The 115,343-nt window shown below is 40.4% G+C and carries 98 protein-coding genes (1 of these 98 running past the window's edge); 68 read left to right on the forward strand and 30 right to left on the reverse strand.

Annotated elements, in window-relative coordinates; genetic code table 11:
* Positions 1-541 precede the first annotated feature (541 nt).
* Positions 542-925 carry an SRPBCC domain-containing protein gene (locus G7B20_RS11440; protein ID WP_164111391.1) on the reverse strand — a complete coding sequence of 128 codons (384 nt, stop codon included), beginning with the start codon at positions 923-925 and terminating at the stop codon, positions 542-544.
* A gap of 99 nt (positions 926-1,024) precedes the next feature.
* On the opposite strand from G7B20_RS11440, the gene G7B20_RS11445 reads away from it, so the two are divergent.
* A complete protein-coding gene (locus G7B20_RS11445; protein ID WP_164111393.1) occupies positions 1,025-2,392 on the forward strand; it encodes a methyltransferase RsmF C-terminal domain-like protein in 1,368 nt (455 codons plus the stop codon).
* A 17-nt stretch (positions 2,393-2,409) separates the two neighbouring features.
* On the opposite strand, the gene coaBC is transcribed toward G7B20_RS11445, so the two are convergent.
* Genes coaBC through G7B20_RS11460 form a run of 3 tightly spaced genes read right to left on the reverse strand, consistent with a single transcriptional unit; the run spans position 2,410 to position 4,918 of the window.
* The gene (coaBC, locus tag G7B20_RS11450; RefSeq protein WP_164111395.1) at positions 2,410-3,630 is read right to left on the reverse strand and encodes a bifunctional phosphopantothenoylcysteine decarboxylase/phosphopantothenate--cysteine ligase CoaBC; all 1,221 of its coding nucleotides are present in this window, start codon (positions 3,628-3,630) and stop codon (positions 2,410-2,412) included.
* 12 nt (positions 3,631-3,642) lie between these two features.
* Complete coding sequence (locus G7B20_RS11455; RefSeq protein WP_164111398.1) at positions 3,643-3,972, reverse strand: DNA-directed RNA polymerase subunit omega; 330 nt, start codon at positions 3,970-3,972, stop codon at positions 3,643-3,645.
* Positions 3,973-3,997: 25 nt separating this feature from the next.
* Positions 3,998-4,918 carry an outer membrane protein assembly factor BamD gene (locus tag G7B20_RS11460; protein WP_164111400.1) on the reverse strand — a complete coding sequence of 307 codons (921 nt, stop codon included), beginning with the start codon at positions 4,916-4,918 and terminating at the stop codon, positions 3,998-4,000.
* Positions 4,919-5,133: 215 nt separating this feature from the next.
* On the opposite strand from G7B20_RS11460, the gene G7B20_RS11465 reads away from it, so the two are divergent.
* Both G7B20_RS11465 and G7B20_RS11470 read left to right on the forward strand, forming a co-directional pair.
* On the forward strand, positions 5,134-5,409 hold the full coding sequence (locus G7B20_RS11465) for a NifU family protein (protein WP_164111402.1): 276 nt from the start codon (positions 5,134-5,136) through the stop codon (positions 5,407-5,409).
* Positions 5,410-5,478: 69 nt separating this feature from the next.
* A complete protein-coding gene (locus tag G7B20_RS11470) occupies positions 5,479-6,126 on the forward strand; it encodes a carboxypeptidase-like regulatory domain-containing protein (RefSeq protein ID WP_164111405.1) in 648 nt (215 codons plus the stop codon).
* A gap of 5 nt (positions 6,127-6,131) precedes the next feature.
* Here G7B20_RS11470 and G7B20_RS11475 read toward each other — a convergent pair whose 3' ends face one another.
* The 12 genes from G7B20_RS11475 to polA all read right to left on the reverse strand — a co-directional run bounded on the left by G7B20_RS11475 (position 6,132) and on the right by polA (position 20,206).
* Positions 6,132-7,382 (reverse strand): FtsX-like permease family protein, encoded by a 1,251-nt coding sequence (locus G7B20_RS11475; RefSeq protein WP_164111407.1) that lies wholly within the window; start codon positions 7,380-7,382, stop codon positions 6,132-6,134.
* Positions 7,379-8,020, reverse strand: a complete 642-nt coding sequence (locus tag G7B20_RS11480; RefSeq protein WP_164111408.1) for an MBL fold metallo-hydrolase — start codon at positions 8,018-8,020, stop codon at positions 7,379-7,381. Before G7B20_RS11480 ends, G7B20_RS11475 begins: the two co-directional genes overlap by 4 nt.
* A 58-nt stretch (positions 8,021-8,078) precedes the next feature.
* Positions 8,079-8,456 (reverse strand): hypothetical protein, encoded by a 378-nt coding sequence (locus G7B20_RS11485; protein WP_240458440.1) that lies wholly within the window; start codon positions 8,454-8,456, stop codon positions 8,079-8,081.
* A gap of 204 nt (positions 8,457-8,660) precedes the next feature.
* Positions 8,661-9,413, reverse strand: coding sequence for a shikimate dehydrogenase family protein (locus G7B20_RS11490; protein WP_164111412.1), 753 nt, complete (start codon positions 9,411-9,413; stop codon positions 8,661-8,663).
* Entirely contained in the window at positions 9,410-10,819 is a 1,410-nt protein-coding gene (locus tag G7B20_RS11495; protein WP_164111414.1) for a tetratricopeptide repeat protein, read from the reverse strand. The genes G7B20_RS11490 and G7B20_RS11495 overlap by 4 nt, the downstream gene beginning before the upstream one ends.
* 166 nt (positions 10,820-10,985) lie before the next feature.
* Positions 10,986-12,365 carry an OmpA family protein gene (locus tag G7B20_RS11500; protein WP_164111595.1) on the reverse strand — a complete coding sequence of 460 codons (1,380 nt, stop codon included), beginning with the start codon at positions 12,363-12,365 and terminating at the stop codon, positions 10,986-10,988.
* A gap of 268 nt (positions 12,366-12,633) precedes the next feature.
* Complete coding sequence (locus G7B20_RS11505; RefSeq protein ID WP_164111416.1) at positions 12,634-13,644, reverse strand: inorganic phosphate transporter; 1,011 nt, start codon at positions 13,642-13,644, stop codon at positions 12,634-12,636.
* A 34-nt stretch (positions 13,645-13,678) separates the two neighbouring features.
* A complete protein-coding gene (locus G7B20_RS11510) occupies positions 13,679-14,326 on the reverse strand; it encodes a DUF47 domain-containing protein (protein ID WP_079645681.1) in 648 nt (215 codons plus the stop codon).
* 71 nt (positions 14,327-14,397) lie between these two features.
* Positions 14,398-15,432 carry a sensor histidine kinase gene (locus G7B20_RS11515; protein WP_164111417.1) on the reverse strand — a complete coding sequence of 345 codons (1,035 nt, stop codon included), beginning with the start codon at positions 15,430-15,432 and terminating at the stop codon, positions 14,398-14,400.
* Positions 15,433-15,547: 115 nt separating this feature from the next.
* Complete coding sequence (locus tag G7B20_RS11520) at positions 15,548-16,201, reverse strand: phosphatidylserine decarboxylase family protein (protein WP_164111419.1); 654 nt, start codon at positions 16,199-16,201, stop codon at positions 15,548-15,550.
* A gap of 65 nt (positions 16,202-16,266) precedes the next feature.
* Entirely contained in the window at positions 16,267-17,394 is a 1,128-nt protein-coding gene (locus tag G7B20_RS11525) for a toxin-antitoxin system YwqK family antitoxin (protein ID WP_164111421.1), read from the reverse strand.
* 13 nt (positions 17,395-17,407) lie between these two features.
* Positions 17,408-20,206, reverse strand: a complete 2,799-nt coding sequence (polA, locus tag G7B20_RS11530) for a DNA polymerase I (RefSeq protein ID WP_164111423.1) — start codon at positions 20,204-20,206, stop codon at positions 17,408-17,410.
* Between the two features lie 161 nt (positions 20,207-20,367).
* Here polA and rsgA point away from each other — a divergent pair, with 161 nt between their 5' ends.
* The 5 genes from rsgA to G7B20_RS11555 all read left to right on the forward strand — a co-directional run bounded on the left by rsgA (position 20,368) and on the right by G7B20_RS11555 (position 28,420).
* Positions 20,368-21,288: a ribosome small subunit-dependent GTPase A gene (gene rsgA, locus G7B20_RS11535; RefSeq protein WP_164111425.1), complete on the forward strand. Its 921-nt coding sequence runs from the start codon at positions 20,368-20,370 to the stop codon at positions 21,286-21,288.
* Positions 21,289-21,360: 72 nt separating this feature from the next.
* Positions 21,361-23,151: a hypothetical protein gene (locus G7B20_RS11540; protein ID WP_164111427.1), complete on the forward strand. Its 1,791-nt coding sequence runs from the start codon at positions 21,361-21,363 to the stop codon at positions 23,149-23,151.
* A gap of 38 nt (positions 23,152-23,189) precedes the next feature.
* Positions 23,190-24,977 carry a TrkH family potassium uptake protein gene (locus tag G7B20_RS11545; protein ID WP_240452887.1) on the forward strand — a complete coding sequence of 596 codons (1,788 nt, stop codon included), beginning with the start codon at positions 23,190-23,192 and terminating at the stop codon, positions 24,975-24,977.
* 148 nt (positions 24,978-25,125) lie between these two features.
* A complete protein-coding gene (locus G7B20_RS11550; protein ID WP_164111428.1) occupies positions 25,126-25,812 on the forward strand; it encodes a potassium channel family protein in 687 nt (228 codons plus the stop codon).
* A gap of 151 nt (positions 25,813-25,963) precedes the next feature.
* Entirely contained in the window at positions 25,964-28,420 is a 2,457-nt protein-coding gene (locus tag G7B20_RS11555) for a YfhO family protein (RefSeq protein ID WP_164111430.1), read from the forward strand.
* Between the two features lie 80 nt (positions 28,421-28,500).
* Here the strand turns inward: G7B20_RS11555 and G7B20_RS11560 are convergent, their stop codons facing one another.
* Positions 28,501-29,100, reverse strand: a complete 600-nt coding sequence (locus tag G7B20_RS11560; protein ID WP_164111432.1) for a ribonuclease HII — start codon at positions 29,098-29,100, stop codon at positions 28,501-28,503.
* 143 nt (positions 29,101-29,243) lie between these two features.
* Here G7B20_RS11560 and G7B20_RS11565 point away from each other — a divergent pair, with 143 nt between their 5' ends.
* From G7B20_RS11565 to fabD, 4 genes are all read left to right on the forward strand, one after another.
* Positions 29,244-29,972 carry a hypothetical protein gene (locus tag G7B20_RS11565; protein WP_164111434.1) on the forward strand — a complete coding sequence of 243 codons (729 nt, stop codon included), beginning with the start codon at positions 29,244-29,246 and terminating at the stop codon, positions 29,970-29,972.
* Positions 29,973-29,985: 13 nt separating this feature from the next.
* A complete protein-coding gene (locus G7B20_RS11570; protein WP_164111436.1) occupies positions 29,986-32,793 on the forward strand; it encodes a TonB-dependent receptor in 2,808 nt (935 codons plus the stop codon).
* A 162-nt stretch (positions 32,794-32,955) separates the two neighbouring features.
* Positions 32,956-34,188 (forward strand): M16 family metallopeptidase, encoded by a 1,233-nt coding sequence (locus G7B20_RS11575; RefSeq protein ID WP_164111439.1) that lies wholly within the window; start codon positions 32,956-32,958, stop codon positions 34,186-34,188.
* Positions 34,189-34,232: 44 nt separating this feature from the next.
* On the forward strand, positions 34,233-35,120 hold the full coding sequence (fabD, locus tag G7B20_RS11580; protein WP_164111441.1) for an ACP S-malonyltransferase: 888 nt from the start codon (positions 34,233-34,235) through the stop codon (positions 35,118-35,120).
* 6 nt (positions 35,121-35,126) lie between these two features.
* Here the strand turns inward: fabD and G7B20_RS11585 are convergent, their stop codons facing one another.
* Complete coding sequence (locus tag G7B20_RS11585) at positions 35,127-35,855, reverse strand: RDD family protein (protein ID WP_164111443.1); 729 nt, start codon at positions 35,853-35,855, stop codon at positions 35,127-35,129.
* 172 nt (positions 35,856-36,027) lie between these two features.
* On the opposite strand from G7B20_RS11585, the gene G7B20_RS11590 reads away from it, so the two are divergent.
* Genes G7B20_RS11590 through G7B20_RS11615 form a run of 6 tightly spaced genes read left to right on the forward strand, consistent with a single transcriptional unit; the run spans position 36,028 to position 42,165 of the window.
* Positions 36,028-36,990, forward strand: a complete 963-nt coding sequence (locus tag G7B20_RS11590; RefSeq protein WP_164111445.1) for a stage II sporulation protein M — start codon at positions 36,028-36,030, stop codon at positions 36,988-36,990.
* Complete coding sequence (locus G7B20_RS11595; RefSeq protein WP_164111448.1) at positions 36,981-37,898, forward strand: ABC transporter permease; 918 nt, start codon at positions 36,981-36,983, stop codon at positions 37,896-37,898. The genes G7B20_RS11590 and G7B20_RS11595 overlap by 10 nt, the downstream gene beginning before the upstream one ends.
* Positions 37,891-38,634: a DUF4129 domain-containing protein gene (locus G7B20_RS11600; protein ID WP_164111450.1), complete on the forward strand. Its 744-nt coding sequence runs from the start codon at positions 37,891-37,893 to the stop codon at positions 38,632-38,634. Before G7B20_RS11595 ends, G7B20_RS11600 begins: the two co-directional genes overlap by 8 nt.
* Positions 38,631-39,836, forward strand: a complete 1,206-nt coding sequence (locus G7B20_RS11605) for a DUF4350 domain-containing protein (protein ID WP_164111452.1) — start codon at positions 38,631-38,633, stop codon at positions 39,834-39,836. The genes G7B20_RS11600 and G7B20_RS11605 overlap by 4 nt, the downstream gene beginning before the upstream one ends.
* Positions 39,833-40,837: an AAA family ATPase gene (locus tag G7B20_RS11610; RefSeq protein WP_164111454.1), complete on the forward strand. Its 1,005-nt coding sequence runs from the start codon at positions 39,833-39,835 to the stop codon at positions 40,835-40,837. Before G7B20_RS11605 ends, G7B20_RS11610 begins: the two co-directional genes overlap by 4 nt.
* Positions 40,838-40,845: 8 nt before the next feature.
* Positions 40,846-42,165 carry a DUF58 domain-containing protein gene (locus tag G7B20_RS11615; protein ID WP_240466005.1) on the forward strand — a complete coding sequence of 440 codons (1,320 nt, stop codon included), beginning with the start codon at positions 40,846-40,848 and terminating at the stop codon, positions 42,163-42,165.
* A gap of 347 nt (positions 42,166-42,512) precedes the next feature.
* Here G7B20_RS11615 and metK read toward each other — a convergent pair whose 3' ends face one another.
* A complete protein-coding gene (gene metK / locus G7B20_RS11620; protein WP_164111456.1) occupies positions 42,513-43,766 on the reverse strand; it encodes a methionine adenosyltransferase in 1,254 nt (417 codons plus the stop codon).
* A gap of 441 nt (positions 43,767-44,207) precedes the next feature.
* Between metK and G7B20_RS11625 the strand changes: the two genes are divergently transcribed.
* From G7B20_RS11625 to G7B20_RS11745, 25 genes are all read left to right on the forward strand, one after another.
* Positions 44,208-45,086: a diacylglycerol/lipid kinase family protein gene (locus tag G7B20_RS11625; protein WP_164111458.1), complete on the forward strand. Its 879-nt coding sequence runs from the start codon at positions 44,208-44,210 to the stop codon at positions 45,084-45,086.
* 111 nt (positions 45,087-45,197) lie between these two features.
* Entirely contained in the window at positions 45,198-45,545 is a 348-nt protein-coding gene (locus G7B20_RS11630; RefSeq protein ID WP_164111460.1) for a translation initiation factor, read from the forward strand.
* A gap of 400 nt (positions 45,546-45,945) precedes the next feature.
* The gene (locus G7B20_RS11635; RefSeq protein ID WP_079645440.1) at positions 45,946-46,776 is read left to right on the forward strand and encodes a MotA/TolQ/ExbB proton channel family protein; all 831 of its coding nucleotides are present in this window, start codon (positions 45,946-45,948) and stop codon (positions 46,774-46,776) included.
* A gap of 98 nt (positions 46,777-46,874) precedes the next feature.
* Positions 46,875-47,534 (forward strand): ExbD/TolR family protein, encoded by a 660-nt coding sequence (locus G7B20_RS11640; protein WP_164111462.1) that lies wholly within the window; start codon positions 46,875-46,877, stop codon positions 47,532-47,534.
* An 11-nt stretch (positions 47,535-47,545) separates the two neighbouring features.
* Positions 47,546-48,103 carry an ExbD/TolR family protein gene (locus G7B20_RS11645; protein ID WP_164111465.1) on the forward strand — a complete coding sequence of 186 codons (558 nt, stop codon included), beginning with the start codon at positions 47,546-47,548 and terminating at the stop codon, positions 48,101-48,103.
* 33 nt (positions 48,104-48,136) lie between these two features.
* Positions 48,137-49,018 (forward strand): energy transducer TonB, encoded by an 882-nt coding sequence (locus G7B20_RS11650; protein ID WP_164111467.1) that lies wholly within the window; start codon positions 48,137-48,139, stop codon positions 49,016-49,018.
* 292 nt (positions 49,019-49,310) lie between these two features.
* Positions 49,311-50,216: a substrate-binding domain-containing protein gene (locus tag G7B20_RS11655; RefSeq protein WP_164111470.1), complete on the forward strand. Its 906-nt coding sequence runs from the start codon at positions 49,311-49,313 to the stop codon at positions 50,214-50,216.
* 28 nt (positions 50,217-50,244) lie between these two features.
* Positions 50,245-51,978 (forward strand): tetratricopeptide repeat protein, encoded by a 1,734-nt coding sequence (locus G7B20_RS11660; protein ID WP_164111472.1) that lies wholly within the window; start codon positions 50,245-50,247, stop codon positions 51,976-51,978.
* 112 nt (positions 51,979-52,090) lie between these two features.
* A complete protein-coding gene (locus G7B20_RS11665) occupies positions 52,091-52,471 on the forward strand; it encodes an NADH-quinone oxidoreductase subunit A (protein WP_164111474.1) in 381 nt (126 codons plus the stop codon).
* A 92-nt stretch (positions 52,472-52,563) separates the two neighbouring features.
* Entirely contained in the window at positions 52,564-53,118 is a 555-nt protein-coding gene (locus tag G7B20_RS11670) for an NADH-quinone oxidoreductase subunit B (protein WP_164111476.1), read from the forward strand.
* A complete protein-coding gene (locus G7B20_RS11675; protein WP_164111478.1) occupies positions 53,111-53,614 on the forward strand; it encodes an NADH-quinone oxidoreductase subunit C in 504 nt (167 codons plus the stop codon). The genes G7B20_RS11670 and G7B20_RS11675 overlap by 8 nt, the downstream gene beginning before the upstream one ends.
* Before the next feature lie 18 nt (positions 53,615-53,632).
* On the forward strand, positions 53,633-54,868 hold the full coding sequence (locus G7B20_RS11680; protein ID WP_205600262.1) for an NADH-quinone oxidoreductase subunit D: 1,236 nt from the start codon (positions 53,633-53,635) through the stop codon (positions 54,866-54,868).
* Positions 54,861-55,388, forward strand: a complete 528-nt coding sequence (gene nuoE, locus G7B20_RS11685) for a complex I 24 kDa subunit family protein (RefSeq protein WP_164111480.1) — start codon at positions 54,861-54,863, stop codon at positions 55,386-55,388. The genes G7B20_RS11680 and nuoE overlap by 8 nt, the downstream gene beginning before the upstream one ends.
* Positions 55,389-55,393: 5 nt before the next feature.
* Positions 55,394-56,749, forward strand: coding sequence for an NADH-quinone oxidoreductase subunit NuoF (nuoF, locus tag G7B20_RS11690; RefSeq protein WP_164111482.1), 1,356 nt, complete (start codon positions 55,394-55,396; stop codon positions 56,747-56,749).
* A 32-nt stretch (positions 56,750-56,781) separates the two neighbouring features.
* Entirely contained in the window at positions 56,782-57,798 is a 1,017-nt protein-coding gene (locus G7B20_RS11695; RefSeq protein WP_164111484.1) for a 2Fe-2S iron-sulfur cluster-binding protein, read from the forward strand.
* Between the two features lie 8 nt (positions 57,799-57,806).
* Complete coding sequence (gene nuoH / locus G7B20_RS11700; protein WP_164111486.1) at positions 57,807-58,847, forward strand: NADH-quinone oxidoreductase subunit NuoH; 1,041 nt, start codon at positions 57,807-57,809, stop codon at positions 58,845-58,847.
* Between the two features lie 106 nt (positions 58,848-58,953).
* Positions 58,954-59,475, forward strand: coding sequence for a NuoI/complex I 23 kDa subunit family protein (locus tag G7B20_RS11705; protein ID WP_079645426.1), 522 nt, complete (start codon positions 58,954-58,956; stop codon positions 59,473-59,475).
* A gap of 4 nt (positions 59,476-59,479) precedes the next feature.
* Positions 59,480-59,977 (forward strand): NADH-quinone oxidoreductase subunit J, encoded by a 498-nt coding sequence (locus tag G7B20_RS11710; RefSeq protein WP_164111488.1) that lies wholly within the window; start codon positions 59,480-59,482, stop codon positions 59,975-59,977.
* Positions 59,977-60,306, forward strand: a complete 330-nt coding sequence (gene nuoK / locus G7B20_RS11715) for an NADH-quinone oxidoreductase subunit NuoK (protein ID WP_079645424.1) — start codon at positions 59,977-59,979, stop codon at positions 60,304-60,306. The genes G7B20_RS11710 and nuoK overlap by 1 nt, the downstream gene beginning before the upstream one ends.
* A gap of 21 nt (positions 60,307-60,327) precedes the next feature.
* Positions 60,328-62,247 carry an NADH-quinone oxidoreductase subunit L gene (gene nuoL / locus G7B20_RS11720; RefSeq protein ID WP_164111491.1) on the forward strand — a complete coding sequence of 640 codons (1,920 nt, stop codon included), beginning with the start codon at positions 60,328-60,330 and terminating at the stop codon, positions 62,245-62,247.
* A 22-nt stretch (positions 62,248-62,269) separates the two neighbouring features.
* On the forward strand, positions 62,270-63,715 hold the full coding sequence (locus tag G7B20_RS11725) for a NuoM family protein (protein ID WP_164111493.1): 1,446 nt from the start codon (positions 62,270-62,272) through the stop codon (positions 63,713-63,715).
* A 23-nt stretch (positions 63,716-63,738) separates the two neighbouring features.
* Positions 63,739-65,124, forward strand: coding sequence for an NADH-quinone oxidoreductase subunit N (locus tag G7B20_RS11730; RefSeq protein WP_164111495.1), 1,386 nt, complete (start codon positions 63,739-63,741; stop codon positions 65,122-65,124).
* A 147-nt stretch (positions 65,125-65,271) separates the two neighbouring features.
* Complete coding sequence (locus G7B20_RS11735) at positions 65,272-67,788, forward strand: DUF5686 family protein (protein ID WP_164111497.1); 2,517 nt, start codon at positions 65,272-65,274, stop codon at positions 67,786-67,788.
* Between the two features lie 4 nt (positions 67,789-67,792).
* Complete coding sequence (locus G7B20_RS11740; protein ID WP_164111499.1) at positions 67,793-68,569, forward strand: enoyl-CoA hydratase/isomerase family protein; 777 nt, start codon at positions 67,793-67,795, stop codon at positions 68,567-68,569.
* 44 nt (positions 68,570-68,613) lie between these two features.
* A complete protein-coding gene (locus G7B20_RS11745; protein WP_240452885.1) occupies positions 68,614-69,663 on the forward strand; it encodes an AI-2E family transporter in 1,050 nt (349 codons plus the stop codon).
* A 3-nt stretch (positions 69,664-69,666) separates the two neighbouring features.
* Here the strand turns inward: G7B20_RS11745 and G7B20_RS11750 are convergent, their stop codons facing one another.
* On the reverse strand, positions 69,667-70,305 hold the full coding sequence (locus G7B20_RS11750) for a 4'-phosphopantetheinyl transferase family protein (protein WP_164111501.1): 639 nt from the start codon (positions 70,303-70,305) through the stop codon (positions 69,667-69,669).
* A 152-nt stretch (positions 70,306-70,457) separates the two neighbouring features.
* On the opposite strand from G7B20_RS11750, the gene dcd reads away from it, so the two are divergent.
* Complete coding sequence (gene dcd, locus G7B20_RS11755; RefSeq protein WP_164111503.1) at positions 70,458-70,994, forward strand: dCTP deaminase; 537 nt, start codon at positions 70,458-70,460, stop codon at positions 70,992-70,994.
* A gap of 9 nt (positions 70,995-71,003) precedes the next feature.
* On the opposite strand, the gene prfB is transcribed toward dcd, so the two are convergent.
* Positions 71,004-72,087 (reverse strand): peptide chain release factor 2 gene (prfB, locus tag G7B20_RS11760; protein WP_164111505.1). Its coding sequence is split into 2 segments (ribosomal slippage): positions 71,004-72,026 and positions 72,028-72,087, totalling 1,083 coding nucleotides; the frame shifts between segments, so codons are not numbered across the junction.
* 176 nt (positions 72,088-72,263) lie between these two features.
* Here prfB and pgi point away from each other — a divergent pair.
* The 4 genes from pgi (at position 72,264) to G7B20_RS11780 (ending at position 77,584) form a co-directional block, all read left to right on the forward strand.
* Entirely contained in the window at positions 72,264-73,913 is a 1,650-nt protein-coding gene (pgi, locus tag G7B20_RS11765) for a glucose-6-phosphate isomerase (protein ID WP_164111507.1), read from the forward strand.
* 367 nt (positions 73,914-74,280) lie between these two features.
* Positions 74,281-75,690: a hypothetical protein gene (locus G7B20_RS11770; protein WP_164111510.1), complete on the forward strand. Its 1,410-nt coding sequence runs from the start codon at positions 74,281-74,283 to the stop codon at positions 75,688-75,690.
* 37 nt (positions 75,691-75,727) lie between these two features.
* Positions 75,728-76,621 carry a hypothetical protein gene (locus tag G7B20_RS11775; protein ID WP_164111512.1) on the forward strand — a complete coding sequence of 298 codons (894 nt, stop codon included), beginning with the start codon at positions 75,728-75,730 and terminating at the stop codon, positions 76,619-76,621.
* 18 nt (positions 76,622-76,639) lie between these two features.
* Positions 76,640-77,584 carry a gliding motility-associated C-terminal domain-containing protein gene (locus tag G7B20_RS11780; protein ID WP_164111515.1) on the forward strand — a complete coding sequence of 315 codons (945 nt, stop codon included), beginning with the start codon at positions 76,640-76,642 and terminating at the stop codon, positions 77,582-77,584.
* A 76-nt stretch (positions 77,585-77,660) separates the two neighbouring features.
* Here G7B20_RS11780 and G7B20_RS11785 read toward each other — a convergent pair whose 3' ends face one another.
* Both G7B20_RS11785 and G7B20_RS11790 read right to left on the reverse strand, forming a co-directional pair.
* Positions 77,661-79,781, reverse strand: coding sequence for a carboxy terminal-processing peptidase (locus tag G7B20_RS11785; RefSeq protein WP_164111517.1), 2,121 nt, complete (start codon positions 79,779-79,781; stop codon positions 77,661-77,663).
* A gap of 149 nt (positions 79,782-79,930) precedes the next feature.
* Positions 79,931-81,049: a tetratricopeptide repeat protein gene (locus G7B20_RS11790; protein WP_164111519.1), complete on the reverse strand. Its 1,119-nt coding sequence runs from the start codon at positions 81,047-81,049 to the stop codon at positions 79,931-79,933.
* A 162-nt stretch (positions 81,050-81,211) separates the two neighbouring features.
* Here G7B20_RS11790 and G7B20_RS11795 point away from each other — a divergent pair, with 162 nt between their 5' ends.
* The 15 genes from G7B20_RS11795 (at position 81,212) to G7B20_RS11865 (ending at position 97,226) form a co-directional block, all read left to right on the forward strand.
* Entirely contained in the window at positions 81,212-82,492 is a 1,281-nt protein-coding gene (locus tag G7B20_RS11795) for a replication-associated recombination protein A (protein ID WP_164111521.1), read from the forward strand.
* A gap of 137 nt (positions 82,493-82,629) precedes the next feature.
* Positions 82,630-83,148 (forward strand): 3'-5' exonuclease, encoded by a 519-nt coding sequence (locus G7B20_RS11800; RefSeq protein ID WP_164111523.1) that lies wholly within the window; start codon positions 82,630-82,632, stop codon positions 83,146-83,148.
* A 24-nt stretch (positions 83,149-83,172) separates the two neighbouring features.
* Entirely contained in the window at positions 83,173-84,162 is a 990-nt protein-coding gene (locus G7B20_RS11805; RefSeq protein ID WP_164111525.1) for a mannose-1-phosphate guanylyltransferase, read from the forward strand.
* Between the two features lie 8 nt (positions 84,163-84,170).
* Positions 84,171-85,460: a nucleotide sugar dehydrogenase gene (locus G7B20_RS11810; RefSeq protein ID WP_164111527.1), complete on the forward strand. Its 1,290-nt coding sequence runs from the start codon at positions 84,171-84,173 to the stop codon at positions 85,458-85,460.
* A 155-nt stretch (positions 85,461-85,615) separates the two neighbouring features.
* On the forward strand, positions 85,616-86,446 hold the full coding sequence (locus tag G7B20_RS11815) for a helix-turn-helix domain-containing protein (RefSeq protein WP_164111530.1): 831 nt from the start codon (positions 85,616-85,618) through the stop codon (positions 86,444-86,446).
* Between the two features lie 106 nt (positions 86,447-86,552).
* Positions 86,553-87,083 (forward strand): hypothetical protein, encoded by a 531-nt coding sequence (locus tag G7B20_RS11820; protein ID WP_164111532.1) that lies wholly within the window; start codon positions 86,553-86,555, stop codon positions 87,081-87,083.
* A 191-nt stretch (positions 87,084-87,274) separates the two neighbouring features.
* On the forward strand, positions 87,275-87,886 hold the full coding sequence (locus G7B20_RS11825) for a hypothetical protein (RefSeq protein ID WP_164111534.1): 612 nt from the start codon (positions 87,275-87,277) through the stop codon (positions 87,884-87,886).
* Positions 87,887-87,994: 108 nt separating this feature from the next.
* Positions 87,995-88,813 (forward strand): molecular chaperone, encoded by an 819-nt coding sequence (locus tag G7B20_RS11830; protein ID WP_240452884.1) that lies wholly within the window; start codon positions 87,995-87,997, stop codon positions 88,811-88,813.
* A complete protein-coding gene (locus G7B20_RS11835) occupies positions 88,797-89,882 on the forward strand; it encodes a hypothetical protein (RefSeq protein ID WP_164111536.1) in 1,086 nt (361 codons plus the stop codon). The genes G7B20_RS11830 and G7B20_RS11835 overlap by 17 nt, the downstream gene beginning before the upstream one ends.
* A gap of 5 nt (positions 89,883-89,887) precedes the next feature.
* Positions 89,888-92,731, forward strand: a complete 2,844-nt coding sequence (locus G7B20_RS11840; protein WP_164111538.1) for a carboxypeptidase-like regulatory domain-containing protein — start codon at positions 89,888-89,890, stop codon at positions 92,729-92,731.
* Between the two features lie 135 nt (positions 92,732-92,866).
* Complete coding sequence (locus tag G7B20_RS11845; RefSeq protein WP_164111540.1) at positions 92,867-93,364, forward strand: hypothetical protein; 498 nt, start codon at positions 92,867-92,869, stop codon at positions 93,362-93,364.
* A gap of 68 nt (positions 93,365-93,432) precedes the next feature.
* Positions 93,433-94,356 (forward strand): bestrophin family protein, encoded by a 924-nt coding sequence (locus G7B20_RS11850; protein WP_164111542.1) that lies wholly within the window; start codon positions 93,433-93,435, stop codon positions 94,354-94,356.
* Between the two features lie 22 nt (positions 94,357-94,378).
* The gene (locus G7B20_RS11855; protein WP_370626389.1) at positions 94,379-94,699 is read left to right on the forward strand and encodes a sulfite exporter TauE/SafE family protein; all 321 of its coding nucleotides are present in this window, start codon (positions 94,379-94,381) and stop codon (positions 94,697-94,699) included.
* 12 nt (positions 94,700-94,711) lie between these two features.
* Positions 94,712-96,088 (forward strand): MBL fold metallo-hydrolase, encoded by a 1,377-nt coding sequence (locus tag G7B20_RS11860; protein ID WP_164111547.1) that lies wholly within the window; start codon positions 94,712-94,714, stop codon positions 96,086-96,088.
* A 247-nt stretch (positions 96,089-96,335) separates the two neighbouring features.
* Entirely contained in the window at positions 96,336-97,226 is an 891-nt protein-coding gene (locus G7B20_RS11865; protein ID WP_164111549.1) for a PepSY-like domain-containing protein, read from the forward strand.
* Positions 97,227-97,289: 63 nt separating this feature from the next.
* Here the strand turns inward: G7B20_RS11865 and G7B20_RS11870 are convergent, their stop codons facing one another.
* The 7 genes from G7B20_RS11870 to G7B20_RS11900 form a co-directional block, all read right to left on the reverse strand.
* Complete coding sequence (locus G7B20_RS11870; protein ID WP_164111551.1) at positions 97,290-97,799, reverse strand: GNAT family N-acetyltransferase; 510 nt, start codon at positions 97,797-97,799, stop codon at positions 97,290-97,292.
* Positions 97,800-97,870: 71 nt separating this feature from the next.
* Positions 97,871-98,974, reverse strand: coding sequence for an SGNH/GDSL hydrolase family protein (locus G7B20_RS11875; RefSeq protein WP_164111552.1), 1,104 nt, complete (start codon positions 98,972-98,974; stop codon positions 97,871-97,873).
* A 225-nt stretch (positions 98,975-99,199) separates the two neighbouring features.
* Entirely contained in the window at positions 99,200-100,717 is a 1,518-nt protein-coding gene (locus G7B20_RS11880) for a sulfatase family protein (RefSeq protein ID WP_164111554.1), read from the reverse strand.
* Positions 100,718-100,958: 241 nt separating this feature from the next.
* The gene (locus G7B20_RS11885; RefSeq protein ID WP_164111557.1) at positions 100,959-101,468 is read right to left on the reverse strand and encodes a pyridoxamine 5'-phosphate oxidase family protein; all 510 of its coding nucleotides are present in this window, start codon (positions 101,466-101,468) and stop codon (positions 100,959-100,961) included.
* Between the two features lie 66 nt (positions 101,469-101,534).
* Positions 101,535-103,553: a BCCT family transporter gene (locus G7B20_RS11890; RefSeq protein ID WP_205600261.1), complete on the reverse strand. Its 2,019-nt coding sequence runs from the start codon at positions 103,551-103,553 to the stop codon at positions 101,535-101,537.
* A 219-nt stretch (positions 103,554-103,772) separates the two neighbouring features.
* Positions 103,773-104,432: a hypothetical protein gene (locus G7B20_RS11895; protein ID WP_164111560.1), complete on the reverse strand. Its 660-nt coding sequence runs from the start codon at positions 104,430-104,432 to the stop codon at positions 103,773-103,775.
* Between the two features lie 300 nt (positions 104,433-104,732).
* A complete protein-coding gene (locus G7B20_RS11900) occupies positions 104,733-107,936 on the reverse strand; it encodes a TonB-dependent receptor (RefSeq protein ID WP_164111562.1) in 3,204 nt (1,067 codons plus the stop codon).
* Positions 107,937-108,300: 364 nt separating this feature from the next.
* Between G7B20_RS11900 and G7B20_RS11905 the strand changes: the two genes are divergently transcribed.
* The 5 genes from G7B20_RS11905 to G7B20_RS11925 all read left to right on the forward strand — a co-directional run.
* Positions 108,301-108,858, forward strand: coding sequence for an RNA polymerase sigma factor (locus tag G7B20_RS11905; RefSeq protein ID WP_164111564.1), 558 nt, complete (start codon positions 108,301-108,303; stop codon positions 108,856-108,858).
* Between the two features lie 45 nt (positions 108,859-108,903).
* Positions 108,904-109,953, forward strand: a complete 1,050-nt coding sequence (locus tag G7B20_RS11910; RefSeq protein WP_164111568.1) for a FecR family protein — start codon at positions 108,904-108,906, stop codon at positions 109,951-109,953.
* 99 nt (positions 109,954-110,052) lie between these two features.
* Entirely contained in the window at positions 110,053-113,427 is a 3,375-nt protein-coding gene (locus G7B20_RS11915) for a TonB-dependent receptor (RefSeq protein WP_164111570.1), read from the forward strand.
* 11 nt (positions 113,428-113,438) lie between these two features.
* Positions 113,439-115,022, forward strand: coding sequence for a RagB/SusD family nutrient uptake outer membrane protein (locus tag G7B20_RS11920; RefSeq protein WP_164111572.1), 1,584 nt, complete (start codon positions 113,439-113,441; stop codon positions 115,020-115,022).
* 13 nt (positions 115,023-115,035) lie between these two features.
* A protein-coding gene (locus tag G7B20_RS11925; protein WP_164111573.1) for a DUF6528 family protein crosses the window boundary here: on the forward strand, positions 115,036-115,343 show its 5' end (the start). The gene runs 721 nt beyond the window's last position; 308 of the gene's 1,029 nt are visible here — the first part of the coding sequence; its start codon is at positions 115,036-115,038; its stop codon lies off the right edge, out of view.

Below are 115,343 nucleotides of genomic sequence, written 5' to 3' on the forward strand. Positions count from 1 at the left end.
TCTTCCCATTCCGAACAGAGAAGTCAAGCCCGCCAGAGCCGATGGTATTGCCGTAACAGGTGGGAGAGTAGGTCGGTGCCTTTTTTTACACGAAGCCCCTTCAGGAAACTGGAGGGGCTTTTCTTGTGATATACACCTCACCCCCGGGTATATTTGTTATATATTTACCCCCATAGCAACCAAATGGTTCCCCTCTGGGGATATATTGATACCCGCCCTGGACCGCTGCCCGGCAAACCCCTATAATCCCGCATTCCAGAGGCCCTGGGAGACTATACAGGCCTCAAGCTTATTTAGAGTCATAAAAAAAGTAGAATAGAGATCTGCGATAGTGAAACCAGGGCACGTTACATCTAGAAGAAGACTAATGGTATAGAAGAATAGAAGTGAGATAGGAATTCATTGCTTTTAGATATAGGATTTGTATTTAGGACAGATATGTTTTTAGTTTATAGGGATGTAACATGCTATTGTCAAGTAACTTAGTGTGAAACTGTATCTTTATTCCTTAAGGGATGGGATATCAAAGCAAGTGTTTATATTATTCCTCCGTATAAAAATCGATAAGACTACCTACATACTCTTGGTTCCAGCCCTCGATAATATCGTTGTAGGCATCGTCGGGGATATTGATATGATTGACTTCAAACGAAGTGCCTTTTTTATGTTCATGGAGCTTGATCGTGACAATTGAAGCCTCCTCTTGATCTCCAAAATACCATTCCTGAACAATCTTTTTGAAAGGATCCAACTCCAAAAACTTGCCCGTAATACCTCCGTCCCAAAGGGAGAATTCTCCGCCTTCTATAGGATCGATTTCGACGGCATCTCCAGTCCATAAACGAATAGTTATTTCTGTTGTTAATGCGAGGTAGATCTCTTCGGGAGTTGCTGGGATAATATAGTATTTTTTGAATGCTTTCATACCCAAAGATAAGGCTAATCAAGAATATTATTCCTTTCTTTCTGTTATATTATTCCGCCATAGTTTTGCATTCTTAATTCTCGCTTTTTATTTTTGTATATGAGTAATAGACTCCCCCCAGATCTGGTACGTCATCTTCAAGGAGATGCTAATTTTGATTACAAGGCCTTTGTCGCAATACACGATAGCGAACAGAAAACGTCATCCATCCGTATTAATCCCGCAAAAGCATTTGATTTGTCGTTAATAGATATAGACAAGCCAATTCCTTGGTGTGAGGGTGGATATTATCTTAAAAAAAGACCCGTGTTTACATTGGATCCTTTATTTCATGCCGGATGTTATTATTCGCAGGAGGCAAGCTCCATGTTTTTGGATTTTGTGGTTAGAAAGCTGAATTTACATCTAGAACCTATCCGAGCCTTGGATTTATGTTCCGCTCCTGGTGGTAAGGCTACGCTTCTGAATGCGAGCCTACATAGGGATGGCTTATTGGTGGCAAATGAGATTATAAAAGGGAGGGCTGCTGTACTAAGGGAGAATTTGATGAAATGGGGAAACCCAAATGTGATTGTTTCTAATAATGATCCAAGTGCGTTTGGCCGTCTGCCCGGATACTTTGATCTTATGGTCGTCGATGCACCGTGTTCAGGATCTGGAATGTTTCATAAGGACCATAACGCAATAGATGAATGGTCTATGGCAAATGTGAAGCTATGCAGCGAGAGACAGCAACGTATAATAGCGAATAGTATAACCTCTTTGAAAACGGGGGGGCACTTATTTTACTCGACGTGTTCTTATTCAAAAGAGGAAAATGAAGATATCGTCGATTGGATGATTGACACGTTCGGTTTGGAATCTGTATCTCTAGAAGTGGATGATACTTGGGGTATAGAACGTAGTCAATCAGAGACGCATAAAGCCTCTACATATCGTTTTTATCCCCATAAAGTAGCTGGGGAGGGTTTCTTTTGCGCTATACTTAAGAAACGTGAGGAGCAGGAATCGTTTTCTTTAAAGAAGATGAAGATTGAGAAAAATACAGCGCCAAAGGCGCTAGCCGAAAAATGGGCAAATATGGAAGGACTGTATGCATTTCTGCATCATGATTTACTGCATATTTTTCCGAAGATCTATGAGCAGGATCTAGCGGCTTTGCAAAAGGTACTATACTTAAAAAACGCGGGTACAGAAATAGGTAGGGTTGTTGGAAGGGATCTGATACCGAGCCATGACCTCGCTTTAAGTAATAGGATCCATAAAGATATTCCCTATTTGGATCTCTCTCTTGAAGACATGCTAACGTACCTGAGAAAGGAGAATTTGCCTTCAACGGTTAATCCTGATGGATTGAAGGGCTGGGTTATTGTGCGATATGAAGGCATGGATATAGGCTGGATTAAGGCGATGCCAAATCGTATTAATAATTACTATCCCAAAGAAGTACGTATCGCTAATCTCTAGAAACGATAGTAGGCAAATTAAGAATGCTGTTCAATCAATTGCTGATGCTGTACTATAACCTGGCATATATCATCAGCAACTTCTGCTTTAGTTTTTAGGGTAAAGTCTCTGATCTCTCCACTTTTGGAGAGGATACTGACTTTATTCGTGTCGGTACCGAAGCCGGCACCTTTGTCTTGCATGGAATTTAAGACAATGAAGTCTAGATTTTTGCGTGATAGTTTTCCTTTAGCATTCTCTAGCTCATTTTCTGTTTCTAGCGCAAAGCCAACCAAGGTTTGGTGTGTCGCTTTATTTGAACCTAAAAAGGCTAGGATATCTGTTGTTTTTTTGAGCTGAATTGAAAAATCTTCCGCTTTCTTTTTGATCTTCTGAGGCGCTACGTCTATTGGGGTATAATCAGATACAGCTGCGCTCATAACGATAATATCTGCATCGGCAAAATGTTGCTGACAGGCCTGCAACATTTGTTGAGCTGTCTGGATGTCTATTTTTAATGTGTTTTTCGGAGCTTGCAGTGCCGTAGGGCCAGATATTAGGGTAACTTCAGCTCCGAGCTCCTGTAAACGCTTTGCCAGGGCATAGCCCATTTTTCCGGAAGAATGATTTCCAATAAAGCGGACAGGATCAATAGCTTCGTAGGTAGGGCCAGCTGTAACTAACGCTTTTTTGCCTTTTAAGGGGAGTTCTGGGTTTAGGTGAGAAAGTAGGAAGTTAATAATCTCTTCCGGTTCTGCCAAACGCCCCTCTCCAACCAAGCCGCTAGCTAGTTCTCCATCTCCTGGGGGGATAACCGTATTTCCGTAGGAAAGAAGCTTCTGTATGTTGTGTTGTGTCGCAGGGTGTTTCCACATATCTAGATCCATTGCCGGAGCAAGGTATACTGGACACTTGGCAGATAGGTAAGTCGCTGTTAGCAAGTTATCACAAAGGCCATTCGCTAGTTTGGATATCGTATTGGCCGATGCCGGTGCGATGATCATTAGATCTGCTTGGAGTCCTAGCTCTACATGATTGTTCCATACACCAGTTTTTTTATCGTAATATTCAATTAATACTGGATTTTTTGAAAGCGTGGAAAGTGTCAGGGGAGTAATGAACTCGGCTGCATCTTTGGTCATTATGACCTGAACATTAGCTCCTTGTTTGATTAACAAACGTACCAAAGAAGCTATTTTGTATGCGGCTATACTGCCGCATACGCCAAGTGCAATATTTTTGTCTTTTAGAGAAGACATGATGTTTCAGTCTTAATCTTGTTCTTTGGATGGATTTCTGAAGTAGACTTTATCATTCAAAAACTCATCGATAGCAATAAGAGTTGCTTTTGGTAGACGCTCGTAGTGTTTTGAAATTTCGATTTGTTCGCGGTTCTCAAAAACTTCTTCTAAATTGTCATTGTTGCTAGCAAATTCTGCCAATTTGGAATTCAACTCCTCCTTTATCTCCACACCAATTTGGTTCGCTCTTTTGCTAATTACAACTATAGATTCGTACAGATTGTCCGTAGCTTGATCCAACTCTCTTAAATCTCTAGTTACGGTAGAGTTTGGAACGGCGGTGTTTTTTGCTTGACTCATATTTATTTATATATATGTAAATATTCTATTTTTTTCCTTCTGCTGCTGTAGCTTCTTTGGACACTTCGGTGATGCCTAGTTCTTTGTTCTGTTCTTCGATCTGCTTGTTGATCTCATTCATCCTTCGAATGGCGAACACAATTTTCTTATCTGCACTAGATTTCAAACCATCTAACTCAGCACGGTACTTACTACTTGGATAATGATCAACAAACGTCTCATAATAATCTATGGCATCATTGAAACGCTGCTCTTGTCTATTCGGGTAACTGTTGTCTGCAAACAAGTATTGTGACTTTACAATTAAGTATTCAATCTCTTCTGCAAATCTTGTGTCAGGGAAGTCTTTTAGTACGTTTTCAAGCGCTATTACAGCAGCACGGTAATCGTCTGATAGCCCCATATTATAATAGAGTTTGGCATTATCGAAGGCCTTTTTCTCTAATTTTTCACGTAGATCTTGTATGAGTTCACCTGCTTTTTTTGCCCTTTCTGATTCCGGATAATAGTTTACAAAAAGTTGTAATTCATCGATGGCCTTGCGTGTGTTTTCCTGATCTAGATTGGAACGTGGAGATTCAATATAATAACAATAAGCAGCCATATATCTACACTCTTCAGCGCGAGGACTGCTTGGGTAGATGCTGGCGAAAGTTTTAAAATGGTGCCGAGCAGAAGTGTAATCTTTGATACGGTAGTTGGCATTTGCGCGGAGATAATATAAATCTTCCGCTTCCGCACGACCACGGTACTTTTCTGCTAAATCGTCAAATAGGATTAAAGCCTTCGAATACTTGCCTTTTTCATAAAATTTTACAGCCTCTTGATACTTCATGGCTATATTATTGCTGTTTTTAAGTTTTTCAAACTTACTTTTACAGCCAGTGAAAAAAAATGCAGCCAGTAAAAAGGCTATTATAACTCCTGTGCGTCTATTTAAAAACATTTTACAAAGATACGTCAATTAAAGATAATATTCAATTAAATTTCAGTCTGCAATTTACTTGATTTTAATCCACTTAGTGTGGCCGTATCAAGCGTTTAACATACTTTAACCCTTATGTTAACATCTGTCATCACATTGCTAGAAATGAGGGACTGATTTCAAAATGAGTAAATATTTATTTATCTTTACGGAAACAGAACGAAAGTATTTATAAAATGACCTTACGCGAAAGAGTCGAACAAGCATTAGATACATTAAGGCCTTATTTAGAGACTGATGGTGGGAATGTAAGAATCGAAGAGATTACTGATGATAATATCGTTAGATTGAGATTGTTGGGAGCTTGTGCAAGTTGTTCAATGAGTATCATGACCTTCAAAGCAGGGTTAGAACAGGCTATCATGAAAGCAGTCCCTGAGATTGTATCGGTAGAAGCCATAAACATAACAGATATGGATGATCCTAATGCGACATCCCCCAATCAATTGTAACGAAATTGTTGTTTCTCGGTTAACACATTTTAACAGCAAGGTATTACGTGTTTAACTATTTTTGTTAGAATGCTACAATATCTAAAATATTTGTTTGTTTTATTTTTTGCTTTGAATGGCCTGTTTGTTCATGCGCAAAGCAAAAATCTGGTTCAGTTTAGTGGATTGATTTCTTCTATTGGATCTGATCTACCTGTAGCCTATGTAACCATTAAAAACACCTCTTTTAATAATCAGACATTTATTTCTAATAATGACGGCTACTTTTCATTTGTAGCTCATAGTGGAGATACCATACGGTTTTCAAGCGTAGGATATGATCCACTTACGTTTGTGGTTCCACATGTCGCCAGCGATAAATTCACGGCACATATTCAAATGCGGAGTTTGGTTATCGAGCTACCTGCCGTTACTCCCTTTCCTTGGGCTAGCTATGAAGACTACCTGGCAGATTTTATGGGTATGAAAGAAGGGTATGATCCCGTGGCATCAGCACGAAATAATATTAGTCCAGAGGCGATGGCAGCACTAGCTCGGATAGTGCCAAGAAACGCAGACGAGATACAGAACTTTAATTCTACACAGCGTCATATTAATATGACGAATAAGAATATCAATCAAAGATATGCTAATCCTCTTTTAAACCCGTTTGCATGGGCACAGTTGATTAATCAGATACAGCGTGGAGATTATAGTAGGCAAAAGTTAAAGTATTAATATTTTCAATCCGCGTTTTTGATGTCGGTGATGCGACCTATCTCGCGAACACTGAGCTTCGAGGAAAAGTATGACACACATACGGATAATACGAAGACTGTTGCAAAGACAATAACAAAATCTTGTAAACGTATGTCAATGGGGTAGACATCGATCAAAGACCCTTCCATTTCTCCTGTGCGTATGAAGCCATAACTCTCTTGTAGTTTACAGAATAGAAAACCAATTACGATACCGAAGGCACTTCCGATAAGAGCAATGAGCATACCCTCTATGAAGAAAATTCGCTCTACGATGGACTTTTCAGCTCCGAGGTGTTGTAGGATTTTCATGTCTTCTTTTTTGTCGATGACTAGCATCGTTAGAGACCCTATAATGTTGAAAATAGCAATGATACCGATGAATGTAAGTATGAAGAAAACAATCCATTTTTCGGACTTGACCGTTTTGTAAAGCGTGGGATTTTGCTGTTCTCTATTTTTAATGTAGAAATCTTGGTCCAGTTCCTTCTTAAGCTCTTTTTGAACTTTAGACGTTTTACTAGAGTCTTTTAGGTATACTTCGATGGCAGAGATCTTATCGGGTTCGTCTAATATTTCTCTTGCAAAATCCATCGGTACTATGATAATGTTGTCAAACTCCGGCTGATAAGCCAGGACACCATTCACCGCTATATTTCTTATATTGAAATCTTCTAAAGGATTGAGGTTATTGATAGAAGCTGAACGTCTCGGGAAATATAGATCAACATGGTTATAAAAACCGCTGAGCGGTATTTGTAAGTTAGATTGTATCTGTGCTCCGATCAAAGCGTAATTCGTCGTATCATCGCGTATGGAGAATTTTCCAGCGTGCAGAATATCTTTTTCACTTTGAGCCGTTAGCGCCGAAGGAGCCATGCCTTTCAGCTTGCCCACAAACTGTTGCTGATCGTATTGAACCAGGATTTTATCTTCCAGTAGTTCAACATAATTTTTTACTTCGGCAGAAGTTGCCAGGGTTTTAAAGGAAGGGAGTTCTTTTGAAAATGTTTTTCCCTCCTTCGGTTCAATTCGCAGGTGGGGAGTAAAGCTGCTGTACATGGATAGAATAAACTTCTCCATACCGTTGTAGAAGGATAAAACAATAACTAGTGCAGCCGTACTAACAAATACCCCTACAATGCTTATAATTGAAATTATATTTATTGCGTTTACTGATTTCTTAGAGAAGAGATACCGAGTGGCAAAAAGTAAGGGGATTTTTAATGATTTCATCCGCGCACAAATGGATTTGTTCGTTTTTCGAAGTCTATACTGGTACTCGGCCCATGGCCTGGATATACAACAGTTTCAGCTGGAAGAGTATATATCCGTTGCGTGATGGATCGTAACAGCGTCTCATGATCACCTCCAGGTAGGTCTGTGCGACCTATGCTGTTCCGGAATAGGACATCTCCCCCAATAAGAAAGTTATCCTCAGCAGAATAAAAACAAAGGTGAGCAGGTGAATGACCGGGAGCGAGTATCGCTTTTAGCTTATGATCTCCGATAGCGATCTCCTGATTGTCGCTTAAGAAGGCATCCGGTATTGGGGATGTCTCGTATCTGATACCCATCTGGGGCGCATAGTTTTGAACAGCGACTAAAACAGGTACTTCTCCCTCGTGGAACTGCGGTTTAAGCCCCCATTCTTCATAAACAAAGCGGTTCCCAAGAACGTGATCTATGTGGCAATGTGTATTGAGTAATATTTGCGGTTTTAGTTGATTTTGTGCAATAAAATCCTTTAATTGTTTTTCTTCCAGGTGATTATGCATCCCTGGGTCAACAATTATACAGTTTTTGTTTTCGTCATAGAGGACGTAGGTGTTTTCCTGATATGGATTGAAAGTTATTGTTTCTATGCTAATCATAATTCAAACTTAACCAAAAAGCTTTGTATTCACGAATCCCTGTTTTAAAAACAAAATGTTATTGCCACTTCGTTGAGTTAATTAAATGCCTTATGTCTTTTTTTACGAAATCTAAGACCGGTTGTATTGAATCCAAATGTGGCTTTTCATTAAAATACAATGCTCCACGTAGGTAGTGTTTTGATTTATCAGAGATAAAAAACTGGTAGTTAGAGGCCGTATTGCCTTGAATTTCATATTCGAGACCATAGATATTCTGCTCTTTTATAAATATATCTTTTTGTTCGATAGCACTAGCCATGGTGGTGTGTTTGAAGACAAACGTTCGTGCATCTTCTGTAAGCTGTTCAAGTGTAGAATGTGGCCCTATATTAAAATAACTAAGGTGGAGTCTGGCGTTGAACTGTGGAAAATCTAGATTTTTCCAACACGGCATAGCGTTCCTGTTTTCGTCTGTAGTGAGGATACTGTAAATTGGTATTTCAAAGGAAAAGGGGCAGCCTGTTTTGGGCGTATGGTAGCTGTGCTCAGGAAAGACTACCCGGTGAAAGCCACGAGGCTTTGGGCTGTAATCATGGCTGTTACATGCAAAAAAAAGAAAAAATATCGCCCCCAAAAAGTGTATCTTAAACATGGCCGCTTAAAAAGTGTTCTTCCATATTTCCCAGTTTTTTTCCGCTTGTAGTACCAACATTTCGTAACCATTTTTGATGACAGCATGTCGCTCTTTCCCTTTCTGTAGAAAAAGGGTTTCTTCTGGGTTGTATATTAAATCGTAGAGCAGGTGATCGGCGGTAATAAATTCATAGGGAATGTTAGGACACTCATCTGCATTTGGAAATGTACCTACAGGAGAGCAATTTATGATAATTTGGTGAGCTTCAATGATTTTTTGATCCAAGTCACTATATGTAATGTCGCCATTTTCGCGATTTCTGCTAACTAGTAAATAAGGAATGTCCAATTTATTGAGGACATAGCAAATAGCCTTGGCTGCTCCGCCATTGCCCAATACAAGTGCACGATGGTGTTTGTGGGTTAGCAAAGGTTCTAATGACTTTTGAAAACCGAACGCATCCGTATTGTATCCTTTGATCGCGATTGTAGTGTCGTCTCGGCGATGTATGGTGAGGCAGTTTACGGCTCCTATTTCTTCAGCTTCGGGAGAAAGATTGTCAACGAATTTAAGAATAGACTGTTTGTATGGTATCGTGACATTAAATCCATGAAAACGGGTATCCTTACGGACTAGATCTGCAAACTCGTCAATATTTGGAAGGGAGTAGAGGTCATAGTCTATTCCTGTAATGTGTTCTTGTTCAAATTTTGCTAAGTAATAGTTTTTTGAGAACGAGTGCCCTAATGGGAATCCTACTAAACCTAGTTTTATCATGAATTGGACGTGTATTTTTTTATAATTTCTGAAACAATCGGGTTTCCTTGCAGCTGAGGCAAATAATCAAAAAGAATATGGTGCTTCTCTGGTCCGAATGAAAGGGCCAATTCTAGAAAATTAAGTGCTTCGTTGTACTGACCATTGGCAAATAGATAGGCAACGAGTCTATAATATAATTCGGCGCTGTCTGGATTGCACTTTATAGCCTCAGACATGGTTTCGATAGCTTCTATAAGTTTTTTTTGCTCAAAGTATATCGACGAAAAATCCAACCAGGCATCAATATCTGTAGGATTAAGCTCAACGACCTTAGAATAGGCCGCTTCAGATTCTTCCACCTGTCCCAGCTTATATCTAGCATCAGCTATTGCAAACCAATAGTCTGGGTTATCGTCTTCGAGCTCCAATGCCTTTTTATAAAAATGTAGCGACTCAAAGTAACGCTCCTCAAAGTCCAGTGTGACACCAATACCAAACCAGGCGTCTGATAGGGCACTGTCTAGTTTAACCGCCTTTTTATAATAATCTCTTGCGGTATCCATCTGCTCGAGTTTCTCGTAGCATTCTCCAATAGCACAATAGGTGTCTGCATTTGGCGGTTCATACTCAAATGTTTGTTTATAGACGAGGATTGCTTCGGAGTATTTGTCTAGATTGACTAAGGCATTACCTTTATTGAAGTACGCTGAGGCGAAGTTTTCTTGTATTAAAATGGAGTAATCATAGGCATCGATTGCCTCTTCAAAGCGTGACATTTTATGATACGCGTTGCCAAGATTATACCAAGCGATGAAGGAGTAGGGGTCCCGATCAATAAATTCATTGTAAAATGTGATACTCTCTTCTTGCCTATCTAGGATATCATAACAAAAAGCCAGTTCATAGAGTGCATCTTGATTTTCTAAGTTGATCTCTAGTGTTTTTCGTAAGAAGGTGACCGCTTTCTCATAATTACCCTGTAGCTGATAGAGACCGGCTAGTTGATAATAGACATCTTCCTTATTTTCTGCATTGGAAAGCGCTGCCAAGAGCGCTTCTTCGGCCTCCTGATAGCGACCGGTAGATGCGAAGATAGATCCTCTGATAAGCTGTATATCGCCATCTGAGGGCTCGAGCAATTCGGCCTTGAGTAGGGCTTCTAGCGCCTTTTCGTACTGTTGAATAGAAGCAAGAAGTTGTGCCTTCTTTAGAAGGAAAGATGTCTCAAAAGGATGTTGATTGCTGGCGAAATCAATCACTTGCAGTGCTTTTGACGGATCATTTTTTTCCGTATAGTAGTCTATAATACTATCAAAAGCCGCCGAGTCAAAGAAGTATTGATCGTCATTCCGAATCATTTCTTCGTAACGATTTACAGATTCCTTTTGCTCCTCCGGCGATCCAAACTCAAATTCCTCTTCCATATCGTATCTATTTAGTGAAAAATACACTTTTTAAATTAAACCTATTCAAATTTCTTTTCCACATATTAACATACAGAGTGTAAAAAGAGGAAAAGGTTTAAAATAAATAAAGCCGTCCCGAATTTCGGGACGGCTTATTATTTGTAATAATTATACGAGTGTATGATTATTTTTTGATCTCAACACGACGGTTTTGAACACGACCTTCTTCAGTTGCATTTGATGCAATTGGGTTAGCCTCTCCGTAACCGTTAGCGTTAATGCTAGATGCAGATACACCAGCATTTACTAAGTATTGTTTTACTGCATTAGCGCGGTCTTTTGATAAGTTCACGTTGTATGACTCAGAACCTTCTGCAGAAGCGTATCCGTCTAAAGTAACAGAAGATTTGTTATCGCGGATTTCTTTAGCTAATTTATCTAAAGTAGCGTAAGAAGAAGTTTTCAATACAGAGCTATCGAATTCAAATTGAATTGGAGCGTAGTATGCACCTGTAGTAGCGTTGTTTTGAACAACTGGCTCAGGGAATTTGATTGGACATCCAGAACCATCAACTACTGTACCAGCAGGAGTGTTAGGACATTTGTCAAATTTATCAGATACACCGTCTCCATCTGAATCTTTACCTAAAGCATCAACAGTACCCTCTAATGAAGAAACGCGTTGTTTTAATGCTTCAACTTCGTTACGCAATGAAGGATCTTTCAACTCATCGTACATTGTAGCAACTGGGTTAGCAAAAGTCAAGTTTTGTTTGTCTCTTGAACCTAAAGTGAATTCTAAACCACCGTAAACGTTAGAGAATTTACCTTTGTAGTCAGTTCTAGCTGGTCCGTAAAGTCGATTATCATCAGTGAAGTTCATGGTGTAACCTAAGTTCAATGCTACAACTTCAGATAATTTGAATTTAACACCAACACCTACTGGCACATAAGCTGCTAACCTGTTATCTCTGTCACCAACTGGCTCGCGGTCACCGAAAATTTCTTCACCCCATTTACCTTTGTTGTTGTAAACTTCAGTACCTGTGAAATCGTTGTTTGAGAATTGAACTGGGTTGTGTGCCATTACTCCTAAACCTACTTTAGCGTAGAAGTTAACTGCATTTTCTCTTCTTAAGAAGTCGATAGTACCCAATTGGAATACACCGTTCATACTAGCAGCCCAGTTTACTGAAGTTTCAGCAGATTTTGCTCCGTTAGCTGTTTCTGGTGCAGTAACCATATCGTGGTTGAAAGTTTTGATTTTACCACGGTTACCTTCTAATTCTAAACCGAATAGGTGAGAGAATTGTTTACGGATAGTCAAACCATAGTACTCACCAACTTTGTTTTGGAAGTAACCAACTTTTTGACCGAATGCATTTGATCCACCAACTAGTGCGTTAGGTGTAGTGATACCACCTTGTAAGCCGATAGACCAAGTTCTGTATTGTGATCTACCACCAAATACAGTTGGAGTTTGAGCTTGAGCAGTTTCAGCAAAACCTAAAGCGGCTACTAAAGAAGCTGCAACAGCTGTTTTTTTAATTGTAGAATAGTTCATACTCTTTTGTTTAAGGTTATTAAAATTTTTAATTGTTCTCATTTTTAACATAACTTAACAATAACGGTGCCAAAAATTTAAATCGCATTGAAAAAATAATGTAGCACGCATTTGTTGTTAAATAATAGGTAAAATTACTTATTTGTCTGTTATATAACAAATATTTCGCTCAAATTTGTTTGTCTTTCGATAAAAAAGAAAGACAATGTAGCTTTTACACTACATTGTCTAACGTATTATGTTCAAAATAGTTGAAGTTATAACTTCATTAGAGGATGTAATGTAGAACTGCTAAAGTCAATCCTCCCAGTATTGCGCTCACAGGTATGGTAAGTATCCATGCCCATAACAAACTGATCGTTACTCCCCATCGTACAGCTGATACGCGTTTTACAACACCTACACCAATGATCGATCCTGTAATTGTGTGTGTGGTGGACGCCGGAATTCCAAAATGCTCGGTGATGCCGAGTGTGATTGCTCCCGCTGTCTCGGCACTGACACCTTCCAAAGGAGTAACCTTAGTAATTTTGGTACCCATTGTTTTTACAATTTTCCATCCACCACTCATCGTTCCTGCAGCGATCGCTACATAACAAGATAAAGGTACCCATTCTGGCATTTCTTCAAAACTTCCGATCACCCCTTGGGCTATTAACGCAGTCGCAATAATACCCATTACCTTTTGGGCATCATTACCACCGTGGGCAAAACTTAAACCGGCAGAGGAAATTAGCTGTAAGATTTTGAACCATCTTTCAGCGACACTAGGTCTGGTTTTTTTGCAGATATTGATAATGATTAGGGTAATGATAATCGCAATGGTCATCCCTATGACTGGTGCCAGAACAATGAAAGAAAGAATCTTTAATGTAGCACTCAAATTGATCGCGTCCAAAGGGTTGGCACCTAGAAAAAGAGCATATGCCATTCCTGAACCAGCAAAGCCGCCGATTAAAGTGTGTGACGAGGAAGATGGTATTCCATAATACCAGGTAAACAGATTCCAGGATATAGCCGCTACTAACCCGGCAAATATTACTTCGAGTGTAATATATTGCTCGATTACTGTTTTTGCGATAGTATTGGCGACTTTGTGGTCTGTAAAGACAAAATAAGCGACAAAATTGAATAGAGCGGCCCAAAGTACAGCCATAAATGGTGTCAATACTTTGGTTGATACGATAGTTGCAATTGAATTGGCTGCGTCATGAAAACCGTTGATATAATCAAAGGCTATCGCTAATACAATAACAACAACTAATAAAGTCGTGATCATGATAAATTAATTATGTATAGTTAACCTGCCCTAGTTAGGCATTTTTAACAAGGATACTTTCCAACACATTTGCTACATCTTCACATTTGTCTGTAGCGTCTTCCATTGCGGATAGAACTTCTTTTTGTTTGATAAGTGAAATAGCATCTGTTTCGTACTCAAATAGATCTGCAACAGCTTTGTCGAAAATATAATCCGCCTTATTCTCTACACTGTTAATACGTACACAAGAATCTGTGATGTTTCTGATGTTTTTCAGATCTTTCAGCTCAAATAAGGCTTTTGCTACATGTTCCGTCGCCTCCAAAATCAATGCTGTAATTTCAATCATCGGTTCTGTAGGCTTCTCTACTTTGTAGAGCTGCATTCTGTTTGAAGCTCCGTGTATGAAGTCTGCAACATCATCCAGTGAACTCGCTAAAGCGTGGATATCTTCACGGTCAAATGGCGTGATGAAGTTTCTTCCTAATTCGAGGTGGATTTGGTGCGTGATATTGTCACCGACATGTTCAAGGTCTTCTAATTTTTTAGAAAGCTCTTTTCTTTCTTCTAGATTAGTGCTATTTACCGAAATGTTGAGGAGTCTAGCCATCTCTATAAGATTGGCGCCAGCTTGTTCAAACAGAGGGAAGAACTTTTTGTCCTTAGGGACAAAGTACTGAAAGATGCTATTTAAAGACATAATACTTTTATTTTGATGCAAAAGTATAATGTTAATGTTAAGTTAATGTTAAGTTTTTAAACATTGACTTGTTAAGTGCTTTTGGATTTGGACAGGGTAAAGCCAAAAGTTGTACCTATTCCTTCGGTGCTGCGTACGTTGACGGTTTGTTGATGCGCTTCCAAAATATGTTTAACGATAGATAGTCCCAAGCCTGAGCCTCCAATATCCCGGGATCGACTTTTGTCTGTCCTGAAGAAACGCTCAAATACTCTTGGTAGGTTTTTCTCTTCAATTCCATAACCATTATCGGTAACCTCGATTAATACTTGATCTAACAAATGGAATATGCTGATTGTTGTTTTTCCTCCATTTTTGCCATATTTTAACGAGTTGTCTATAAGGTTGACAAGAACCTGTTGGATTTTTAAACGATCACCTTTTACTTGTATCGTTTGGTTCGGCTTTGTATTGAAAATAATCTTGATATTATTTTTGTTTGCTTTATCAATAAGGTGGTCAATCGTTTCATTGATTAATTCGATAATATCGAACTTTTGAATGTTTAGCGATATTTTTCCCGATTCAAGCTTCGAGATCTCATCAAGGTCATTAATAAGATACGTCAACCGATCGATATTTTTGGACGCTTTATCAAGAAATACCAATGCCATATCAGGATCGTCAGCCATCATCCCGTCCTGCAGCGTCTCAATATACCCCTGTATCGCAAAAAGAGGTGTTTTAAATTCGTGCGAGATATTTGATAAAAACTCTCTTCTGAACTTTTCCTGCGCTTTCAACTGATCTATTTCTGTCGACTTTTGTTTTGCCCAGTCTCTTACCTCTTGTTCGGCTCCTTTTATTGGATCATCACTGGCATGTTCTGCAAGCACTTCTTTCATGTCCTTTCCAAGTTTTAGGCTGCGGATTAATTTGTAAATATTGCTGATTCTATTGTTTATATATTGATTTAAGACATTGCTGAGGATGATAAAGGAAATAACAAAAGATACAGGTAGTATCACAAAGAAGTGATTCCAATCGCTTTCATAGTACAAGCTCACGAGGGCTAGTGCCGTGGAGATAATTAAAGCAATATAGAAAACAAGGAGCCTAAAGTTCATAAAAGACTTTTGTAGTTAAATTCGAGAATACAAAAAAGTGTAATAATCAAGAGCAGTTCTGCTGGCGCTCGATTATTACACTGCTAAAAATAGGAATATTAATGTTAAGCTTATATTAAAATCTTGCGATCACAGTTTTGCCACCAACTGTTTTGTCTCCGATAGCAACATTTATTTTTGTGCCTAGAGGTAAAAAAACATCCACTCGTGAACCGAATTTGATAAATCCAAATTCCTCTCCTTGTGTTACAGGTTGTTCTTCTTTGACATACCATACAATTCTACGCGCTAAAGCCCCAGCGATTTGTCGGAATAGGACTTCAACTCCGTTATCCTTTTTTACCACTATAGTGGTGCGTTCGTTGTCCGTAGAAGATTTTGGATGCCATGCTACCAAGAATTTACCGGGATGGTATTTAAAAAAAGTAACGATACCAGATATAGGATTTCTAGTTACATGAACATTGATTGGTGACATAAAAATCGAAACCTGAATCCTTTTGTCTTTAAAATATTCAGTTTCTTCCGTCTCTTCAATAACAACGACTTTGCCATCGACCGGACACAAGACAGCATTCTCATCGATTTGTATTTTCTTTATAGGGCTTCTAAAAAACTGTACAATAACGATAAACAAAAATGCAGATACTCCGTACAGAAACCATTTGATGATTTGGTTGGCATCGTAATAATCAGCGACGGCATTAATGATGAATATAAATAGAACAACTAATGCTAAACTTGTATATCCTTCTTTGTGAAACTTCATATGTCAATCGTTATATTTTATATGCCTTTTAATTTTGCAAACATAGATAAATTCAGGTAAATATCCTAGATACCCTTTTCGCGTTGTATCTGCACAGGGGGAATGTGTGTCTTTTCTCCTGTTGCCTGAAGTGTAAATGTGATAATTAACAAGTCGTTAATAGGTTCGCCTCCTGAGTAAGAAGGGAGGTAATATCCTATTTGATTAATCATGCGTTCTAAGATGTTTTTTTCCTCCTTCGAAAGTACGTTTCCCATATCTAAGAATGTCGCCGAAGAGGGGATACCTTTTTTTGATACTTTTACCTCATAACTCAGTAACCTCTCCATGTCTTGGCTACTTTGAAACGACGATTGCTCCAGGTAATCAACAAACTTATTGGCAATGAATATGTTAAAGCCTGTGAATTCGTCAAAAGAACATTTTTTGCTTAACAGATGCTCCGCGCGTGGGAAGTAATCATTTGGGGCGAATATAAAATCTTCTTTAGGAATCAATAAATGATCAAAGCCTTCTTCAAAACGCGTGCCGCTTAATTGGCCGTTTTCGAATTGCTCTGTTAATAGGTGGGTTTGAATTCTCTTTTTTCCTTCTTCAACAAAAGAAATATACCATAAGCCTTCTGGAAGCCCGTTTTTGACCTTGCCACGTCTATTAAACCGGGTGTAGCCGTGTTCGGTAAAACCAACTATGGGAAGATCCATATCGTATGTTCCTTCGCCATCTTTGACTAGTTGCTGTCCTCTACGATCCCAATAGTGATTGATCTGAAAGGTAGACGGTCCTAACGTGATGAATAACATTGGCTTGCCGTCTGGATAATAATATTTCCATGGACCGGTGGCGATATCATCCATAAAGGTGGATTCCCATTTTAGGACACCATTTGGATGATATGCTTTGAACTCACCCTGTTTTTTGCCGTTTTGGTAGTGCCCTGAAAGTATAACCCGACCGTTTGGGTCGAAGTCCCTGAAGAGGCCTTCAAACTTATTTGTTTTTATGTCGAAAGAGGAAACACGTTCTATATACTTGAATTCACAGTTTTTGTCCACCAGGTAATAATTTTGGTCAAAATAAAAACGCATCATATCGTTAGGAGCCTTTTCAAAGTACAAGGGTTTATTTTCTTGAGCTTTAAGGCAGTAAGATAAGGTCAATAATACGGTAATCAAATAAATAGCTTTTTTCATCTCTCTTTTTCAATTAGTGCGCTTCTAGCCAGTTTGACCCTTCGCCTGTTTCTACTTCAATAGGCACCCGCAGCGTGATGGCTTTAGTCATTCGTTCCGAAATTATGCGTTTGAAGATTTCCACTTCACTTTTGGGTACATCAAACACAAGTTCATCATGAACCTGCATGATCATTTTGCCTGATAATTTTTTATCTTCGATATCCTTTTGGATTTGAATCATCGCGATTTTTATCATATCTGCGGCAGATCCTTGGATCGGAGCATTGATCGCGTTACGTTCGGCAAAGCCTCTTACTGTCATGTTTGCTGAGTTGATGTCTCTCAGATAGCGTCTCCGTTTCAGGATAGTTTCTGCATACCCCTTTTCTTTGGCCGATTCTACCGCTTTGGACATGTATTCTCTAACACCTCGGTATTGGGCAAAGTACTGATCGATGATATCTGCTGCTTCGCGACGCGATATGCCTAGATTCTGGGACAGACCGAATGCAGATTGTCCGTAAATGATGCCAAAGTTGACCGCTTTTGCATTACGACGTTGATCCGAAGTGACCTCGTCTAGCGATACATTGTATACCTTGGCCGCAGTAGCACGATGGATGTCATAGCCTTTAGTAAATGCTTCTAGCATATTCTCGTCTTGACTAAGCTCGGCCATAATGCGGAGCTCGATCTGTGAATAATCAGCCGAAAGTATAATATGATTTTCCGAGCGCGGAACAAAAGCTTTACGTACTTCACGACCTTTTTCTGTGCGTATTGGGATGTTTTGAAGGTTGGGGTTCGTCGAGCTCAGACGGCCTGTTGCAGCTACGGCTTGATTGTACGACGTGTGAATCAACCCTGTTTCGCGGTTGATAAGGGTAGGAAGTGCATCAACATACGTTGATTTCAGTTTTTGATATTGTCTAAAGTCTAATATATCCTGTACAATATCTGATTTATGTGCAAGAGCAACGAGTACTTCTTCGCCTGTTTTGTATTGTCCTGTTTTTGTCTTTTTCGCCTTAGGATCCAATTGTAACTTGTCAAATAAGACTTCGCCCAATTGTTTCGGTGAGGCTATGTTGAACTTCGTTCCCGCTTTATCGTAGATCCTTTGCTCGATGGAAGCTATATCTTTTTCCAAAGACAGGGAAAAAGCCTTTAACGTGTCTGTATCAATTTTTACCCCATTTTTTTCCATTTCGGAAAGCACGTATACTAAGGGGAATTCTACTTGTTCAGCTAGGTTTTTAGTTTCTGTTTCCGATAAAAGAGGAGCGAACTTTTCGTACAGTTGCCAAGTGATATCTGCATCTTCAGCGGCATAGTCTTTTGCTACTTCGACAGCGACATCGCGCATATTACCTTGGTTCTTGCCCTTGTTGCCTATTAGCTCTGTTATGGATATAGGCGTATAGCCGAGGTAGGTTTCGGATAGAATATCCATGCCGTGACGCGTGTCAGGGTCAATCAGATAATGAGCTAGCATGGTGTCAAATAATTGTCCTTGTATGCGTACGCCGTATCTGGAAAGTAGCAGGATGTCGTATTTCAGATTTTGTCCGATCTTCTTTATCGAAGCATTTTCAAAAATTGATTTGAAGCGATCAACAATGAGCTGAGCTTGTTTTGCGTCAGCTGGTGTTGGAACATAGTAGGCTTTGCCTTTTTCAAATGAAAAAGAAAGTCCAACAATATCTGCAACAAGCGGGTCAATTCCTGTTGACTCTGTATCAAAACAAATTGCTGTCTGTTGGGATAATTTATTTGCTAGGTCTTTTATTTTTTCTGGATCATCGATAAGAATATAATCGTGTTCTGTATCTTTAATAGTTAAGTTTGGGGTAAGTGAAGCTATGGGTTGCTCGGGTGTATTTGAGCTGGCTGGTTGTTCCTGCGCAAAGAGATCCATTTGGGCTGAATTTGCTTTTGCCGAATTATCAAGAGTGGAGAAATCATCGCCGAATACCCGCTTGCCCAAAGTGCGAAATTCGAGCTCCGCAAATAGGGGCTCTAAAAGCTCTTTATTGGGAGCTGTCACTTGAAGCTGTTCCTCATCTAGCGTTACAGGAACGTCCAGAAGTATGGTCGCCAATTTTTTCGAAATAAGTCCTTGCTCTGCAAAGTTGATTACATTCTCCTGCTGTTTACCTTTAAGCTTATCCGTATTGGCAATCAAACCTTCGACACTACCGAATTCTTTCACCAATTTTTTTGCGGTTTTTTCACCGATTCCTGGAATGCCAGGTATGTTATCAACAGCATCTCCCCAAAGGCCCAAAATATCGATCACCTGCGATACATCATCTATCTCCCATTTTTCTAATATTTCAGGTACTCCCTGTATTTCTGCCCCGTTACCCATTCGGGCTGGTTTATAAATAAAGATATTGTCAGATACTAACTGTCCGAAATCTTTGTCTGGTGTCATACAGAACACGGTAAAGCCTTCTTTTTCGGCTTGTTTGGCCAAGGTGCCAATGATATCATCCGCTTCGTAGCCATCCATTGTAATCAAGGGGATATTAAACCCTTCGACCAGTTTAAATATGTAAGGGATAGATTTGGAGAGATCTTCCGGCATCTCTTGGCGGTGTGCTTTGTAAGCTTCAAACTCAATGTGACGATTGGTTGGGGCCGCAGTATCAAAGACTACAGCGATATGGGTGGGGTTTTGATTCTTCAAAACCTCCAGTAATGTGTTTGTAAAGCCCATAATAGCGCCTGTATTGAGCCCGTATGACGTCAATCTAGGCACCTTGTTGAGTGCAAAATATGCTCTATAAATAAGAGCCATCCCGTCCAAAAGAAAAAGTTTTTTCACAAGGAGTAAATTTATGTGTACCTCACAAAGGTAATAAAACCTTCATCAACTACATATAATGAAGAACAATGAAACAGCATGGACAATAAGTAATAATATTGATATTTTTTTGCGACTTTTGTGAGAATTGGGGTTATTACTTAAATAAGCATAAATAGGGAATGAGAGGTTTGGTCACAAAATCAACGGGTAGTTGGTATCAAGTGTTAGGAGACGATGGTGTTTCTTATGATTGTCGAATCAAAGGAAAATTCAGAACAAAGGGTATTAAGACGACAAACCCTATTGCTGTTGGTGATTGGGTTGACTTTGATCTTGAAGATTCAGCGCAAACAGGAATCATTACAAACCTAGAGCCTCGAAAAAACTATATTATCCGAAGGTCCGTCAATTTATCTAAACAAACTCAGATTTTAGGCGCTAATCTAGATCAGGCTGTTTTGCTTGTTACCTTGGCTTCTCCTCCAACTTCCTTAGGATTTATAGATAGGTTTTTGGTGACTGCTGAAGCCTACGGTATCCCTGCGGTATTGGTATTTAACAAATTAGATCTTTTCAGTGATGAAGGGAAAGAAATACTAAAAGAATACAAAGCTATCTACGAGCATATAGGTTATGCCTGTTATGAGGTTTCGGCATTAGAAGGGACGCATGTGGATACATTGGAGCATATTTTAAAGGATAAAGTGACGCTCTTGTCAGGTCATTCTGGAGCGGGCAAATCGACACTTATTAATCGAATTGTGCCAGGATCACACCTACGTACCGGACAGATTTCAGACTGGTCCGATAAAGGGAAGCATACCACCACCTTTGCCGAAATGATTGAACTGCCTTTCGGAGGGAAGCTTATTGATACTCCAGGTATTCGAGAGTTGGGGATTGTGGACATTGAAAAAGGAGAACTGTCGCATTTCTTTCCCGAGATGCGGCTTTATCTCAATAAATGTAAGTTTAATAACTGTCGTCATATTAATGAACCTGGTTGTGTCGTGTTGGAAGCGGTAGACCAAGGAAAAATTGAAGAATCACGTTATGACAGCTACCTTAGCATGTATAGCAATGAGGATAATCGTCATTGATTCCGATCGATCGGCTGAAAACAAAAGCTATTTTGACTTGTTTTAATCCAAATTAATAAAATTGGAATATTTATGAAGTCTGTTTGGAAGTGGGTACTCATCGTTTTTTTGGTTCTTGTAATAGGTATATTGATGTTAATATGGTATTATGGAAGAAACTGGAAACCTATAGTTGAGACAAAACTTAAGGAAGTCGTACACAAATCTACAGGCGGGTTGTATATCTTGAAGTATGAGGATTTAGACTTAAATATAGCATTAGGTAACGCTACTTTTTGGAATGCTGAATTGATTCCAGACTCTGTTGTATATCAGCAGCAGGTGCTAGCAAAAGAAGCTCCGAATAACCGTTACCACATAAAGTTGAAGATGCTGAAAATAAGACAGTTTAGTCTTATGGATATTCTTTTGGATAAACGCTTAAATATTAAGACTATAGTTTTTGAAGAGCCAAATATACATCTCGTCAGCGAATATCATGCTTACAACGATACGATTTCTGACCATACCCAAAAGACCTTATACGAAAATGTAAAGGATATCTTTAAATCTATTAATGTAAAGCACATCAAAATTGACAACGTAAAGTTCAAGTATTCGAAGATTGAAGAAGGGCACACAAGCACTATTAGCCTCAATCAGGTAAATATTAATGTACATGACGTATTGGTGGACGAAACTTCACTAACCGATACCTCCAGACTTTACTATACGAAAATGGTCGATGTTCAGATTCCAAAATTTGAATATGACTTGCCAGATGGATACTATCGCGCGCGATTCGAGAGTCTAAGAATAAATACAAGAGAGCAAAACGTACTATTCACGAAAGTCTTTTATGGCCCAAAGATGGGCAAGAATGCTTTTTTTAAGCAAAAAAGGCAAAATGTAACAATGGCTGTTTTAGCCTTTGATACGCTGCGCATAGAGCACTTGGATTTTCGGAGATTGATTGACAACCAGCAGACCGTCGCCTCTAAAGTTCAGATAAAAAATGGTTCGGTCGATTTATCTGCTGATAAGAGATATCCAAAGTATCCTGTTGTCAAGGTGGGACATTCCCCACATCAACAATTAATGCATGCCAAAAAGTTACTTCGTTTGGATACTTTTTTAGTGGACAATATTAGTATCACTTATCACGAATTCAGTGCCAAGTTTGGTCGAGAGGGGGCCATCAGTTTTGATGGGGCTAGAGGTACTCTTACGAACGTGACTAACGATACGATCGCATTAAAGAAGGATCAGTTTATGCGAGCAGATCTTGTTGCCAAGGTGATGGGGAGCGGCCGGCTTCACGCGAAATTTGGTTTCGACATGCTTAGTAAAACCGGGTACCATACCTATAGTGGCACTTTAGGTGCGATGAATGCCACAGCGTTCAACCGCATTCTACAGCCTCTACTCAATGTAGGCATTGCTTCTGGGAATATCAAAAAAATAGCCTACAATATGGAGGGAACAGATCGAAAAAATTGGGGAAGTTTTAAGTTTGATTATAATGACCTGAAAATTGATCTGCCGAAAAAGGAGAATGGAAAGAAGTCAAAAATAGTTTCCTTTTTGGTTAATCAGATTTTGATAAATGACAGTAATCCGGATGCCAATGAGATCTATCATGTCGGAAAGATAAATTACAGGAGGGTGCCTGAGCACACCTTCTTTAAAACCGTATGGCAGAGTCTTCTCGATGGCATAAAGCAGTGTGCCGGTATCAGTCCAGAACGAGAAGCCAAGTTAATAGGCACAGCCGAAACTGTTAAAGAAGTCAGTTCTGAAGCTAAAGGTGTTGTTCAAAAGACCGGTAAATTTTTCAAAGGAATATTTAAAAAGAAAGAGAAAGCAGAAGAAGGCAAACCTTAATCGTTCTCCGCAAAAATATATATTACTATGTTTGTAGGATGAAGTCTATAGCAGATTTTTTGAAATTCGTGATTCTGTATCGTTACAAAGTTGTAGACCTTATCATGTTTTATGTTAGCATGGTCTGCGCCCTGACTGTACTGGTACATATAGGCTATATCACCAATCCGGATGTTGCAGAGTATACTAAACAGGCTATAGTCGCTATGTTTTATGGCCTTTTCGGGCTAGAAATTCTTCGTACATTTTCATCTGTTTTTGCCATAAAGGGAGTCGTTGTATCCCATTATTCCGGTATTGTTGTCATTCTATATTTTTTGCTTATCCTGTTTGCTCGTCTTACAGGTAGTCCTTGGTTAGCATATTTTGCCAAAGAAGAATGGCTGTATTTAGGAATAGGTATAGTCTTCTTGTCAGAACTGTCCAAGAGCAGTTTATTTTTTGATAACTTCTATTTCAATCCGACTATATTATTTGTGATTAGCTTTATAGGTTTGATTCTGATCGGAACGGTATTGTTGATGTTGCCCCGGACGACGTTGGAGGCGCCGCTTAGTTTTGTCGATGCTTTTTTCATGGCGACAAGTGCCGTATGCATTACAGGGCTTTCTGTAACGGATATATCGACCAACTTTTCATTGTTCGGACAGACAGTCATTATGTTGTTGATTCAGGTTGGCGGATTGGGAATTATGACCTTTACGGGATTCTTTGGATACTTTTTCTCTGGAGGATTCTCGTTCAAAAACCAGTTGATGTTTGGAGAGATTTTGGGCGAAAATAAGCTTAACGACGTTGTCTCTACACTGTTGACTATCATATTCATTACCCTGCTGTTCGAACTTATCGGTGGTGCTTTTATTTATTTTACATTAGACCCCCTGTTATTTGAGGGAACAGGCGAACGTATTTTTTTTGCTGCCTTCCATGCTATTTCTTCCTTCTGTAATGCCGGTTTCTCTATTCTTTCCGATGGCATTACCAATCCTGAATATCGCTACAATTATAGTTTTCAAATTGTCTTGACACTGATTTTTGTATTGGGAGGCTTAGGCTTTGGCACAGTTTACAATTTTTATACTTATCTCAAAGGAAAGGCGAATGCTGTTATCTGTTTATTATTTCTCAAAAAAAGATATAAGCATAAGGCGCAGCCCTTTAGTTTTAATACCAAGTTTATACTCTTATGTAATGCAATTGTGGTCATTTTGGCTACAGGGTCTTACTTTTTAATGGAACAAAATAACACTTTGGTTTCAGATAAAAATATTTTTGGGGAGTGGGTAACTTCCCTTTTCATGGCAAATGCTTCTCGATCTGCGGGATTTAACAGTGTGGATGTTAATTTTGTAAGCACTCCGACGTTAATTATGCTGACCACATTGATGTGGATCGGGGCATCACCTGGGTCCACTGGTGGTGGTGTCAAAGTAACTACAATAGCGATAGCGTTTATGAACATTTTGTCCTTGGCACGAGGTAAGGATTCGATTGAGCTTTTTAAGCGCAAAATTGCTTCTGAGTCTGTCAATAAGGCTTTTGCCATCATTATTCTATCGGTATTGACGATTACATGTTCGTTTGTTCTCCTTAATTTTTCAGATCCTGGTAAGCCCATGAAAGCGTTACTGTTTGAGTCGGTTTCGGCATACACGACCTGTGGTCTTAGTTTAGGAGTGACGCCTTCTCTAAGTGCAACCGGAAAGATGATTATTATTTTTACCATGTTTGTGGGACGTGTAGGTATGTTGACTTTATTGGTAGCCTTCATCAAAAACATGAAGAACAAAAGTTATATTTATCCAACCGAAAAGCTCTTGTTTTAAACAATTAAATGTATTGTAAGATGGGGTATGCAGACATAGGGGTAATTCCATAACCATAAATAAAAGACAAACTGATCCGCAAGCTGGCGGATGACCATTGAAAGTAAAATTAAACACATATGACAGATAAAAAGAAGACTATACATATATGAAATATATTGTTTTGGGATTAGGACATTTTGGGCGTTCATTGGGCATACATCTTACCGAACTAGGCCATGAAGTCATTGGAGCCGACCTGAATATACAGATTGTCGAGCAGTTGAAGGATAAGATCACACATACAGTTTGTCTAGACACGACAGATCGTGAGGCCGTTTCCTCTTTACCTTTAAAAGATAGTGATGCTGTGATTATAGCTATTGGCGAAGACGAGGGAGCTTCCTTATTAACCACGGCCTTGGTCAAACAGCTCGGTGTAAAACGCATCATTGGACGCGTTGTGTCGGATCTTCAAAAAACGGTTATGGAGGCCATGCAGATCGATGAATATATCATGCCTGAAGAAGAAGCTGCAGAGCGTCTGGCCATGCGGTTAGATAATATCGATATTGTTGATTCGTTCAAGGTTTCTGATCGGTATAGCATCATAGAGACGAAAGTTCCGTCCAAATATGTTGGGATGACGTTGAAAGATGCTGACCTTACAAATAGATATAAGGTTATCGTATTGACGACAGTTACCCTAACTGGTGCCGTTTCCAAGGGAAAAACCGTGCAAAGCAAAGAGGCGTCTGGTATAGCCAAGTCCGATACTGTACTCCGGGAGAATGATCTCCTTGTTTTATTTGGAGAACTTTCTGATATTAAAAAATTGATCGAAAAAGGAAACTAATCCAAAAGTCCATAGGATATTACTAAAATCAATTTTATATTTGGGCTTTAATAAAAGGCATTAACCGCTAACTTATCCGTGAAGATACGGTGAGCTTGATGATAAAAATGCTCGTTATACCTTCGTTACCTTAAAAAGAAAAAATTGTTTGATGAAAAATTGGTTTAAAGAGAATTCTTCGCATCTAATTGTTATTGCGATCTTCTTTGTATTAGTGTTTTTTTACTTTTCGCCGGTTTGGCAAGGAAAGGCATTGTCTCAACACGATGTGATGCAGGCGATGGGCAGCCAGAAGGAGCTTTTCGACTATAGAGCTAAGGACGGTCATGCGCCTCAATGGACCAATTCGATGTTTGGCGGGATGCCTACTTACCAGATTTGGTATGAGCACACCACGAATATAACAAGTTATGTTAATCGAATCTTGACAATATTTTTCCCTTTGCCGGCAGATGTTATTTTGATTTATCTTTTGGGAAGTTATTTCTTGCTTTCTGTTCTCCGCATTAAGCCCTGGCTGGCTGCGGTAGGAGCTATTGCTATTACTTTTTCATCCTACAACTTTATTTACATTGAGGCAGGGCACGTTAATAAAGCTTATGCTATAGCCTATTTGGCTCCCATAATCGGAGCCGTTATACTCTGTTATCGGGGTAATAAGCTTTGGGGGCCGATCTTGTTAGCGGTCTTCCTTGCATTGGAGATTCGAACCAACCACGTGCAGATGACCTATTATCTTTTCATTGCTTTATTGGTTTACGTAGGATTTGAACTATACTATGCGATTCGAGAAAAACGCGTTCCTGCATTTGCGAAAGCTACAGCATTGCAGATAGGAGCGGTCGTGGTTGCAGTAGCGGTCAACGCTTCCGTTTTGTTTCCGACCTATGAGTATAGCAAGTTGACTACACGAGGCAAGGCCAATATCGTGAAGGTAGATGAAGGTAATAAAAGTGGAGGATTGGATAAAGATTACGCTTATGCTTGGAGTCAGGGTGTGGGCGAAAATTTAACATTTTTGATTCCAAATGCTTACGGAGGAAAAACCCAAGGTGTTTTAGGTGAAGATTCGCATGTGGTTAAATTTTTTACCGGCTTAGGAGCTCCTCAGAATCAAGCATTACAGATGGCCAAAAGCCTTCCTACTTATTGGGGTGAGAAGTCATTTACTTCGGGCCCTTGGTATTTTGGGGCGGGGATTATCTTTCTATTTGTTTTAGGAATTTTTATTGTTAGAGATCGATTAAAATGGTGGATTCTTGCAGCTATTGGATTGACGGTGTTGTTGGCGTTAGGAAGTAATTTCTCTATCGTATCAGATATTTTCTTTGATTATGCTCCATTGTATAATAAATTTAGAGCTCCTGAATCTATTCTGATTATTCCATCTATACTGATACCTGTGCTAGCAGTTATGGCTGTTCATGAACTGATAAATAAAGGTAGTGATATTGTTCAATTGGACAAGAAAGTGCTTTATAGCTTCGGAATCATTGCAGGTATCTGCGTTGTGGTTGCTTTAATGCCTAATATTCTAGCCTTTAAGCCATCAACGAACCAGGATTTTATCAGTATGTTGACCAAAGAGTTTGGTGATGCAAATCTTGCGAATCAACTATCAACAGAGCTTATAAAGGATAGGGCAGATTTAGCTTCAGCAGATGCATGGCGTTCATTGGGTATTGTACTGGTTGTATTTGCCTTGGTTTGGTTCTTTGTTAAGAAGAAAGTCTCTGCAAATGTTCTAGTGCTTGGGATAGGTTTGATCACATTATTGGATCTTTGGTCCGTGGACAAGCGTTACTTGAACAACGAAACTTTTGTAGATAAAAGTTTGACGAAAAATCCAATCCAAGAGCGAGAAGTCGATCAGTTGATCCGGATGGATAAAGACCCTCATTACCGTGTTCTTGATTTGACGACAAATCCGTTTTCCGATGCTAAGGCTTCTTATTTTCACAAAAATTTAGGTGGTTATCATGCTGCTAAGCTGATGCGTTTTCAAGAATTATTAGAGCACCAATTCAATGGAGCTATCAATGAAGATGTCTTAGATATGTTCAATGTCCGTTATGTCATCACTCGTGATCCTAATAACGGAGCGGAGCGTATCCAACGCAGGTCTACAGCAGCTGGAAATGCTTGGTTTGTAGATAAGGTCACTTTCGTCAAAGACAATGCGCAGGAGATGCAGGCGATCAGTAGTTTTGATCCAGCAAAAGAAGCATTTGTTCATGACGAGTATAAAGGAAAAGTAAATGCGGCTCGCTTAGGACGTCCAAATAATGCAGATATTAAGTTGGTCTCTTATCACCCAGACAAGTTACAATATGAGTATACGGCTCCAAATGATGTTTTTGCTGTTTTCTCAGAAGTATATTATGACAAGGGTTGGAAAGCTTATGTTGATGGAGAAGAGGTGCCTATTATACGGACTGACTACCTTTTAAGAGGTTTACAACTGCCGGGTGGTAATCATAAGGTAGAGTTTGTTTTCGACCCGCAGACGATGAAAATATCAAGTATCGTTTCTTTAATCGGATCCATCGTTTTGGTCCTAGGTTTGGGCGGAGCGATTTTTATCTCATACAGAAGGAAAAAGGCCTAACAGCAATGAACCAGTATAAAACGGGCTACTTAATCTTTTAAGTAGCCCGTTTTATATATACCTCGCCTGGCCCTTGTTCTTTAAAGCTCAAGTTTTAATTGAGGGTCGGTGACGCGGAAGGTTTTTCTGTGGTGAATTGTATGGCCATGTGCTAATACCGCTTTACGGTGTACAATAGTAGGGTAGCCTTTATTAGACTTCCATTCATACAGCGGAAATTCGCCCGCTATACTATCCATGTATTCATCCCTATATGTCTTAGCTAATATCGATGCAGCTGCTATGGCGAGGTATTTACCATCCCCCTTTACAATGCAGGCGTGTGGTAGCGTTTGGTAAGGGATAAATTTATTCCCATCTATAATCAGAAATTCAGGCGCAATCTGCAGTGCATCAATAGCGAGATGCATCGCTTTGTAAGATGCATTGTGTATGTTTATTTTATCAATTTCCTGCGGAGTTATGATTCCGACAGCGAAAGCTAAGGCTTCCTTTTCTATTATTGGACGCAATTCATTCCTTTTCTTCTCTGAAAGCTTTTTGGAGTCGTTGAGGACAGGGTTATAATAATCTTTGGGAAATATAACTGCCGCGGCAAAAACGGGTCCCGCCAAGCAGCCTCTACCAGCTTCATCGCAGCCAGCTTCTATGAATTCATTTTGATATTGGGATAAAAGCATAAGTTGATTGTCTGTGTAACTTATCTGTGATATCGTCAAGTTAACACTTATTTACACTACTTATTCATTTTTTTGTAGTGATATTGACGATTTTAAAAAACTTTTACGGCTCTTTGTTGTGTAAAAGTAAACAATAATTGCTGATGAATAAACTTTATATCCTTTTTCTATTTTGTTGTCCTGCTTTTCTTTTTGCACAAAAGAAAAAGAAGGAGGAGTATGTGTTTCAGCAATTAGAAAATATCGTTCTTGATGGTCAATTGGAAGAGTGGGGGGGTAAGTTGTATAATGCTGACAGTGATTTGTGGTCTTTTGGTGTCGCTGTTCAAGGAGGAAAAGTTTATGTCGCTGTAAAGGTTAAAGACGAAATGTTGCAACGGGAAGCGCTACGACATGGTATTTTTGTAAACCTAAGCTACAATGAAAAGAAGAAAGAAGGGGCAAAGTTATTATACCCATATGTAGATCGTGAGCGACTTAGAGCCTTAAGTCAGGATGAAGATCTGGACGTCAACAACATAAAAGCGGAGCTGCTGAAAAGTGTACGAGGCTATCAGATTTCTGGATTTAGTAAAGTAGTTGATGGACTTCTGTCGTTTGATAATTCTTATGGAATACGTGCAAAGGCACGCTTTGAAGATGATGTTTTAATGTATGAATCTGAGGTGCCATTAGACTTAGTGAAATTTAAGAGTGATCGAATTGCCGTTCAAATAGGCGTTAATACCCAGTTTTTTCAAACGAAGAAGGTGGTCGATGCAAGTCCAAGGCCTAATAATGTAAGGGTCTATGGAGCTAGTCCTTATAAGCCGACCGTCAAGAACCCCTATAAAGAAGATACGGCGGTTTGGTTCTTTGGAAATATAAAATAGAGAGATAATATATATGGATTTTTTTAAGAGATGGATAGCGGTTGCCGCCCTATTTATTTGTTTTTCAGCACAGGCTCAGTCCAATAAAGTGGTTCAAGGTTTCTTGCGGGACTCCTTGTCTAGACCTGTTGCAGGAGCATCGGTACAATACATCGTCGGTGCTGATACTTTGAAAACGAGCTCCTCTGTAGGAGGTATTTATACGTTTAGTAACGTAAGCGATAAACCTTTTAAAATTAGAGTCTCAAGTCTCGGGTTTGAGCCCTTTGAGAAAGGATATACTTTTGCTGCTGTGCAGGATAATAGAATGTTGGTCTCCAATATCATTTTACAAGGGATTCCCAATATGTTGGAAGAGGTTGTTGTCAATGGCGTGGTAACTGTCCAAGTGAAAGGTGACACCGTTGAATATTCCACAAGAGATTTAAAGCTACGTGAAGGATCTGTAGCCGAAGATGCCCTTAAGAAATTGCAGGGGGTAGAAGTCGATAAAGATGGTACCGTGACGGCGCAGGGCGAACAGGTAACCCGGGTTCGTATTAATGGCAAGGACTTTTTTGGAGGAGATGTAAAGACAGCAACGCAAAACTTGCCGGCCAATATTATTGCTAAAATGCAGATCGTGGATGATTATGGTGATATGGCTAATATTACAGGAAATAAATCGGGCGAGTCGACTAAAGTTTTGAACATACAGATAGATCCTGAATATAATAAAGGTTACGCGACGACGCTTCGTGTTGGTGGTGGTACTGAAGAGCGTTATCAGACCACAGGAATGTTTATGGGTTTTCGGGATAAGTCGCAGGTATCTGTGTTGGGCAATATGAATAATATGAATGCGCCATTGTTTGACTTTAATTCGATGGGTGGTGGTGCTAGAGGAAGACAAGGTGGCGGCGGTGGACGTGGTCCAGGTGGAATGTTTGGAGGGTCTGAAGGTATTACAAATGTTGGCTCTATTGGCGTTAATATCCGGCATGATTTTTCGGATAAGCTAAAAGTATATGGATCATATTCGTATGGTAGAGATGATAACAACACCATTGGTAGTTCGTATACCAATCGCTTGGCGGAAGGGATCGAGGAAGAGTCCAATGATGACAACACCAGTATCCGGGCCAATCATCGTTTTGAAGGAAATTTAGAATGGAATATTTCGGATAAAGACTATATAAAAATTACACCACAATTGGGTTTTGGTGATAATACAGCTGATAATTTAAAAAATGTAAGGCAACTAATCGGCGGAGATTTCAGTAATTATCAAATAACAAATGAAAGTAATAAGTCTACAGCCCCTCGATATAATTTTTCTGGACTTTACAATCGCAAGCTCAATGATAAAGGAAGAAACCTCTTCTTTAATTTTAACTACGATAATGCGGTAACAGAAACCGAGTATAATAGGGTCTTAGATCGTTGGCTAACCGATCCGGGCAATGGAGACTTGCCTGCATCCGATGTGTTTGAAAAAACATATCGCGAAGTCCAAAACAAAAGCTGGAACGCAGGAGCCTCTGTTTCTTATATCGAACCGCTTACGGAGAAGAGCAAGATTGAAGTAACGTATGATTATAACAACAACGATTACGATAATCTGAAGGCCCAACAATTGTTAGAATCCCGAGGCAGCTCCGCTTCTGGTATATTAGATTACAACTACAACTACGATTATGCTTTTGCAACACATCGTGTAGGCGCTAGTTACATGTACGATAGCGAGAAGTTGAAGTATTCTTTCGGAGCAGCTTTACAACCATCGACGTTGCGTGGAAATGCATATAATGGGGCGATAACAGAAGTAATTGATCGGAAGAACTTGAACTTTATTCCGATAGCACGGTTTGAGTATAAATTTTCAAGACAGTCTAATTTGACTATGCAATACTCGGGAAAGTCGAACGAGCCTTCCGTTTCTCAGACACTTCCTTTTGCAGAGACAACGAGCGAAACTTTTACTAATATCGGAAATCCCGATTTGGATCCTGAGTTCGGGCACAAGATGAACTTTAGATTTCGTTCAGGAGATTTTCAAAAGGGTAAAACATTTTTTGCGATGTTGAGGACGGAACTGACTACTGATAAAATTGTTTCGTACAACAAAACAACCCGCGTTAATGGGTTAGGTGCGGTACAAGAGGTTGGTTACGCAAATGAGTCAGAACCCGTTTATTCAATAAATTCATTCTATCATTTGGGCCGATCGTTTAAGGAAAAAACATACAACATCATGTATGGCGGGGGCGTGTCATTTAATAAAGGTATTTCCTATCAAAATTCTGAAATAACGAATTTCGAATTTCAGAAAAATGTAAATCTGAATACCGGCTTTCATCAAATGTTGTTCTTTCGATACAATCCTTCCGAAAATTTAGAGATCAATCCGGGAGTACGTTACAATTATACCATAACTACTTCTTCGTTGATTGATTTATCCAACCGGAACACACAAAAGATAACGCCAAATTTGATTGGGTCGATAAACATTACGCCTACTACTATCTTTGGAGTAGACATTTCGAAAGAATTTAATAAAGGATATACTTCAAATGTTAATCCATTTATTATAAATAGCTACATTGAACAACGTCTCTTGAAGGGACAGCGTGGTACCATACGTTTCCAGGGATTTGATTTGTTGGATCAGCAGACTAATATTAATAGAACGGTGTCCGAAATATTAACGGATAGTCGTACCAATAGATTAGCGCGTTACTTTATGTTGACCTTTACTTTCAAGTTGCAGAAGTTTTCCGGGGTAAATCCCATGGAAGACAATAGCGGAGGGCATGGTGGTATGCGTAGGCCAAGAATGTAACTTCCTGTTTTTAGTAAAATGGCATCCAATTTTTTTAATTGGATGCCATTTTTTTTTAACACCTTTTTAAGGTCTGTTTCTAATGGAAAGCTCTAGGGATTGAGGGTATCAGTTTCTGTATTTTATTGTGTAGCTTTGCATTCATTATTAAAATCCATCTGAATGAAGGAGTACAATCTTATCCAACTGGATAATGGTATACGCGTCTTGTTGCATTTTCAAAAGTCAGTTATAACGCATAGCTGTATTGTGGTAAATACAGGCTCAAGGCACGAGAAAGAGGGTAAGTTTGGAATGGCTCATTTTATTGAACATCTAGTTTTTAAAAGAACGGAAAAGCGGTCAACAAATCAGATTCTCAATCGTTTGGAGCAAGTGGGGGGCGATTTGAATGCTTATACCACCAAGGAGTATACGTGCTTGCACGCCTCTTTTTTAAATCCTTACTTGGAGCGCGCTTTGGACTTATTTGAAGATGTGTTATTTCATTCTACGTTTCCAGAAACAGAAATAGAGAAAGAAAGAGGTGTGATTTTAGACGAGATAGCTTCTTATTTGGATAGCCCCGAAGAGTCTATTATGGACGATTTTGAAGATCTCCTATTTCAAGGATCAGGGCTTGGACACAATATCTTAGGGGTAGAAGATGATCTGAAGTCTATAACCAAATCAGACATCATCCAATTTATGGAGGAAAGCTACAATACTTCGGAGATTGTTATCGCTATTTCTGGAGATTATACCTTGGCACAGGTAAAGCGACAGGCAGAACGTATCTTTGGGAAGATTAAAGCCAATATTTTGCCAACGCCAGTACAGGTGGTTCCTGCTGTAGCCAATATTAATGAAGTGATCGAGAAACCTATTAATCAAGCTCATTATATGTTGGGCGGGCAGGCATTCGGTGTATATGATGAACGAAAAACGGCTCTCTTATTACTGAATAATATGTTGGGAGGTTACGGAATGAGTTCTATACTCAATCTTGGGATACGAGAGAAGTATGGAATCGCTTATACGATAGAGTCTAATTTTACGATGTACAAGGATACAGGAAGTGTTAGTATCTACCTAGGGACAGATGAAGAAAAGCTAGATCGAGCAGTCTCACTTGTGTTTAAAGAATTGAATAAGTTAAAGAGCGCTCCTATTTCAGCGTATCAATTGACAAGGGCAAAGCAGAAGTTTAAGGGACAGATAGCATTGGCCGAGGAAAATCGAATGAGTATGATTATTGCAGAGGCAAAGAATATCATCGATTATGGCCGTGTCATCTCTTTGAAGGATGTCGTGGATAGTATTGACAAAGTACGATCAGAAGATTTATTCGAACTTTCAAGTATTTTCTTTGCAGAAGATCGACTCGTATCGCTTAAATTCGTTCCCGAGAAATAGAGTTTTAAATGAGTTAATGACAATTGAAAATCAAATAAATACATATGAACACAGCTTATATTTTTCCAGGACAGGGCGCTCAATTCGTAGGAATGGGACAAGATCTGTACAACCTGAATGCAGAAACAAAGGCGCTCTTTGAAAAAGCAAATGATATTCTAGGCTTTCGTATTACCGATATCATGTTTCAAGGAACTGACGAAGACCTTAAACAGACCAACGTCACACAGCCAGCTATATTTTTACATTCCGTAATTCTTGCCAAAGCTTTGGGAGCTTCCTTTAACCCGTCTATGGTTGCAGGGCACTCGTTAGGCGAGTTTTCCGCTTTGGTTGCAGCAAATGCGTTATCGTTTGAAGACGGTTTAAAGTTGGTGTCGCAACGTGCTAATGCTATGCAGAAGGCATGTGAGATTGAGCCATCCACAATGGCAGCCATATTAGGACTAGAAGATGAGGTTGTGGAGCGGATCTGTGCACAGATTGAAGACATCGTAGTACCCGCAAACTATAACTGTCCGGGACAGTTGGTGATTTCAGGATCGATTGTAGGGGTAGATAAAGCCTGTGTGTTGTTGACAGAAGCAGGAGCAAAAAGAGCCCTTAAGCTAAATGTAGGAGGAGCATTTCATTCGCCATTAATGGAGCCTGCGAAGGTGGAATTACAGGCAGCAATCGAAGCAACAACGATTAATGTTCCTGTATGTCCTATATATCAAAATGTGGATGCAAAAGCGTATACAAATCCTGCTCAGATTAAAGAAAATCTTATCGCGCAGTTGACTGGAGCAGTAAGATGGACACAGACCGTTCAGCATATGTTAGCGGATGGTGCAGAAGCATTTGTTGAAGTTGGTCCAGGTAATGTATTGCAAGGTTTGGTTAAAAAAGTGGATAGACAAGCGCAAACTTCATCCGCGACTATCGGGTAATAGTTACTACTGTTCTTTGAACATGTAGTAATGATCTTGGATTACCTGAGTTATAAAGTCCTCTGGGTGTACTTGAGCTTTTACACCCAGTAGGATTTCCAGTTTAGCGGCCAGTACCTGGATAATTCTATAATTCTTCCTGCGAAACCCCATTTGATAGAGTTCTTTTATATCGTTAAGGTCTACATCTGTTAGCTTGATTACTTCAGGGTAGACGATTTGGTGAGTAGTTGTAATTTCTTCAAATAGAGTTTCTTTCAGATTTATGTCTTCTTTGATACTGATTACAGTGGTATCTGCTGCCATATCCCCAATACGTTGGCTTTTTGAGGAAAGTATAATACTTGTAAGACCTAGTCCTCCCATACTGATAAATATGTCGATTGCATTGCAAACCCAACGTATGAAATACTGATAAAACGTGGCGCGTGTACCGTCTATTTTGACTACTTTGATTTTCATGATTCGTTTTCCTATTGTTTGCCCCTCCATCAAGGTTTCTAAAACAAGCGGATATAGGAATATTGGCAACGTTGCTAATGAGGCGACACCCCAACTTAACCAAGCATCCCCGGAATTAAATACGTCCGACTTGGCTAACAATGTAAATGCTAAAATGGCATATAGTATCATAACGCCATAATCTAGGCCAAATGCGATACAACGGGACCCGACAGAAGCGAGTCTGTATTCAAAATTTACATTCTGTGGCGTATTAATTAATAGCTTATTCATTGTTCTATTACAGATCGTTTCCTATTAATCAAACCTACATAAAATGGATAACATTCACGAATGACCAGTAGAAAAACTTGGGTTGACGCATCTTGGTTAATGAAAATTTCCAATAAGTATTCGAAATACCAAGCATTTTATCTAAGTTTATAGCAAGCTGTAAACTTCATTTATGCGAGAAGCCTCCTTTATAGATCGGAATAAAGAGAAATGGGTGTCAATAGAGAATAATTTGACCAATAAAGAAGATGTCAACCCTGATACGTTGGCCTCAAACTATATTGAGTTGACTAACGATTTAGCTTATGCCCAGACTTTTTATCCTAAAAGTAAGACCAAGGAATACCTTAATGAACTCTCGATTCGTGCACATCAATTGATTTACAGGGATCAAAAATCATCAAATCATCAAATAGCTCATTTTTTCCAGGTCGAAGTATTTGAGGCGATATGGGCTATTCGTCGCCCCTTGCTGTATTCCTTTTTGATTTTTGTTTTCGCAGGCCTTATCGGCTTCGTATCTGCTCGGTATGATGAGGGGTTTGTCCGTCTTATTCTCGGAGATAGCTATGTCAACATGACCATCGAGAACATAAAAGCGGGAAATCCAGCAGCGGTTTATCAAGATGGGAGTAATTGGGGCGGGGCACTTGCTATCACTATAAATAATGTAAAAGTGGCTTTTTACGCTTTTATTTTTGGTGCTTTTTTCAGTTTAGGCACCGGTTATATACTCTTTAGCAATGGTATTATGGTCGGCGCATTTCATTATATGTTTTATAAATACGACGTTTTGCAAGAAGCAATGTCTGCCATATGGATACACGGTACAATCGAGCTTTCAGTCATTGTAATTGCTGGAGGTTGCGGTTTAGCGATGGGAAATAGTATTCTGTTTCCGAAGTCTTACACCCGTATGGCCTCTTTTAAAACAGCGACAAAAGATGCAGCCAAAGTTTTAATTAGCACCGTTCCTTTTTTTATTGTGGCAGGTACCCTAGAAGGTTTCGTGACACGGTATTATCAGCTTTCCATTTGGCTTTGCGTTGGTGTTATCCTGTTATCTGCAGCCGCAATTGTCTTTTATTATATCATTAGGCCTAAACAGCTAGCAATTAAGTATAAATGGAGTTAGCTCAGTTCGAATTTAAGCGAGAACGCAAGTTGGGGGAGTTTGTACAGGACTTTATCAATTTGTTGAAAATTATAATTGGGCACCTTTCCAAGGAACTGCTTAAGTTGTTAATCGCCCCCTTATGTGCTATGCTGCTCATCGGTTACTATATTTCGACACAACTCAATCTAAATGCTGATTACAGTTCTGGAGAGATTGTCGATATGGTCCTTACGTTTGGGTTAGCTTTATTTTGTATGTTGATCATTGGTGGTTTAGCGTTTGGTTTTACTATTGAGTATTTTATTCTTTTGCGAAATCGACGAGATCTTTCCTTTGGGGCCAAAGATATTTGGAATGCTTTTAAGGCCAATATCAGTAAATACGTCCGATTTTTGCTGGGGTCTATTGTCGTGGGGATGATCATATTTATTCCTTTAGCATTTGTATTGTTTTTGTCCGCACTGATTCCCTTGATAGGCTCTCTTGCCATCGGAGTTGTTTTTGCAGTCTTAGGATTATGGTTTTTCACCGCTTTTATGTTGTACCGTGAAGATTATTACGATTTGTTTGATACCTATACCTCTGCATTTTCTATGCTCAAGAATAAGATTGGCGAATACGGACTCGCTTCTTACATTGTTACCTTTTTATTTAGGTCGCTCATGACATTAATGAGTATCATTCCTTTTATTATTATAGGTTTTATCGCATACAATTATGTAGGTTTTAATGATAGTTTTTTCGATACCTATATCGGTAAGATTTTGGTCACATTAGGGAGTACATTTATGTCTTTGTTTTTCATTATCTACTATATGCTATCGGTGATCAGTTATGGAATTATTTACGAGACAGCCAAAGAACTACGGTTTGGAGAGGATGTCTTTGACAAGATTGACAAGATAGGAAGGAGGCTCGATGTCTAGCGTTATCTTTCAGGAAAATCTAGTAGACACCGTACAATCATTGCAGGACGAGCCAATATATCAATATTGGAAAGCAGGTTATTATGATTCCATCCCTCGGGCTAAAATTGTCACATCGGATAGCATAGAGGCTTTTGATGTAGTAGTCGGACGATATCAAGCGAAAGAGTTTGAATATATAGAAAGTATTTCTGATAAGCTAAGTTTTTTTGATAAGTTACTAGACCGTATAAGCAAAATTTTATCGGATCTTTTTCCGCAGCCCAAAGGTGATTTTAATGAAGGAGTCTTCAATTTGCTAGCGGTAATAGGGGCGGTAGTATTGATTTTTTTGATCTATAAGTTTTTTGTGTCCCGGAAAAAACTTTACGTGCACCATGATACAGACGTTGAAAATGAAGAAGAACAGATCGCTTTTGTGGAGAGGAATCTATTACAGGTCGATGTTCAGGCCTATTTGTCCGATGCGTTACAACAAAAGAATTATACATTAGCTATACGCTATCTGCAGTTGCTAAACATACAGTTGTTAGGACGTAAGGGAATTGTACAATGGAATCAATCCAAAACCAATACAGAGTTAATGGAAGAGGTAAATAATGAAGAGTTGAGGCAAGACTTCCTAGCCTGTGCTGTAGTGTTTGATTATGCTTGGTTCGGTCATTTCGAGATTACAGAAGATGCATACCAGAAGTATGCCCCGAGATTTATTCAATTTCAAAGGAGGTGGTCTTGAAAAAAAGCATTTTAATTGGATTGTCATTACTATTCGTCGTGGCGCTAGGAATAGCCGTTATTGACGCAGGAGCTAAGAGACCAATCGATTGGTCAAAGTCATACAATTTTAGAGATAAAATACCTTATGGTCTCTATGTTTTTAGACAGGAGGTTTCCCATATGTTGGGCGAGGACCGAACGTATATGGATTTTGGGGGATCCGCTTATTCGCTGATAAGTGATCTAGATAGTGCTGAGGACTATAATGCCGCTATTGTCAATGTGTATGAAAATATTGGATATGATAAGCTAGATGCCAAGAAGATTTTGGATTACGTCAAGAGGGGAGGAGAACTATTTTTGTCCTCTGAATATTTTGGTGAGGAACTATTGGATACATTGGGTTTACAAGCAGAAACCCTGGATCATTCAATTTTTCTTCCAACGGATAGAAATATTTGGTATTCCTTAGGGCTGGATACTGCCAAAATTCGCTTTGATAAGGTTACGGGTTTTAGAGTGTTTTCTAAGCTTAATGCTAAGACGTGTTCTATTATGGGACAGTTACATTCCAGAGGACGGGCCATTCCAAACTTTGTTAGCGTTTCGTATGGTGAGGGTAGACTCTATCTGCATACCTTACCTGAGGTATTTACGAACTACCACCTACTGCAAAAAAACGGATATGATTATGCGTCTCGATGCCTTCGGGTAATCCAAAGTAAAAAAATTATGTTGTCGGACTATTATTTCGAATCTGATCAGTCAACTACACCCTTGCGGGTTATTTTGACCAACCCAGGTTTTTATCAGGCTTGGTATCTACTGCTATTTGGACTTTTAGTCTTGTTTGTCTTTAAGAGTAAACGAGAGCAGCGGGCCTTGAAAATCATTAAACCGGAGCAGAATCTCTCTAAAGAATTTGCAAAGACAATAGGTACATTGTATTATGAAAATGGACATCCCGGTAATATCATTCACAAAAAAATAGATTATTTCCTTTATGCAATCCGTTCCAACTATCAGATAGAGACTATGAATCTTTTGGATGAAAGGTTTCTTCGCATATTGTCGCTCAAGACGACAGTAAGTGTTGAAGATACGACGGCCCTGTTTTCATTTCTCCACGAATGCAAAAGTAAAATCGATTTTACGATTGAAGAAGTTAAGACGGTTAATAAAAGAATAGAAGAGTTTAAAAGTAAAGCTAGTATTATATGAGCGAACAAGATAATTTAATGCGCAAATATTTGCCTGATTTTGAAAACAGAATCGACCTTACCGGGCTGCAAGATAGACTAGGTGCAGTGCGATCAGAGGTAAAGAAGGTAATTATAGGTCAGGACCGTGTCATCAATATGTTATTGATCTCGATACTTGCAGGGGGACATTCCTTGATAGAGGGGCTACCTGGAGTAGGCAAGACACTCACTGCCAAATTGATTGCAAAAACAATAAATAGTGATTTCAAACGGATACAATTTACTCCTGATCTAATGCCCTCAGACGTGACGGGTTCATCTATTCTTGATTTGAAGACCAACGAGTTTGAATTTAGAAAAGGACCTATTTTCGGCAGTATCATTCTTATTGATGAAATTAACAGAGCACCGGCAAAAACCCAAGCTTCGTTATTTGAATGTATGAGCGAAAGACAGGTTACAGTAGATGGGCATACCTACAAGATGGCAAGTCCTTTTGTAGTTTTCGCGACGCAGAATCCGATCGAACATGAAGGTACTTATCGATTGCCGGAAGCCCAATTAGATCGCTTTTTATTCAAGATAGATGTTGATTATCCCGAACTTGACCAAGAGTTAATGATTTTAAAGGAGCATCACCTTCAGCGTGCGGGCGATAAAGAGGATCTGGTACAGGCTGTTGTATCTACGGATGAACTTATTCATTTTCAACGTTTGTCTAAGCTGGTATATGTGCATGAAGATGTGCTGCAGTATATTTCTGAAATTGTGGTACAGACCCGCAGTAATCCCAACTTAAGCCTAGGAGCCTCTCCGCGAGCTTCAATAGCGCTCTTGGAGGCATCTAAAGCATTTGCCGCGCTGCAAGGTAGGGATTTTGTGACGCCAGAAGATGTGAAATATGTGGCATCCCCCATTTTAGGTCATCGGGTGCAGTTGACACCGGAAAAAGAAATGGAAGGCTTTTCACCGGGCTATATTATCCGTCAACTTGTAGAGAGTGTAGAGATTCCAAGATAATGAATTTGATGAGACGGCTGTATGTTCGGAATTTGTTTTTCTATCTCCTGCTAACACTGGCAGGGCTGTTTGCGCTATCGTTTTACGTGGAACCTTTACGCATGGTTTGTACGGTGCTACTTTGGGGAGCGATCGCACTCTGTGCATGGGATTTGATTTTTCTCTTTTTTCCTCGTAAAGCCGTAGATATAAAACGGCAATATCCCGAGAAGTTGTCAAATGGTGATGCTAATCCTTTTTCTATTGTGTTGTTGAGCCAATATGTTATTCCAGTGCGGGTACGGGTGCTGGAGGAGATGCCATTGCAATTGCAGATGAGACACAATGAATTTGGACTGACACTAATCCCGAATCAAGTCAGTCAAATTGATTTTGAGCTGCAGCCCAAAAGTAGGGGGATATATTCTTTTGGAAAATGTAACTTGTTGGTGCGTCATTTGGGACTGTTTGAGCGAAAGTTTGTTCTGGACGAACAGCTAGACATCCCTTGTTACCCCTCCTTTATGCAGATGCGTAAATATCAGTTGCTAGCCACGACAGATCGATTGGTCGAGTTGGGTATAAAGCGGATACGTCGCATTGGTAGCACGATGGAGTTTGATCATATACGCGAATATGTGAAAGGGGATGAATATAGACATATGAACTGGAAGGCGTCCGCCAAGCAAAATAAGCTGATGGTGAATCAATATCAGGAGGAAAAGTCGCAACCAATTTATTCGTTCATAGATTTAGGTCGAGTCATGCGTATGCCTTTTCAGGAGATGACGCTACTGGATTATGCTATTAATGCCACATTGGTTTTGTCCAATGCTGCTATTCTGAAACAAGATCGAGCGGGCATGCTGACGTTTTCAAAAGAAGTCTCCAACCACGTTTCTGCCGAGAAGAATAACAAGCAGATGAAGCTTATTTCCGATAAATTGTATAGTATTTCTACCCGTTTTGAAGAGTCTGAGTTTGGCGGGTTATATGCTTTTGCCCGAAAGCATATAAACAAGCGCTCGCTAATCTTTGTTTATACGAACTTTGAGACAATGGATGCTATGAATAGGCAGTTGCCCTATTTGCGGATGCTCAATAAGAGTCATATCGTCGTCGTGGTTGTATTTAAGAATACCGAGTTAATAGCGATGTCAAAAGAACATGCCCAAAAGACAATCGACGTCTATAATAAAATCATAGCAGAGAAATTTGTGTATGAAAAGAGCTTAATTATACAGGAGCTCACACGCAATGGACTACAGACGATCTATACGGCCCCGGAAGATCTAAGTATAAATGCCATAAATAAATATTTAGAGATCAAGGCGCGGGGGTTGATATAGTTCTTCTTTCTGTCATAGATTGTTATTTTCTTTATTAGGGGGATTATCCCCAGTTTTTTATCAATCTACTGGATAAGTCTTTGATACTGTGGAGTACAAAGACGGTATTTGCTTGTATTTTAAAGCAAATTTGGTGGGAATATAATTGGTAGATAACTCGAACTTTATTCGTTTATATCCGAATGAAGTCCCTATGAAGTCCGTATAAAGTACGGTTAATCTACCTGTTAAAACCAAAACTATACGAAACCTAGTCCCTATCAGCTTCCGTACAGACTGGTTGTAAAAAAGCTCAAAGAATAGTTTTTCTTTGAGCTTTTTAGAAAGAATAATCTCTTTTTTTAGAACTAAATCCCAAAAGCCGTTTTGACTTTATCGACATAGTCTAGCTTCTCCCAAGTGAACAATTCAACTTCTACTGTTTTCGTTTCACCGTTTGAATTTTCGAAAGTTTTAGTGACGGTTTTCGGTGTCCTTCCCATGTGTCCATATGCAGCAGTTTCTGCATACATAGGATTACGTAAGCCTAGTCTTGTTTCGATACCGTAAGGAGTCATGTCAAATAGCTCCGTTATTTTGGTGGCGATTTCAGAGTCCGACAAGTTTACTTTGCTGGTTCCGTAGGTGTTTACGTAGATCCCCATAGGGTCTTTAACACCTATGGCATACGATATTTGTACCAATATCTCATCGGCAACGCCTGCTGCAACAAGGTTTTTAGCAATGTGGCGCGTGGCGTAAGCTGCTGAACGATCTACTTTTGAGGGATCTTTACCCGAGAAAGCTCCACCACCGTGGGCTCCCTTGCCGCCGTAGGTATCCACAATAATTTTACGGCCAGTAAGACCTGTATCGCCATGTGGGCCACCGATCACAAATTTACCTGTAGGATTGATGTGATATTTAATCTTGTCATTAAACAAAGCTTGGAGCTCCGGTTTAAGTTGCGCTTTGACGCGCGGGATTAGGATGTTTTTGATATCATCCGTAATCTTGGCCAGCATCAATCCTTCTTCGTCGAAATCATCATGCTGCGTAGAGATTACAATCGTATCAATGCGCAAGGCTTTGTGATCGTCGCTGTATTCTAATGTTACCTGTGATTTTGCATCTGGACGTAAGTAGTCGATCGCTTTGTTTTCACGACGTAGTTCAGCAAGTTCATATAATAGGCGATGAGATAAGTCAAGCGCCAACGGCATATAGTTGTCCGTCTCGTTGTTTGCATATCCAAACATGATACCTTGGTCGCCGGCACCTTGATCTTGCCTGGTTTTACGATCTACCCCTTGGTTGATATCAGCAGACTGTTCGTGTATCGCTGATAGTACCCCGCAGGAGTTCGCTTCAAACATGTATGCCGACTTGGTGTAACCTATCTTTTCAATGACTGAACGGGTTATTTTTTGAACATCCAAGTATATTTTAGATTTCACTTCCCCAGCTAGAACCACTTGTCCCGTAGTTACCAAGGTTTCGATCGCGACACGCGAATCTTCATCCCAAGCTAGGAAATTATCAATTAATGCATCTGATATTTGGTCGGCAATTTTGTCGGGATGGCCTTCCGATACCGATTCGGATGTGAATAAATACGCCATATTACAATATTTATGTTTTGTATAATTATATATCGGTGCACTCCATTGTGTGAAAAAACTTTCATGATTCCATTGAATCACCAACAGAGATGAAAGTTCTTGATGTCCATTGAATACAAACTCTTTCAGAAAAAAGAGAGGGAAATCTTTGAGATTTGAAGCAGCCTACTCTGCATAGAGCGAAGTGAAAAAACGAATAAAAGAATGGTTTTAGCACTTTTTTTCTGTGGTTGCAATCTCCTTCTTTACCTCTTTTTGTGTAAAATGCAAATCAGTCCACCTTTTTAACGGCACAAAGCTACAACTCTTTTGTAACTATTAAAAGCTAATTTTGGTTATTGCAAAATTTGATCGATTATTCAAGCCGATTATATTTCATTCGTATTTGTGTTTTGCAATCATGGACATTTGTTATCTTTACAAGCCTGACTATATGCATTTATGGAAGATCAAAAGAAGATACTTTTTGTAGTAAACCCGATTTCTGGGGGTAAAAAGAAAACGGCTTTTAACAAAAGTGTGCTGGAAGTTCTTGATTTAAAGAGGTTTAATCCCACTTTTCAGCAGACGACAAAGCCTAATCACGCCTATGAGTTGGGAAAGAAAGCTATCGAAGAAAAGTATGATGCAGTTGTTGCGGTGGGGGGGGACGGTACAATCAATGAGCTGGGGGCTTCGTTGATCGGGTCTGGTATTCCTTTAGGTATTATTCCTGAAGGTTCTGGCAATGGATTGGCGCTGTATTTGGGGATACCAATGAATGAAACGGCGGCTATACGTCGATTAAATAGGTTCGAGACTGTTGATGTGGATTGTGGTACCGTAAATGGAAAACCTTTTTTTAATATTGCGGGGCTCGGTTTTGATGCCTCAGTGAGTGACCGCTTTGCTAATGATTCTATTCGCGGCCCCATCGGTTATCTACGATCAGTTGTTAATTTGTTGGGGAGGTATAAACCCTTTCATTATAAGTTGACTATAGACGGTAAGTTCTATGAAAGAGAAGCTTTTATGATTTCAGTAGCAAATTCGCCGCAATATGGTAATAACGCATACATTGCGCCAAATGCTTCCGTCAGTGATGGTGTGCTTGATGTTTGTATTGTACATAAATTTCCATTATATATCTTACCTATGATGGTTTACCATCTATTTAATCGTTCTGCTGATCAATCGGATTATGTAGAGATTATTCCGGGCAAGGATATTCTAATAGAGCGAGACGATGACGGTCCAGTACATGTCGATGGAGAGCCCTTAACTCTTCCTGGAAATTTAAAAATAGAAGTAAAACCGAGTTCGTTGAAGATTATATGTTAACTCACAGTGATAAAGGTTAAGGAAGTTAAGAAGGTTAATAAGGTTATAAGGTTAAGAAGGTTAATAAGGTTATAAGTTAAGCACTAGTCTCTAGTCACTAATTACTAAAAAATGGCAAAGCAAAAAAAGCAACAGTACGAAGGTATTGTATACTCGACAGATAGTTCTTTTTCATACGAGGAGAATTTGGAATCAGAGCAGGAGACATTACCTAATAAACAGCAAAAGTTAAAGGTTCTTTTGGACCGTAAGTCGAGGAAGGGAAAAGTTGTTACAATCGTTGACGGTTTCATAGGAAAAGACAGCGATTTCCAAAACTTGGCTAAATTGTTAAAGCAGAAATGTGGGGTAGGCGGATCCGTAAAAGACGGCGAGATTTTGATACAAGGGGATTTTAAGCAAAAAGTTTTTGATATCCTTAGTGCCGAAGGATATGGCGCAAAACAAGTAGGAGGTTAGCGCAATTTTTGTTTTATAAATACGTTAGTACAAGGAGATTAGCTGATTAAAAGGCCTCTAAGAACAAATGTGTTGTAACAATCAAAGTGAGTGGTGGCTTACTTATTTTGTTGAGTTAACTATTTATTAATTTGCATATCAAAAAAAAAATAGTTTTTATTGCATAATATTCACAAGATGGAAACATTTAATTTAGGGATGTATTGAGGATATGATTGCCGCTGATGCTCATCCGTCAACACATTTTGAAAGAATATAAAATTAGATGCGAAAAAATTTGACTTTTGTAACAAAATAGTATATTTGTTTTGACAGACTTCAAAATGATGTAGCAAATATTGCATAAAATTGAATTAAACAATAATAATTAAACAACAGTAAAATCTAAAATTTAGTAAAAATGGCAAACGCACCAAAAACTACTAGTCCAGCAAAACAAGAAAGTGGCAATTCAGGTAACCTATTCGCAAGCTTATCTATCGTAATTTGTTTCATTATCGGTTATTTGATCTGGAAATTTGTGATGGGTAATCCAGCAAACTTTATCGATAATAATCCAGAAAACCAACCTCTTCCAGGTAACTATGGTGGTATGGTTTATCACGCAGGGGTAGTTGTACCTATCTTATTAGGTTTATTTTTGATGGTATGGGTATTCGCTATCGAGCGTTTCATCGTAATCGGAAAAGCATCAGGAACAGGTAATGTAGGTAACTTTGTTCGTAAAGTACAATCGTTATTAAAAACCGGAAGTATCGATACTGCTATTGCAGAGTGTGACAAACAAAAAGGTTCTGTCGCTAATGTAATCAAAGCAGGGTTGTTGAAATACAAAGATGTTGAAGCTAATCCAGGCTTAGACGCTGAAAAATCAGCGTTAGCGATCCAAAAAGAAATTGAAGAGACGACAGCATTAGAAATGCCGATGTTAGAGAAAAACTTGAACGTATTGGCTACATTGGTTTCTATCGGTACATTAACAGGTCTATTAGGTACAGTAACAGGTATGATCAAGGCCTTCTCGGCGTTGGCAACAGGTGGTGCTCCGGATTCAGCTAAATTAGCGAATGGTATCTCTGAGGCCCTTATCAATACAGCTACAGGTATCGCGACTTCTACATTTGCAATCGTAATGTACAACATCTTAACAGCAAAAATCGACAAATTAACTTACTCTATCGACGAGGCTGGTTTTTCAATCGTACAAACGTACGCTGCAAACCACAAATAAGATGTTGAAGAAAACTTTTATTTTTTTTATGGAAAGTGAAAGTTAAAAGCATCATTAAGAAAAAGAAGAAGAGTTGTTAATTTAAAAAGATTAAAGAAATGGGTAAAGCAAAAGTAAAAAGAGCCAGTACATCGATCGACATGACGGCGATGTGTGACGTATCTTTCTTGCTTCTTACGTTCTTCGTTCTTACAGCAACTGCAAGACAACAAGAGTCATTGATCGTGGATGCGCCACATTCCTTTTCGGAGTCTAAATTGCCGGATGGAAACGTTGCGATGATCACTGTTGGCGATGAAGGAAAAGTATTCTTTCATATGTCAGACCAAAATGTACGCGTACAGACCTTACAACAAATGGGCGCTTTGTACGGTATTGAATTTACGCCAGAAGAGTATGGCAAATTCAAATCGATGGAAGATTTTGGAGTGTCAATGAAAACAATGAAAACATTGTTGGCGGCAGAATCAGGAGATAGAACGGCTGATAAGCAAAAAGGTATTCCGGTAGATTCGACAACGAATGCCTCAAATGAGTTGTCTGCTTGGGTAAAGCAAGCTCGATTGGCGTCAGCAAAGATATTGAAGGATAAAGCTATCGAAAGTGGTGGCGATCCAGATGATATCGAGCTGATGACAGTAGCGATCAAAGCAGATGCTGATGAGAAGTTTCCTAGTTTGAATTTAATAATTGAAACATTACGTAATCAGAAGCAAAACAAGTTCAGTTTCGTGACTGGTCTTAAGGCTGATAAATAAGATAGAAGCAAATGGCAGAATTAAATCAAGACTCTGGTAAGGGCGGCAAAGGCGGAAAAGTTAGATCCAAGAAAAATGGGGGTAAAGTAGATCTTACAGCCATGGTTGACTTGGCATTCTTACTGATCACGTTCTTCATGTTGACCACTTCCTTGAACAAGCCTCAAGCGATGGATGTTGCCATGCCTGATAAAAACGTCGAAACGGATAAAAAAGATAACATAGATGTAGATGAGCATCGTAGTGTTACATTGGTTTTAGGTTCAAACGACAAAGTTGTATGGTATCAAGGCGATGTTAAAAATCCTCTTCAGGGACCAACTGTTGTAGATTACAGTAAAGAAGGCGTTCGCGCTGTACTTATGAAGATGAAACAACTTGTTCCAAAACAAGCAGGAGGTAAAGACATGATCGTTGTGATACGCCCTAGTGAAAAATCAGTAACTAGAAATATCGTTGATGCTTTGGACGAAATGAAGATCGTCGATGTGAAGCGTTATATGATATCTAACCGTATCATGACGGAAGAAATTGAGCTATTGAAAAAAGATAATCTATATAACGACTAGTCGGGTATATAGCTATCATAAAACAGAATTAATATGTTTGAAAAATTAAATATATTTAGAAAAGAGTGGCTTGATGTTGTCTTCGAAAACAGGAATAAAGCTTACGGAGCATATGAACTACGTAAATTAGGACCTAAAGCGACGAATACGGCATTGCTTATTGTAATGAGTATAGTTGCTGTTTTTAGTATTCCCTCTGCAATGAATCTAAAGCTTTTTTCTGGAAATGATGCTCCTAAAGAAGAGGTGGCATTTACCGAAGAGGTTACTTTAGAAGATTTGGCGGAGAAACTTCCTGAAGAAGAAGAGAAACCACCAGTGCAAGAAGAAGCGCCTAAAATCGCTGAGTCAAAACCAGCGTTGGATGTTGTTGCATTGCCAGAAATCAAGCCAGTGCCTAAGGAAAAGGCCGTGGAGCAAGAAATAGCAACTGTGGAAGAAGCTACAGATAAGAAAAAGCTTATCGGTCCTGTTGCCATGAAAGGTATGAAAGGTGGTAGCATCACTACCGAAGGTAAGTGGGGTACAAAAGATGTTGCGGGATCTGCTACTGGTAGTACCAAAGGTGTTGAAGGTGGTACTGGTACGGGAGACGAAATTTTCGAATCGGTGGAAATCCAACCGGAGCCGCCAGGTGGTATGTCAGCTTTCCGTAAATGGATTGCAGATAATTACCAATATCCCTCAGGGGCGATGGATGCTGGGGTAAAAGGATCCGTTAACGTATCTTTTGTGGTTGAAAAAGACGGTTCTTTGACAGATATAAAGGTAATCCGCGATTTATCCTACGGTACGGGACAAGCTGCTATAAACTTGTTGAAGAAAGCAAAGAAATGGAGCCCGGGTATCCAGAACGGACGACCTGTTCGTGTGGCTTACACGTTGCCTATTCGTTTGGACTTAACAAATATGTAATGAGTGTGAATAACAACTCAAGAACAAATAAATTTAGACAGAAATCGCCGACACAGCGATTTCTGTCCATTTTAGGCCTATGCATGTTTCTCTTTTATTTTGCTTTGGGCCTCGCGATTATCTTCTGGAAACAGTTTCCTTTAGAGATCGACAAGGCGTATAAAAATATGTTCGGAGGATTGTTGATCGTATATTCATTTATGCGTTTTGCGAGACTTTGGCAAAATAATTTTTTACGTTAAATAATCGTTGGTGATTAAACTTTTTACATCATCCTTAAATCTTAATGACAATGAGAGGTTATTTCTATATAATTTTTGCAACGCTGTTGACCGCTTTTTTTGCTGGATGTTCTAACAACAAAAAGGAAAAGAAAGACGATATTCTTGCGGGAGAATTGCCGGTTGTGGTGGATGAAACGTTACTGCCGTTGTTCTTGGAGCAAAAGGAAGTTTTTGAAAGCTCATACTATAATGCTAAAATTAAAGAAGATGCACAGCCAGAGGTTCAAGCGGTTAATAGTCTTTTAAAAGGAGACGTTGCATTCGCTGTTTTAGCCAGGACGTTAACGGAGGAAGAGCAGAAGGGATTTGAAGTACGTTCACTTAAGCCTCGGGTCTATAGCTTGGCTTATGATGGGATTATTTTAGTTGGTAATGTGGCTGATGCCGATTCCAGTATCCGTGTAAATGATGTTGTTGAGCTTTTAAAAGGCAATAAAGTCCGGAATTTTTCGTTAGTCTTTGACAATCTGAACTCCAGCGTTTTTCGTTATTTTATAGAATTAGGGAATATAGAGAAAGCGGCAAATACTTTTGTGGCTGCAAAATCTAGTGCAAACGAAGTTATGCAGGAAATTGCAAGTAATAGAGGGAAGGTAGGGCTGATGAGCTACAATCAGTTTTTATCTTTAGAAAGTTCTTTTAGAGAAAAAGATAAAATTCGTATCTTGAGCGTGCTTAACGAAAAATCAAAGGTTGCACAATATGTAAAACCGTCGCAAACGACACTTGCCACGGGAGAATACCCTTTAAAGCGAGAAATTTTTGTGTTGAATTATCAACCAAATCTCGGACTTGGGATTGGTTTTTCAGCATTTATGACAGGAGATCGAGGACAACGTATTGTCTTGAAATCAGGATTGTTACCGTTTACAATGCCTGGTCGGGAGATAATAATTAGAGATAATATAAATTAGTAAACAACTAAGAACACAAAATAAAATTATGACAAAAAGCAAATTATTTTTGAGTTTATTAATGGCTGGGGCTGTAGTTGGTACAGCAAGTGCTCAAAGTTTGAAAGATGCTCAGGCAGCTATGGATGCGGAGCAGTATGATAAGGCTAAAGGTATTTTGCAAAATTTGGTCGAAAAAAAGGCTAAAGATGGCGAGAACTACTTTTATCTAGGACGTATCTATTTGATTAATGAGAAGGCTGATTCTGCTGCAATCATTTTCAACAATGGATTGACAAATGCTCCTAAAGAACAATTGAACAATGTTGGATTAGGGATTGTGGACTTGATGAAGAATAACGTTTCAGCGGCAGAATCCAAGTTTGCTACAGCGACGGCTTCTTTAGGAAAGAAGGATTATTTACCATTATACTATATAGGGCGTGCTTATATCGATGCGCCGAAGCCTGATTATGCAAAGGCTGTTGATTATTTAACACAGGCAAAGGCGAAAAACTCCAAAGATGCATTAATTCCTGTTGCTTTGGGAGATGCTTATATCGGTATGGGGCAGAAATCAAGTGAAGCTTATGTTAGTTACCGCGATGCGCTCAACATAGATCCTAACTTGGTAAAAGCAAAAGTACAACAGGCATTGATTACACGACGCGCGTTCGCTTTTGATGAAGCTTTAGGGCAATATAATTCCATTGCTGCTGAATACCCGAATTATGGGCCAGTATACCGTGAAATCGCTGAAACTGAATTGCAGATTGCGAAACGTATGCCGGATAATACAGACGAAGAAAAAGCTGCTTACGAGATACAAGTTGCCAAAGCAGTAGATAGCTACAAGAAATATCTGCAAGTAACAGGAGATATGTCTCCAGAGGCAAATGTGCGCTATGCTGACTTCTTGGTATACGGACAGAAATACGATGAATTAAAAACGGTTGCTGAGAAATTGGCGAATGTACCGGGGGTAGATGCGAAAGTATTCCGTTATTTAGGATTGATCGCTGTAAACCAAGATAAGGATTATGCCAAAGGAGTTGAGTATTTTGGTAAGTTATTCGCCGATGCAGAGGCAAACCGATTGATCGATATCGATTATCTTTTCTCTGGGCTAGCATACATCGAAACAGGTGATGTAGCAAAAGGGTTGCCTAATTTGCAGAAAGCATTGGAAATGAATCCGGAAATGATGGCCGAGATCGGTTCTGCGGGTATGGTTGCCTTCAACCAAGGTAAGTATGATGTGGCTGCAGGTATTTTCAATATTCCGGCGCAAAAAGTAGGAACTGATTTCTACTATGAAGCAAATCAATTCTTAGGTATGGCAAATTTCCGCGCAGGTGCGGCTAAGAAAGAAAAAGAGGAGGATGCTACGAAGGAGTTAAACGATGCGATAAAAGCATTTGATGTAATCATCAAATCCAATGATCAAAAAGTTTACGATGAGTATTTGGTACAAGCGTTGTATATGACAGGCTATGCAAATATGCAGTTGGATGTTATTAATCCAGAGACTCCTGAATTGACGAAAGGTCTTTTTGTTCCTGCTTTTGATCAATTGATTAAAGTATTGAAAGATAAGCAGGCTGCAGGTGCAACATTAGATGAAGATCAAACATCTAAATTAGTAGATTCTTACAATAACGTGGGGTACTTCCATCTGCTAAAAGGCGATAATGCAAAAGCACTTCAGTATTTTGAGAATACGATCAAAATTAGCCCTGAAGACGAAACGGCTAAAGCTTACATAGAGTATTTGAAAAGCTAAGCTAGATCGGCTATAAATAAGATAAAAAGGGGGAACTGACTGTCATTTCCCCCTTTTTATTTGGGATAAATTTCCTATTTTTGTTTATGTAGCTGAGACTTAAACTTATAACATGGAAAATGTACAAATAGAGAATATGCCGGTTGATTATTTGCCTATTCTGATTCAATTAGCTGTAGCCACGGGGTTTGGCGTTCTTACCATAGTTGGTACACATCTTTTGGGGCCTAAAGTGCGGTCAGAAAAAAAACTTTCCTCTTTTGAATCGGGAGTAGAAGTTATAGGCAATGCTCGTCAACCTTTTTCGATCAAATACTTCCTTGTAGCCATCCTTTTTGTGATTTTTGATATCGAGGTGATTTTTATGTACCCTTGGGCGGTCAATTTCCGGGAGTTTGGTTTAGATGGGCTCATAGAGATGTTTGTCTTTATGGGGATGTTGCTTTTAGGCTTTATCTATGTCATCAAAAAGAAGGCACTAAACTGGGATTAGAATAGTTCTAAATAGTAATCCTGCGCTTCAATACAGGATTTAAAATATTATATTGAGCCGAGATATAAACTACGGAAAGAAAACAACTAATTATGGGCAAAGTTACTTTAGCTGAGGCGCCTCCGGGCGTAGAGGGTGCTGGATTTTTTGCTACTTCATTGGATAAAGCCATCGGTCTAGCGCGTGCTAATTCGTTGTGGCCACTGCCTTTTGCTACTTCGTGTTGCGGAATAGAATTTATGGCTACAATGGGCTCTACTTACGATTTGGCGCGTTTCGGTGCAGAGCGACCTAGCTTTTCTCCTCGTCAGGCAGATATGCTTTTGGTGATGGGGACTATTGCCAAGAAAATGGCTCCGGTATTGCGACAGGTATATATTCAAATGGCTGAACCTCGTTGGGTGATTGCTGTCGGTGCATGTGCATCCAGCGGAGGTATTTTTGATACTTACTCGGTTTTACAGGGAATAGATGAGATCATACCCGTAGACGTATACGTCCCTGGTTGTCCTCCTCGTCCAGAAGCAATTTTAGATGGTGTACTTAAGTTGCAGGAGATTGTCAAAAATGAGTCGCTGAATAGAAGAAATACCCCCGAATATAAAGCATTATTAGAAAAGTACGGAATAGAAGCATATAATGGATAAGTTGGATAATCAGGTCATAATAGATCGGCTTCAGGCTGTTTTTAACGATAGTATTCGTGTGTTGGGAGAGCCTCATGGTTTATTGACTATAGAGACAGGTGTAACGCGTGTTTTAGAACTGTTGGCATTTGCTAAGAATGATGAAATACTTCGACTGAATTATTTGACAGACATTACTGCTGTTCATTATCCAGATCAAGAAAAGCAGTATGCTGTCGTATATCATCTTCATAACCTTTTCCAAAATGTACGCATCCGTATCAAAGTTTTTGTAGGTGGCGAACAACCGACAGTACCTTCTGCTACTCCTGTATGGAAAGGTGCAAACTGGATGGAGAGGGAGACTTATGATTTTTTTGGAATCCACTTTGAGGGACACCCGGATTTGAGAAGGATTTTAAATATGGATGATCTCGGAGTCTTTCCGATGCGGAAAGAGTATCCATTGGAGGATCCCAACCGAATAGATAAGAAAGATTTTTATTTTGGCCGTTAACTTCAAGTGTAGATTAAGATGAGTAACCGAATAACCAAGATAACCCCAAATAACCCTGTTTTTTTTGATAACGATCCACAGGATGAGTTGATAACGCTCAATCTTGGGCCGACACATCCTGCGACGCATGGTGTATTTCAGAACGTATTGCAGATTGATGGCGAGCGGATTGTAAGCGGAGTCTCTACGATCGGCTATATACATCGTGCTTTTGAGAAAATAGCCGAACATAGACCCTTTTATCAAATTACTCCATTGACGGACCGTTTGAATTATTGTTCTTCCCCGATCAATAATATGGGCTGGCACATGACGGTAGAGAAGCTTCTAAATATTGAAATCCCTAAGCGTGTACAGTATATGCGTGTTATCGTGATGGAACTTGCTCGTATCGCCGATCACATTATCTGTAATGGAATTTTGGGTGTGGATACAGGTGCATTCTCCGGATTTCTATATGTTATGCAGGAGCGGGAGTTTATCTACGAAATATTTGAAGAAATCTGTGGTGCGCGGTTGACAACAAATATTGGACGTATAGGTGGATTCGAGAGGGATTTTAATGAAATCGCTTTCGAAAAGATAAGAACGTTTCTAAAACGATATCCACCTGTGTTAAGTGAGTTCGAAGAGCTTTTTGTTCGTAACCGAATTTTTATAGAACGTACTTCAGGTGTGGCAGCAGTTACACCGGAGCAAGCCCTTGATTACAGTTGGTCTGGGCCCATTTTACGGGCTACAGGTGTAGACTACGATGTGCGGGTTACGGCTCCTTACTGTTCTTACGAGGAGTTTGATTTCGACGTTCCTGTCGGCACAACTGGGGATGTGTATGACCGATTCATGGTGCGGAATGCGGAGATGTGGCAGTCTATGCGTATCATCGAGCAAGCTTTGGAAAAAATTGAAAGGGAACCTAAAGGTGTATTTCATGCGGATGTTCCGGAGTTTTATCTGCCACCGAAAGAGCAGGTCTATAATAATATGGAGGCGCTCATTTACCACTTCAAAATAGTCATGGGTGAATGGGACACACCAAAATCTGAGGTATACCATGCTGTTGAAGGTGCAAATGGTGAGTTAGGCTTTTATTTGATACATGATGGAGGACGTACCCCCTATCGACTACACTTCAGAAGACCTTCTTTTATCAATTATCAGATGTTTGCGCCCATGAGTAGTGGAATGCTTATATCGGATGCGATTATCAATATGAGTAGTTTAAATGTAATAGCAGGAGAATTAGATGCTTAGTGTACAAGAGAACCAACCGATAGAATTTTCAGCTGCCCTTCTGGCACAATTTGGAGAGATTGTATCTCGATATCCGAAGGGACAGCAAAAGTCAGCCTTGCTGCCTATATTACACCTCGTACAAGCAGAATATGGCTGGTTAAGTACGGAAAGCATGGATAAAGTGGCTGGTTATCTTCATATAAAGCCAATTGAAGTGTATGAAGTAGCTACTTTTTATACCATGTTTTTTTTAAAACCTCCCGGGAAGTATATGTTGGAGGTATGTCGTACTGGACCATGCTGCTTGGTTGGCGCAGAAAAAATCATGAAGCACATAGAAAATCGCTTAGGCGTAGAAGAAGGGGAGGTTACTGCAGATGGATTGTTCTCCTGGCGCGGAGTAGAATGTATGGCTGCTTGCGGTTACGGGCCGGTATTGCAGATTGGACCGGAATATACTTTTTATGAGAATCTGACCGAAGAAAGTGTGGATCAACTGATTGACACTTTGCTGGATAAAGCAAAACAGCAAGCTTAATACCTATGGGACGTAAATTATTATTAGAGCATATTAATGAGCCAGGTATTCAGACCTTTGATGTATATCGTCAAAAGGGAGGTTACCGAGCGGTAGAAAAGGCATTGAAGAGCATGTCTTCCGATGATGTCGTTGAGGAGGTGAAGAAATCTGGACTGCGTGGTCGGGGTGGAGCTGGATTTCCCACAGGGATGAAATGGAGCTTCTTGGCTAAACCGGAGGGAGTACCCCGTTATTTGGTCTGTAATGGTGACGAATCGGAACCGGGAACTTTTAAGGACCGTTACCTGATGACGCATATCCCGCACGCATTGATCGAAGGTATGATTGTGTCCAGTTATGCTTTGGGCGCGAATACTTCGTATATCTATGTACGTGGTGAGATGATGCCGCAAATAAGGATTCTGGAGCGAGCTATTGCAGAAGCAAAAGCGGCTGGTTTTTTAGGGAAGAACATTTTAGACTCAGGCTTTGATTTAGAAATTTATGTACAGCCTGGAGGCGGAGCATATATCTGCGGAGAAGAGACCGCTTTGTTGGAATCACTGGAAGGTAAGCGTGGTAATCCACGTATTAAACCTCCTTTCCCAGCTGTTGCGGGTTTGTATGGATGTCCAACAGTTGTTAACAATGTCGAATCTATTGCCTCTGTAGTGCCTATCATCAATGATGGAGGTGAAGCGTATGCAAAGATTGGAATCGAGCGCAGTACCGGTACGAAGCTTATCTCCGCGGGAGGAAATGTAAATAACCCTGGCGTGTACGAGATTGAATTAGGAGTACCTGTCGAAGAGTTTATCTATTCGGATGAATATTGCGGAGGCATAGCCAATGGCAAGCGGTTAAAGGCTTTGGTTGCAGGAGGTTCTTCTGTTCCGATCCTGCCCGCCAATCTGGTCTGTAAGACTATCAATGGTGATGCACGCTTGATGACCTATGAATCGCTTGCTGATGGCGGGTTTCAAACAGGAACTATGATGGGCTCAGGTGGGTTTATTGTATTTGATGAAGATCAATGTATTGTTCGTAATACATGGAATTTTACCCGTTTTTACCATCACGAGAGTTGCGGACAGTGTTCGCCTTGTCGTGAGGGGACAGGATGGATGGAGAAAGTGTTGCACAAAATAGAGCATGGACGTGGTACGATAGATGATATTGATCTATTATGGGATATTCAGCGTAAGATAGAAGGGAATACAATTTGTCCTTTGGGCGATGCTGCGGCTTGGCCCGTTGCTGCGGCAATTAGACATTTTAGGGATGAATTTGAATGGCATGTCCTGCATCCGGAGGAATCACAATCTAGGAATTATGGACTAGCACATTATGCTGATCCTGTAAAACCCGTAGCACAGTAAAAGCCGTAAATATATAGTAGAAAGCAGAAACGATGGCTGAAGAAGTTGTAAAATTTAAAGTAACGATCGATGGTATACCGGTAGAGGTAACACCGGGTACTACTATTCTCCATGCAGCACGTCAGATCGGAGGGGATATTGTCCCGCCCGCGATGTGCTATTATTCCAAGTTGGAGGGTACGGGAGGTAAATGCCGCACCTGTCTGGTTAAAGTTTCGAAGGGATCGGAGAAAGACCCTCGCCCTATGCCTAAGTTGGTTGCGTCTTGTCGTACGACAGTTATGGATGGTATGGAGGTTCAAAATATTACATCACCGGATGTGGTTGAAGCCCGAAAAGGAGTCGTGGAGATGCTGTTGATCAATCATCCCTTAGACTGCCCTGTATGTGATCAAGCTGGGGAGTGTAAGTTACAGGATTTAGGTTACGAGCATGGCGATGAAGGAACGCGTTACGAATTTGAGCGCCGTACATTTGAACGTATTGATATTGGAGATAAAATCCAATTGCATATGAATCGTTGTATCCTTTGTTATCGTTGTGTATATGTCGCGAATCAACTTACCGAAGAACGGGAACATGGTGTGTTGAATCGAGGAGATCATTCGGAGATTTCTACCTTTATACATAAGGCGCTCGATCACGACTTTGTGGGCAATGTTATTGATGTGTGCCCTGTGGGGGCTTTGACTGATAAAACGTTCCGATTTAAAAACAGGGTATGGTTTACGAAACCTGTTGATGCACATCGGGACTGTCCGAACTGTGCCGGGCATGTGACTCTTTGGTATAAAGGGGATGAGGTATTACGGGTTACCGGTAGAAAGGACGAGTATGGTGAAGTAACGGATTTTATCTGTAACACTTGCCGTTTTGACACAAAACGTACAGCAGATTGGATATTGGAAGAACCTACTCCTGTGGATCATGAATCGGTTATCGGTGCTAATCATTACCCGGAGTTTAATCCTCCAGTTGTGATCCCGGAGGATAAAAAATTACAACTGGCAAATGAAGAGCAGTTGGCTAGAACAGAACGTTTAAAGTAGATTGAGCGATGGAAGCAGGTTTTATTTTAGAAAAATTGATTTTAGTAGTCATTGTGTTTACTGTCACTTTAGTAATAGCGATGTATTCTACGCTTGCAGAGCGCAAAATCGCCGGTTTCATGCAGGATCGCCACGGTCCGAATAGAGCAGGGATCTTTGGTCTTTTGCAGCCCCTTTGTGACGGAGGTAAGTTCTTTTTTAAAGAAGAAATTATTCCTTCAGGAGCGCATAAGCCACTCTTTATTCTTGGGCCTGTGATCGCTATTATTACGGCATGTATTAGTTCAGCAGTAATTCCTTGGGGGCAGGAATTAACGATTAATGAAAAAGTGATCTCTTTGCAGGTCGCTTCGGGAATAAATATTGGTGTGCTTTATATGTTTGGTGTTATCGCATTGGGCGTGTATGGTATTATGCTCGGAGGATGGGCGTCTAACAATAAGTTCTCTTTAATGGGGGCTATTCGTGCGGCTTCCCAAAGTATCAGTTATGAGATCGGTATGGGGTTGTCCTTGATTGCTTTATTGATGGTGACCGGGACATTGCAATTGGAGGATATCGTAGCACAGCAGTCCGGGTTTGTCAATTGGAATATCTGGGTGCAGCCGTTAGGTTTTTTGATTTTCATCACTTGTGCTTTCGCGGAATGTAACCGTGTTCCTTTTGATTTGCCAGAATGTGAGACCGAACTTGTCGGTGGGTATCATACTGAGTATTCTTCGATGAAGCTAGGGCTTTATATGTTCTCGGAGTACATTAATATGTTTGTATCATCAGCACTGATGGCGGCGTTGTACTTCGGTGGTTATAATTTTCCATTCATGTACGAGCTTGGTTTATCACAGAATTGGATAACAATTATAGGTGTACTGGTTTTCTTTTTAAAGATATTTGGTTTCATCTTTTTCTTTATGTGGATACGTTGGACATTGCCGCGTTTCCGCTACGACCAATTGATGAATTTGGGATGGAAGATATTGATTCCATTAGCCATTGCGAATATCGTATTGACAGGTATAATCACAGTAATAAAGGATACTTATTTTTAATACAAGTTATGAGGTTATGGAGTTAAGAGGTTATGACGCTCACCGAAAAGAGGTTTTTAATCCTTATAACTTTTGTCACTTCGTCACTTTTGTAACTTTAAAAACTATGCAATCATTAAGCAATAGAAAGAAAGTAATTGAGCAGAAGCCAATGAATATATGGGAACGGATGTACCTGCCGGCTATTGCCAAAGGACTGTCTATTACCATAAAACATTTTTTCAGGAAGATCCCAACAATTAAGTATCCTGAGGAGATACGCCCTTATTCAAAGAATTTTAGGGGGCAACACTCTCTGAAGCGGGATGAGCAGGGGCGTGAGCGCTGTACTGCTTGTGGGCTATGTGCCTTGTCGTGTCCTGCTGAAGCGATCACGATGATCGCGGCAGAGCGCCAAAAGGGGGAAGAACACCTTTATCGAGAAGAGAAGTATGCCGCGGTTTATGAAATAAATATGTTGCGTTGTATTTTTTGTGGACTTTGCGAAGAGGCTTGCCCTAAGGAAGCAATATACCTCGATGGACCGCATGTTACTGCGGATTATTTACGTGGAGATTTTATATATGGCAAAGATAAATTGGTGGAGCCAAAATTTGATATTACGAAACTAAACAGAGAAAACGCCTAAGCAGATGACTATATTCTATTTTGTTGCCTTTTTGTCTATTTTCTTTGCGCTGATGACCATCTTCACAAAGAACCCTGTGCATAGTGTACTTTACTTGGTTATTACCTTTTTCACCTTTACGGTGCACTACATTTTACTGAACGCACAATTTCTGGCCGTTGTCAATTTCATCGTTTATATGGGAGCGATTATGGTCTTGTTTTTATTTGTCTTGATGCTGCTCAACCTTAATAAAGATACCGAACCAATAAAATCCAACTTGGTCAAAATTATGGGAGCGGTAGCTGGGATGTGCATGCTGGCTACGTTCTTGGGCGCTTTTAAGGTGATCGAGAGCAACAATGAGTTTGTGACAGGCAATACCGATGTAGGACTTGTGAAAAACTTGGGTAAGGTTTTGTTTGACGAATTCTTGTTACCGTTTGAGTTATCTTCTATATTGTTGTTGACAGCGATGGTTGGAGCGATATTATTGGCTAAAAAAGAAACGAAAGAAGCATAATGGATAATCTTATTCAAAATATACAAGGGATACCATTGAATCATTATTTGATTTTTTGCAGTATCATTTTTGCAATCGGCGTCATTGGTGTATTGATCCGTCGTAATGTGATTATCATTATGATGTCGATAGAGCTTATGCTCAACTCGGTCAACTTGCTGTTGGCGGCCTTCTCTGCCTATCGTGGAGATGCCAGTGGGCAGGTGTTTGTGTTCTTTATCATGGCATTAGCAGCGGCTGAGGTTGCAGTCGGTTTAGCTATTGTAATCATGGTTTATAGAAATACAAAGTCGGTAGACATTGAATCGTTAAGTAAATTACGTTGGTAAAAATTAAGTAGAACTAGCTATATGATCGAACTAATTTGGTTGATACCTTTACTACCCCTGATTGGATTTGTAGTCAATGGAATAGGACGAAATATTCTTCCTAAAAGCGTCATCGGTACTCTCGGTAGTGCTGTGGTACTGGTATCTTTTGTGTTGAGCTGTCTTGTATTTGGCGAGGTGTTAGCTGCTCGGAATGCCGGGCAAGAATCTGCGTTTGCATACCATTTATTCGACTGGATTCGGGTAGGTAATTTGGATATCAGTTTCTCTTTCTTGGTAGATCCTTTGAGCGCGTTGATGTTGCTTATTATTACGGGAATAGGATTTTTAATTCATTTGTACTCGATCGGATATATGAATCACGATGCAGGTTATGGTAAATTTTTTGCTTACCTGAATCTGTTTATCTTTTTTATGCTGTTGTTAGTGTTAGGATCTAACTACTTGATTATGTTTATCGGATGGGAGGGGGTAGGCCTCTGCTCGTATTTATTAATCGGGTTCTGGTACAAAAACTCCTCTTATGCTTCTGCAGCAAAAAAAGCCTTTGTGATGAACAGAATAGGAGATCTTGGTTTTCTAATCGCTGTTTTTGCTATTATTGCGACATTTGGATCATTGGAATTTGATGTTGTATTTCAACAAGCGTCTAGTTTTCCTATAGGTGACGCCACTCTTCTGTTGATTACGTTATTGTTATTTATAGCAGCTACAGGCAAGTCCGCGCAGATTCCCCTATTTACCTGGTTGCCCGATGCGATGGCAGGACCGACTCCGGTTTCGGCATTGATACATGCGGCCACAATGGTTACAGCGGGGATTTATATGATCGTTCGCTCGAATATCTTGTTTACCTTGTCGCCGGTCACGATGCAGATTATCGCAGCCATAGGTGTATGTACGGCATTGGTAGCTGCTTTTATAGCCATCACGCAGAATGATATTAAGAAGGTCTTGGCTTATTCCACGGTTTCACAATTGGGGTATATGTTTTTGGGACTTGGGGTTGGCGCTTTTACGGGAGCTTTTTTCCACGTCCTCACACATGCTTTTTTTAAGGCGCTACTTTTTTTGGGAGCAGGATCGGTCATTCATGCGATGAGTGATGAACAGGATATGCGCCGTATGGGGGGACTCAAGAAGAGTCTACCTGTTACTTATTTGACGATGTTGATAGGAACGATTGCTATTTCTGGAATACCTCCTTTTTCGGGATTTTTCTCTAAAGATGAGATTTTGACGCATGCTTTTCTTTCTAGTCCGCTGCTGTGGGGATTTGGTTTTTTAGGCGCCTTGTTTACTGCTTTTTACATGTTCAGGTTGCTGTATTTAACGTTTTTCGGCGAATTTAGAGGAACTGAAAATCAAAAAAGTCATTTGCATGAATCTCCTGTTACGATGTTGTTTCCTTTAGTGATACTTGCCCTATTGGCTGCGGTGGGAGGGCTATTAAATGTCCCCGGAGCATTGGGGGGGAGTAATTGGTTGGCAAATTTCCTAGATCCGATATTTGCTTATAGCAATAGCCGGGTAGAGCCAGTTCATATCGATCATAATACAGAATATATTTTGATGGGAGCATCCGCTGTGGCGTCGTTGATCATGGCTGTTATCGCGTACTCAACTTATGTGAAGAAGCGGAATATTCCTGGTGCTGATGGTCAAGAACAGGGATTGTTGTATAAGCTTTCCTATAATAAACTTTATGTGGACGAGCTGTACGATCTTATAGTCGTCCGTCCATTAAACGCGCTCTCTAAATTTTTGTACAACGTGATCGACAGAGCGGGAATAGATGGTTTTGTGAATGGCGTAGGTTCCTTTTTTATGTCTTCGGGACGCGGAATCCGCCAGCTGCAGACCGGACATGTTGGTTTTTATATCTTTATGATGGTCATTGGGGTTATTGCTATCCTTTTGTACGGTTTTTTGAATGTATAGCTATTTGTAATCGAAGTAATCCATGAATAACCTATTTATACTGCTGTTACTCCCTCTTGTAAGTGCTATAGTTTTAGCATTTGTGAAGTCTTCTTCTTCCGCCAAGGGGCTTGCTTTTGGTTTGTCTGTGCTGCAATTGGCACTTACTGTTCCTTTTTTATGTCATTTCGTCCCTGATGCGAGCATTCAGTTTGAACAATCCTTTGATTGGATCAAGAGTCTAGGGGTAAGATTTCATATAGGATTAGATGGTATCAGTCTACCTTTGGTCGTTTTGACCAATGGGTTGATTCCGCTGATTGTCCTTTCTACTTTTAGTAAAAACCTCAAAGGTAATTTTTACGCATTGGTATCCTTTATGCAGACGGGCCTTCTCTTAGTTTTCGTTGCTTTAGATGCTTTCTCTTTCTATGTAGGATGGGAGGTAGCTTTGATCCCTATTTATTTTATCTGTGCGCTTTGGGGGGAAGGCGACCGTATCCGTGTAAATTTAAAATTCTTTATTTATACATTTTTTGGGTCGTTACTGATGTTGATTGCGATTATTTATCTTTATCAGCAGACTCCTACGAAAGATTTTGAATGGACATCATTTACTGCCTTGGCGCTGCAGGATGGTACGCAAAGGTGGATTTTCTGGGCTTTCTTTATTGCGTTTGCTGTTAAGATTCCTATATTTCCTTTTCATACTTGGCAGCCAGATACGTATACTAACGCTCCGACAGCAGGAACGATGCTCCTAGCGGGTATCATGCTGAAGATGGGGACTTTTGGTCTGATTCGTTGGTTAATCCCACTCGCGCCACTGGGCGTAGCTGCTTATGGTCAGATGGCTTTAATTCTCTGTATTGTCGGTGTTGTTTACGCTTCTATTATTGCGTTCAAACAGCAGGACACAAAGCGACTTATTGCTTACTCTTCGATCGCACACGTAGGATTGATCGGAGCAGGTATTTTCGCTTGGAATCAGGAAGGACTTCAAGGAGCTCTAATGCAAATGGTTAATCACGGTATCAGCGTTATCGGTTTGTTTTTTGTTTTGGATATTATTGCAGAACGGACCGGTACGCGGAGTTTGAAAGAACTCGGTGGCCTAGCTGAAAGCATGCCAAAGTTGGCCATATTCTTTTTGATCATCCTTATGGGGGCCGTTGGATTGCCACTGACGAATGGTTTTATTGGAGAGTTTTTACTGCTTAAAGGCATTTATGGAGTAGGGTTACTCTATGCTGTCTTTGGTGGAATGACATTGATCTTGGGTGCCGTATATATGTTGCGTTTATTTCAACGTACTATGTTGGGGACACGTTCGGAAGGAAATGCTACCATTGTGGACTTAAAAGGGCACGAGTTGGTTGTATTGTTTATTGTTGCATTAGTTGTCTTGTATTTAGGTATATTTCCAAATGGTTTTCTGCATCTTTCAGAAGCATCGGTGACCCAACTCTTACAACAAGTTAAATTTTAAAGCAAGATATAAGTTAATAGATTATGGCCGCGATTATTACGCTTTCGTTATTAGGAATTTTAGTATTGTATTTAGGGCTATTCAAGGCAAAGTCTGCTTTGTTACCTGTATCAGTTATAGGCTTGCTGATAGCATTGGTGTTTGAGGTAGCTTTATGGGGGGGAGATGCTCAACCAATATATAATGGAATGGTGGTTTTTGATAACTTTGCACTTGCTTTTTCCATATTATGTATCGTCATTACAGGATTAGTAATCCTGTTATCCAAGGCTTATTTCAGTGCTATTAGTAATAATGTCGCTGAATATTATTGTTTGATTCTGTTCTCCCTGACAGGGGCGCTGATGGTTTGTGCTTATCACAATTTTGCCATGCTATTTATCGGAATCGAAGTGATGTCAGTGGCTTTGTATATTTTGGTAGGAATACGGAGAACCGACTTTGGTTCGAACGAGGCCTCTTTGAAGTATTTTCTCATGGGGGCTTTTTCCACAGGATTTCTTTTGTTTGGAATAACACTATTGTACGGAGCGACAGGTACATTTGACATTACGGGGGTGAGGCAGTATCTTATCGATAACCCACAGCAAATTTCTCCTTATTTTTATGGTGGGGTTTTACTGCTCTTGATCGGACTTTGTTTTAAAGTTGGAGCTGCTCCATTTCATTTTTGGACACCTGACGTTTATGACGGTGCACCGATATTGATTACAAGTTATATGAGTACGGTAGTCAAGGTAGCTTCGTTCGCAGGCTTCTTGCGTTTGTTTAGTTATGTGTTTGTACCATTGCATGATTTTTGGACGCCGGTGCTTCTGGTTGTTATTATCATCACGTTGTTTATAGGGAATATCACCGCGATGATGCAAACTAGTTTTAAACGGATGTTGGCTTATTCCAGTATTTCACATGCCGGGTATATGTTGTTTGCTATTGTGGCTTTAGGTGCGAGCTCTACGTCTAGTATTTTTACGTATGCGATTGCATATTCATTATCTTCCGTAGCTGCATTTGCGGGACTTATTTTGGTGAAGCGTGCCAAAGGGACGGACCAGTTTATGGCTTTTAACGGTCTTGGAAAAACCAACCCCTTTCTCTCTTTTGTAATAACAATAGCGATGTTGTCTTTAGCAGGAATTCCATTGACTGCAGGTTTTATTGGTAAGTTTATGATGTTCAGTACAGTGATGCAGGATTATCACATCGTCTTATTGCTTTTGGCAGTGGTCAATGCAGCAATGGGTGTTTACTATTATCTACGTGTGGTCGTGCATATGTATTTTAAAACAGCCGAACATGAGGAGGAAGCCATCGCACTTCCGTGGAGTTTTAAAATAGTATTAGCTACCACAGTGGTATTTACGCTAGTGATCGGTCTTTATCCCGATTGTATTATTAGACTGTTATAATTGTTTTATAAATTCATGATGAAGGCCCTTTTATAAGGGCTTTTTGATTTTATAAGAACATAGCGCTGTAGCGTTGTTTATTTTTTATGCCTATGTGTTTTGAACTTTGGTCACAAGTTGTATCTTTATGAAGGACCATAGTTGATTATGAGAAGATTGATAACGCTATTGAGTAGGTATGTTGCAATTTTTATTGTTGTGGCATTGTCGATTGTTCCGACTGTGGCCCAAACCTCTTTAAGAGGTGAAGTCCGGGATGCAGTGAGTAAGCGTCCAATTGTGGGAGCTACTATACAGTGTTTAGAACATCCTGAGGGGAGTTCTACGAATAGCAGTGGAAGTTTTTACATCAAGCTGGACTCGACAATCCTAGAAATTGTTGTGTCTGCTATAGGCTACAAGAAGAAAAATATTCTTGTATCTGGAAGAGATAGTACACTAGTGGTATACCTTAACAAGGAGGACCAAGTTATAGAGACTGTTGAGATTGTTAAAAGAGGCAAGTACAAAAATACTAACCCAGCAACAGAACTCATTGACTTAGTGATTCGTAATAAGCGTAAGAATCAGCTTACACATAAAGATAGCCTGTATTTTCAACAGTATGATAAAATAAAATTTGGTATGGTGGATCCACAAAATGGCTTCAAGACCAAGATGGGCGACATGAGTTTCTTCTTCAAAGATGTGGATACCAATTCCCTTCCTGGACATGAATTGCTGACCTTGTATTTGCAAGAAGATCTCTCTGATAATTATATCCAACAGCGACCTACGCGCACTAAGAAAGTTATCCGCGCGCAATACAAAACAGAATTTGATCCACGTTATGTCAACAATCCAAATGTAAGCTCTTATCTTAACTACTTGTTCCAGCCGGTGGATATTTATGAGGAAAGTATCTTTTTTATCAATAAGCTTTTCCTTAGTCCTATTGCAGACAATGCGAAGCTGTATTATAAATATTATATTACAGATACGCTCCGTACCGAAAAAGAGATTTTTGCTGTACTCCGATTTGAGCCTCGAAATAAAAATGACCTGCTTTTTAAAGGGGAGCTTGTTGTTGCTTTGGATGAGCGTTACGCCGTAAAACGTGCATCCTTGAAAATCGACGAGAAGACCAATATCAGTTGGGTTAATTCATTTAAGGTTGACCTTTCGTATTTCAAAAATTCAGAAGGAGTAATGCTGCAAGATAGTTCGAACGTATTTGTTGTGTTTGGCCGAGGCAAGGTTGATGCAGTCTTTGGAGAGCGATCTAGTGTTCATTATCGTTATGATACGCACCACGCAGCAACGGAGAATACATTTTCGGGGGCTCCGGTTGAATTACGGTTGGACTCAGGGTTGGATGGGCAGAGACCTGTGCCGTTGAGTTCGTATGAAGCACGCACCTATGCCAACATAGATAGCTTAAATGATCTTAAATCTTTTAAAACATTATTGGCGGCGGGGTATTTATTGGCGCAAGGGTATTATCCGGTGGGAAAATTTGAGCTTGGCCCGTTGGAATATTTGTATCATCGCAATGAGATGGAAGGTAATCGGGTGCGATTTGGTGGAAGGACTACAGCGGAATTTTCCGAGAAGGTTTATTTAGAAGGTTACATGGCTTATGGGTTCCAGGATGAACAGTTTAAATATTATTTGCGTACGGCTGTCGCGTTAAATGGTAAATCTGTTGCTACCTTTCCTGCGCACTATTTAGAGGGATCAGTACAGCATGATGTATTTGAACCAGGAAAAGCTATTGGTTATTTAAAAGGGGACAGTTTTTTTAGAAGTTTTAGGTCGAATAAGCCAACAAAATGGCTGGACACTGAAGCTTATAGATTTGGACATGTTGTTGAGTTTGGTAATCATTTTAGCCTATCAAGTACCTTTACGCATCAACGCCGAACAGCTATTGGTGATTTACGGTTTGCATTAACAGCGGATAGTACGAAATCACTGGCAAATATTAACACGAACGATGTACAGTTTACCTTGCGATGGGCTCCTTTCGAAAAATTTTACTATCGAAATTTGCAACGCCGGACAATTGTGGAAAGCTACCCAGTATTTAGTTTGCAGTATAACAAAGGTATTAATGGCTTTTTTGATGCTGCTTATAATTATGATGCGTTACGTTTCTCCGCTTCCAGACGCTTCTTCATGAACCAGCTTGGATTTGCTGATATTACGCTTACTGCGGGCAAGATTTGGGGTACTTTGCCCTATCCACTATTAGAGATGCCGAATATACAGGAGATGAAGGATCGACATACGATATCGTACGAAATGACGAACTCCATGGAATTTGTGGCAGATCAGTTTTTGAAATTTTCCTATGATCACGAATTGAATGGCTTTATTTTAAACAAATTACCTTTGATCAAAAAACTGAGATTCAGAGAGATTTTTGGTGGACGTATGTTTTACGGACGACTATCAGCAGATAATAATCCGAGTATTAGTGACAAGGTGGTGTATTTTGATACGCATAAGGAGGGATATACTGTAACTCATGCACTTCAGAAAAGCCCGTATTGGGAGGGATATGTGGGGCTCGATAATATTTTAAGCATATTCCGGGTACAGTATTTCTATCGTTTTAATTATCGATATCATCCGAATGTAACCAACGAACGATTTAAACTATCATTAAACTTTAATTTTTAGAGCTATGACAGCATACCATACAATTTTAGTGCAAAGAGAGGGAAAGACTGCAGTTGTTAAGATAAACAGAGAGACAAAGTTGAACGCGCTTAATAAAGAGACATTGTCTGAGTTAAGTACTGTTTTAGATACGTTGGCCGAAGATGAGACCATACGGGGAATCGTTTTGACCGGAGCGGGAAATAAATCGTTTATTGCAGGGGCTGATATTGGAGAGTTTGAGGGTATGGATGGAGCCTCGGCCGAACTTCTTGCTGCAGAGGGACAACATCATGTAATGGATAAAATTGAAGCCTACCCAAAACCGGTTATAGCCGCGATCAATGGGTTCGCGTTGGGGGGTGGGCTTGAGTTGGCACTTGCCGCTCACATACGTATTGCTAGTTCGACTGCTAGGCTTGGCTTGCCGGAAACGTCTTTGGGATTAATTCCTGGATATGGGGGGACGCAACGACTGCCTCAATTGGTAGGAAAGGGAAGGGCTTTTGAAATGATTATGACAGGTGATATGGTGAACGCCGAGGAAGCTTTGGCCTTTGGCTTAGTAAATTATGTTGTGGAGGGGGATGAGCTATTAGCGAAGTGTTATACATTGCTAGAACGGATTTATTTACGATCGCCCAAAGCAATTGCCGCAACTATAAAGGCTGTCAATACGGGGATTTTAGATCCGAAGGAAGGTTTTCAGAAAGAGATGGCTCTTTTTGGTGCTTGTTTTGATACAGATGAGGCGAAGGAAGGGATTCGAGCTTTTTTGGAGAAAAGAAAGCCAAATTTCTAAGTAAACGGAGTCCTTTTTATAATAATTGTATTAATGGTTGATTTATGATTGGTAAAGACGTTTTTTCGCAGAAGGAAAGGAATATTATCATTTTAATAATTGTCCTTGTCTTAGGGGCAGTTATTCTTTATGCCATGAAGGGTATTTTTGGAGCTATTCTAGGGGCGATGGTGATGTATACCTTGTTTCGTAATCTGAATATCTTTTTGATAGAGCGATTGAAGTGGCCAAAGTCTCTATCTTCTGTAGTGGTTATTATTCTTTCCATTTTTATTATAGTTTTACCGTTTGTTGGGATTGGGACGATGTTGGTAAATAAGGCAATTGAGCTACAGAAAAATCCAGCTTGGATCAGTGATATTATCAATGCGATAAATACCTTTGCTGGAGATAAGCTAGGAAAGCCTGACTTTTTAAAAGAGCAGATTGAAGCTAGCGCAGCCTATTTCGGAGGACTGCTAACTACAGTTTTGGGTGGAGCCGCAAATGCCTTCCTGGAAATTTCGGTTATGTACTTCTTGCTTTATTTTCTGTTCGTGAATTATAAAGGCTTCGAAAGTAGCATCATACATTACTTGCCTTTTGATGATGCCAATGCAACAGTTTTTGGTGAAGAGCTGAAAAATATTACTTATTCTAATATTATCGGACAGACTTTTATTGCAATCGTTCAAGGGGTTTGTCTAGCCATAGGTTTTTATATTTTTGGTGTTAAGGATGGAGTATTTTGGGGCGTTATCTGTGCTATTCTTTCCTTTATTCCCTTACTGGGGCCTCCATTGATTTTTGTTCCGGCGGCAGTTATTCTGTTATCTCAAGGTGCTACATGGCAAGGAGTAGGGCTTTTGGTATGGGGCTTTGGACTTGTCATTAATATTGACAACGTGTTACGTTTGATTATAGCCAAAAAGGTTGGTGATATACATCCGATTATTACCATTGTCGGCGTTATTATAGGTATTCCTCTTTTCGGTATTATGGGACTAGTATATGGGCCGTTGTTGCTTGCCTATTTCTTAATTGCCGTGAAGATTTACAAGGCGAACAAGCGACTGTCTCTTCAAAAGCAGATATTGGAGGAAAAGCTGGAATAATTGTTATCCAACCGCGTACCCTAGCATATATTCTTGAAACTGCTCGTAGTAAACTTGAAAAGAAGTTTCCTTTCCGTCTTTGGTTAGATCGAGCGTCATAACACCTTGAGCTTCGTAGTTAAAAGGACGTATAGTCATATCTTGCAAAAAAGATACACCTTTATTACCTTGCAGTTTATACACCGCTTCTTTGGCGCACCAACAGGCGTATAACTGTAGAATATCGTTGTCGGATTGGATAAAAGACATCTCCTGAGGCTTTAGAAATTTATCTTTGATACGTAATACTTTATCTTTCACAATTTCGAGGTCCATACCGCATTCGCCCTTTGTGCTTAACATTACTCCAGCGTAATCAAAGGAGTGGGTGAGTGATATCTTATAGGGATAGTGTGGAAGGTAAGGTTTGCCGTTTTTGTCGGAAGGGCAATATATGAATTCATCGGTCTGCAGGAGGTAACGTAGTAGCACACGGGTGGCCAACCAATGTAGGGTTCTTTTTCCTTTGCTGAGGTTTTGCAGGCGGTTTTGCTCCTCCTCATCCAGTTGCAATTTGCTCAATAGCTCATCAGCAGATTCTTCAATCTTCCATATTGCAAATTTAGTACTGCTATCCAGCTCTCTGAGGTATACTAACGCCATACGTCAAATGTAAAAAGTAAAAGGTAGAAAGTCAAAGGAAAAACGCCGAACATTCGGAATTCGGAGTAACTTCTTAAAAAACTTGCTAGATGTCAGGCAATACCGTATTTTTGGTGTCCAGTTGGTAATCGCCAACTGTTTGACAATTCAATATGATATTATCAGATACACGAATATTAGAAGAGATTGAAAATGGAACAATCGTTATCGAGCCATTTGATCGTAAATGCCTAGGTACGAATTCGTACGATGTACATTTGGGAAAATACTTAGCAACTTATAAAGATGCCGTGTTGGATGCCAAAAAGCATAACGAGATTGTACATTTCGAAATTCCTGAAGAAGGTTATGTTTTAGAACCAGGGACATTGTATTTAGGCGTTACGATGGAATATACGGAGACACACGGACACGTGCCTTTCCTGGAAGGTAAATCAAGCACAGGTCGTCTTGGTATTGATATACATGCGACAGCTGGAAAAGGCGATGTGGGTTTTTGTAACACTTGGACCTTAGAGGTTTCTGTTGCTCAGCCTGTTCGCGTCTATGCGGGGATGCCTATCGGTCAGTTAATTTATTTTGTGGTGGAGGGTGATATTGAAACTTTCTACAATAGTAAAGGAAATGCTAAATATAATAACAAGACTATCCGTCCTGTTGAAAGTATGATGTGGAAGAATGCTTTTTAGCATTCTTCCCTACCCACCAAACTCCATTAAGTACGCTTTTAAGAAATCGTCGAGATCGCCGTCTAAGACGGCTTGTGTATTGGACGTTTCTTTATTTGTGCGCAGATCCTTGATCAGCTTGTAAGGATGTAGTACATAGTTTCGTATCTGAGATCCCCATTCTATTTTTTTCTTAGAACCCTCGATAGCGGCAGTTGCTTCTTGACGCTTTCGCATTTCGATTTCATACAATTGAGATTTTAGTAATCGGAAAGCATTTTCCTTGTTCTGCAATTGTGATCTAGACTCTTGGTTTTTGATGATGATACCTGTCGGTTTGTGGTGTAGACGTACAGCCGTTTCTACTTTGTTCACATTCTGTCCACCAGCACCCCCAGCTCGAAATGTATCCCATTCTATTTCGGAATCTTTAACGTCTATCTCGATATTATCGTCTACGAGTGGATATACATATACGGATGCAAAAGAGGTGTGACGTTTGGCATTTGAATCAAAAGGTGAAATGCGGACGAGTCGGTGCACCCCATTTTCGCCCTTCAGGTAACCGTAGGCGAAATTTCCTGAAAATTGTAGTGTGACTGTTTTTATACCTGCCACTTCTCCTTCTTGGTAATCCTGCTCGGTTACTTTACAACCATGTTTTTCGCCCCACATAATATACATGCGCATTAGCATCGCTGCCCAATCGCAAGATTCTGTCCCCCCGGCTCCGGCGGTAATTTGTAGGATAGCGTCCAATTGATCTTCCTCCGCGCTGAGCATATTTTTGAATTCTAGCTCTTCGACATCACGCAATGCAATTTCGTATTGCTCTTGTGCTTCTTGTTCACTGGCGTCTCCGGATTGAAAGAATTCGTACATTATGCCGACGTCTTCTACGGAAGCGGCTACTTGGTCAAAATGATCGGTCCATACTTTGAGGTTCTTAATTCCATGGAGGATTTTCTCCGCTTCTTTTGGATGATCCCAAAAAGTAGGTTGTAGGGTGATCTCGGTATCGTTTGCTATCTCTGTTTTCTTGGCATCGATGTCAAAGATGCCTCCTCAGGGAAGTTACTCTATCCCTCAAGTCCTGAATTTGTTCTCTGGTCATAGTTTCAAAGGTAAGAATTAATTGTTAATGGTTAAGGATTAATGGTTCGCGATTAAATGCTTAACAGTCTTGGCGAATTTGCGTTATTTAGAGCGATAACTAAAAATAATATCTTCGTATTGGTGAATATCAAGCATTTTATCTAAGTTTGATCGTAGCAAAAAAATAGCAGTCTTATGTTGCCAAAAATCGACTTTACCCAAACTCAAGCGTACAAATATCTCGCGGACCATTTTGTTTCTATTAATGAACATACCTTGAAAGAGCTTTTCGAGTCCGATCCTGCTCGGTTTGAAAAATTCTCTCTTCGCCTAGAAGACATACTTTTAGATTATTCTAAAAATAGAATTGATGAACAGACTATGGCACTCTTGTCTCAGTTGGCGCGAGAGTGTAAGCTCGACGAGGCTATCAAGGCCATGTTTGCGGGTGAGAAGATTAATGTGACAGAGGGACGTGAGGTTTTGCATACTGCATTACGAAATCAGTCAGGTACTCCGGTTTTGGTGGATGGCGAGGATGTGATGCCTAAGGTAAAGGCGGTGTTAGCGCACATGAAAGACTTTACGAACCGCGTGTTGTCTGGTGAATGGCGTGGATATACCGGACTAGAAATTACAGATGTGGTTAATATCGGTATAGGAGGCTCGGACCTGGGGCCTGTTATGGTTACGGAATCGCTTAAGGCTTATAAGACGCGGCTTAATATGCACTTTGTTTCTAATGTAGATGGCACCCATCTTGTAGAAACTTTAAAAGGCTTAAATCCAGAGACGACCTTATTTCTCATTGCCTCTAAGACATTCACAACGCAAGAAACCATGGCTAATGCAACATCTGCTAAGGACTGGTTTTTAGAATCAGGTGCGCAGCAGGCCGATGTGGCAAAGCACTTTGCTGCGCTAAGTACCAATGAGACAGGCGTTGCGACGTTTGGTGTGGATACGGCAAATATGTTTGAGTTTTGGGATTGGGTCGGCGGTCGCTACTCCTTATGGTCAGCCGTCGGTCTGTCTATTGCATTAGGAATCGGTTTCGATAATTTTGAGTTGCTTTTAGAAGGAGCTTATATAGCGGACGAACACTTTAAGACGGCTGAATTTGAGGAGAATATACCTGTAGTATTGGGGCTACTGGGAGTATGGTATAATAATTTCTTTGACGTGGAGAGCCACGCTATACTTCCTTATGATCAATATCTGCACCGTTTTGCTGCTTATTTTCAGCAGGGCGATATGGAAAGTAACGGTAAATATATTGATCGCAGTGGAAATCGGGTCGAATATCAGACTGGACCTATTATTTGGGGTGAACCTGGAACGAATGGGCAGCATGCATTTTATCAACTGATCCATCAGGGGACGAAATTAATTCCTTGTGATTTTATTGCCCCAGCTATTTCGCACAATCCAATTGGTAATCATCATCAATTATTATTGTCCAACTTTTTTGCGCAGACAGAAGCGCTGATGAATGGAAAGTCGGAGACAGAAGTGGTTAGCGAGCTTACATTGGCTGGCAGGAGTGAAGCGGAGATAGCCGAGTTAAAGAACTACAAAGTTTTTGAAGGAAATCGGCCTACGAATTCCTTCTTGTTAAAGAAGATTACACCAAAATCGCTCGGAACTTTGATTGCATTGTACGAGCACAAAATATTTGTTCAAGGTATTATTTGGAATATCTATAGCTTTGATCAGTGGGGAGTTGAGCTTGGAAAGCAGCTCGCAAGTAAAATCTTGCCAGAACTGCTTAGTGACAGCAAAATTAATAGCCATGATAGCTCGACCAACGGATTGATTAATCAATATAAGAGCTGGAGAGGTTAACTTTATTTAGAATAAGCTTTAAATGGCCTCGGCGAAAACTTCACCGAGGCCATTTTTTTGTATTTGTATCCTGTTTTACTAATTTTTGAATTAGTTTTTCCTTGTGTCATGGGTATTTATAAGCGAATGTGAGAAAATAGTACATTAAGTTGATTTGGTTAAATGTTGACTTTCAATATTTAATTGAAAAAGCGCATACTATTTATCAATATGTTGTGTTTAATATTGACTTTATTTCCTTTTAATCAATATATTTGTCTAGTCATTTAGTGACTTTTGTATTATGTCTTTTGACTATAATAACTGTGAAAAACAATTTTATTAGACTCATTTAATTACCCATAAGTGAGTTGTGTGCTATTGATGTATGGAAAAAAATCGGCTACGCTGGATATGGGCGTTGGTACTCGTAATGCTGTTCTGTGGAATGGAAAGGGAGGTGTATGGGCAAAGGGTTTATGGATTCAGTTCAAAAACGGAAACAAGTGATGGTGCTGCTGGTGCTGCTGGAATCGGAGTGGCGGGAGAGAAGGGGTACTCGGTTTTTCAAGATTTATCTAAAATCAGTGATGGAGATGATAGTAACTTTGCTGATATAAAATCAGTAAGTGGAAGTCCAGGTTCTGGTCTGCTGTCTGGTGATGGAGGTTCGACTATTACGAAAGTTGAGCTTTCGTTCCAGTCTTCTCTAATAAAAGATCAACCAATATTTTTAAAAATGATTAGTTATGAGGAATCTGGAGTCAATAAAATAACGATTCAAGCATATAGTACAGATACTCCGGTTGGAACATCGAAAGACTTTGAAAGCTTGCCTAGAACTACAAAGGATGAAGCTATATTTTCATCATCAGGTAATTTTAATAAAATAGTTATTACTGTAGAGACAGGCAAGGGGAGTACGTTTTTGGGTTTAATTGGTAATCGATCTTATGTCTATTTACAATTATTTTATGCTTATTTTCTAGATCTAAATTGTCACAGTGCCATCAATACATCTTTTGGAAGTAACGGATTGACCTTAGATCTTCTAGGTACTGGTCCGAAAGTCCTAAATCCGTTTAATGCTATTGATGACGATATAAATACGAAATCTACACTTTCTTTAGGGTCTGGAGTCACTATAGGTCTCGGCAGTTCGGTTTATCAAGATGTTGTATTTACACCCTCTAGTTTGGTCGGAAATGGAATTCGAATTTATCTTAGAAGTCCTCAATCGGTCGTTAATCTAAATCTATTTTCGGGGGTAAAGGTAACGGTTTATAACGGTACTAGTGTCGTTTTTGAAAAGTCCATAGATCAGATTCTAGGTTTAGACCTTCTAGGCTTGTTAGGTGGACAACAATTGGTGCCAATAGATATTTATGGAATTAATTCATCTTTTGATAAAGTAAGAATTTCATTGGGAAATTTCTTAAATGTAGGCGTATTAAGTGGGGGGATTGAGTTTAATATGATACAGATGCTTCCCCCCCTTCCCGAGATCAACTCTTCTACGGCGAATGCTTGTAAAGGTGATTTGCTTGCCCTCGAAGTGCAAAATCCCAATTCATCATTAGTGTATAAATGGTATCTAAATGGAAATAATATTGGAGTAGGTAATCAATTGCAATATCCTACTAATGCATTGATGCCTAGTGGTTCACCTTATGAATTTGTCGTTCGGTCCATAGTGCCTAGCTGTATTTTACAAGAATCTGGGAATTCAATAATCAGAGTAATGGTCTATGATAAGCCTGCCAAACCTCGACTCACAATATCAGACGTAATTAATTAAAAAGCCAAAAGTAAATAAACAATTAAAATTAATCGATATGAAAAATAACATTAAAAAAATCAAGGTAGGACTATTAGTTTGTTTACTACTGACTGTAGGAAGTATAGCTGCACAAAATACGCCTCTTCCTACAACTTTTGAAGCGCTTTTGGTGTATAAAGCTAATTCCGAATTCACTTTGTCCGCAGCACCGAATTCAGCCGATATTGGTGCTGTTACTTCATTTCGGTGGAGCATTAAGAATGCTGCAGGTGGGGCTGATGGAATAGTTGCCGGTGCTCTTAATGTCGGTTCAGTGAGTAATGGGGTTCAAGGGGTCGGAGAGTTGGTGACAGGGGCCATCGCAAACGACAAATTGAAATTAAGTAAGTTAGCTCCTGGGTATTATGAAATTATAGCAGAAGGATTGACTTCAGAAGGAGTCTGTACTGGAGAAGCCCAATCTTACGTCTTTTTCGTAATGCCGCCAGTAACAGTATCAGCTAGTGTAGCGGCAGATTTTATTAAGGAGTATTGTGAAAATGATTTGAAACCGGGAGGTACATCTGCTAATCAGATTAATGTAGCATATACGCTAAATGAAGCATATGATTGGAATACAATTCATAATTTTGGATCTGCCGTAAATGAGACTCTAGCTTTTACTGGAAATGCTGAGTTGTCAGCGTCCTTAGTGAGGGTTGCAAGTACTGTTGAAACAGTAGAGGAGGGGCCAACAGATGGAAGCCCTTCAACGCTTACACTAAGCAATACAACAGTAGGGACCTATACTTATAAAGTAAAAGTTCGCTATAAGGGAGGGCTTAATAATGTTAACAATCCTGTGATCTATGAGACCAATGTTAAAGATAGTAGCGGAAGTGATTTGACTGTTAAGGTGACAAAACGTCCAGGTCAACCAACAATTACTATCGAAGCTGTTAACGATTAATACGGACAGTCTTTCAATATGATACGTAGCCTGCCTTTGTTTTTAGGATTTTTCCTAACTGTGCTGTTGTTTCTTTCAAAAGGAGCCATGGCGCAGCAGGGGCAGATTTTGCATATTGTTCAAGGTAAAAAGGTGACATTACGCGCTGATGCCACACATGCCTTGTCTTACATCTGGTTTAAGAATAATGAACCGCTCAATGGCTTGCATGATCAACGAATGGTGGTCGTAGAGCCAGGGATTTATACAGTTATTGCATTGGGCGATGGTTGTAATTCAGATGTGTCAGATCCTGTAGAGATTATTCTAGATCCGGGTGGAGGTGAGGTTACCGTTGATTTGGAAATTCGGAATCTGCCCGAGAAGGGTGTTGTTGCGCTTGGCGAACCGTTCAACTATCAACTGATGGTTTTAAACAACGGTTTGGTAGATGCAACTGAACTGCGGGTTACATTTGACCTTCCAGCGAGTCTGGAGTATCTACACCCTGTCGGTAGCTATGGCGGCGAGGTCGATTTTATCACAAGCTCTAGACAGCTATTGTGGAAAATAGCTGAACTGAAAGCCAAGGAATCTTTGTCGCTTTGGGTTTCTGTCAAAGGTATTGCTGACGGGGATGTGATTACCATGGCTAAAGTGACGGCAAAGGAGAAGGATGGGAGTGCTTTGAATAATGAATCGGAGGCTAAGGTGCGTATTGTTTTCTTTCAAATTCCTAATGTCTTCACGCCCAACGGTGATGGTAAGAATGATGGTTTTGTTATTCAGGGGCTAGAGCTTTTCGAAAAGAAGAAACTCCGCGTATTTAATCGCCATGGTTTTGAGGTGTATCAAAGTGAGAATTATCGGAACGATTGGAACGGACAGGGTCTAGGCTTGGGTACCTATTTTTATATTCTTGAGTTAGAGCGGGAGAACCAGAAAAATCAAGTAATAAAAGGTTATGTCACGATTCTTAGATAGGATATTTTTTTAACGAAACGAGCGGTCAATTTGTACAAATTGACCGCTCGTTTTATAATATCTACCGCTTAGGGGTTTACTTTTTTACAAGCTGCACATAATCCTTCATCACATTCATGCTTTCGTCTAGGATAAAATCAAATTCGACTTTTGGTTGAGGCTGACCTTCTTTCCAAAGAGGCATATTATGTAGCTCTAAAAGCTTGTTAATCCGAGCTCTGTTTTTAGCTTTGTTTATATCGCGTTCCTTTTTCAGTTTATCTTGATTTAAGCTGATTTGAGCTATTGAATCTGATTTGTTAAACTCATCGATATCTTCCAGTAAGAATTTGTATTCTGGAGATTTTTCCATGCGCTTCATATGGGCATCCTGAAGTTGCTGTGTGGTTGTTTTAAGATCAGCAAGGCGGCCAAAAGTAGTGCCTTTAATCTGGTCCCATGGTAAAGCTGCGGGCTCAGAGCTCTCACCGAATTTTTCTGCAACGTATTGCGTTGGGAATGTCACATCCGCATCCACGCCTTTGTGCTGGGTACTGCTTCCTGTCACACGGTAAAATTTGCCTATCGTCACGTTGATCTGTCCAAATTCAGGGGCTCCAGCAGGTGTGTCCGCATCTTTTTCGACTCCTGCCGCTTTCATTAATAATTTATTTGTCGGGCTGATAAATCGGGACATTTGCACCGCAGATTGAACAGTGCCTTTACCATAAGTCGTCGACCCTAAGATAATACCTCGGCCATAATCTTGAATAGCTCCAGCAAAGATTTCTGAGGCCGATGCCGAGAAGCGATTAATGATTACACCAAATGGTCCAGTCCATATTGCTCCTGCATCTTTGTCTTGTTCTACATCCACTCTATTGTTTGTACTACGCACCTGTACAACAGGTCCTTTGTCTATAAATAGTCCCGTCAGTTCGATCGCTTCTTGTAAAGACCCTCCACCATTGTTGCGTAAATCTAAGACTACTGCATCTACATTTTCTTGGCGTAATGAATCTAAGATTAATCTTACATCACGTGTTGTACTTTTATAGTTAGGGTCCCCCTTGCGATAGCCATCAAAATCAATATAGAACTTAGGCAAGTTGATTACCCCAATGCGGTAATTTTTACCGTCTTCACCCTTGACAGTTTTAACTATTTTCTTAGCGGACTCTTCTTCTACAATAATCTTTTCCCGAGTCAACTTTACGATGGTGGGTTGCGCAGATATATCTTGTCCTGCTGGAAGGATCTTTAAGCGTACTATTGTTCCTTTTGATCCTTTAATCTTTGCTACAGCAGCATCTAGGCGCCAACCTACGATATCCTCAAATTCACCGTTGTTACCCTGCGCTACCGCTATGATGCGGTCATCCATTTTTAAGGTTTTCTCTTTAAAAGCAGGGCCTCCAGCAATGATTTCTTTAATAGTGACCATCTCGTTTTCCATTTGGAGGCGTGCACCAATACCCTCTAGTGTGTTAGACATGCCTTCGTTGAATGCTTGTGCAAAAGATGGGTTGTAGTAAGTGGTATGTGGATCTATGGCGTCCGTGAATGATGTCATAATCAATTGAAAGGCATCATTGGCATTTGTTTTCTTCGCTTGAGAAATCAAATTGTTATATCTTTTACGAAGAGTTTCTTTGTGTTTCTCATCTTCATTCTTGCCGTCTGCCGTTGCCATTTTGAGATTCAAAAGGTCAAGCTTGACGCGTTTACGCCATTGGTCTTTTAATTCATTTTCAGACTTGAACCAGTTTAATTTTTCCCGGTTGTTCGTGTAGTTTTCATTTGTGTCAAAGTTGTGCTTGGCGTCGACTTGGGTTAAAGCATATTCCATAGCTTCTAGGTAGCGCTGAGAATAGATGTTAAAGATATAAAATGGAGCAGAAAGGTCTCCTTTTTTCATATCTTGACTGATATTGCTTTTATATTTATTAATGTCATCAATGTCCGACTGGAGTAAGTAATTTTTACCTTGGTCGATCATCTTTACTAGATTGTTAAAAACGATGTTGGATAGAGAGTCACTCGGGCTTACCTTTTTATAACTGTAGTTCTCTAATATCCCCACCACCTCTTTTGCAATTACCTCATGTTGTAAGGTCGGTTTGATATTAATCCCCCCTTCTTCCAGTTGGACGCGAGGCTTTGAGCCACAGGCTACAACGGAAATCAATGCTAATCCAAATACTAAATTTCTAAACATATAGATTGTTTTGTTAAGATTCATTGTTTAAAATATAACGCAAAAATTGTCACACGTTTTGCGAAGGCTAAAAATAGTTAAAAAATACACATGCTAATATCTGTTGGGCGTAATTAATTCACAAACAGGCAAAAAAATGTGTAACTTTTCTAAAACAACTCATTTCTAATCTTCCAATAGTCTTCCAGCAGCTTTTCTGCCTCATCAATTTTGTTTTGCTGTAGATTTATTCGACCCAATTTCTCCGCAATGGCGAGTTGTAGGTATTTGTTGTCTTCTTTTGTTGCCAGGTCAAAAGCCAAGTTTAGCTCTTTCTTGGAAATAACGAGATTTTTCTGGATATATTTTGAAGAAGCCAACATGTATTCTATTTCAGCGAGGTCGTTTGTAAAATTCTTCGCTAAAGCAAGATCCCTTGCCTGAATCAAAAACCACTGGGCCTCGGTGTGTTTGTTTTGCATCTGATATATTTCAGCAAGAACGAGCCATGCTATAGTCTTTCCTTCATATGCTTTAGCTTTGTTGAAAAGGGGGACAGCTTTACGGATAATATTATTTTCTGCCGAATTGTAATCTTTGTCATAGGCTTGTATCAAAGCAATTTTGACTAAGGAACTGGCTTGATCAATGATACTTTTGATTTCTAAGGCCTGTTTGTAATAGGCTTCTTCATATCGTCCGGCATCTAAGTAGTTTTTGTTGTATACCAGTAGCGAAGATAGGTTTGACTGTATAACACCGATGTCTTGAATATTTTGCTGTGCTAATGCTTCTTGAAGGGCTGATTCAAGAATACCTGTCGCTTGACTGGTCTCTTTTTGGAGAATCCGAATTTTCGCATATTCATTGAGGAGACCTGTCGCGATAGCAGGATTCTTTTGGTCGGTATCTGTGTAGATGGCTATCAGTGCATTCCATTCTGCCGTGTTTTTTGGGGCAGGTGTGATGAGTTGTAAAATAGTAGCATTGTTGCCTGTCGTTTTCCAGGACTCAAGAAGCCGTAGGTATTGTAGCGACCTGTTTATGGAGTCTTGGAAGCTTGCTATTTCCATGTAATTGTCCCTTATCTGTTCTTCTTTTGTTCGTGGAGCAGGGAGTATATATACTCTTGGGCCTATACCATCAAAATCACTATCATACTTCTGTATATAACCAGAAGGATCGGGTGTTTTCTGTTGTGCTGATACCGGAGTTACCATCCATATGCCTATTCCTAATAGAGCGACAGATCGCATAGCCAATTTTATAATGCTGTATGTTTGTATCATATAATCAAACTTAGATAAAAAGCTTTGTATTCACGAATGCCAAATCGAAAAACAAAAAAGCTACTACTTATGTCTCACCCGATCACTTAAGGTATTTACTCCTGTAGTCGGGTTAACTCCTTTCTGCAAATTCCGTACCTTTGTAAGGTAAAGAAATCAATCATGGCGACACGCGTACCTTTAGCGGAAAGGCTAAGGCCAAAAACATTACAGGATTATGTAGGGCAACAGCATATTATTGGTGAAGATGCTGTGCTGCATCATGCATTGCTTCGAAAGAATATCCCGTCAATGATTCTTTGGGGACCTCCGGGCGTAGGAAAGACGAGTTTAGCTTATTTAATAGCTAAAGAATTAGGACGGCCATTTTTTAGTCTCAGTGCGATCAAATCTGGTGTTAAGGAAGTTCGGGAAGTGATCGATAAAGCAGAACAATTGATGAATTTCAATCAAGAACAACCTGTTTTATTCATTGACGAGATTCATCGGTTTTCAAAGAGCCAACAGGACTCGCTCTTGGGCGCTGTCGAGCGTGGTTTGGTGACATTGATCGGAGCGACAACGGAAAACCCTTCGTTCGAAGTTATTTCAGCGCTTTTAAGTCGATGCCAGGTGTATGTGTTAGAAAATTTAGAAGCAGCGGATCTTATCGCTCTCCTTCAAAAGGCGATCGCCGAGGATGAATTTCTGAAAAATGACCGCATAGTGGTTAAGGAGTATGACGCATTGCTGCGTCTTTCGGGAGGGGATGCACGGAAGCTGTTGAATGTATTTGAACTGGTCGTGGATGCTGCGGTACCCTATAATACGGCTATAACGAATGATTTTGTCCTTAGGCAGGTTCAGCAGAATATGGCACGATACGATAAGACTGGAGAGCAGCATTATGATATTATATCGGCTTTTATAAAGTCAATCCGGGGGTCAGATCCCAATGCCGCGGTATATTGGTTGGCTCGTATGATTGAAGGAGGAGAAGATCCTTCATTTATTGCTCGCCGATTGTTAATCTTGGCTTCAGAGGATATTGGAAATGCCAATCCCAATGCGCTTTTATTGGCCAATAACTGTTTTCAGGCGGTTAACGTAATTGGCTGGCCCGAGTCTAGGATCATATTATCACAGGCAGTAACTTATTTGGCTTCTTCTGCCAAAAGCAATGCCTCTTATGAAGCGATTAATAAAGCACAAGCACTGGTGCGACAGACTGGGGATCTTTCGGTTCCGCTACATTTGCGTAATGCACCAACGAAATTGATGAAAGAGCTGGATTATGGCACGGAATACAAGTATTCGCATGCTTATCCAGGAAATTTTGTTGTGCAGGAGTTTATGCCCGACCAGATTCGCGGTAATAAACTCTATGAACCAGGAAGTAACGCTTCTGAAGAAAAACTGCGACTCTCCTTGCGGGAAAAATGGAAAGATAAGTACGGTTATTAGTTTCATGGATATTTCATATATAGGTAGTTTGTTTTTAAAGGCTATATGGAATATCCAAAGTATTTTTAGGTGTGTTTGTGCAGCTATTGCCACATGGATATTTCATATTAACAGATTACTTTATACTTTTGTCATAGATGGATACATTTACAGCGATAGATTTTGAGTTGGCGACGTCGGACTATACGAGTGTGTGTGCTGTAGGTATTGTCAATGTGATTGACGGACAGATTAGCAACGAATTTTACAGCCTTGTGCGGCCCCCACAGAATAAATATATGTGGCAAACGACCCGTGTACATGGTATTAAGCCAAAGGACACCCTAGGGGCGCCTTCTTTTGAGGAGTTATATCCCGTTTTGGCTCCTTTATTGTCAGGACAATACATGGTTGCACATAATGAATCATTTGACCGCGCTGTTCTTCAGCGTACGATGAAACTTTACGGTCTAGATTACAAGAACCTTCATTTGCCGGAGGTCTGGGCGTGTACCAGCAATATATACAGGCAAAAGGGATTTGTTAAAACCAAGTTGAGTATCTGTTGTGAATTAATGGGGATTCCGTTAGAACATCATGATGCGCTTTCTGATGCACGCGCATCAGCTTTATTATTTTTAAAACAAGATCATATTCCTGCTACACTGCTACCATAGTTTAGTGGATTAGAATAAATAATTATGTCAAGTATTGTTAATGTTGTATTATCCGGAGGTGTCGGATCAAGGTTGTGGCCACTCTCGCGTAAGTCGCGTCCTAAACAGTATATTCCCTTATTTGAGGGGCAGTCTCTATTTGAGTTGACCGTCTCTCGGAATCAAGGGATTGTGGATCGTACGCTTATGGTCGGGAGTATACAGAATGTTGATTTGGCCAAATCTTACCTGCCGGAAGATACCAGTCAGACTATTGTTGAGGCCACTCCTCGTAATACCGCTGCAGCGATTGCTTTTGCTGCTTTCGCTTGTAATCCAGATGATATTCTTGTTGTAACGCCATCGGATCATCTGATCGAGAATCAACCGCAATATGAGGCTGTGCTGAGGCAAGGTATTGAAATGGCCAAGCAAGACTATCTTGTCACATTTGGTATACAGCCCAATCGACCTGAGACAGGATATGGCTATATCGAATATGAAGACAATTATGTTCTTTCTTTTCGAGAAAAGCCCAATTTGGATACGGCAAAGGAATTTTTGAAGAAGGGTAATTTTTTATGGAATTCAGGGATATTCTGTTTCAAAGCCTCGATTTATCTTGAAGAATTGCTTCGATTCGAACCTAAGGTGTTCAGGACTTCCAAGGAAGCTTTTGAAGCGTCGCATCATGGTGTTTTGTCGGAGGAGTTGTCTGCCAAAATTCCATCCAAGAGCATCGACTATGCTGTTATGGAACGTAGTGAGCGGATTAAAGTAATTCCATCCAATTTTGTTTGGTCCGATATGGGGTCATACGATTCTTTGTACGATTACCTTAAGAAGAAAGGGCATGCTGTTGATTCTGCGGGTAATATGGTGATCGGTACCGACAAGTATGTTTCTTTTCTAGGTGTTCAAGATACAATTTTAGTTCATACAGAGGATGCTATTTTGGTGGTTCAAAAGCAGGCTTCACAAGAGGTAAAGCATCTCTATGAAGAGTTGGAGCAGGGAGCATCTCTCTTATTATAGTATTATTTGTGACGGAGAAAAAAACCATAGCGGTTATAGGGCAGGGATATGTAGGTCTACCACTGGCTCTAGCTTTTGCAGCACATCACCCTGTGTTGGGCTACGACACTTCACTTAGTCGGGTCGTCGAGTTGAACAACGGTGAGGATCGTACTTTAGAAGCCGATGCAGTGTTGTTGAAAGAAATGTTGGCATTAGATCTCCATTCGTCTCAACAGCGAGGATATCGAGCCACATCGAACCTTTCTGATATCGCTCGGGCTCAGATTTACATCGTCACAGTGCCCACTCCTATAGATGAGTTTAATGCTCCTGATCTTCGTTTTCTTCAACAGGCTTCTCAAGAGATAGGTAGCGTTATAGAAGTTGGCGATATCGTTATTTATGAGTCTACGGTATACCCAGGCTGTACAGAAGAAGAATGTGTGCCTATTTTGGAAGAAGTCTCCAAATTAAGATTTAATGTGGACTTTTTTGTTGGTTACTCCCCAGAGCGAATTAACCCAGGAGACAAGGTCAACACCTTAGAACAGATCGTTAAAGTTACTTCCGGTTCGACGGGGGAGGCAGCTGAAACTGTGGATGCATTATATCGGAAAATAATCAAAGCGGGTACATATAAGGCTCCCTCGATCAAGGTAGCGGAAGCGGCAAAGGCGATAGAGAATGCCCAGCGAGATGTAAATATTTCTTTTGTGAATGAGTTGGCTTTGATTTTTGACCGGGTTGGGATAGATACCCACGATGTCCTGGATGCTGCGGCAACGAAGTTCAATTTTCTAAAATATAAGCCAGGCTTGGTGGGAGGACATTGTATTTCTGTGGATCCCTATTATTTAGCGCACAAGTCATCTCAACTGGGTTATCATCCCGAAGTTATTCTGTCAGGTCGACGTGTCAATAATCGTATGGCCGAATTTATTGCTTCAAAAGTTGTTAAATTGATGGCGCAAAAACATATAGCAGTCAAAGATGCTAAGGTTTTGATTTTAGGATTGACATTTAAAGAGAATTGTCCTGATATTCGTAACACGAAGGTATTGGATATCTATGAGGAGCTCCAAGAATACGGTGCCGCCCCCGTGTTATACGATCCGTGGGCAGATCCTGGAGAAGTGAGGAAGGAATATAAAGTCGAGTTAATAGCTGCTCCTCAGGGACCTTATGATGCTGTGATTCTCGCTGTTGCACACGCAGATTTTTTAAAACTGGATATTAAAAATATTTTGGCAAGCAAGTCCGTTGTTTTTGATTGTAAATCTGTTTTGGATAGATCTATCGTGGATGCTCGCCTCTAGCTCGATTGTTGACCTTAGTATTTCGACTTTTGTGGCCGCAACCTTTAATTTCTGTCATTTTATATTGATTTTTCCCTACAATTAAGATTCTTTTTCTATTTTTATTCTATTAATTGCTTTAATCGCATTACTCTACCTATTAAAAGCATTTTTGAATGGAATACGGCATAAAATATGTTGTCGGAGAAGACTTGAGGGCTGTAACAAATGATCTTGCATTAAAGAAAGACCATTACACACTATTATTTATTAAGGAGCATGGATGCAGTCTGTTCCTTAATCAAAATTTAATTGATTTTCCTCCTAACAGTTTAATATTTGTACCGTTTGGTACGCAGCTTAAGAGCAATCCCGATGAAAGTCGAGAGTTTGTCTTAATTTATTTTACAGAAGCTTTTTTTTCGCGCAGCGAATGGGATGGGACGTTTCTGCAAAATTTCTTTCGCGTATTACAAGACAGTTCGACTTACCGGGTCCTTAACGTTCCGGATAATTATTTGTTTTATTATCAGTTCGTCCGCGCACATTTGGAAATGGCCAGAAAGCAACCTCCTGAATCTATCCAGCATGTGTTGGCATTTAATATTATTAAGCAGATTTTGCTGTTGGGAGCTGTTTACATAGGGGATCGTGATAGTGCCCAACTGATGGATGAAAGTGAGGCTGTGCAAGTTGTAAATCGTTTTCAGCAACTTATTGCTGAAAATGTGAATCATGAAAAACATGTCGGTTATTATGCCGATCACCTACGAATAAGTCCTCGAAAACTTTCATTATATACCAAAGAGGTGATGAATAAAACGCCTAAGGAACTAATTACGGATGGTTTGATTCGTGTTGCTAAGCGTTTGTTGGCAAACTCAAAGTTAAGTATTAAGCAGATTGCGTGGCAGCTCGGGTATGTGGACGAGAATAATTTTAGTACACTTTTTTCAAAAGAAGCAGGAGTCAGTCCCAAAAAATACCGAAGTGACTGGAAAAAGTAGCAAGGCAGCTCTAATTTTATGATATATGTCACAGTAAGTAAAATAATGGGTTGAAAATTCTTTTTACTCTAATTTTAGCTTTATTTTTATGAAAAGGGACTACGCTATGAAAACTTTATCCATTCTATTATTGCTCGTAGGAATAGCTTTTGGGGGAGCTTATGGGCAAACGAATGTAAGACTTAATATTGTGCTTAATCATGTACAGAATTTGACTATTCATCCGGATCAAAATGAAGTGACCTTGACATATAACGATCTCCAAGATTATAAAAGAGGGGTGGAGGTTGTTAAGAACGCGCATCTTACGGTATTTAGTACTGGAGCTTATGAAGTTAAAGTAAAGCTGGCCAATGAAGAGTTTCTTAAATTGGGAGGTCAACCTACAGATCGATTACACATGCCGAATATAAAAGTAAAGGCAAGCCCTGTTGTTGGAGACCAGCAGGTCAGTTTGACGACCGGAGAACTTTCTGCTGGAGGGAGTAAGATTATCTCTTCCGATAGGCCCGCATTTGACGCGATCTATAATGTGACTTATCAAGGGCCGGGCGGAGAAGAGCTCATCCGATATGCTGAAAAAAATAAAACGATTATTTTTACCAACGATATTCTGTATAGTATAGAGACTCGATAAGGCGATATCGGGCTATTCCTGTAGCGCCTCAGCTACATTCTGTAGCGCAAAAACTACAAATAAAAACTACTGCATTTTTTCATATTTTTTGCGCCTAAAATCATACTTTGTGGCCTTTTTCGGTGATTACCTTTGTTCTGTTCTCAATGAGATAGAACAGGAAAATAACAGAAAATATATCTATAAAGAATATGAAAAAAGTAGTTTTAGCGTTAGCAGTAGCTTTCGCAGCAGTAGTAGGAACACAGGCACAAACAGCATCTTCTAGTTCTGTAAAAGTAAAAGTAAATGTAGAGTTGAACCCTTTTCAATCGATCGAAATAGGTGCGGGTGGTACCAATTCAGGGGGATACGGCGATGAGGTAACCTTAGTATATAATACGGCTGATGATTACAAGAGCGGTGTTTCTAAAGTTGTTGAAAAGCAATTAAAAGTATCTTCTGTAGGGTCTGGTTATAAGGTGCAGGCCACATTAGGATTCAACAGTGGCAACTCCGGCAAATTTAATAAACTTCAGGGTGGTGGTGTAGAAAATATCGATGCTGCTCAGTTACTAGAAATTGCGATAGGTAAATCAGGATCTGTGAGTGGTCTTACTACAGGAACTACAGCCACAGCAGGTATGGAGTTTGGGGGCTTCAGTAGCACTAGTACTGGCGAGTCATCTGTTTTGGATCAAGAGCTAGATGTTAAGTACTTTGGTAAAAAGCTAGACGAGGGGATGTTGAGAACACTTTTTGGAGACCAAAAAGACCAGGCAAAATATACCATTGATGTAGTTTATACGATTGCAACAAATTAATTTGACCGTCGTTATAAGGTCATATCAAAGGCAAGTGCGTTAACACTTGCCTTTTTTTATAGCGCTGTCAGAAATTTTTATTAATTTTCCGTTCAAAATCTACTTCCTATGCGATACTACCTATTTGTTTTCTTAGTTAACATCTTAATGTTTGCGATGGGTTATGCCCAGACAGGGCTTACTGTTGGTCCCCCACGCGTCTACTTTATTGCAGATGGAGGGCAAACACAGACACAGTATGTAGACGTCACTAACCCCAGCAAAGATTATGCATTGGATCTCGCTATCTCTTTCGAGGATTGGTCTTATTCTCCTACAGGAGATAATGTTCTTAGCCCCAAAGGTAGCTTGATAACCAGCTGTGCGAATTGGCTCTCGGTATCTGAACCATTTTTCGCATTGCAGCCGGGAGAGACGAAGCGACTACAGCTACAGATGCAAGTTCCTCAGGACAAAAAGTCTAGTGATGCCGTACCTGTGCATACGACGATGTTGTTTGTCACACAGTTGAATCCCCGGGTGAGCGAAGAGCGTGAAGGGGCTAATATTCGCTTGGCAGTCCGTTCAGGTATTAAGGTTTACCAACGTTTTAACGGAAGAGCTCAAACCGACATTGAGATTACGAATATGGCGTATCATTCGGTAGATAGTATTGGGCAATATCTTGAGCTGAGTTTTGATACCAAGGGGAATACATGGACAGAAGGTCAGTTGCGTATTGAGTTTTTGAATCAAGATACCGGCGAACGTTTTAAGATTGATGATATTCATATCTATAGTTTGCCGGGAGATCAGCGCAAGCAATATGTATTGCTTCCCGTAGAATTGAAGTCTGGTAATTATTTGGCAACGGGCATGTTGTTTTACGGAGAGGATAACGACGTGAAGGTTGCAGAGCTTGAGTTTGATTATGTTTCAAAACAGTAGGTTATATATTGTTATTTTTCTTAGTCTTATTTCCATCCCATGGGGTAGGGCTCAAGTAAAATTCACGGTCTGGTCGGACAGCTATGTGGAGGTTTCTTCCTATTTAGGCAAGAGCACCGGATCTCGTTTTAATACCTTTCAGTTTGAAGTAGGTAGTCAGTATGGTAATCTAAATATTCCTAACTGGTCACTCTCGGTACGTTTGTTGGCCCCGATACAACCTGTATCGGGAGGACCTAATCGTATCGGAAAGCCCTTCCCTGCAGATAAGATCAGTCTTCGATGGACAGAGGATGATAACCAGTCATTTTTAAATCTGAGCGGTATAGGAGCTAGTCGGAATGATATATTTTTGGCGAATAGTGGGGAAGTCTTTTTGATCGAAAAGTCTGTTCAGCCATTGCGTGGACGTAATAATCAAAACACTTTAGCTAGATTATTTGGAATGTTAACGATTGTACAAGGCAAATACCTGGAAGATTTTGTGAGTAGTGTTAACGAATGGACACATATCGAGTATGATATTCCATTGCAGTTTACCTTGTATGAACCGAATGGTAGGGTTATAGGCTATCAATATGTTACTTACAAGCTTCATATCAGGCCACGTCTTACGGATGGAAATGCGGTCGATGTCGAGCCAGATTATAGTTTGCAGATAGATGCAGCTGCCATGGATGCTTCATTACAGTTTTTTACGCGTGAACATTATGCGGATGGGGTGCAGTTTCAAGTAGATAATGCTATCCGTATTAATGCCAATACAGATTACGAATTGCGCGTCAAGTCCTTAGATCCTGAGATTAATAGGGATTTAGGAGGAGCTCTTCCCTTGTCAGTTCTTTCCTTACAGGTGGTACCGACGGCAGATCCAGGAAATACAATCACCAACCCTAAAATAGAGTTGTCTACAACAGAGCAGGTCGTATATTCGGGACGCTCTACAGACAAAAAGGTGATTCGTTATTTTAATTTACAATATGAAGCCCATTTGACACGATCACAGGTTCTTACAGCTCGTCCGGGGAATTATACGGTTTCACTTCTTTATCTGTTAATGCCAAAATAGCGAAGATGAATTCTCACCGAAAGCCTATTCTTCTGAATTTGCAGCTGTCTATCGTTTTGTTGTTGCTATCGTTTTTTTTCGTGCAGAAGGGCTCTGCACAGGGAAAAGTAGACTTAACCTGGACTATTGCGCCGAGCTTGGCTTTACAACCGGGGGTTAATAATTTAGATATAGAGATTGAGAATACGGGAAGCGTTGTTTTTAAAGGTTATGTCTCGTTAGAATTACCTTCAGATTTGACCAGCCTTAGTTCTGCGCGGGTAGCTGTTGAGATTGATGCAGGCAAGAAGCGGTTTATGTCCCTTAAATTACGCTCAGAAACATTAAGCTTGCTGAAAGGGAAAAGATTTCGTGTGCTTCTTTCTGATAACAGCAAACAAGAGCTGTTGAGCAAGTATATTTTACTAGAAGTTCCCTATAGGCGCTCCGTACAGCTTCAAGATAATTCAAGTATTCAATATCTTCGCAATATTGGTGACTCGATACAAATGCAGTTGCGTGTCGTCAATACAGGGACTACAGATGAGCAAGTAAAAATTCTTTTTTCTTCTCCCGACCGGATAGGAAAGATTGTCTTTCAGGAGATAAATCTACAGCTTACTTCAGGAGAAGATACGCTAATAAGGCGAAGTTTCGTGATCGAGCGTTATATGATGAATCTCGCTCAGTATACTGTAAGGGTTGCTGGAATATATGATAATAATGATGTGTTTGGGAATGTTAACATACTTTACGCGAATATTGTTTCTGAACGAAATTATCAGCAAATGTTTGCTCCTGATCATCGATTTGCGGGCTATAACCCCAATTATTTAGAGTTTCGGGTTTCCAGTATTTTAGATCCACAACCATCGTATAATATTCTTTCGGAAGGATCATATCGGCTTGGGGGTGGTCGGTTAGGCTACGCTGTATCGGCCAATCATTGGGGAGGAGATAAATACTGGAATATCAACAATACTTTTCTAACCTATGAAAGACGGGGGCACGGTGTGACGGTCGGAAATATACAAGAGAGCCTTGAAGCTCCTTTTTACGGAAGAGGAGCAGCATATACTTACCAAGATACGGCTAGCGACCAGCGGTTTTCAGGAGGTTTCATTCAACGTACTCACGATTTGTTGGGATATTATGGGCCGGATAATCCTGGGTTTACGGCATTTGCCCGTGTACAGTTGGCAGATCAAGAATCTCTACAAAAGCGTTATGATGGACAGGTCTTATACGATCAAAATCGTCAGGATAGTGTGACCTCTATCCTATGGACTAATCGTTTTGATATTCTTAAAAAGAAACATGCCGAAGGGATTCGGCTAGAAGGTTTTTTGGGAGCCGGGGTACAGCAATATCATGGCTTTTATCGAAAAGACGAAACATCCATGCCGTCTATTGCCATGGGGCTTAAAATGGATCAGCAATTACGAAAGTGGAGCTTCAGTAGTGACAATTATTACAGTTCAGGATACTTCCCCGGCAATCGGCGTGGAGCGGTGCAGTTGAGTCAACGGGTCAATCGCCGTCTTCGGCATTTTGGGCTAGGGTTGGGCTATTCTTATACAGATTATAGACCTGAATATCTAAATCCCTATTATAGAACTTTTAGCAGTGGCGTATCTCGATGGGATGTGCAGTTTTCTTTCCCTTTGTCTTCTGTTGGACAGTTTAGTATTATTCCGAGCTACAACAAGGAATACGCGGATTATATGGTGTATGAGGATATCATCAAACGTACTTCACGTTCAGCACTTTTGTTGGTGAATGCCAATCTTCGTTCTAGAAACTTAAAACACAGTTTGTTTTTTACCCTTGAGGGAGGAAGCATGTCTTTAGAGAATATTTCTTCACGTAGATTTGTTTTTCGTACGGATGTATCCTATAACTATGAACGGTTTGGCGTTTTTGGAAATTATCAAAATGGACCTTTTCAGGTTTATGATATGATGAGTGCATTTATTTTAGGAAGAGAATTTGGTTCGCGCTACTTGTTGGGTATGCGTTATCAAGGAAGTTTGATGCAACGGAAGCTCCGGTGGAATACAAGTGTTAATGGGCAGATGAACCAAGGGTGGGGAAAAACACTGAGTGGTAATTTATTTGCAGAATACCAGGTAGCCAAGAAAACACATTTGCAGACTACCTTTCAATACATGTACAATGTCGGGGTAACTAACTATCGATACGACAATGCCAATCTGCAGGTCGGGGTTCGTCAACAGTTTAATAGACAGAGTTTAGAACGTGTAGCTACGAAGTCGGGAGATTTAAAGCTATTTTGTTATTACGACAATAACGGTAATGACATTTTCGATGCAGGTGATGAAAGAGCTTCTGATTACGGTTTTATGGTACGTAATATTCTTTTTGTGACGGATAAAAAGGGAGAGGCTTCTTTCAAGAAAATGCCGTATGGTAGCTATATGTTGTTTTTTCCATTGAAGAATCAATACCAAGGAGGTTCACGATCCGTTGATATAGACGCGAAAAGTATGCGGATAGAAGTAGCTTTGCAGAAAGTAGGAAGCGTATATGGGCGACTGTTGTTAGATTATGATCCCGCATTACAGCTTCCGATTGACACTCGTTTGAGTATATATACAATAAGTGCACGTAATGAACAGGGAAGGGTTTTTACTGCAACCAGCGATGCGAAAGGTTTTTTCGAGTTGCATCTGCCTGAAGGGACCTATACTGTATATCCAGATGTTTCCAAATTTCAACAGCACGTATATTTAGAAGATTCGGCTTCCGCTATCCGGATTGATCCTGGCAGGAGCGTAGATCTTGGTACTTTTCGTTTGAAGGTAAAAGCTAAGAAAATAGATGTAAAGCGGTTTAGCATTAAAAAATAGCTTTTTTAGGAATTAAACACCTTTGAAGATCTGTTGGATATATAAGTTCATTTTTTTAGAAAGAAAATTTTTTTAGAAAGAAAATTTGTCTACATTCGTTTTAAGGCTTGCGCCCATGCAAACCGTAGACTATCTATGATTTATGAAGTGTTATTGACCTTAGGTATAATCCTTTTGGGATTTATGGTGTACATGCAGTATGTGAAAACTGGGAAAATGTATCTTTTTCAGGATGCTGTCAATGTACGACTCTCCGCTTGTTATTCTGACGAAGAAGTTTATCAGGATACAGCGCGTTCTTTGGTAAAGTTGCGTTTGGAATTATTGTCATTATCGCCCCACTACAGATGTATTTGTGTTGAGGAAATCGGCTTTTTAAAAAAAGATAACATACGTTTTAAGCAGTTCTCTCCTTTGTGTTTTACAGATTCAGCCCATGATAGAAGAGCTCGGGAGCTTTTTCTTTTAGTAGATACCGGACTTGTTCCTGAAATCAGACTGAATGGCCTGGAACTTTATATTAATGGGTATTTAGAATGCGCAGAGCAAAGTAAACACGCTATTTTTCAGAAGTTTATAGTTTTCGAACGTCCGGCAATTCCAGATAGTGAAGAGGAAAAGTATCTTGCCTGATCGTCTCTGGTGCGGTAAAGCTAAATTATCTACGTAGTTTTGTGATTGATTACCATTATAGTGGAGCCATGATTATACGTAAAAAGGAAAATTGGTTTAGGATGCTTTTTGTCTGGCACGGTTCAGTATTGCCCCAGTTATTGCCTCGCTTATCATTGCTATTTATCCTATCTATTGGCGTAGTATATTTTCACGGAACCTTATTTTCTTACAAAGTACCGCTTAATCCAGTACCTTTTACGTTATTTGGTTTTGTTCTTGCTTTATTTTTGGGATTTCGCAACAATGTGAGCTACGATCGTTTTTGGGAAGGGAGGAAGCTTTGGGGAAGCCTATTGAATGTCTCTCGGTCATTAACCCGGCAATCTTTGACCTTAGTCAGAGAAGTAGATTTGACGGATGTTCAGCTCTTTGTTTATCTGATAGGGGCCTTTATTGTAGCCCTAAAGCATCAGTTGCGCGCTACAGACCCGAGTAGCGATTTAAAGTCACGTCTATCTGCATCGGATTATAATCTTGTTATGGGCTCAAAGTATAAGCCGGCAGTTGTTTTAAGTCTTATGGCTCGTTGGGTTCAACGGGCAAAGGAAAACAATCGTATTGATTCGATCCAACAAGCTCGATTTGATGAAAATCTAGATAAACTGTCTGATATTTTGGGGGGGTGTGAGCGTATATCCTCCACGCCAATACCTTACAGTTATAAGGTTCTATTACACCGTACAGTTTATATTTATTGTTTGTTACTACCATTTGGGTTGGTGGATAGCTTGAGTTGGTTTACGCCGTTCATTGTTGTCTTTATTGCTTATACCTTTGTGGCTTTTGAGGCCATCGCCGATGAGATCGAAGAACCATTTGGTCAGGAAGCCAATGATCTTGGGTTGAATAGTATGAGTCTCATGATGGAAGAGACCATTCGCGAACTTATCGGTGAATCCGTTACTAGCCCAGAAGAGGGAGTTAGCAAGGTCGTCAAAATAGTGGATTAGGATATTTTGGTACATCGCTGCTTTGGTTCTTCTCACGAAAATGCCGATGAAGTTTGCCGTTGGTACCTCCTTATTTATCATTGCTGCTAAATCGCTACTCGGTTTTATAGGCGATCTGCAAGGTGACGAAATTATCGATTGGGATTTACTCCTGATGTTTACGATACTTTCAATCCTGGGTGTTTTTATAGGGATCTACCTGTCTAAGAAGATCGAGGGAAAACGACTGAGCGTTGCTTTTAGATGGTTTTTTTTGCTGATGGGGATCTATATTTTGATTAGAGAATTATTTTTAAAACAGGAGGGAGTGCAGCTAGAGGCACAATTTTATACCCGCAATTAAAAAGTAGAAGATATGTTTTTTCAACATGTATACGATAAAAGTTTAGCTCAAGCGAGTTACTTTATCGGTTGTCAGGCCAAGAACGAAGCTATCGTCATCGATGCACAGCGCGATATAGATGTGTATTTGCATATTGCTAAACAAAACAATATGAAGATCACGCATGTCGCTGAAACACACATTCATGCGGATTTTTTGAGTGGATCCAGGGAGTTGTCTGCGGCTACTGGAGCCGAACTCTATTTGTCTGATGAAGGAGGCTCCGAATGGCAGTACGAATTTGTACATCACGGATTGCGGCACGGAAACATCATTCGTGTTGGCAATCTGAGTTTAGAGGTGTTATATACGCCTGGACATACACCCGAGAGCATTAGCTTTCTATTGACAGATCACCCTGCCAGTGAAAGTCCTGTGATGGTGTTTACGGGAGATTTTGTATTTGTAGGTGATGTAGGTAGACCTGATCTATTGGAAAAGGCCGCAGGGATGGTCGGGACTCAGGAAAAAGGAGCTCGACAATTGTACCAATCTATTCAACGATTTGCTCAGCTCCCAGAGTATGTGCAGGTTTGGCCAGGTCATGGAGCCGGTTCAGCCTGTGGCAAGGCGTTGGGGGCAGTCCCGAGCACTACCATTGGGTATGAGAAGATTCGGAACTGGGCATTTCAGTATTCTCAAGATGAGCAGGGATTTATTACAAGCCTGTTAGATGGACAGCCAGAACCACCGACCTACTTTGCCATGATGAAACATCTTAATAAAGTCGATAGACCATTACTTGTCGAGGTTCCGCAGCACCCGAAACTAACAAGAGATCAGTTTCTGGAAGCGTATTCAAAAGGCCTAACTGTGATCGATACCCGTAATAAAGTGGATTTTGCAAAGGGATTTATACCGAATAGCCTAAATATACAGGCGAACAATTCATTTGCGACTTGGTGCGGTTGGTTATTGGATTATCAACAACAGTTTATACTGATAGCGGAGGATCATCAGATGGAGGATCTCACACGAAAACTGATGCGTATAGGGCTAGATAATATGTTCGGTTATATTTCCAGTGTCAATGATTTGACGATAGATCTGGAGCAGGAGACAATTATTGACATGGAGGAATTTAGATCCTATATCGGCGATCCAAACGTACAGATTGTAGATGTGCGAGGTGCTTCCGAATATCTAGATTACCATGTAGAAGGAGCTGAAAATATTTTTGTAGGGACTTTGTCCCAAAACCTGGATAAGTTTAATAAAGATAAGCAAATTGTTATTCACTGTCAGAGCGGAGATCGGTCTACAATAGCGCAGTCATTGTTGGCAAAGTATGGGTTCAAGGATGTAAAAAACTACTCAGCAGGGATGAAAGAGTGGAGGTTGTATTTCTAGATAGACTAGAAATAAAAGGTTCTGCATCGTAAGGGCCTGTTGTCTCTAGTGAGTAAGGGTATTTATAGCAAAATTTCTTTGATGAGCTTTATGTTCTACATTTTTTTGTTGTTAAAGCAGGGAAAAAGCCGCACGTTCTTGATAAGAAGTTAATCGTGGAGCGGAGCTCTTTGGTTAAAAAATGTTAATGGAGTAGGGTTTTGGCTCGCTTCTTGTTTTTTGACGGTGTTTACAAGTATATTTTAGTATGAAGAAAAATTACATTTTTATTTTCCGTGCCGTTGCGGTTCTCTTTTTAGCTTTTACATTAGTTCGTTGTAGTGACGACAAGGAAGCTGTCAGTCCTGATGTTACCGTTATTGCAGCAGCTGATTTACCTCAACCGTCTAAAGCTACCCTTAGCGCTTATTTTGGCGAGGCTGCAGTTAAACAAGTAAAGCAGCTTTCTGTACCTAACATCTATAATTCGATATATTCTGTAACCTTGAGTTCAAAACTTGAGATTGATTTTGATAAGAGCGGAATCTGGACAGAAATTGAGGGCGAAGATGATACCGCTATTCCTACAGCGTTTATTGCGGAGGAGGTTCCGGGGATTTATGAATATCTACAGGTTAATTATGCAGATTATTATGCCGTGGAGTTAGAACGTGAACATTTCGGCTTTACGGTAGAACTTAACAATGGGGTTGATATCGTATTTGATAAAGAGCAGAAGTTTATTGGCTTGGATATGGATGATGACGACGAAGTTCGTATTCCAATTGCCGATTTACCACAGGTGGCACGTACATTCTTGATGAATCATTTTGGAGGTACTGAAGCGATAACTGTAAAAAAAGATACCGAGGATAAGAAGCTGTCTTATACTATATATCTTACGAATGGCATTAAAGTCGAGTTTGACGGTAAAGGTGACTGGACAGAGATTGAGAGCAAGCGTCAGCAAGCTATCCCAATGAGCTTGTTGCCTGCTAAGATTGCAACGTATGTTGCTAATGGATACGCACCTTATATTCTTGTTGATGTAGAGATCGATGACGACGGATCGTATTCATTAGAGTTATACAATAAAGATTCAAAGCATGATATCGAGCTGGAGTTTGATGGCAATGGCAATTTCCAAAAGGTTGATTAATGTTATCCCTACACAAAAGGAGGTATTTCAGCACCTCCTTTTGTGTAGTTACAAACCATCGCTTTATGGGGACCTTATTTCTGTTCTTTTCAATATGAGTTTCTCCGTAGGTAGGTCATCCTCTGTTCCTACAAAATAGCTTTCAAATCCAAATTTCTCTAAGAGCTTTTTTGAGGCGATATTATCCGGATCAATAATTCCAATAATATCTTGTTTTGGAAAGGATGCGCTTGCCAATGTAAGCATCTTCTTACAGATTGATATTCCATACCCCTTACCCCAATACTCTTTTTTTAGTATATATCCTATTTCCAGAATTGAAGGATCATATTTATAGCGTTCCAATTTACAGTCGCCGATAAAAACATTAGTTACGTTATGGATTTTAAAATATCCTAATTTTTCTTCTTGATGATTGATTGCTAAAATAGACTTAAACTTTGCTTGGGCTTGCTCTTCTGTTAGTGCTTTTCCCGTTATATAACGCATTAGATCGTTGTTATAAACTAGCGTTGTATAAATGCCAAAATCTGACGCGGCGTACTTTGAATAAAATATTCTGTTCTCGTTCATGATTAGCTGGTGTATCTAGGTGTACCTTATTCGTTTATGATTGGTAGGAGTCGTTTGTCGATAGGGGACAATTATAAGATCTTCAAAAGTAAACGTTGGTATGCCTCTGCAATTTTCATCATTCCTAAGTCATTTGGGTGTGCATAATCTACGGTTGAATTAATATCAAGACCGAGTTCGTGCTCGCTGACCCAATATAGGTGTTTTATTCCTTCTTTCGTTAATGTACCGTAAGTTGTTTTAGCAACCTTGGAAGAGTTTCTATATTCCTGCATAGTATGGATATTTAAGAAACCAGGCGTATTCGCCGAACTGTGAGCCGCTAGTATGATGGGGATTTCTGGGTGTTTTTTTCGAATAGTTCTCACTGCATTAGATAAAAGAGCTTCTAGATCAGAAGCAGTTCGTTCTGCTGTTAACGCTAAGTTCGGGATACAATCGAGTATAAATGCTGCTGCATTTTCCTGTGTGATCAGATCCAAAATCGGTTGCTCCAGACGACCGTTTCCCGAAAAGCCAAGGTTAATCACAGGGTTCGTAATTGAACGCCCCAATATATTGGTCCAAGCCAATCCAGGGCGTGTAGCACAAGCTCCCTGCGCGATAGAAGTCCCATATACAATAATAGGTTTCTTATTTGGACTGTTCGCGAATTTTATAGAATTACTTTTGTTACCAGCGATTTCAATCCATTGTAGACTATTGTATAAAGGTAGGTAAAGTCTGTACGTCCCGTCATTTGACTTTCCAAGATTTGCAAATACATAAGTTATCGTGTCTTTAAAGCTGTAGTTTCCAAATGCCCAACCCCAACTTTTAGAAGACTTATCCTGATAATATAAATCCACGCCGCTGACTCCTGTTGATGGCATATGAGGCATATTCAATCCACTTTCCACCTTATAACGAACATAAATGGTGTCGCTACTTGTTCGGAAATCAACATAACTACCTGCTGTGTTCGTGCCCAGTGACCATACTGGTTTTCTTACATTTCCCTTCAAACGTTCAGGAAGCCTACCGAGTGTGCTTGATTTCCTAACCTCCTCTACTCTGCCCATTACCACATCGCTTGCGATTCGGGTATACTGGGCCTGTGCGTTATTCCAAAATAGCACAAATGAGAAAATGTACAAGCAATACCTTAAAATGTAGTCTTTATTAGTTATCATCATAGTTGTAACTTAAATCAGTTTATGTCTCTGGTCCTCCAGCTGCATAGGAGGTGTTGAATAAAAATACATGTTTTTAAGTTGTTTTAGTAGATTTCATAGCAATTTAAAGAACCATAATCGATAAAATAAATGAACCAAGAAGTACCTGAAATGATACAAAAGATAGCTGAATTTAAAAGCTGCTATCGATCATTGTAAAGATCCGAAAAAAGCAAAAAAGGAACACTAACGTTCCTTTTTTGCTTTTTCCTTTTCTAGGAGCGTTTTTAGTTCATTGACTTTTTCCGGATTTGTCCGTGCCAAGTTGTTTTTTTCGCCGATATCTTGTCTTAAGTTATAAAGCTGTGGTTCCGGATTATTTCCCGTTTCGGTATCCGTTAGTTTAGAATAAGCCGGTCCATTACTTGGCGCGATATATTTCCAGTCGCCCTGAATGATAGCGAGAGTGCCCGCGTGCTCGACAAGGTGTTTGCGGCCTTTAAGGTCTTTACCCAACAAAGCGGCTGCTAAGGGCGCTGAGTCTACCGATTCTTTAGGGATCTTTTGCCCCAAAAGTTGAGCCATCGAAGCCACAAGATCGATTTGACAGTATAAAGCATCAGACACCTGATTTTTGGTCACACCTGGTCCAGAAACGATAAATGGTACACGCGTGCCTGCCTCGAAAATACTGTATTTGCCACCACGCAATTGCCCCGCAGGGGTATGTCCATTTAGTTGTGTCACTGCACCATCCACATAGCCATCATCCAGTACAGGTCCATTATCACTGCTAAAGATAACGATGGTATTATCGGCAATTCCCAACTGCTCGAGTTGATCCAGCACTTTACCTACGGTCCAGTCCAGTTGTAGTATGGCATCACCGCGGTATCCCAATCCACTTTTTCCTTTAAAATAGGTAGACGGCATGCGGGGTACATGTGGTTCATTGAGAGCAAACAACAGGAAGAAAGGGTTTTCTTTGTTTTTATAGATAAAATCTTGTGCCACATGTAAAAATGTTCCCGTTATTTCTTCATCAACCCATCTCGCTTTGTGGCCACCAGCCATATAGCCAATTCGACCTATTCCATTGACAATTGTATTGTCATGTCCCTGGCCCGGTGACGAACGCATTTTGAGCAGTTCAGGGCGTTCTTTGCCGGTAGGATCATTGCCTACTTTATTTTTATAATCGACCTGTATGGGGTCATCTTGTTCAAGTCCTAGTACATGGTGATTTTCCAGAAAAACAGTGGGCACGCGGTCTGCCGTGGCTGGAAATATAAATGAATAGTCAAAGCCCACCTCATTAGGTCCCGGTTTTACGGACTCATTCCAGTTTTTCTCCACCTGTGTGCCTAGGCCCAGGTGCCATTTACCTACAATTGCGGTGCTGTAACCTGCATTCTTAAATACTTTGGGCAATGTCGCTTTATCTGTCGGCACTATAAGCTTGGCGTCGCCGGGCAGTACACCTGTACCTTGTTGCCGCCAAGGGTATATTCCTGTCATCAGCGCGAATCGCGAGGGGGTACAGGTGGCCGAGGTGCTGTGTGCATTGGTAAAACGGGTTCCCTGCTGTGCTATACGATCCACATTGGGGGTCTTAATTTTGGTTGCACCATAGCTACTGAGATCCCCATAACCCAAGTCATCTACATAAATAAGCACTACGTTAGGTTTCTTTTGTTGTGCTGAAGCCATGAACAGACCAGCCCCACTAAAAATCAAAGCAGCAGTTAGGATTATTTTTCTCATTTCTTATTTCTTATTTCAGTTTAGGGTTTATTTACACTTTTCGTTCTTTCAAAACTAGGGTTAATTATTAAGCTATCAAATAGAGATTTGCTCATTTTTGCCGCTGTAACTTTATAACGCTTTGCACGCCACAAGGCTTCGGTCACATTGCTACCAGCTAGGCTAGACCGCTGTTGAAGACGAAAAGAGGCTGTCTTTTTGAGACAGCCCCTTTTAGCTGTAAGAATATGATCGTTGAAAATTATTTAATTTCGATATCGCCGTGTATTCCCTGATCGTTGTTAGTACCACTTACAGCACTGAGCAATGTCAGGGCGTAGGAAGCAAGTTTATGGTGTTTGGTGTCCCAATAGTGTGACTTTACAGGTTTGACCCGGATCAAAATAATATTCGGATCTTCCCGACCTTTCTCAAACCAGCCTTCGGTCACCTTATTCCAGTATCTATCCACCCGATTTTGATCATGAACAAGGTCAGCATTACCGTAAACAGTCAAAAATTTGAAATCTTTAGGAGCTGCAAAATAGAGCTGTACGGTACTACTTTTGACAATGTTATTGCATTTTGTACTGTCTTTGGAAGCGAGAAACCAAATGTAACCTCGCTTATCAACCTCTTGCACGCTCATCGGTGTGGAGTCGATAAATTCGCTTTTTAAATCTGAACTGAAAAAACAAAAGTCAATACCTTCCGCCAGTTCTTTTATCTTTGCTATTCCCTCTTTGGGATTGGAGATATGTTCTGTGCTCATAATCGCTATTTATCAGAGAACAGTGTTGCGCTCAAAAAGTTCATATGAAATTATCACCGGCATAATCTACTTCATCCTCCTATTTGCATTAATACTGATAAACATTTCATTACGTTCTTCGACAATGATTTCTATAAATCGCTCGTAGTGTTTCAGTACGTCGGATATTAGTTCGTTTTTGGTAAAAAGCTGTACGTCGTATCCCTCACGGGCATCTCCAAAGTAGGATTTTGGAAAATGGTTTTCTTCTTCACGTATGTCAGGCAGGTTGTTTTCGGAGAGCAGGTAGTCGGATACCTCACGGGCCTGATTTTTGACACCGTACACAAAGTTGTTGACCACATCGTGGTGTATCTCAATCTCGATTTGCAACGGTTCTTCAAACGTATTTATTTTGGCTTCGATGCCATTGGCCATAAACTCTTGTTTCAGTTCGTCAAAGGCCGATCTGACAGTTGTCAGTATAAACTTGTCGACGGTCTTGCTATCCTTGAAGGAGACAATCTGTTTGAGACGTTCTTTCCAAGATTCACCCGACCATGGGACGGTAGAGGCTGAGAAGTCCCGCTCGTAGTAGCTCCTGTCTATGGCCAGCGCTTTGACCAGACTAACGATGAATAGCAGTATGATGATAGAAAAGGGCAGCGCTGTGATCAGCGTCATACTTTGCAGTGCCTGTAGCCCCCCGGCATTCAAGAGCAAGAGAGCTAGAGTCGCTAGGAGGATTCCCCAGAATACGACCTGCCATTTGGGAGATATTTTTGCATTTTTTGTAGCAATACCATTCATTACAAAAATGCCCGAATCGGCCGAGGTGACAAAGAATATAACTATGATCGATATAGCTACGAAGCTAAAGATTGTGGATAGCGGTAGGTATTCGAAGAAACGGAACATCAGCGCATCAGGATCTGCTGCGAGCTTACTAAGGGCACCATCGGCTATGTGAAGGTCAATCCACATGGCGCTATTGCCAAAGACGGACATCCAGATAAAGTTGAATAGGGTCGGTAGGATCAGTACAGCAGCAATAAACTCGCGTATGGTACGTCCCTTGGATATCTTGGCGATAAATAGTCCGACGTAGGGAGACCAGGAGATCCACCAAGCCCAATATAAGATGGTCCAGTTATAAAACCAAGGTAACGTATCTTGTTCGTAGACGTGCGTCCCGAAAGTCAGGTTAAAAAAATTATTAAAATAGTTGCCCAATCCCTCGGTGAAGCTTCCAATGAGGTATACCGTAGGGCCCAACAAGAGTACTGCCAATAGGAGCAGGATTACGCCTGCTACGTTCACATTACTCAATATCCGTACCCCCTTGTCAACACCGGTTACGGCCGAGAAAATGGCTAATGATACAAGTATGGCAACAATGATGAGCTGATATAAAAAACTATTTTCTGGTATGATGCCCAAAGTCTGTAGTCCAGAGCTGATCTGTACGACACCAAAGCCCAAGGTGGTTGTGATTCCGAAAAAGGTACTGCACAAAGCGAATACATCAATAGCATTGCCCCAGCGGCCGCTGATCTTGTCCTTCAGCAATGGGTAAAATCCACTACGTAGTGATAGTGGCAAACGGTAGCGGTGAGCAAAGTAGCCCAGAGATAACCCGACCATACCATATATAGCCCAAGCATGTATGCCCCAGTGAAAGAAGGTATACAGTTGAGCGTTTTTGGCCCTATTGATTAGTGTATTGCCATCAAAGACAGGATCTGAATAATGCTGCATAGGTTCGGCAACGCTAAAATACATCAGGCCAATTCCCATTCCTGCAGAAAAAAGCATGGATACCCAGGAGAAGAAAGAGTACTGAGGCTTGCTGTCATTGCTACCGAGCTTGATGTTGCCATATTTGCTGAACATCAGGTATACCAGAAAGATGACGAATATCGTCACGGCCCATACATATACCCAGTTGAGGTTGACAAAGATGAAAGATTTGACGGTATGGAGCAGATTCTGGGTGAGTAAAGGGAAGGTTGCGGAAAGTATACATATGCCCAGTATGAAAATCAGGCTAGGAAGTGTGACCCCTTTACTGAGCGTAGTTCTTATTTTGGGAAATTTAATCATCATGTGTGTTGAAACATAAACAGATGATACCCTGCTTTTGTTTCAGGAGGAGACTTTCTTTTTTTAACTATGTTCACAATAATTTCCTGCTCCAGGATTTCGATAGTAGACCAAAGGCGTGCGCTATTATTACAGATTAACGGCCTACAAAGGGATGAAATGAGAAATTATCCAGTTGGCGCACTGGGGCAAAGGTAAGAAAAAGAATGCGCTTTTTCGATTCTACAATCTTATCCGATCAGTTGTAGACGTTTTCATTCGTTTCTTAACCATATTTTCGACTGGTTGCGCTGCGTGTGCCTTCGAGATAATCTCGTCGATAAGCGTATTAAAATCGGCCTTCGAAAAAGGTTTCAGTTTATTGAAATGCCCGTCTATGCGATGGTTGATATCCTGCTTGACGCTATCCAGCTCCCGGACGGAGGCGATGATGACTATTTTTTCCGAGGTATCAATATCGCAGAGGAAGCTATCGATATGATATTTGCCCGACCCACTGGTAAGGATTAAAATATCCGCCTCACTTGCTCCAGTTAGTATACTGTTGGTCTGTATACGTTTCAGTATTGGATTAGCATCGATATATTCCGATAGCTTTTGGTTGTCATAAGGGTGTAGTTGCCACCCAAAGCAGTTGTAGAAATCCTTTTTAGGGAACGATCGCAAGGGGAGGCACTTCGGCGTTTTTTTGTCCGCAGGATCCATACGGCAATACAGATGTTTGTCTACAAAATCATTGGGCATATCCATTGTGCTGGTTGCCGCTTGTTTAAACTGGTTTAGTTTTGCATTAGCATTACGATCGATATTCGAACCTTCTTTCAAAAGGCTATCCTGTACTTTTCTAAACCAAGATTTGAATTTCTGGGCAATGTTTCTCATGTTATATTTGGTATCTTTAGGCTTATTGTCCTTATTTTGAGGAATCAAGCTCGGCTAAGGTAAAAAATTTATTTTTACCTTTCAATTTTTTTTGCAGCAATTGTACAAGTTAGTATTGTAATTTCGGTCTGTTTGTGGATCTATTGGCCTTTTTTTGCGGGTTATTCTTAATTTCTTAAGACGTAAATTCAGTCAGTAGGAATGTAACAAAATCAAAAACATTGTTGGCAAAAAAGAACCGGCCTGAACTCGTATAGTCCAGGCCGGCATCTCAACTGTCGTAAGACGGGATTATCTTTTTTAAAAGGCGTATCGTAATCCCAGTTGTATTTGATAAGGGCTACCTGAATAACCTTTTGCACCTACGGAGTTAACGTTGTATACAAACTCCTGCTTGGCCGCGTCAAAGGAATTGACCTTGTATAAGGTCTGGTTGCCCAATGAGTGGTTGATTCCCCATTCTTTATTCAACAAGTTGCCTAGGTTGAATATTTCGGCAGAAACTTCTATTCCATGAGATTTGTAAAATTTGAAGTTGCGCGCGACACGGAGATCTACCGTGCCGTAGAAGCTGTTCTCGCCGGCATTGCGTTCTGCGATGCGACCTTTATATTTTGTCAATACATCTTTAAGGCTTTGGCTGGCTTCTGGATTATCCAGGATACCGTTGAAGCCCTTAGTGATGTTTTCAGGAATAGTAGCATCTGTCCAGTCAAAGATATAAGCCAGATCATTATTAGGTGTCACAAAATCACCATTTGTGTTGGCCCCGGACCGTAAGGTATAGCGTGTGCCTCCCAGCCCTGTGTAGCGTACGCCTACCTGTACGCCATAAAATGTCGGTAATGTACCGTATGTAACCACCTTATGGCGGAACTGGTTGTCCGAATAGGTGATCATACTAAGATTTCTAGGGTCATCCACTACCGGTTGGACGAGTGTTGCGGTATTAGCTACATTTCCATTAAAAGAAGTATTGTCTTTGGTGTCATTCCACGTGTAACTAGCGGTGATGGTACCATCTTTAAAATAGTTGTATGTTGCGTCCAATACCACGGCATATTGGTTAATTTTGCCGATACTTGTCAGCTCCAGCACACGTCCCAATTTAGTGGATTTGCGTGCATCTTTCCAGTCAGGTTGCCCTGTCTTATTATCAATACGGTCTGCGGGTACGAATACACCACGATTGGCTTCGTTTGCCAGACGGAAGTAGGGCTGGTCCACCATGTTCCGCTCTATGTATGTATAGTTGTTGCGTCCTAAAGTCATAAATCCGGTGATACCGACTTTTAACCGATCGGTTACGAATTTGCTGTAATTGATATTTGCTTTGTAAACCGTAGGCACCTTCACGTCATCGCCCGTATAGTTTATTGTCGGCAGTTGATACTGGGCCAATGAAGGGATCGCATTTTGATCCTGTCTGTATGCATAAAAATCCGGCGTAGGCACATCGGCTCCGCGTACATCTACCGTCGCTAGGTTAGACCCATCGAATGTTAGGTTGTTGATCACCATGTAGTTATTCAGATCCGAGGCAAAGATACCTGCACCTAGACGTAGAAAATCTGTCTGATTTTCGTTAATATCCCAGGAGAACTGAAGTCTTGGCTGCACGATGAATGAACTTATTTTATTATCGGTACGTATACCTAGTTCGTCAAAAACCAGTTGATTGAAGGTCGCTTTTGGATACGATGCATAGTCCAAACGTACACCTGCCGTCATTTCCAGTCCGGCCATTAGGTTCTTTTTCATTTGCCCGTATAGACCAATATTTGCAATAGTTCCTTTAACCGAAATATCATCTTTCAAAGGTACCTCGCGGTAGTAGCGGTAAGGTTTTAGGTTTTCAAAGTTATCCAGCGAACCTATAGCTGGTGTTGTCGCTGTTTTGGCGGTGGTGGTGAAGTGAAACCGTCCATTAACTTCCGAGCCATAGATCGAGTTAGAGTAGGTCGTCATCAGGTCGGCACCAAATGTATACTTTGCAAAGTCTGTATCGTAGTAGAGGTTGTTCGATACTTGAAATACATGATTGCGGAAACTTTCCTGTGCAAAACGATGCCCTCCCAGCTGTATATTGGTAGCCAGCGATTTGCCGTTGATATCCGAAGCTACGTTTTCGACTATAGCTCTTGGGATATAGTTTTTACCGATCAAGTCACTTTGGGTACTATTCTGATAGACATAGAGATACTGCGCCTTTAGCTCGTTGGTGACGCGAGGAGATATTGATGTCCGTAATGTCGTTAATAAGCTGTTGTCAAAATTTTTGTCATTTCCATAAGACTCTAGGATATTGATACTGGTATTATCGCCCAGCCCCATTGGGTTGTAGTCATAGGTGAGGTTGTTGCGTAGTGTCAATAAGTTCTTTTCGTTGAGTTGGTAGTCCAGTCGTAAGAATACCGCGTCAGACGTTCTCTTTTTCCCGATAGCCCCTGTCTGCGGTTGCTCAGAAACACCATATTTATTGCGCGCTATACCCAGATAGCGATCGAGCGTAGTCGCACTGATTTTATAAAGCTCCTCGTTGGATGTAGAGCGTACATCAGCGATCAATAGAGAGCGGTTGTCCTGCTGCCTGTCCCACACCACAAAATAGTGAAGCTTGTCCTTAATAATCGGTCCGCCCAAAGAAAATCCAAATTGGTAGGTTGAATAGTCTCCGATACGTTTGTTGCCTCTGATATCATAATTGCTGGTCAACCAATCGGCGCGTCCAAATCCAAATACCGACCCCGTCAGCGTATTGGTACCAGCCTTAGTTGCAGCCGATATGGTGCCACCGCCGCTACGACCAAAGGTCACATCGTATTGGTTGGTCACGACTTTAAATTCGCGCACTGCTTCCATAGAGATGGAGTAAGGAGCGCCGCTTCTGCTGGTGGTTGACCCAGCAGATGTAGGGTTTTTTGCATTCATACCATCGATGGTAAAGTTGGTCGACGATCCCAGTTGCCCCGATATACTTCCTCCACTTGAAAGAGGAGATAGATCGGTTAGCGATGTAAAGTTACGTCCGTTGACCGGTAGTGAGCGAATGTCTTTGGACGAAAATGCCGTTGCTGCACCCAGGTAGTCTTTTGTGTTTTGCAAGGCATTGGCCTTAACCTCTACGACGTCCAGCATGCGGGAGCTAGAGATAAGGGCTACATTTACCAGTGCCACATCGCCCTGGTTAAGCTGTACGCCAGCTGCCGATCCTTCGCCTTTGTCAAGTGATTTTACAATGACGATGTAAGGCCCGCCGAGGGGTAATTGTTTGATATCGTATACCCCACGTTCGTTGGTAACAGTAGTTGTGGTAAATCCGGTGGCGCTGTGGCGTACACGGACTGTGGCATTGCTTACCGTTTCGCCATTTTCATCAGTGACGCGTCCGTTGATAGAGGCTTGTGTCCCTTGGGCATTCGCCTGCAAGTGAAAGAGCAACGTAACTGTCGTCAGGAGAAAGTACAGCGGTTGCTTGTAAAGTTGATGTAGATGTTTTAGCATATAATCTAATTTGAGTCGAGACAAACTTAGGAGTCTCATGTTAAGAGAATGCGTGTGGATAGCTAATAAGTTGTTATGGTTTGGTTAACCCGATATTAAGCATATTCTACCTGCCGGATTTCTTATTGCGTCCGATAATGCTAAAAAAAGATTTCGTTGTTACATAGATTTCCAACTTATGCTTTTTTTCAACAGCTACTAGATATGATACTCAAATAATTGGATAAAATAGTTAACTTGCACCTGATTTATAAACCATTCAGCAAAAAGTAAACCTGAAGATAACTTTGAGGTAACATACAATTAATACAATTTATCAAACTTTGCTAAAGCTTTTTAAGCCATTAAAAAACATAAATTAGCTATGTCTTGGGTTAAATTTATAGAAGGGGACACCACTGCATTTGAGCAGATTTATAACGAATTCGTTGACGATCTGTATACCTATGGAACCCATTACCACACAGACCATGCTACTGTTATCGACTGTATACACGATCTCTTCGGGGATCTGTTTGGTAATCCAAAAATAGCCAAACAGGTCAACGTCAAATACTACCTTTTTGCATCTTTGCGCCGCCGGCTGCTTCGTAATAAGTCTGCACAGGATAAGTTGAGCCAAGTGCAATTGCAGGAAATCCTCAATTGGGCCGAAGACAGTGACCTTGAACAAGAGGAGTTCAAGGAGGCACAGATAAGCCTGTTGCGTGAAAAATTTGAACAACTACCCGGCCGCCAAAAAGAAGTCCTGTTCTTACGGTACTATATGGACTTCGGGTACGAAGATATTTCGGATATGATGGGGGTCAATGTCGAGACCTGCAGAACCCTATCGTTTAGAGGATTGAAGCAGCTCCGGCTGGAATTAAGCTCGCCCGAGGCACTATCTGTTATTTTTTTTGTTTTTTTTAACAATTCATAGTCTATAAAACGACAGTTGCTGCTCTATGTAAGTAAAGCACTTGTTGTGGACAGAAAGAAAGAACAATATAAGAAAATATTTAATCTTGGCTCAAATGATTTGTTTGATACCGGGGCCAAGTCTGCACTGTATCAATCGATACGAAGACAGCACCGAAAGAGACGCACCAAGCGTATGCTTAGTTACACTGCCGGTATTGCTGCGGCCTTAAGTCTATTCTTTTTATTCTATCTTCAACAGAACTCAAAAAAAACAGCCCCAGAGCTGAATATCATGTACATTGCCCGGCAGAATGAAGATGCTATTGGGGCAGCCGATGAGATGTTACTGATTTCTTCGGTCAATGGCCGGGACAGTAGCATGGTCAATCCGCTCAACACCGACGGAGTGAATACTGCGTTAAGTCTGGAAGGTCACATCATCCCTGATATGGACAAAGTTCCCGTTTATTCGACCGTGTATGTTCCCTATGGCAAGCGGCAGGCTTTCATCCTCCCGGATAAATCCACGGCTTGGCTTAATGCAGGATCTTACCTTACGTTTAGAAACGACATGAGTCAGGGGACGCGCGAAGTATACCTCAATGGAGAGGGATACTTTGATATCGCACATAATGGACTTCCCTTTGTCGTGCGTACCGCACAGACATCAATAAATGTCTTGGGTACTACCTTTAATGTCAATTCGTACGAAGAGGATAGTCATACTACCATAGAGCTACTTACGGGGTCGATAGCGCTACAGAGTACCAAAGGCCTCTTTGGTGAAATAAAGATGAAACCAGGAGAGCGGGTCGATTTCGACAGCAGGCAAAGCAAGATAAGTATTAATCGTAAAGCCAACGGGGATGATATACTCTGGACCAAGCGCCAATTAGTTCTGCAGCGATTGAGTATAGATGCGCTCGCGCGCAAGTTGGAGCGTGTATACAATGTAAAGATACATTTAGACAGTCAGCTTAGAGCGCTACAGGTAGCATATTCGGGCAGGCTTAATATTGATGTGGATATTGTGAGTTCGCTCAGCAGTCTCTACGAATTGAAAGATTATGAAATCACACAAATAGAAAAGGAGGTCTGGATCAGAAAGAAGTAAGACTAAAAGAGATGAAACAAAGAAGATAAAGAGGAGTTGCACCTCCCCTTTATCCGTTGATAAATAAATCGTTTTGCACAATTTAATCTATTCAAAATTATGAAAAAAAAACAGGCGGCGCAATATATGCCCGCTCGATGGCGTTTGCCGTCACAACTGAGCTATAGTATGAAAATCGGAACATTAGCATTGACAGGTATCTTTTTGTCAATCAGTGCACTTGCCTTTCCTCAACGCGTCACGATAAAAATGGAAAACGCGACATTAAAGCAATTCTTAGAACATGTACAGACACAGGTTGATGTAGCTCTGTTGTACTCCGACCAGTTGATTGCTAACAAGCGGATTACCGTCAATACCAAAAACCGGGATTTCAAGGAGGTCTTATCCAAAGAGCTTTCCAAACATCACCTGACATTCAAAGAATCTGACGGTCAGATTACGATTGTACCGAATTCTTCTTATGCAACAAGTACAGATCTTTTAAGATCACAGGAGGTGCAACAGCATACTGTTACTGGAGTAGTTCGGAATGCAGCGGGAGAGATATTAAAGGGGGTCTCAGTGATAGAGAGTGGTGGTCCAGGCAGAGCGATAACGGATGAGAATGGAACATTTTCTTTGAAAGTATCTACTGCAATACCAATCTTAATATTTACCTATTTGGGCTTTGAAAGATTAGAGTTAAAAGCAGATCAAGCTAAAATAGAGGTTTTTATGAAGGAAGTGTCAGCGGCTGTAGACGAGGTAGTCGTAGTCGGCTATCGTGCGATAAAGCGGGATCTGGTCAATGGTTCGGTGTCTACCGTCAATATGGTGGATAAAGAAAAGCAGACCTTGACGCATGCTTCACAGGCATTGTATGGGACCTCAGGGCTCTGGATTAATCAAGCTGGGGCCAAGCCAGGTAAAGATGCAACGACCATCCGTATCCGGGGCGTAAATACTTTGAACAATGCTAATCCACTCGTCTTGTTGGATGGTATCGAGTACAACTTTGATGAGATCGATCCAGCGGACATAGAGACAATCACAGTTCTAAAAGATGCATCGGCCGCTATTTACGGTTCTAAGTCATCCAATGGCGTGATTCTTATCACCTCCAAAAAAGGACATGCAGGAAAAACCAAGATCGAATTGCGGAGTCATACCGGTATTCAGCAAGCTAGTTTTTTACCAAAGGTCGTTAACGATCCAATCCTTTATATGCAGATGCGAAATAGGGCAGAGGCTAACTCTGGTAAGGCAGCATTGAGCTACACCCAAGAACAGATTGATGAGTATAGATCGGGAATGGGAACCGACCCATCGGTATATCCAGCCTCCAATTGGTTTGATATCGCCTTGGATAATGGTTTCTTACAGCAGTACAATGCCCGGGTTTCGGGAGGTGGAGACAAGTATACATTCACAGTTGGCGGTGGTTATATGAATCAACAGGGGATATTCATCGCTAATGATGATGCCAAGCGTTACTCATTTGATGTCAAAGTATCTGCGCAGGCTACGCCTAGATTGAAGATTAATGCAGGTATCATAGGTAATTTGAGAGAGTTCAATGAAGTGGGCTACGGTACGGGTACGGTGTTTGGTGTGATTATGCGTGGATTACCAATTATATCCGACTATCACAAAAATAACCTTTATGGTGCCAGTTGGCTTTACACACCAGGGCGTAACAATGTTGAGAATCCACGGATGGAGGTCGAGCAAGGATTTACCTATCGCGACTATCAAGAGACGCTGACCAATTTCAACATAGCGTACAAGCTCCCGTTAAATCTGACCTATCATAGTACCTTGGGCTATCGTCGTGTAGATCATTTCAGCAAAGACTTTATACCGCAGATGTATACCGTAGATCCTAAAACCGGAGATATTAAAAATTTCAATAGTACGGCTCCGCGTATCAAAGACTGGGACTCATTAGAGAAGCAATTTACACTATCACACAGGTTGGTCTTTGAGAAGGAATTGGGGCAGCATAATATACATGCCATGTTTGGACAGGATTATCAGATCAATGACGGCAGAGGATTTCAGGCCTACAATTGGGGCTTTTATGATAATAGTCTGTACGAACTGAATGCCCTTTCTGACCAAACAAATGCGCAAGCTACTGGAGGTTCATCCAAAGATATCTTAGCTTCTCTTTATTCTCGTGTTGCTTATGATTACCAACAAAAATATATGGTAGAGGGCAGTCTTCGGTATGATGGATCCTCTAGATTTGCCCCAGGCAATCAATGGGCTCTATTCCCGTCCATGTCTTTAGGTTGGATGCTCAGCAAGGAAGATTTTTTCAATAGCAAAGCCATCGAACGCCTAAAGATACGTGGGTCGCTCGGCAAGTTGGGAAATCAAGCCGTGACTAATGGAGCATATAACAGTACCGTCAATATCAATAATAGCTACAACTATAGCTTTGGTGGGGTGACTGCCGGCGGTGCGGCGACTTCCGCATTGGCAGATAGAAATATCCGTTGGGAGTCGACTACAGCCTATAATATTGGTCTTGACATAAACCTTTGGAACAAACTGAATATTACGGGGGATTATTTTTACAAACGTACTTACGACATTCTACGTGCCATAGCAATTCCGAGTCAGGTTGGTGGACTATCCGGGCCAACGGTCAACTTAGGCAAGGTGGATAATGAGGGCTGGGAGCTAGCTGTCGATTATGCAGATCAGGTGGGACTATTTAATTATGGCATACAGGGTTCAGTATCTTATGTCAAGAATAAAGTGATAGATATTGCCGATCAGCAGATTATCTCTGGACGTTATATCATTAAAGAAGGACATTCTATCAATTCGTATTACCTTTATCAGGCAGATGGTTATTATCAGAACCAAGCGGAAATTGATAATGCGCAGGCCGTTTATGGTACGCGGTCCAAGTTGCGGCCAGGCTACATACGATACAACAACAACAATGGAGACAATTATATAGACGATGCGGATAAGATAGTTACTGGCAGTACCATACCGGATTATAACTATGGATTCTCGGCTAGTCTGGGCTACGGGCAGGTCATGCTGGATGCACAGTTTCAGGGCGTTGCCAATGTTGATGTTTATCCTACTGGTAATGTCGCTTTTCCGTTCAATAATGGAGCTGGTGTTACAGAAGATTGGGCTCGGGACTCGTGGACACCTTCCAACCCACAGGCCGAGTTACCGTTGCTCACTACCTATACCGATGCCAGTGAAAACTTTATTAACTCCACCTTTTGGTTGCGAGATGCCTCCTATTTGAGGATGAAGAATATCTCACTGACTTATAACCTGCCATTAAGATGGTTGGAACGGGTGCACATAGCCAAGGCTGCGCTGTATATCAGTGGTCAGAATCTCTTGACTTGGAGCAAATTTAAGATGTGGGATCCTGAATTGACCACCACCAAAGGAGATTTGTATGAATATCCGAATCTGAAAAGTTATAGTATAGGATTGAATTTGAATTTTTAAGAAGATATCCCATGATTAAGAATATATTTTTATGTGTTGTTGTAGCGATCAGTCTTTCATCCTGCGAACTGACAGTATCGCCGACGGACAAGTATGACCAAGAGACTTTTTGGTTAGGCGCCAAGACGGCTAAGGCAGGGCTCACGGGGTGCTATGCCGCTTTAAAAGATCAGTATTTATTTGGTAATGGATCCCCTCTTTGGGAAGAATCGGCCAGTTCCAACGCTTATAATTACGATAATAGACTGGGTTGGAATAGTGTGGCCTTAGGCACACAGACGCCAGATCTGGCATTGTTCAATGGACGATGGACAGCAGCCTACCGCGGTATCGGTCGGTGTAATGCTTTGTTAGACAATATCGACAAGAATCAGGAGCTTTCGAAACCTGAGATTATGCAGATGAAGGCTGAAGCACGCTTTCTGAGGGCACTCTTGTATCAGATATTGATCACTTATTACAAGGATGTACCACTGATTCTGAAAGAAGCAGAGTTAGAACAGAAAGACTACCCACGCACGGCTCATGCAGAGGTTGCTGATTTCATCCTGAAAGAATTGGATGAGGTTGCCACATTGCTTCCTGTGCGTTACAGCCAGAATGGCGATATCGGTAGGCCCACACGGGGTGCAAGCTTGGCATTAAAGGCTCGTCTTTTGCTTTTTGAAGCATCTCCTTTGTTGAATCCTGATCATGCTACTGACCGTTGGGAAGCGGCCGCTGCCGCCGCTAAACAGGTGATGGACCTAAATACGTATAGTCTTAATCCCAATTATAGACAACTGTTCTTATTGAGTGGTGAAAATGGAAGAGAAAGTATATTTGATATACAAAATGTCAACGAACCAAACTTAGGAAGTAGCTTCGATATTACCTTGCGGCAATATAATAATGCTGCTCCACTTAAGGACCTTGAGGATGCCTATTGGATGATCGATGGCAAACCGAGGGCTAGTTCAAGCTTTGCCAATTCGGCGGCATACGAAAATTTAGATCCTAGGTTTAAGATGACTATCGTGTACCCTGGTTCTACATTTATGGGCGAGACCGTAAAAACCAATGGTAGCAACATTGTATTCAAGGTGATACAGACCGGTTATACCTTTAAGAAATACAGCATTTATGATGCTGCTGCAGTGACTACCGAACAGGCTCAAATTGGAGAGAATATGTCCGAGATCAACTATATGGTGCTACGCTATGCCGATATATTATTGATGTATGCTGAGGCGATGAATGAGCTTGGACGCTTGGACGCTACGACTTGGGCAAATACTATTGGGGAAATCAGGAAGCGGGTTGGATTTACAGCGCCAACAGCTCTTTCTTTTCCGGGAGCTGACCAGAATTTGTTGCGAACACATATACGGTACGAGCGTCGGGTAGAGTTTGCCGGTGAGGGTCTTTATTACAACGATCTTAGACGTTGGAAACTAGCCGAAAAGGAGATGAACCAAAGTATTAAGAAATTTGATGGCGCTATCATTATTTCCCGCTCGTTTAATCCGGCTAGGGATTATTGGTGGCCTGTTTCCAGCTCTCAAATAGAATTGAATCCGAATCTTAAACCAAATAACCCAGGTTGGGGTGAATAAATAAGACATACACATGAAGATTAATTTGCGAATTTATTTAAAACTATGGGTGCTGCCCTTGATGGTGCTTGTACTGTCTTGCACTGCAGAAAAGAATCCTATATTAGACTTTTCAGACCCATTTGGCGATAGTAGTGAAGAGAGTCATCCCGTACCAGCTCTTAAAGATAGTCAACGGCCGATCCTTATCAGTGAGCAGTCCGAGGGGCAAGTGGTCATCATAGATTCACTGAGCAAAGGAGTGCTTTGGAACTGGAAGGCTAGCGAACACCTCAATAGTACCCAAGCGGCTTGGTTTAAAGAGATTGATGAGGCAAAAGC

The sequence above is a fragment of the Sphingobacterium sp. xlx-96 genome (genome assembly GCF_011007365.1).
GTDB classification, from domain to species: domain Bacteria; phylum Bacteroidota; class Bacteroidia; order Sphingobacteriales; family Sphingobacteriaceae; genus Sphingobacterium; species Sphingobacterium luzhongxinii.

What these genes read in the sequence shown, in the direction of transcription:
- G7B20_RS11440 (WP_164111391.1), bottom strand. Translation starts at nt 925, where the DNA reads ATGAAAGCATTCAAAAAATACTATATTATCCCAGCAACTCCCGAAGAG.
- G7B20_RS11445 (WP_164111393.1), top strand. Translation starts at nt 1,025, where the DNA reads ATGAGTAATAGACTCCCCCCAGATCTGGTACGTCATCTTCAAGGAGAT.
- coaBC (WP_164111395.1), bottom strand. Translation starts at nt 3,630, where the DNA reads ATGTCTTCTCTAAAAGACAAAAATATTGCACTTGGCGTATGCGGCAGT.
- G7B20_RS11455 (WP_164111398.1), bottom strand. Translation starts at nt 3,972, where the DNA reads ATGAGTCAAGCAAAAAACACCGCCGTTCCAAACTCTACCGTAACTAGA.
- G7B20_RS11460 (WP_164111400.1), bottom strand. Translation starts at nt 4,918, where the DNA reads ATGTTTTTAAATAGACGCACAGGAGTTATAATAGCCTTTTTACTGGCT.
- G7B20_RS11465 (WP_164111402.1), top strand. Translation starts at nt 5,134, where the DNA reads ATGACCTTACGCGAAAGAGTCGAACAAGCATTAGATACATTAAGGCCT.
- G7B20_RS11470 (WP_164111405.1), top strand. Translation starts at nt 5,479, where the DNA reads ATGCTACAATATCTAAAATATTTGTTTGTTTTATTTTTTGCTTTGAAT.
- G7B20_RS11475 (WP_164111407.1), bottom strand. Translation starts at nt 7,382, where the DNA reads ATGAAATCATTAAAAATCCCCTTACTTTTTGCCACTCGGTATCTCTTC.
- G7B20_RS11480 (WP_164111408.1), bottom strand. Translation starts at nt 8,020, where the DNA reads ATGATTAGCATAGAAACAATAACTTTCAATCCATATCAGGAAAACACC.
- G7B20_RS11485 (WP_240458440.1), bottom strand. Translation starts at nt 8,456, where the DNA reads ATGCCGTGTTGGAAAAATCTAGATTTTCCACAGTTCAACGCCAGACTC.
- G7B20_RS11490 (WP_164111412.1), bottom strand. Translation starts at nt 9,413, where the DNA reads ATGATAAAACTAGGTTTAGTAGGATTCCCATTAGGGCACTCGTTCTCA.
- G7B20_RS11495 (WP_164111414.1), bottom strand. Translation starts at nt 10,819, where the DNA reads ATGGAAGAGGAATTTGAGTTTGGATCGCCGGAGGAGCAAAAGGAATCT.
- G7B20_RS11500 (WP_164111595.1), bottom strand. Translation starts at nt 12,365, where the DNA reads ATGAACTATTCTACAATTAAAAAAACAGCTGTTGCAGCTTCTTTAGTA.
- G7B20_RS11505 (WP_164111416.1), bottom strand. Translation starts at nt 13,644, where the DNA reads ATGATCACGACTTTATTAGTTGTTGTTATTGTATTAGCGATAGCCTTT.
- G7B20_RS11510 (WP_079645681.1), bottom strand. Translation starts at nt 14,326, where the DNA reads ATGTCTTTAAATAGCATCTTTCAGTACTTTGTCCCTAAGGACAAAAAG.
- G7B20_RS11515 (WP_164111417.1), bottom strand. Translation starts at nt 15,432, where the DNA reads ATGAACTTTAGGCTCCTTGTTTTCTATATTGCTTTAATTATCTCCACG.
- G7B20_RS11520 (WP_164111419.1), bottom strand. Translation starts at nt 16,201, where the DNA reads ATGAAGTTTCACAAAGAAGGATATACAAGTTTAGCATTAGTTGTTCTA.
- G7B20_RS11525 (WP_164111421.1), bottom strand. Translation starts at nt 17,394, where the DNA reads ATGAAAAAAGCTATTTATTTGATTACCGTATTATTGACCTTATCTTAC.
- rsgA (WP_164111425.1), top strand. Translation starts at nt 20,368, where the DNA reads ATGAGAGGTTTGGTCACAAAATCAACGGGTAGTTGGTATCAAGTGTTA.
- G7B20_RS11540 (WP_164111427.1), top strand. Translation starts at nt 21,361, where the DNA reads ATGAAGTCTGTTTGGAAGTGGGTACTCATCGTTTTTTTGGTTCTTGTA.
- G7B20_RS11545 (WP_240452887.1), top strand. Translation starts at nt 23,190, where the DNA reads ATGAAGTCTATAGCAGATTTTTTGAAATTCGTGATTCTGTATCGTTAC.
- G7B20_RS11550 (WP_164111428.1), top strand. Translation starts at nt 25,126, where the DNA reads ATGAAATATATTGTTTTGGGATTAGGACATTTTGGGCGTTCATTGGGC.
- G7B20_RS11555 (WP_164111430.1), top strand. Translation starts at nt 25,964, where the DNA reads ATGAAAAATTGGTTTAAAGAGAATTCTTCGCATCTAATTGTTATTGCG.
- G7B20_RS11560 (WP_164111432.1), bottom strand. Translation starts at nt 29,100, where the DNA reads ATGCTTTTATCCCAATATCAAAATGAATTCATAGAAGCTGGCTGCGAT.
- G7B20_RS11565 (WP_164111434.1), top strand. Translation starts at nt 29,244, where the DNA reads ATGAATAAACTTTATATCCTTTTTCTATTTTGTTGTCCTGCTTTTCTT.
- G7B20_RS11570 (WP_164111436.1), top strand. Translation starts at nt 29,986, where the DNA reads ATGGATTTTTTTAAGAGATGGATAGCGGTTGCCGCCCTATTTATTTGT.
- G7B20_RS11575 (WP_164111439.1), top strand. Translation starts at nt 32,956, where the DNA reads ATGAAGGAGTACAATCTTATCCAACTGGATAATGGTATACGCGTCTTG.
- fabD (WP_164111441.1), top strand. Translation starts at nt 34,233, where the DNA reads ATGAACACAGCTTATATTTTTCCAGGACAGGGCGCTCAATTCGTAGGA.
- G7B20_RS11585 (WP_164111443.1), bottom strand. Translation starts at nt 35,855, where the DNA reads ATGAATAAGCTATTAATTAATACGCCACAGAATGTAAATTTTGAATAC.
- G7B20_RS11590 (WP_164111445.1), top strand. Translation starts at nt 36,028, where the DNA reads ATGCGAGAAGCCTCCTTTATAGATCGGAATAAAGAGAAATGGGTGTCA.
- G7B20_RS11595 (WP_164111448.1), top strand. Translation starts at nt 36,981, where the DNA reads ATGGAGTTAGCTCAGTTCGAATTTAAGCGAGAACGCAAGTTGGGGGAG.
- G7B20_RS11600 (WP_164111450.1), top strand. Translation starts at nt 37,891, where the DNA reads ATGTCTAGCGTTATCTTTCAGGAAAATCTAGTAGACACCGTACAATCA.
- G7B20_RS11610 (WP_164111454.1), top strand. Translation starts at nt 39,833, where the DNA reads ATGAGCGAACAAGATAATTTAATGCGCAAATATTTGCCTGATTTTGAA.
- G7B20_RS11615 (WP_240466005.1), top strand. Translation starts at nt 40,846, where the DNA reads ATGAGACGGCTGTATGTTCGGAATTTGTTTTTCTATCTCCTGCTAACA.
- metK (WP_164111456.1), bottom strand. Translation starts at nt 43,766, where the DNA reads ATGGCGTATTTATTCACATCCGAATCGGTATCGGAAGGCCATCCCGAC.
- G7B20_RS11625 (WP_164111458.1), top strand. Translation starts at nt 44,208, where the DNA reads ATGGAAGATCAAAAGAAGATACTTTTTGTAGTAAACCCGATTTCTGGG.
- G7B20_RS11630 (WP_164111460.1), top strand. Translation starts at nt 45,198, where the DNA reads ATGGCAAAGCAAAAAAAGCAACAGTACGAAGGTATTGTATACTCGACA.
- G7B20_RS11635 (WP_079645440.1), top strand. Translation starts at nt 45,946, where the DNA reads ATGGCAAACGCACCAAAAACTACTAGTCCAGCAAAACAAGAAAGTGGC.
- G7B20_RS11640 (WP_164111462.1), top strand. Translation starts at nt 46,875, where the DNA reads ATGGGTAAAGCAAAAGTAAAAAGAGCCAGTACATCGATCGACATGACG.
- G7B20_RS11645 (WP_164111465.1), top strand. Translation starts at nt 47,546, where the DNA reads ATGGCAGAATTAAATCAAGACTCTGGTAAGGGCGGCAAAGGCGGAAAA.
- G7B20_RS11650 (WP_164111467.1), top strand. Translation starts at nt 48,137, where the DNA reads ATGTTTGAAAAATTAAATATATTTAGAAAAGAGTGGCTTGATGTTGTC.
- G7B20_RS11655 (WP_164111470.1), top strand. Translation starts at nt 49,311, where the DNA reads ATGAGAGGTTATTTCTATATAATTTTTGCAACGCTGTTGACCGCTTTT.
- G7B20_RS11660 (WP_164111472.1), top strand. Translation starts at nt 50,245, where the DNA reads ATGACAAAAAGCAAATTATTTTTGAGTTTATTAATGGCTGGGGCTGTA.
- G7B20_RS11665 (WP_164111474.1), top strand. Translation starts at nt 52,091, where the DNA reads ATGGAAAATGTACAAATAGAGAATATGCCGGTTGATTATTTGCCTATT.
- G7B20_RS11670 (WP_164111476.1), top strand. Translation starts at nt 52,564, where the DNA reads ATGGGCAAAGTTACTTTAGCTGAGGCGCCTCCGGGCGTAGAGGGTGCT.
- G7B20_RS11675 (WP_164111478.1), top strand. Translation starts at nt 53,111, where the DNA reads ATGGATAAGTTGGATAATCAGGTCATAATAGATCGGCTTCAGGCTGTT.
- G7B20_RS11680 (WP_205600262.1), top strand. Translation starts at nt 53,633, where the DNA reads ATGAGTAACCGAATAACCAAGATAACCCCAAATAACCCTGTTTTTTTT.
- nuoE (WP_164111480.1), top strand. Translation starts at nt 54,861, where the DNA reads ATGCTTAGTGTACAAGAGAACCAACCGATAGAATTTTCAGCTGCCCTT.
- nuoF (WP_164111482.1), top strand. Translation starts at nt 55,394, where the DNA reads ATGGGACGTAAATTATTATTAGAGCATATTAATGAGCCAGGTATTCAG.
- G7B20_RS11695 (WP_164111484.1), top strand. Translation starts at nt 56,782, where the DNA reads ATGGCTGAAGAAGTTGTAAAATTTAAAGTAACGATCGATGGTATACCG.
- nuoH (WP_164111486.1), top strand. Translation starts at nt 57,807, where the DNA reads ATGGAAGCAGGTTTTATTTTAGAAAAATTGATTTTAGTAGTCATTGTG.
- G7B20_RS11705 (WP_079645426.1), top strand. Translation starts at nt 58,954, where the DNA reads ATGCAATCATTAAGCAATAGAAAGAAAGTAATTGAGCAGAAGCCAATG.
- G7B20_RS11710 (WP_164111488.1), top strand. Translation starts at nt 59,480, where the DNA reads ATGACTATATTCTATTTTGTTGCCTTTTTGTCTATTTTCTTTGCGCTG.
- nuoK (WP_079645424.1), top strand. Translation starts at nt 59,977, where the DNA reads ATGGATAATCTTATTCAAAATATACAAGGGATACCATTGAATCATTAT.
- nuoL (WP_164111491.1), top strand. Translation starts at nt 60,328, where the DNA reads ATGATCGAACTAATTTGGTTGATACCTTTACTACCCCTGATTGGATTT.
- G7B20_RS11725 (WP_164111493.1), top strand. Translation starts at nt 62,270, where the DNA reads ATGAATAACCTATTTATACTGCTGTTACTCCCTCTTGTAAGTGCTATA.
- G7B20_RS11730 (WP_164111495.1), top strand. Translation starts at nt 63,739, where the DNA reads ATGGCCGCGATTATTACGCTTTCGTTATTAGGAATTTTAGTATTGTAT.
- G7B20_RS11735 (WP_164111497.1), top strand. Translation starts at nt 65,272, where the DNA reads ATGAGAAGATTGATAACGCTATTGAGTAGGTATGTTGCAATTTTTATT.
- G7B20_RS11740 (WP_164111499.1), top strand. Translation starts at nt 67,793, where the DNA reads ATGACAGCATACCATACAATTTTAGTGCAAAGAGAGGGAAAGACTGCA.
- G7B20_RS11745 (WP_240452885.1), top strand. Translation starts at nt 68,614, where the DNA reads ATGATTGGTAAAGACGTTTTTTCGCAGAAGGAAAGGAATATTATCATT.
- G7B20_RS11750 (WP_164111501.1), bottom strand. Translation starts at nt 70,305, where the DNA reads ATGGCGTTAGTATACCTCAGAGAGCTGGATAGCAGTACTAAATTTGCA.
- dcd (WP_164111503.1), top strand. Translation starts at nt 70,458, where the DNA reads ATGATATTATCAGATACACGAATATTAGAAGAGATTGAAAATGGAACA.
- pgi (WP_164111507.1), top strand. Translation starts at nt 72,264, where the DNA reads ATGTTGCCAAAAATCGACTTTACCCAAACTCAAGCGTACAAATATCTC.
- G7B20_RS11770 (WP_164111510.1), top strand. Translation starts at nt 74,281, where the DNA reads ATGGAAAAAAATCGGCTACGCTGGATATGGGCGTTGGTACTCGTAATG.
- G7B20_RS11775 (WP_164111512.1), top strand. Translation starts at nt 75,728, where the DNA reads ATGAAAAATAACATTAAAAAAATCAAGGTAGGACTATTAGTTTGTTTA.
- G7B20_RS11780 (WP_164111515.1), top strand. Translation starts at nt 76,640, where the DNA reads ATGATACGTAGCCTGCCTTTGTTTTTAGGATTTTTCCTAACTGTGCTG.
- G7B20_RS11785 (WP_164111517.1), bottom strand. Translation starts at nt 79,781, where the DNA reads ATGTTTAGAAATTTAGTATTTGGATTAGCATTGATTTCCGTTGTAGCC.
- G7B20_RS11790 (WP_164111519.1), bottom strand. Translation starts at nt 81,049, where the DNA reads ATGATACAAACATACAGCATTATAAAATTGGCTATGCGATCTGTCGCT.
- G7B20_RS11795 (WP_164111521.1), top strand. Translation starts at nt 81,212, where the DNA reads ATGGCGACACGCGTACCTTTAGCGGAAAGGCTAAGGCCAAAAACATTA.
- G7B20_RS11800 (WP_164111523.1), top strand. Translation starts at nt 82,630, where the DNA reads ATGGATACATTTACAGCGATAGATTTTGAGTTGGCGACGTCGGACTAT.
- G7B20_RS11805 (WP_164111525.1), top strand. Translation starts at nt 83,173, where the DNA reads ATGTCAAGTATTGTTAATGTTGTATTATCCGGAGGTGTCGGATCAAGG.
- G7B20_RS11815 (WP_164111530.1), top strand. Translation starts at nt 85,616, where the DNA reads ATGGAATACGGCATAAAATATGTTGTCGGAGAAGACTTGAGGGCTGTA.
- G7B20_RS11820 (WP_164111532.1), top strand. Translation starts at nt 86,553, where the DNA reads ATGAAAACTTTATCCATTCTATTATTGCTCGTAGGAATAGCTTTTGGG.
- G7B20_RS11825 (WP_164111534.1), top strand. Translation starts at nt 87,275, where the DNA reads ATGAAAAAAGTAGTTTTAGCGTTAGCAGTAGCTTTCGCAGCAGTAGTA.
- G7B20_RS11830 (WP_240452884.1), top strand. Translation starts at nt 87,995, where the DNA reads ATGCGATACTACCTATTTGTTTTCTTAGTTAACATCTTAATGTTTGCG.
- G7B20_RS11835 (WP_164111536.1), top strand. Translation starts at nt 88,797, where the DNA reads ATGTTTCAAAACAGTAGGTTATATATTGTTATTTTTCTTAGTCTTATT.
- G7B20_RS11840 (WP_164111538.1), top strand. Translation starts at nt 89,888, where the DNA reads ATGAATTCTCACCGAAAGCCTATTCTTCTGAATTTGCAGCTGTCTATC.
- G7B20_RS11845 (WP_164111540.1), top strand. Translation starts at nt 92,867, where the DNA reads ATGATTTATGAAGTGTTATTGACCTTAGGTATAATCCTTTTGGGATTT.
- G7B20_RS11850 (WP_164111542.1), top strand. Translation starts at nt 93,433, where the DNA reads ATGATTATACGTAAAAAGGAAAATTGGTTTAGGATGCTTTTTGTCTGG.
- G7B20_RS11860 (WP_164111547.1), top strand. Translation starts at nt 94,712, where the DNA reads ATGTTTTTTCAACATGTATACGATAAAAGTTTAGCTCAAGCGAGTTAC.
- G7B20_RS11865 (WP_164111549.1), top strand. Translation starts at nt 96,336, where the DNA reads ATGAAGAAAAATTACATTTTTATTTTCCGTGCCGTTGCGGTTCTCTTT.
- G7B20_RS11870 (WP_164111551.1), bottom strand. Translation starts at nt 97,799, where the DNA reads ATGAACGAGAACAGAATATTTTATTCAAAGTACGCCGCGTCAGATTTT.
- G7B20_RS11875 (WP_164111552.1), bottom strand. Translation starts at nt 98,974, where the DNA reads ATGATGATAACTAATAAAGACTACATTTTAAGGTATTGCTTGTACATT.
- G7B20_RS11880 (WP_164111554.1), bottom strand. Translation starts at nt 100,717, where the DNA reads ATGAGAAAAATAATCCTAACTGCTGCTTTGATTTTTAGTGGGGCTGGT.
- G7B20_RS11885 (WP_164111557.1), bottom strand. Translation starts at nt 101,468, where the DNA reads ATGAGCACAGAACATATCTCCAATCCCAAAGAGGGAATAGCAAAGATA.
- G7B20_RS11890 (WP_205600261.1), bottom strand. Translation starts at nt 103,553, where the DNA reads ATGATGATTAAATTTCCCAAAATAAGAACTACGCTCAGTAAAGGGGTC.
- G7B20_RS11895 (WP_164111560.1), bottom strand. Translation starts at nt 104,432, where the DNA reads ATGAGAAACATTGCCCAGAAATTCAAATCTTGGTTTAGAAAAGTACAG.
- G7B20_RS11900 (WP_164111562.1), bottom strand. Translation starts at nt 107,936, where the DNA reads ATGCTAAAACATCTACATCAACTTTACAAGCAACCGCTGTACTTTCTC.
- G7B20_RS11905 (WP_164111564.1), top strand. Translation starts at nt 108,301, where the DNA reads ATGTCTTGGGTTAAATTTATAGAAGGGGACACCACTGCATTTGAGCAG.
- G7B20_RS11915 (WP_164111570.1), top strand. Translation starts at nt 110,053, where the DNA reads ATGAAAAAAAAACAGGCGGCGCAATATATGCCCGCTCGATGGCGTTTG.
- G7B20_RS11920 (WP_164111572.1), top strand. Translation starts at nt 113,439, where the DNA reads ATGATTAAGAATATATTTTTATGTGTTGTTGTAGCGATCAGTCTTTCA.